The sequence below is a fragment of the Mesorhizobium sp. C432A genome, from assembly GCF_030323145.1.
Taxonomy (GTDB): Bacteria; Pseudomonadota; Alphaproteobacteria; order Rhizobiales; family Rhizobiaceae; genus Mesorhizobium.
In genome coordinates, this window is sequence record NZ_CP100470.1 from 3,884,212 (window position 1) to 3,996,206 (window position 111,995).

A 111,995-nucleotide genomic window follows, 5' to 3' on the forward strand; every position below is an offset into this window, starting at 1 on the left:
CGGCCGCCCGGCATTGGCGCGGGCTTGCGCCGCCATTGCCTCCGGCTCGCCCAGCGACAGCGTGTAGGCCGTCTCCAGCGCCGACAAGGGCACAGCGTGGATGGCGTCCGCGACCGCAACGCCGCTGATCTTGGCCTCCAGGTCCCACAAGGCGCAATCGATGGCGTTGCGGGCAGCACCCGCCGGCACCGCATCGAGCAGGTCCTTGCGGCTGATGCCGCCTTCTATCTGCCGGCGCATGGCCTCGGTGGCGTCGCGCACCCCCTCCATGGTCTCGCCATAGCGCTTGTAGGGGACGCATTCGCCCCATCCGCGATTGTCCCCATCGCTGATCGTGCAGGTAATGACTTCGGCTTCGGTCTTCGACCCGCGCGAGATGGTGAAGGTGCCGGCAATGGGAAAACGCTCGGCCTCAACCGAAATGACACGCGCCATAATTTTCTGCTCCGGCTATGCGACAACGCGTCGTCGGCAAATCGACAGGTACGACCCGTCAGGCTAAACAGGACGCCATGTTGACCATCGGCAAACGCGACGCAAGCGGCAACGCCGCCAAGGAGGCCGACCACCAGCCCCGCGTTGCGGTCGGCGAGGAGGGCGGCGTCCTCGGCTGCGCTTTCTCCGGCATCTGGACGACGACGACAGTGGCGCTGATCGACGCCGAGATGCGCAAGATCGAGCAGCGCAAAGGCTTCCAGACGCTCGCTTTGGATCTCTCCCACATCGAGAAGATGGACACCGCCGGCGCCTGGCTGATCGATCGCCTGGTCAGCGTCTTCGAAAAGAAGGGTGTCGAGATCAAGATGCAGGGGCAAAGCGATGTCGCCTCGATCCTGCTCGGCGCCGTTGGCGAAGCTGTCCGGCGCGAGCCCGAATCGCGCGGCGTCCGGCGCCCCAACATCATCCTCCGCGGGCTGGAGGCGGTCGGCCGCCGCATCTATGAGATGCGCGACGATTTCCTCGCCTCGATGAACATCCTCGGCGCCACCATCGGCGGCGCCCAGATGAAGCTCGGGCGCGGCCATGCCATCAATCCGGCGGCGATCTTCAACCAGATCGATCGCATGGGGGTCGGCGCCATCCCCGTGGTGGTGCTGATGTCGGCGATCGTCGGCGCCATCGTCGCCCAGCAGGGCGCCTACCAGCTCAATTATTTCGGCGCCAACATTTTCGTTGTCGATCTGGTCGGCGTGCTGATCCTGCGCGAACTCGGCGTGCTGATGACCGCCATCATGATCGCCGGCCGCTCCGGCAGCGCCATCACCGCCGAGATCGGCTCGATGAAGATGCGCGAGGAGGTCGACGCGCTGAAGGTCATCGGCCTCAACCCGATCGGCGTGCTGGTGTTTCCGCGCCTGGTGGCGCTGGTGATCGCGCTGCCCTGTCTCACCATCGTCGCCAATTTTGCCGCTCTTGGCGGCGGCATCCTAGCCGCCTGGCTTTATTCCGGTATTGCGCCGACGGCCTTCATCGACCGGCTGCGCGGCGCGATCGATATCAGCACCATCTTCGCCGGGCTGATCAAGGCGCCGTTCATGGCCATGATCATCGGCACCATTGCTTCCGTAGAAGGCATGAAGGTCGGCGGCAGCGCCGAATCGCTGGGTCTGCACGTCACTGCCTCGGTGGTGAAGTCGATCTTCGTCGTCATCATCCTCGATGGCCTTTTCGCCATCTTCTACGCGTCGATCGAGTTCTGACATGATGCGCAGAAACTCAAAGGCGACCAAGGCTGTGCAGGGAACGGGCGAAAGCGATATCGTGCTGTCGGTGCGCGACATCACCGTTGCCCTGGACGACAAGCTGATCCTCGACAAACTGGCGCTCGACATCAAGCGCGGCGAAATCCTCGGTTTCGTCGGCGCCTCGGGCGCCGGCAAATCGGTGCTGCTGCGCACGATTCTCGGCCTGCTGCACAAGCAGTCCGGCACGATCAAGCTGTTTGGTCTCGACCTCGAAAAGGCCAGCGACATCGAACGGTTGCGCATCGACATGCGCCTTGGCGTGCTTTTCCAGCACGGCGCCCTGTTTTCGGCGTTGACCGTGCAGGAAAACGTGCAGGTGCCGATGCGCGAATATCTCGATCTGCCGAAGAAACTGATGGACGAGCTGGCCTTGCTCAAGATCGAACTGGTCGGCCTGCCGCCGGACGCCGCGCAAAAATTTCCCTCGGAGCTTTCGGGCGGCATGATCAAGCGAGCCGCCCTGGCGCGGGCGCTGGCGCTCGACCCCGACATCGTCTTCCTCGACGAGCCGACTTCCGGCCTCGACCCGATCAGCGCGTCCGAATTCGACGAACTGGTGGTCAAGCTGCGCGATACGATGGATTTGACGGTCTATATGGTGACGCACGATCTCGACACGCTGTTTACCGCTTGCGACCGCGTGGCGGTGCTCGGCAACAAGAAAATCCTGGTCGAAGGCACGATCGACGACATGCTGAAAAGCGAAGAACCGTGGGTCAAATCCTATTTCCGCGGAAAACGGGCTCGGCAACTTGATCTTGCCGCGCGCGCATAGACATAAGTGGGGCAATGGAAACCAGAGCCAACTACGTAATTGTCGGCATTTTCACCCTGGCTGCAATCCTGGCGGCGTTCGGGTTCGTCTATTGGACCGCCCAGATCGGTGATCGCGGCGAGACGGCGGAGCTGCGCGTGCGCATTCAGGGTTCGGCCTCCGGCCTCGGCCCCGGCAGTCTGGTGCTGTTCAACGGCGTCAAGGTCGGGGTGGTCAAGCGCGTCTATTTCGACCGCAATGACCCCAATGCCGCCATTGCTACGACCGAGATCGACCAGACAACGCCGCTCACCAAATCGACGCAGGCCGATATCGGCATCGCCAGCCTTGCCGGCCAGGTCAACATCGAATTGAAGGGCGCCGATCCAAAGGAACCAAATCTCCTGGAAGAGGCGGCAAAGGAAGGCAGGACCGCCGAGATCGTCGCCAATCCATCGGCGGTCACCAACCTGCTGCAGACTGCGCAGAATATCTTCACCCGTGCCGACAAGGTGCTTTCCGAACTCGAAGGTTTCACCAGGGATGTGCGCGGGCCGCTGACCCAGACCGTCAAGAACGCCCAGACATTTTCCGATGCGCTGGCCAGGAATGCCGACGGCATCGACAAGTTCCTGACCGCCGTCAGCGCGCTGTCGGATGAGCTGAAGGGTGTTTCCGGCAAGCTCGACGGCACGCTGAAGGCTGCCGAAGGCCTGCTCAATGCCGTCGACAAGGACAAGATCAAGAGCATCGTCGCCAATGTGGACGCCGTCACCGCCAATCTGAAGGAGACCAGCGGACAGCTCGACGGCGTGATCAAGAACGTCGATACCGCGGTCGGCTCGGTCAACGATTTCGCCACGCGCACGCAAGGCACGCTGGCCAAGGTCGACAATGTGCTCGACGGCATCGATCCGGCACAAGTGCGCGTGGCGCTCGCCAACATTCAGAAGGCCAGCGAAAATGCCAACAAGGCCGCCGCCGACATCGCTAAGGTGACCGACAAGTTCGCCGACCGGGCCGACGACATCGACGAGACGATCAAGGACGCCAAACAGCTTGCGTCGCGCCTCAACGATGCCTCGGTGCGCGTCGACGGCATCCTGAAAAGGGTCGATACGCTGCTCGGTTCGGGCCAAGCCGACGGCGTCATGGCCGATGCCAGGGACACGCTGAAGTCGTTCAAGCAGGTCGCCGACACGCTGAACGCCCGGCTTGGCACGATCACCGACAATATTGCGCGCTTCTCGGGCCAGGGCCTGTCGAATGTCGAGGCGCTGGTCCAGGACAGCCGGCGTTCGATCAGCCGCATCGAAGAGGCGGTGACCGATCTCAGCCGCAACCCGCAGCGCATCCTGTCGGGCGGCGACGGCGAGGTCCGGCAGTTCGATGGCAGGGCACGGCGTTGACTTCCGTGCCCGCCCGCAGCAATTACATGGACCGCGGATGCGGATTCATCATACGATCCGGGGACAGTGGGGATCACGCGTGACGTTCGGGTTGGGTGGGTATAGATCGGCAGTCGTTTTGCTTGGCCTGACGCTGGCTGGTTGCGCGGCATTGGGAGGCAAGCCGGCGCCACTCGATACGTTCGAGCTGTCCGCCCCGTCGATCGACGCGCATGGCCACAGCCGCCGCCAGATCCTGATCGCCCAGCCATCCGCGCTCAAGGCGCTGGACAGCCAGAACATCGTCATCAAGCCGTCAGATCGCTCGATCCAGTATCTCAAGGGCGCGCAATGGGCCGACCGGCTGCCGCTGATCGTGCAGGCGAGGCTCGCCGAAACCTTCCAGCGCTCCGGCAGCTTTGCCGGCGTAGGCAAGCCGGGCGAGGGGCTGGCGATCGACTACCAGGTGATTGTCGAGATCCGCTCCTTCGAAGTCCGCGTCAATGGCGGCGAGCATGCCGAGGTCAATCTCTTCGTGCGCATCCTGAACGACCGCAACGGCGAGGTGCGCGCCTCCAAAAGCTTTACCGCATCCGCTCCCGTCTCCGGCAGCGGCAATCCGGCCTATGTCAACGCGCTCGACAGCGCCTTCGGCGAGGCGGCGAAGGATATTGTGGGCTGGACGGATTCGGTGATCTGAGCCGGTCGAGGCTTCGAACGATCGTTCGTCGCGTTAAGCCATCACTCGACCAAATATCGCAGGTTCGCGCTGACCCTCATTGCGCTGCCGGGCATTTCTCCCCGTATAGTGACGGGCGAAAGAACGCCGCCGCCAATGATTCCGCCAATTGTCACCGTTGCAGTACGGGCGGCGAGGCTGATGCCATCTCCCTTCACCCCGTCGCTATACGGGGAGAAGGTGCCGGCAGGCGGATGAAGGGCAGCGCAGACCGACATTTTGCACAAAGAAAAGGCGGGAACTTCCCGCGCCTTTTCTGTGTCTGTGGTGTCGCCTCAATCAGTGCAAACGGCCGCTCGCATGGGCCAGCATGGTGTAGACCTTGCCGGTGTCCGACGTCAGGTAGGTCTGCGCCATGATGTTGTCGCGGTCGTTGCGCGAGACGTCCTTGAGCAGCTTCTCGAAATCGTCGCAGTAGCGGTCGACGGCGGCGCGGAACTCCGCCTCTGCCTGATATTTGCGGCGGATTTCATCGAAGGTCTGCTGGCCCTTGAGCGTGTAGAGGCGGCGCGTGAACACGTCACGCTCGCCGCGCCGGTAGCGGTTCCACAGCTCGATAGAGGCGTCGTGGTCGATCGCCCGGGCGATATCGACCGAGAGCGAGTTGAGCGACTCCATGACATGCAGGGGCGAGCGCTGGGCGGGAGCCGCGCGCGGTGCTTCCGCGGGCGCTGCCGGCCTGGCGACTTCCTCCTCGCGCGATGCCCCGGTCAGGAGATCGCGCACCCAGCCGCCTTGCGGCGTACGGGCGTTGGCGTCGCGCTGGCGCGGTGCTTCGGCAGGGCGTTCGATATCGAGCGTGCCACGCAGGCCGCCGAGCGGCGCCTGCGGAGCAGGGCGCTCCGGCTGTGGAGCCGGCGGCGGGCGGCGTACCGGCTCGGCCGGGCGCTGCACTGGCGCCTGAGGCGCCGGGCGCAGGGCGCGCGGTTCGGCATTGTCGCCGCCGCGTCCCGATTTCGCAACGATATCCGAAAGTTCCTTGAGCGCGTTGATCTGTTCGGCAACGGCACGGCGGATCGCCGAGGTCGATTCCTTGGCCTCTTCCGGCATCTCGATGACGCCCTTCTTGAGCTCGGCGCGGGTGAGGTCGAGCTCGCTCTTGATCGAGCTTGCGGTGCGCCGCATCTCCTCGGTCGCATCGGCGAACCGGCTGGTTGCCGAATCGACCACTTCCGTTATGGCGATCCGGATCTTGTCGGCTGATGCCAGCGTCTTGCCTTCGGCATTCTGCATCGTCTGGCCGACAAGGTTTTCGAACGAACGCATCACCTTCTCGAGGTCTTCCGACTTCTTGACCAGGCCGACGGCGAGATCTTCGAGCGACGACTGCCGCTCAAGCGTGTGCTCCAGATTGCTCTGCGCCGAGCTCAACAGATCCGAAGCCGAGGACAGCAAGCGGCTGTGCTCGTCGAACTTGGTGGCGATCGAGGCCACTTCGCGCAGGGTCGACGACGACAATTCGGTAAGCCGCGTCGTGTTCGAATCGACCAGGCGGGCCGAGCTGGCGAAGGTCTGCGCGGCCTTTTCGGTGGTTGCCGCGAAGCTTTGCGTGCTGCCGCTCAGACGTTCGTCAACCTGGCCGAGGTTGATCGCCGCCTGTTCGATCAGCTCACCAAGCTGCGAGCTGGAGACGCTCATGCGGCCGATGAGGTCGGCGACGCTATCGGCGAGCGACGAGCGCGCGCCTTCGACGGCCGACAGCGTTTCGGCGGTGCGGCTGGCGAGCGCGTTGACGAGGGCGGCATTTTCGCTGCGCAGCTTCTCGGTCGCGCGTTCGGTGACCTCTTCCATGCTCTTTTGCAGTTCCGAGCCGCCCTGGGCGAAGCGCTCGACCAGCGGCCGCGCGGTTTCGTCCAGGATCTTCGCCATCTCGGCCGAACGCGCCGCCAGCATCGTGTTGAGCTCGCGGGTATTGGTGCCGATGGTCTTGGCAGCGTCGTTGGTGCTCTGGCCGATGTGCTGGCCGACCGCGGTAAAAGTCTCCGCAATCGTGTTGGCGCGCGAGATCAGCTGAGCTTCTGCGCTGGAAACCTGCTCGTTGAGCTTCTGACCCATCGTCTCCGTCGTATAAAGAAGGCGGTTCTCGACGTTGGCGACCTGTTCCTCGACGCGCGAAGCTGCGGACGCAACGCTCGCGGCCAGTCGCTCATCGGCGCCGGCAAGAGCCTGCTCCATCTCGCGGGCGTGGACGGCAAGTTCCTGGCCGGTCTGGCGTGCGCGTTCGGCAACACGCTGCTCGGTGCTGGCGAAGGCGCCGACGATGTTGTCGGCATGCTCGCCGATCGTCGACGTGGAGTCGGCGATGCGCGACACCAGGCGGTGATCGGCCTCGTCGAAGATGCGGCTGATCTCGGTGGCGCGTGCCGACAGCGCGTCCGAACCCTCGGCAATGCGCGAGATCAGCTGCTGGTCGGCGGCGTCGAAGATGCGGCCAAGGTCGGAGGCGCGGGCGGCGAGCGCTTCGGCGGATTCGCCGATGCGCATGCTCAGCCGCTGGTCGGCGCCCTCGAAGTTACGCAGGATGTCGCCGGCGCGGTCGGCCAGCGACTGCGCCGTCTCGACCGCGCGGGCGACCAGCTTCTGGTCGGCGGCGTCGAACGTGCCGGCGATCTCGCCGGCGCGGGCAGCCAGCCGTCCGGCCGTTTCTTCGGCGCGGGCGAGCAGCGAGTTCGACGTCTCGTCGTGCCGGGCAAGCAGCACGCTCGACGTATCCTCGGTGCGAGCGAGCAAGGCGTTCGTCGTGTCCTCGGCGCGGGCCAGCAAGGCGTTCGTCGTATCCTCTGCGCGCGCAATCAGGGCGCTCGATGTGTCCTCGGCACGTGCGTGCATACGGCGATCCGCGTCCTCGAAGGTCCGGGCGATGTCCTCGGCCCGGGCCAAAAGGGCGGCCGAGGTCTGCTCGGCACGCTCGGCGATCTTGCGGTCCGCGTCACTGAAGGCAGCACCGGCCTGTTCGTGCAGCGCGCTGGTGACTTCCATCACCTTCTCGCGGAGCGCGCCGGCAACGAAGACGGCGCTCTTTTCGAGCACGCTGCGGACATTGTCGACACCCACCGACAACGCGCGCTCCATGGTTCCGGCGCGCTCTTCGATGATGCCGGTCTGCTTGCTGAAGGCCTGCTCGATCTTCTCGACATCGGCAGCGATTGCCGCCGAGATATCGGTGCTTCTGCCGGCAATCTGGTCGATATGGCCCGACAGCGAGCGGTCGACATCCTTACGAATGTCGGCGAGCTTTGCCAGATCGTCTTCCAGCGCCTGGGTCAACATGTTGCGGCCTTCGGCCAGCTTGCCGACATGGCCGGCGATGATGTCGTCAACCTCACCGCGGCTTGCCGACAGCTTCTGCAGGTCGGCTTCCAGCGCACGTTTCAGGATGTCTCGCCCCTCGGCCAGCTTCTCGACCTGGCCTGCGACCAGTCCGTCGATGCTCGACCGGCTCTCGGCCAGCTTGGCGAGGTCGTCCTCGAGAGCCTTCGACAGCGTCGCGCGATCCCGGACGAGCTTGTCGCTGTGACCCTCGATCAGGCTGTTGACATTTTCCAAATCCGCTTCCAGCACCCGTGCGAACTCGCCACGGTTTTCGCTCAGCTTCTGCGACTGGTCGGCAATGGCGCTCCTGATCGCATTGAGATCGGCTTCGAGCGCCCGTGTGAGGATGTCGCGGCCCTCGGCGAGCTTCTCGACCTGTCCGGCGACCAGCCCATCGATGTTGGAGCGGCTCTCCGCCAGCTTGGCGATGTCGTCTTCCAGTGCCTTTGAGAGCGCCGAACGGTCCTGGACGAGCCTGTTTTGATGATCGGCCATGATGCCGCTGACATTGTGCAAATCGTCCTGAAGCGCCTGAGATAGCGTCGAACGATCCTGGACAAGCCGGCTCGAGTGGTCGGTGATCAGGCTGTTCACGTTCTGAAGGTCATCCTTAAGCGCCTGGGATAGCGTCGAACGATCCTGGACAAGCCGGTTCGAGTGGTCGGCGATCAGGCTGTTCACATTTTGCAGGTCGGCCTCCAATGCCTTGGAAAGCTGACCGCGCTCGTCCGCCACCTTGTCGGAATGATCCGCGATGGCACCCTTGATGGTGTTGAGGTCGGCTTCGAGCGCGCGCTTGAGGATATCGCGGCCCTCGGCCAGCTTCTCGACCTGGCCGGCGACCAGCCCGTCGATGCTCGACCGGCTCTCGGCGAGCTTGGCGAGGTCGGCCTCGAGCGTCTGTGACAACAGGCCACGATCGTCGGCAAGCCGGCTCGAATGGTCGGAGAGCAGGCCCCTGATGCCGGATAGGTCGTTCTCCAGCGCCTTGCTGAGTTCGGTGCGGTCCTCGGCCAGTTTCGCCGAGTGGTTCTCGATCACGCCCTTGATGCCGATAATGTCGTTTTCGAGCGCCTTGGTCAGGATGGCGCGGCCTTCGGCGATCTTTTCAACCTGGCCGGCGACCAGCCCGTCAATCGAGGCGCGGCTGTCGGCGAGCTTGCCGAGATCGGCTTCCAGGGCGCGCGACAGAATGTTGCGGCCTTCGGCCAGTTTACCGACATGTCCGGCGACCATTTCGTCAATGATCGTACGGGCTTGCACAAGTTTTCCGGAGTCTTCATGCAAAGCCTGGTTGAGCCGGTTGCGGCCTTCTTCAAGCCGCTCGAGATGGCTGCCCAGCGACGCGTCGATGGCGGCGCGCGACTCGTTGACCTTGCGCAGATCCTCTTCCAGGGCGCGCGAGATCAGGTTGCGGCCTTCGGCCAGCTTCTGCACCTGGTTGGTTACGGCCGCATCGATGCCGGCACGGCCCTCGGCGAACTTCGCCAGGTCCGCCTGCATGGCAGCCGCCATGCGTTCGCGGCTTTCGGACAGCTTGCGGCTGTGGTTTTCGACGGCGTCCTCGATGCCGACGCGGGCATCGGCAAGACGCTGGATGTCGGTGTCGAAGGAGCGCGACACGACATGGCGGGCGGCTTCCATGCGGCCGGCGAAATCGCTGGCGCGGGCTTCGAGCATCGACGAGGTCGACGAGACGATGTCGGCCATGTCGGCGCCGATCTGGGTCTTGCCCTGATCGATCATCGCCGACAAATGATCCTTGCTCTCGGCAAAGGTGTGGGCGATCTCGCGGGCGCGCTCGACCAGCGTTTCGTTGATCTGGCGGGCGCGCGCCTCGAGCGCGGCGTTGAGCTTCTGCGTGCCGGTATCGAGTGCTTCGGCGCGGGTCTGGAATTCGCTGATCAGCGCCTGGCCGCGCTCGGCCAGCGTCCGCTCGATGCCGTTCAGGCTGGACTCGAATTCCGAGCTCAGGGTGCGGGCGGCGCCGCCGAGCAGCGACACCATACCGGTGGTGCGGTCGTCGAGCAGGTCGGTCAGCGACCGGGTCAGGCCGTCTGTGGTGTCCGTCAGCTTGGCGATGCGGGTGTCGAGCAGCGAAGCAAAGGCTTCGCCCGATGTCGACAGCCGGTCGGTGATCGAATCCAGCCGGGTTTCGACGGAATCGAAGATCGACATCGAGCTTTCATTGATGCGGTCGATCAGCGTGTCGCCGGAATTGGTGATCGTCATCGACAGCTTGGTCGACGCGTTGAGGATAGAGTCGCGAATAATGTCGGAGGCGGCGCCGATCTCGTCCTTCAGCGTTTCATGCGCGCCGGTGATCGAGGCGCGCACGCGCTCGGCATGAGTGACGACGGCTTCGCGCTCGCTGCCCAGCCCGTCGACCAGCGACCGGATGCGCGATTCATTCTCCGAATAGGAGCGTTCGATCTGGTTGACCTCGCTGTGGACCAGAGTTTCGAGCTCGACGGCGCGCGCCAGCGTGCGCTCGATGCCTTCGCCCATCGCCGCCACTTCACGGCGAACGGCCTGGCCGATCATCATCACGCGGTCTTGGGCGAGGTTTTCCGGCTCCGCCAAGCGGAAAGCCACCTCCGTCATCGATTGCGCGGCAATGCGCATTTCCTGCGCGCGGCGGATCATCGCCGCGAAGGCCCAAAACAGGACGACCGGTATGATTGCCGCGATCGCTAGGCCGATCAGTTCAGGGCGGGCCAGGATTTGATCGAACGTACGAATTTTCCAGATGCTGGGGCCAAACAGCAGATTGGCGAGGCCGCCGGCGCCGGCGATCCAGGCCAGCGACACGAACGCCACGACCCAATAGATCGTGCTAGACGCGCGCCGGTTGAGGCTGTGCAGCAGCGTCTTGTAATCTTTCTGGCGGTCATCGTTTGCCGGCTTGAAGCCGGCTGGCTGGGCGCTGTTGCGCGATTCGACCGGGCGCAGCTCGGCGGGCTTGACTGCCGGCTTCGCACTCTGGTTTTGTTGGACGGGCGCGTTTTGAGCGGGGGCGGGCTTCTGGGGGCGGCCTTCGCGCGCCAGTTCGTCCGCGGCCTGCGATATCTGCGCTTCCAGATCTTCCATCGACGCCGCGATATCGAGATCGCCGCTGCCGTCTCCGCTGAGATCGAGGTCTAGTGCCTTTTCGAGTTCCCTGGCTACGTCGCTGTCGAGAGTTCTGGTCGTCGTTGGTTTCTTCGCCATGCCTTCGCTACCCTGTACTAGCTGCCGAGGGACTTCTTATTTTTGCCTGATTCTGGCTCGTCTTATCCCACGCAGGAGGCTGAAAATGGACCTTCGTATCGTAATGACACACAGGGGTAAAGAAAACATGCATTCCGCGAGATACGTAAAACTTTAAATATAAGGTTAACGACAACGTGATCTAATCGCATCAGCGGCAACAATTTTCCAGCCCATTCATTAACGCGTTGGCGACGGAAATCGCCTAGTTTTTTCGGCGATCGGCACAAGGAGTTTCAAATTGGTACGCGGTGAAAGCGGCATTGCCTTCTCAATGCCGGGCGGCGATGCGTCGGGACCGGCCCGTTCGCGCCCAGTGGATCTGGCCCATCTGGCCCGTCAGACAATGGGCGATCGCGCCCTCGAACAGGAGGTATTGGCACTGTTCGTACAGCAGGCGCTTTCCGTCCGCGACAGAATTGTCGATGCCGACGTCAGGGAGCGACTGCTTCTGGCGCATGGGCTGAAAGGTTCGGCGCGCGGGGTCGGCGCCTTTGCCATCGCCGACTGCGCCACCTCGATCGAACAGCAGCCGGAAGATGCGCGCATCCTCAAGCGCCTCGGCGCCCTGATCGAGGAAGTGCGCGATTTCATCGCCGCCATCAGCCGGTAATGGCTGCCGCTCGGCAGCGGCCACCGGGATGAATCGACGGGGCCAGGGCGTGCTTTGGCCGCTTTCCGAAAAAACGTCACAAAGCGGCGCTTTCGCGCGGCAGTTGACTTGTCCGGCGGAGTGATTATCTCGGCTGGGACTCCCTTCAGGTGACAAATGACCAAGCTGACCTTCATTGCCCATGACGGCACTCCTTTCGATGTCGAGGCCGAAAACGGCTCGACCGTCATGGAGAATGCGATCCGCAACGCGGTGCCGGGCATCGAGGCAGAATGCGGCGGCGCCTGCGCCTGCGCGACCTGCCATGTCTATGTCGACGAAGCCTGGACGGCCGAGGTCGGCGAGCCGGAGGCGATGGAAGAGGACATGCTGGACTTCGCCTATGACGTCCAGCCGAACTCGCGCCTGTCCTGCCAGATCAAGGTGCGCGACGCGCTTGACGGCCTCGTCGTGCGCGTGCCGGCTCGCCAGGGTTGATCTCCCGTACCATCTGATTTTTCCCGCCGCCGCTTGGCAGCGGGCCAATGCTCATGCAGTCTCGCGCCAGTTTCGCCCCAGTTTGACAATGAGGCTCGCCTGGCATGACCGATGTAATCAAGACGGACGCACTCATTGTCGGGGCGGGGCCGGTCGGCCTGTTCGCCGTGTTCGAACTCGGCCTCTTCGACATGAAGTGCCATCTGATCGATATCCTCGACCGGCCCGGCGGCCAATGCGCCGAACTCTATCCGGAAAAGCCGATCTACGACATTCCAGGCTGGCCCTCGATCTCGGCGCAAGGGCTGGTCGACAGACTGCTGGAGCAGATTCACCCGTTCAAGCCGGATTTTACCTTCAACCGCATGGTCTCCAGCCTGGAAAAGCTGGACGACGGCTCATTTCGGGTCACCACCGACGAGAACGAGGTGTTCGAAGCCAAGGTGGTGGTGATCGCCGCCGGTGGCGGCTCGTTCCAGCCCAAACGGCCGCCCATTCCCGGCATCGAGGCCTATGAGGGCAGGAGCGTCTTCTATTCGGTGCGCCGTATGGAGGAATTCCGCGGCCACGACCTCGTCATCGTCGGCGGCGGCGATTCCGCACTCGACTGGACGCTGAACCTGCAGCCGGTGGCAAAAAGCGTGACACTGGTCCACCGGCGCGCGGAATTCAGGGCGGCGCCCGACAGCGTCAACAAGATGTATGCCATGCAGGAGATGAAGCAGCTGGAGTTCCGGGTCGGCCAGGTGAGCGGCCTGACCGGCGCCGACGGCGAGCTGGCCTCTGCTACCATCAAGGGCGGGCCTGACGGCGACATCGAGGTGCCGTGCACGCGCATGCTGCCATTCTTCGGCCTGACCATGAAGCTGGGACCAATCGCCGAATGGGGGCTCAACCTTCATGAGAACCTCATTCCGGTCGATACCGAGAAATTCCAGACCTCGGTGCCAGGCATCTTTGCCGTCGGCGATATCAACTGGTACCCAGGCAAGCTGAAGCTGATCCTGTCGGGTTTTCACGAGGTGGCGCTGATGGCGCAGGCCGCCAAGCGCATCATCAGCCCCGGTGAGCGCATCGTCTTCCAGTACACGACGTCGTCGACCAGCCTGCAGAAGAAGCTCGGCGTCGTGGAGTAGGTCCTACAGGGCTTTCCGGATCACTCCACCAGAACGACCGGCGCCTCGGCGTCGTCGCGGCCGCGCAGTGACTTCTCCGGCATCAGAGCCAGCGTGATCAGCGCCAGCACGAGCGTGACCGCCGCGGCAAGGAAGATCATCATGAAGGGCGTCGCCGAGACGATCTGTCCGGCAGCCGGCGCGCCTTCGCCGGCAAGCGGCAGGCCATAGCCGAGCGCGACGGCGCCGAGCATGGCGACGCCGAGCGCACTGCCCAGCGAACGCAGGAAGGTCAGCACGCCGGTGGCAACGCCGAGATGCGCGCGGTCGACGGCGTTCTGCACCGATACGGTGGCGACCGGGAAGGTGGTGCCGCTTCCAAGGCCGATGCAGATGGTCAAGAGCTCGACGACCAGCAGCGAGGCGCGGCCAGCGACCAGGCTGAGCACGCCAAGACAGACAATGGCGAAGAGAACGCCGACCATGGCGATGCGCTTATAGTGGAAGAAGCGCGGTATCGTGCGGCCGCTGAAGGTCGCGCCGGCGACCGTTCCGAGCAGCAGGCCGAGCATGGCAAGGCCCGACTGGCTGACCGACAGGCCGATGATCGACTGCAGATAGACCGGCAGATACACCGACAGGCCGATATTAGCGGCCTGCAGCAGGAACATCGACGCCGTGCCGGCAAGCACGATCGGATTGCTCAGCACTTCAAGCGAAATCAGCGGCTCGGCCGCACGCATCAGCCTGAGCGCGAACGCACCCCAGAAGACCGCCGAACAGGCCAGCAGGCCGACGATCTCGCGCGAGGCCCATGGATAGGCGCTGCCGCCCCAGTTGAGGGCCAAAAGCAGCAATGCCGTCGCCACCACCAGAAGCAGCGCGCCCAGCGCGTCGATGCGATGCCGCTTTGCGGCGACCGGCAGTTTGCGCAGCGGCTTGTTGATGATGGCCATGGCCAAGATGCCGAGCGGGATATTGATCCAGAAGATCAGCGACCAATGCAGATGTTCGGCAAATCCGCCGCCGAGCAAAGGCCCGGCGATGCTGGCGACCGCCCAGGTGCCCGAAATCCAGGCGGCATAACGCGCGCGTTCGCGCGGCGGCACCAGGTCGCCGATGACGATCTGCGCCAGGGCGAACAGGCCGCCGCCGCCCGCACCCTGGATCGCCCGGCCGACAACCAACACGAACATGTTGGGGGCCATGGCGCTGACCAGCGATCCCAGAAGGAAGATCAGGATCGCCGCATAGACGGTCGGCCGGCGGCCATAGACGTCGGAAATCTTGCCGTAGAGCGGCGCCATGGCCGTCGCCGTCAGGAGATAGCCGGTCACGATCCACGGCAGGTAGTCGGCATGGCCGAGCGAACGGCCGATGGTCGGCATGGCCGGCGCGACGATTGTCTGGTCGAGCGCCGCCAGCAGCATCGACAAAAGGATGCCGGCGATGATGACGTTCTTCTCGCTTTCCGTCAGCGGCGCGGCGGGCGCCACCCTAGCCGGCTTGTCGACAGCCTGGTCCATATCAGTTCATCCATAACGTTCGAGAGCGATTGCGCGGCGCCAAATGGCCGCTCCGCTATACGCCGCCTCGATTGGTCTTGATCTGGTGTTTCGAAGCTCGCGCCTTGCCACCTGACATATCTTGCGAGCCTGACATATGTCGTCCCGTATAGGCCGATTTCGACCTTTGCCCGAAAATTTTCTGGGGCTGGCCTCATGTTTCGGCAGAATTGGCTTGGTATCAGTCCGTGTTTCAGCCGGGCGGAAGCTGGCCGTTCTCGACGCGCTGCATGCGGTAGCGCAGCAGCCGCAGGATGCGGCTTTCGAAATTCACGCCTTCCACGCGGTCGAAGCGCAATTGGTCCTGGTCATGCCTGGCGAGTTCGGCCGCGGTGATCTGCGCCGCCTTCGCCTTGGCCCCGGCGCAGGTCTTTTGCGCAAAGCTCGCGTTCAGCGCGTCTTCGAGCAGACGGCCGTGGTTCTTGGCGATCTCGACATGACGCTCCTCATGGCGCTTGATGTCGGCCGACAGCGTGTCCCAGAACAGCCTGACATCGGGATCGGCCTTGCGCGGCCTGCGCCACTCCGGAAGGATGACCTTGACCTTGACGGTGACGGCGGCCTTGGCGATGCGGCAGGTGTCAGCGGTTTGCGCGTAGCTAATGCGGGTGGTGAACGCCATCTGGGTGGCGCCCGGATGCCGCATCCCGGTGCTTTTCACCTCGGGTCCATGTTTCGACAATTGCGTCTCGATGTCATCGAGCGTGCTGCCGCCGATGGCAAAATAGCTGTAAGTCTTCACCAGATTGGCAGCATTCGCCGGCAGAGCGGTCAAAGCCAGCATCATGGCGCAGAGCAGGGGTCGTTTCATCATGTTGCCTCTTCACTCACCTTGCTTTACGGCCGTTGCCGGCGCAACGGAATTGATCTTCCACCGATCACGCATCGTTGATGGATTGCAAGCGCTCGATGAGCCACATGCCAATGAGCCACATGCCAATGAGACACATGGTTGAAGGACAATGACGACAAGGCGATGGCAACTGGCGCATGGGCGCCATCTCGACCTTGGCGAGAAAGCTATTGTGGTCGGCATTCTCAACGTCACGCCGGACAGTTTTTCCGACGGCGGGCTGTTCATCACACATGATCAGGCGGTGGTTCAGGCGCACCGCATGGTCGAAGAGGGGGCCGCCGTCATCGATATCGGCGGGGAATCGACACGCCCCGGCGCCTCTCCCGTAGCGCCTGAAGAAGAGCAGGCCCGCATCCTGCCGGTGATTGCAGCACTTGCCGGTTCAGGCGAAGCCCTGATGTCGGTCGACACCTATCGCGAGGAAACCGCGCGCCTCGCCGTCGCCGCCGGTGCGCATATCGTCAACGATGTCTGGGGCTTGCAGCGTGAACCCGGCATCGCCCGCGTCGCCGCCGAGACCGGCGCCGGACTGGTCATCATGCATACCGGGCGCGAGCGGCAAAAACTGCCCGACGTCATCGCCGACCAGTTTTTGTTCCTCAAGGCTTCGCTGGAAATCGCCAGGCGCAGCGGCGTTGCGGACGATCATATCGTACTCGATGCCGGCTTCGGCTTCGCCAAGGAGACGGCTGAGGAAAACCTCGACCTGATGGCGCGGTTTTCCGAGCTTAAGGAGCTCGGTTTTCCCTTGATGGCCGGCACGTCCAGAAAACGCTTCATCGGCACCGTCACCGGCCGCGAAGCCGGCGCGCGCGCCGCCGGGACGGCAGCCACCAGTGTCATTCTGAGGCTGAAGGGCGCCGATCTGTTTCGCGTTCACGATGTCGCAATCAACATGGACGCACTGGCCGTCGCCGATGCTATGCTGGCGCGTGAAAAGCCAGGACGCTGAGCCCAGGACACCAAGAAATGCCAGGACACTAAGAAATGCCAGGACACTAAGAAATGTACGTCATCCGCATGAAGAACTGCGCCTTCTTTGCCCGGCACGGCGTGCTGGATGAGGAAGAGGCGCTTGGCCAGCGTTTTTATGTCGATGCCGAGTTGACGGTCGAGCCCAGCCGCCCACTGGAGGATGATTCCATCGAGGACACCGTCAATTACGGCATCGCCTTCACGGTGATTGAAAAGATCGTCACTGGACATCGCCGTTTCCTGATCGAGGCGCTGGCGCTCGAAGTAGCGAAGGCACTGACTTCACGGTTTCCGCAGATCAGGAAGGCCGAGATCACCGTGCGCAAGCCCAACGCACCGGTGCCCGGCGTGCTCGATTTCGTCGAGGTGACCGTTGTCTGGCCAGAGTAACAATAACACGGTCTATCTCAGCCTTGGCGGCAATCTCGGCGATCCCTCGGCCTCGATGGCCACGGCGCTGCGCCTGCTGGACGCCGACGAGAACACGCGTGTCATCGCCGTCTCCTCGCTCTATCGCACGCCGCCCTGGGGCAAGCTCGACCAGCCGGATTTCCTCAACGCCGCTGCCAAAATCTCGACCGCGTTGGCGCCAAGGGCGCTGCTCGACCTCTGCCTCGACGCCGAGCGCAAGCTGAAGCGGGTGCGCGAGGAGCGCTGGGGTCCGCGCCTGATCGACATCGACATATTGGTGTTCGGCGACCGCATCATCCACGAGACCGGTCTGGAAGTGCCCCATCCCCGGATGCTGGAGCGCGCCTTCGTTCTGGCGCCCTTGGCAGAGATCGCGCCGGATCTGGCGGTGGGCGGCAGGAGCGTGACCGAGCGGCTCAGCGCCGTCGATACGTCAGGCATAGAGCGGCTGGCTTCCGGCCGCGACTGGTGGCTGGGTTAACCGGAGAAGCCGCCGCCATCGAGAAATGCCTGTTCGTCCGCCGTCGTCTCGCGGCCAAGCATCTTGTTCCTGTGCGGAAAGCGGCCGAAACGCTCGATGATGTCGCGATGCTCGATGGCGTATTTCACATACTCCGGCGCCCTGGCGGTGGTGAGCTCGACCGATCTGTCCTGGTCGGCGGGCAGTTCCGAATGTTCGTAGGGCAGGTACAGGAAGACGCGCAGGTTTTCTTCCAGCGCAAGGTCGTGGCCGGCAGCGATCGCCTTGGCGGCAAAATACCGCGCCAGCGGATCGGTGGCGTACATATGGCCTGAGCCGCGAAAGCAGTTGCGCGGAAACTGGTCGAGCAGGATCATCAGCGCCAGCGAACCCTCGGCATGCTCCGACCATGCGTCGCACTCTCGCCGCGCGGCGGCAAAGTGCAGGTCGAGAAACCTGCTGCGGAAATCCGCGTCGAAGGCGTCGTTCTTCTCGAACCACGCGTCTTCGCCGGCCTCGCGCCAGAATTTGGTGACGGCGAGCGCGCGCTCATCCAATGCGGTCATCAGCTTTCCCCCTGATCGGCGGGCTCGGGCTTGTGCAGCACGCCGGCGGTCTCTTCGTTCAGGGCCTGGCCGGGCCGGCGCGGTTGCGTCAGCGGCGTCGGGATCGGCGTGCCGGTATTGCCCCTGAGGAAACGTTGCCCGGCGCGGACGCCTTCGGCCAGCTGCGTCTCCAGTCGGGCATTGTCGCGCCGTCGCACATCCTCGATGACATTGGCGACATCTTCCGGCTCGACGCCCAAAACCTCGAGCGCGGAACCGCCGAAGACGAGGGCCGATTCGAAGGTCTCGCGCAGCTGGAAGTCGACCCCGGCGCGGATGAGCGACAGGGCGGTGCCGCGATCGAAGGCACGCGCCAGGACAGTCAGCAACGGGAACTCCGCCTTGATCAGTTCCGCCATGCGCACCGTGGCGTCCGGCTTGTCGACGCAGATCAGCACGGCGCGCGCGCGGCCTGCACCTGCGGCGCGCAGAATGTCGAGCCGCGTGCCGTCGCCATAATAGACCTTGAAGCCGAAATCGGCGGCCGCCTGGATCATTTCGACATCATTGTCGATGATCGACACATCGATGCCGCGCAACAAAAGCGGCTGGCTGGCGATCTGGCCGAAACGGCCGAAGCCGATGACCAGCACACTGCCGGTAAGGCCGTCGGCGATGTCGACGCCTTCAAGCGACTGCTCGTCGCGCGGCGTCACATATTTGAGCGCAATGATGGCCAGCGGCGTCAGCACCATGGAGATGATGATGATCGCGGTCAGCGTTGCGTTGGCCCGGCTGTCGATGATGCCAACCGCCGCCGCGGCCGAATAGAGGACGAAGGCGAATTCGCCGCCTTGCGCCATGATCACGGCGCGTTCCAGCGCTTCACGATGACCGCTCTTCAGCAAGCGGGCGACGAGGTAGATGCCGAGCGCATTCATCGCCATATAGGCGACGACATAGACGGCGATCAGCCGCCAGTTGTCGGCCACCACATGTAGGTCGAGCGACATGCCGACGGCGAGGAAGAAAAGGCCAAGCAGGATGCCGCGGAATGGCTCGACGTCGGCCTCCAGCTGGTGGCGGAAGGTCGATTCCGACAACAGCACGCCGGCGAGGAAGGCGCCCATCGCCATCGAGAGGCCGGAAAGCTGCATGACCAGCGCCGACCCCAGCACGACCAGAAGGGCTGCCGCCGTCATGACTTCGCGCGCCTTGGCGTCGGCCAGGATGCGGAAGAACGGGTTGAGCAGATAGCGGCCGGCCACCACCAGCCCGACGATGGCGCCAAGACCGATGCCGATTTCGGTCAGCCTTTGCTGCAGGGTCATCTCGCTGCCGCCCGGCGCCAGGAAGGCGACCAGCGCCAGAAGCGGCACGATTGCCAGATCCTCGAGCAGCAGGATGGACACGATGCGCTGGCCCTTGGGGCTGGCCATCTCGCCACGCTCTTCCAGAAGCTGCATGACGATCGCCGTCGAGGTCAGGACAAAGCCGGCGCCGGCAACGAAGGATTGCGCGATCGGAAAGCCGCCGGCGAGACCGACACCGGTGAGCAGCAAGGCGCAGACGCCGACCTGCAGCGCGCCGAGGCCGAAAATCTCGCGGCGCAGGCCCCATAGCCGCGACGGCTGCATCTCCAGCCCGATGATGAACAGGAACATGACCACGCCGAGTTCGGCGACATGCAGGATGGCTTCCGATTCGGAAAAAATGCCAATACCGAACGGGCCGATGACCACGCCCGCGGCGAGATAGCCTAGGATCGAGCCCAGCCCCATGCGTTTGAAGATCGGAACGGCGACGACGCCTGCGGCAAGCAGCGCCACCACCTGAATGAGATCGCTGCCCGATGCTTCCGCTGCCATGCCTCTTGTCCCTGTGTCCGACAGCACTCCTTGCATGCACCGGGAGCGGGAGGCAAGGGCGGGAAGCCTGCCAGGATGGGTAGGGTGCCGTGGCAGCGATTCCCCGGTGGAACAACAGTCTGCGCTTGCCTGTCGGACGGCCGGTATCTATATCTGACAAATGCCTGATTATTCGTCCCGGCCGTCGCCGCTGCCACATATCCCGATGGATGCGCTCAGCGAAGTTCTGCAAGACTTTCGCTTGAGTGGCGTCAACTATGGCCGCTGCGAACTCCGGCACCCATGGAGCATAGACTTTCCGCAACAACAACTGCTTCGTTTTCACTTTGTCGGCCAGGGTCCATGCTGGATTCACACCGAAGCGCAAGGCTGGCAGGAGTTGCGCGATGGCGATCTGGTGCTGCTGCCGCAAGGCATCGCCCATCGGCTGGCGAGTGCGCCGGACGTGGTGGGCGACTCGCTCGAGGGCTGCCAGGTGATCAAGTTGGGCGGCAACGTTTGCGAAGTGATACGGCAGGGAACGGGCGCGACAAGCACCCTTTTCTGCGGCTCCATGTCTCTCGGCTCCTATGCGCTCAATCCGTTGATCACGTTGATGCCGCCTCTCATCAAGGGTTGCGACGTGGCCGGCAATGACCCGATGGTCGGCCCTTTGCTGGCGGCCATGACGGTGGAGGCCGCGCAACCGCAGATGGGCAGCGCCACCATCCTGTCGCGTATGGCGGATTTGCTGACAGCCAGGCTCATACGCTGCTGGGTCAATTGCAACGGCGCCTCGACCATCGGTTGGCTTGCAGCCATCCGCGACCCCCATATAGGGCGCGCTCTGGCGGCCATGCATCGCGATCCCGGCCACAACTGGACGCTGGGAAGCCTGGCCGGCGTGGCAGGCCAATCGCGTTCGATTTTCGCCGAGCGCTTCAGCGCGGTATTGGGTGAGGGCGCCGCACATTATCTCGCCCGCCTGCGCATGCAGCTTGCCCGCGAATTGCTGGGCCAAAACGGCTTGTCTGTTGCCGAAGTCGCTACCCGTTTGGGCTATGATTCCGAGGCGTCCTTCGCCCGCGCGTTCAAGCGCATCACCAATGTCTCGCCAGGCGTTGTGCGCCGCACAATTCCCGGACGAATGGATATGAATTTCGGATTTTAAGGTACATAACATCCGGGCGGACTCGCCTATCTAAGATCTCCAAACTGTGGAGATCTTCCCGTGACTGACACAACATTACAGCTTGAAGACGCCGCCATTGGCCTTGATGCCGATGCACCAGCCGCGTGGAGCGCGGCCACCTGGTTCGCGGTCCTTTCATTGGCGGCCACCAGCTTTGCCCTGGTGTCTGCCGAATTCTTGCCGGCAGGTCTGTTGACGCCGATGGCGCGCGATCTCGGCATCAGCGAGGGAACGGCCGGACAGGTCGTCACCGCCACCGCTTCCGTTGGCGCCGTGACGGCCATGTTGAGCAATGTTCTCATCGGTCGATTGAACCGCAAGGCGGTGCTGGTTGGCCTCATGGCCCTGGCGGTCGGTTCCAATATTCTTGCGGCGCTGGCGCCCAATTTCTGGCTGCTGTTGCTGGGCCGGGCCGGGTTGGGGATCGCTCTTAGCGCTTTCTGGGCACTTTCCGTTGCCGTCGTGGCGCGGCTGGTTGGCGCCAATGCGACAGGTCGCGGCATGGCGATCGTGACCCTCGGCGTCTCGCTCGCCACCATTGCCGCGCCGTCGATGGGTGCGTTGATCAGTGACTGGCTGGGATGGCGCAGCGCCATGGCCATGACGGCGGGGCTGGCCGCGCTTGCCATGCTGCTGCAGCTTCTCAGCCTGCCGACCTTGCCTGCGGCGGCAAGCAACAGCCTTGCAGACGTCTTTCGGCTGACACGGCGGCGTGGCATCCAACTCGGCATGCTTGCCATTGTTCTGCTGATGACCGGGCATTTTGCCGGCTCGGTCTATGTGCGCCCGTTCCTCGAACAGGTGACGCTCCTCACAACCGGGCCGATTGCCCTGGCGCTGCTCGGGTTCGGCATCGCCGCTGTGATCGGCAATATTGCCGGTGGCCGCCTGGCCGACACCAACATCCACATGGCCCTCGCAGTTACCGCCGCGTTGATGGCGTTTGCGGCACTCGCTTTGGTGCTTTGGGGCGCGCAAACCGGCGTTGCCTTCGGCTTTGTTACGCTGTGGGGCTTCGCCTTCGGCATGGCGCCGGTGGTGCTGCCGACCAATATGTCCCGCGCGGCGCCTGATGCGCTGGAAGCAGCAGGCAGCCTGATGGTCACTTCCTTCCAGGTTGCCATCACCGTCGGCGCGGTTGTCGGCGGTTATGTCGTGGACACCTATGGCGCTACTGGGCCTTTGACCCTAACCGCCGTCCTTGCCGCGGCGACGGCCGCACTGGCGCTGCTGCAGCCTCGTGGCTGAAACCTTGCTTCGTCTGACACGGGCGGCCTCAATCAGGCCGTCCGCGCCGTTGCAGCAGCGCTGCACAAGTTTATGCGCCGCACACGTTGCGTTTTGCCGCAATCGGCGGCTATGGGACGCCAGGCTTCGGCCGTTGGAAGGCAGCGACGATCAAGTTCTGCCTTCGTGAGGAGAATGACTGACATGAAGAAGTTTTTGCTCGTCGGCGTGGGTGTCGCCATGCTTGCCGCATCGGCCTGTTCGAAGGCGCCTGAATGCACGCAGGAAATCGCGGCCAAGAAGGCGCAGGAAATGACCGCCGCGCTGCAGGAGGCGATCACCAAGGATCCGTCCAAGGCCGCCGACCTGACCGCCAAGGTGCAGGCTGTGACGACCAAATATCAGGGCGCCACCACGCCGGCCGACGCCTGCAAGGCCTATGACGAGCTGACGGCCGCCATCAAGGGCTGATTCTTCGTTCGGAAATTGAGAAAGGCGGTGGCTCGAGTAGCCGCCGCCTTTTTTTGCTGGTGTTCTTAAAGCGCATCGCGCTGACACGAAGGACGGCCGGCACGCACAGGACCCTGACACGTTGGCCTTGCTGTGGCTTGGGCCGTCGGAGACGCTGACATCGTCGGTTGCGCGCCACATGTCCGATCGCGGCAGAAAGGTGCCGCACCGAGCGGCCCGTGCTTGAGGAGCGCCGACCCGGCCGCAAGGTGGCCTGTCATTTTCCGACATCGAGCTGAGCGGAATCGCTCAGCTATCGCGCAGTGCAACCCCGTTCCGCGCTTTTTGGGGGAACCGCTTGAGAGTCAGTTTTTGGCGATGGAGCCAACTTCGACGGCATCGACGCGCTTGAGGCTCATGCCGATGACCGGCACCAGCTGCTGGTCGACGCGCACGGCGATGGTCACCGTCATCGAATTGTCGTCGGGAATGCGGGCCTGCATGACGCCGCGCAGCTGGTTGCGGTTGATGGTGAAGACGACTTTGCGGGCATCGACCACGTTGCCGCCGATGATGTCCAGGCCCGACCCCGCGGCGCCGCCCATGAAATTGCCCTTGTAGTCGCGGCCCTTGCGCTCGACGGTCGCCGACATTTTCTGGGTGAAGACACCGACGCGGCAGTCGCCATCGAGCGTCATGCCGGTCTTGTTGTCCGGCGTCGAGCCGTCGAAGCTGCAGGTGAACTTCGTGCCCTTGTATTTGCCGGCGATGATTTCGCCCGGGCCGACCCATTTGCCTTCGACGGTGCGGAAGAACTGTTTGTCGGGCTCGGCTGCAAAGGCTTTCCCGGTCGGGCCCAGAGGTGCTGCAAGCGCGACCAGGGGCAGGACGCAGGACAAGATTACGCTTTTCATAGACGACACCCGGCAACAAGGAGGCTGTTGTTGGACGACCATGAACAAGATTGGTTAATGCTTGGTGACCGCGAGAGGGCGTTCACTTGGTCGAGGCGGGTGCTTCATTCTCTTTTCTGGCCGCAAACGAGGTCAGCGCCGACAGGAAATCGCCCATACCCGGCCGCCTGCCGGCAATGAAGGGCAGGGGCCGCGCCGTCTCCATGGCAGCAATGCCGATACGCGCCGTCATCATGCCGTTGACCACGCCTTCGCCGAGTTTCGCCGAAAGCCGTGCGGCAAGGCCATGGCCGACGATCTGCTGGACAAAGCTGTCGCCGACGGCGATCGAGCCGGTCACCGCCAGATGGGCAAGAACGCTGCGCGCCAGCCGGAAAAAGCCCAGCGTGCCCGGCCTGCCGCCGTAGAGTTCGGACAAGCGGCGGATCAGGCGCCCGGCCTCGAACACGACATAGGCAACGTCTACGAGTGCGCGGGGGCTGACGGCGGTGACCAGCGACACGCGTTTGGCTGCTTCGAGGATCATCACCTTGGCTCTCGCATCGAGCGGCCCGAGAATCTCGGCTTCGGCCAGTCGCACCAGATTGCCGCCATCAATGATCTCGCCGCGCAATTCGGCCAGGGAGCGCCTGCCGGCCGCGGTTTCGGGTTTCGCAGCGACAAAGGCCGAAAGCTCTTCGACGACGGCCCTTGCAGCCTTCGGATCGTCGCGCGCCATGGCATCGAGCGCCCGCTTTTGCAGTTTTTCGACCTCGGCCAGCCGGGCGATAGCCAAGAATTCGCGCACCAGCACGACCGCGAGGGCCAACACGGCAATTGCGGCCATTCCCGCTGCCAGCCACCCCAGCCACTCTGCGCGCTCGAACAGGTCGCGGATGAGTTGGTCGGTCCACAGGCCGACGGCGAGCGAAACCAGCACGCCGACCGCGCCGAAAAACAGGCTGGCAAACAGCGAGCGCCTGCGTGGCGCGGTCGCCGGCGGCGGTTCGGCGGCGACAATGTCGGGTTCCTCGAAGACATCGATCTCGGCCGGCACGACGACGGCGCGCGACTTGCGTGCCGGCGGCTCGGCATGGGGGCGGCGCGTTTCCTGCTTCGGTTCGGCCTCCGGCTCGATGCGGAAAGCTGCCGGTCTGCGGGGCGCGGTCATGCCAGATGGTCTCCGATCAGGAACTGCAAGGCGCGGTCGAGCCTGATATGCGGCAGCGACAGCGTGACGCCTTCAGCGGTGCGTTCGAGCTTTGGCGGGCGAAAGCGCACGAAACGGATCGCCGGATCGTCGCTGCTCTGCCGGTGGTCGGCTTCGGAAACGTCGAAAACCGCGTCAATTTTCTCCGGCAAGTCCCCGGGAAATATGGCGGTTTCGGCTTTGCCATCAAAGGTTTCGCCGTTGATCTTCTCGCCCTTCAGCGGCGTGCCGATGATCACCGGCAGGGTTTCGCGGCCTTGCTTGACCGTGCCTTCGCGCGTCGCGCGCACCGCCGCCATGGCGACCACGTCGACATCGGCGCCGGTGAAATTTGCCCGCGCCACGGCGCGGTCGGCAAGCCGCCGCACGATTGCCTGCAGCCGGTCATGGCTTTCGTGATGCAAATGGTCGGCCTTGGTCGCGGCAACCAGGATGCGGTCGATGCGGCGTGAAAACAGGTCGGTGAGGAAATTGCCTCGGCCAGGACGGAAACAGGAGAGGATTTCGGTCACCGCGCGTTCCAGGTCGGCCATCGCGCCGGGGCCGGCGTTCAGCGCCTGCATGGCGTCGATCACCACGATCTGGCGGTCGAGGCGGGTGATGTGTTCGCGGAAGAACGGTTTCACCACATGCGTCTTGTAGGCCTCGTAGCGGCGCTCCATCATCGCTTGCAGCGAGCCGGAGCGCGGCCGTTTCTCACCCTTGAGCAGCAAGGGCGCGAAGGTCAGCGCCGGCGATCCCTCGAGGTCGCCAGGCATCAGGAAACGGCCGGGCGGCAAGGTCGAAAGCGCCCGCTCGTCGAACTTGCAGGCCTTGAGGTAGGCGGCAAAACTCTCGGCGAGGCGCCGCGCCGTCATCTCGTCGGCGTCGGCATTGGGGTCGATCCTCGCCGACAGCGCCCGCCAGTCCTGCGACAGGTCGGCCCGCACCGGCAGCATAGCCATCTCAAAAGCTTCATGCGAAAAATCGGCGAAGGATTTGCCGAGCAGCGGCAGGTCGAGCAGCCATTCGCCGGGGTAGTCGACGATGTCGACCGACAATCGGCCGCTGGAAAACATCCGGTTCCAACCGGAGGCAGACTCATATTCGATGGTGAGCCTGAGTTCCGAAATGGCGCGCGTCGAGTCCGGCCAGACACGGTCGTTGACCAGGGCGGAGATATGGTCCTCGTACTGAAAACGCGGCACGGCATCGTCCGGCTGTTCCTCGAGGAAGGCGCGAGCGATCCGTCCCGACTTCTGCGCCTCGAACAGCGGCAGGCGCCCGCCATGGATGAGATTGTGGACGAGAGCCGAGATGAACACCGTCTTACCGGCCCGGGACAGGCCGGTAACGCCCAGCCGAAGCGACGGCGAAAAAAGCCCGCTCGCACGCCCCGACAGCGTATCCAGGGCAATTCTCGCTTCGTCGGTGAAAGTGGTCAGCGATGATGCCAAAATCTGTTCTCTCAGGCGTGCTCTCTTGCGCCGATATAGGCTTTGCGGTTCAAGTTTGAAATGGCGCCCGGCCTCGGCCGGCTCGGCTCAGAGATCGACGGGCGTCAGGAAGGCTTCGAGGTAGCCCGCGCCTTGCGCAGCCTCGGTGAGGGTGCCGTCGAAGCGCACGACCGCAAGGCCGGAGGTCGGGAAACCATGGTTCATGATGGCCCGAGCAGCCTCGTCGCCGTCGCCCGAGACCGCCATGGCAAGGTCTTCCGTCATCGGATTGTGGCCGATGACCAGCAGCGAGCCGGGGCCGCCATTGCTGCGGATGATGGCGAGGTAGCCGGCGGCATCCTCGCTGTAGAGCGTGTCGAAGAACAGCACCCGGCCGGTATCGGTGTGGCCGGCGATGCCTTCCAGCGTCTGGCGCGCCCGCTTGGCGTTGGAGCAGAGCGTGATATCGGGGATGTAGTTGCGGGCACGCATCGCCGTCCCCATCATTTCGGCATCGGCAATGCCGGATGCGTCGAGCGGGCGATCGAAGTCGCGCACGCCGGGCAGGGCCCAGCCAGCCTTCGCATGCCTCAACAGATACAGTCTGCTCACCGGACCCCCAATGGTGTGCTGCCCACCAATGACACAACTGGATTAGCCACGAGAAAGGCCTGAGGCACAATGGGCGGCGACGCCCAAGCGCAGCGAATCATGTGCGAATTCGCCCGCGCCCTTCCTATGGAAGGCTTTGCTGAGGATCGCCCGCGCGGCATTAACAATTGCGTGAAACGCGCGCGGATTACGCTTGTGCAGCCTTCTCTGCGCGAATATATAGGCGCCAAATTTGGGGTTGTTGGGTGAGTCGAATGAACGATATCGTTACAGCCAATTACGTACCCTCCGAAGACGAGCCGTTCATGAACGAACGGCAGAAATCCTACTTTCGCTTGAAGCTCGTCACCTGGAAGACCGACATACTGCGCGAAGCGCGCGAAACCCTCGAAATCCTGCAGCAGGAAAACGCCAACCACCCCGATCTCGCCGATCGTGCTTCCTCGGAAACCGACCGGGCCATCGAGCTTCGCGCCCGCGACCGCCAGCGCAAGCTCATTTCAAAGATCGATTCGGCGCTGCAGCGCATCGATGAAGGCACTTACGGCTATTGCGAGGAAACCGGCGAGCCGATCGCGCTGAAGCGACTCGACGCGCGTCCGATCGCGACCTTGTCGATCGAAGCGCAGGAGCGCCACGAACGCCGCGAGAAGGTCTATCGCGACGATTGAGCCGCTGCCGTCAGGCAGGACTGTTTCATCAGAAATAGCCGGGTTTCCCGGCCATTTGTGTTTTTAGCGAAGGGTTTAATCGCACGAAGTTAAAGCGCGTCGCGCTGAACGGATTTGTGCGACGCGCTTTAAGCGGCGTTCCGATCGGGAATCGGCAAGATGTGACGGTTCGCCGGGCTTTATCGTTTCTGGCTGGCGAGTTCGCCGAGCAGCTTGGTCATCTCGTCGTCGAGAGACTGCGGTGCCTTCGCAGCCGGCTTGCTTGCCGGTTTGGGGTGCGAATCGTCGAGCGAGACCTCGAGCTCCCGCATCAGGGTATCGTCGATGGACTCATGCTTCGGTGGCGGGGCCTGCCGGGCAGTATTGGCGGCGGAGCCATAGGCCGGCAGCGGTGTCACATTGCTCGCCTGGTAGATTTGAGCCGGTTTCGGCGCCGGCGCGGCCTGGCGCGGCGGAACGGCGGCCGGAGCAGCCCTTACCGGTTGCGGCGGCGGCGCCTGCCTTGCGGGCGTGGCCGGAGCGGGTTGTGCTGCGCGCGGACGCGGCGCCTGTTGCTGCTGGCCAACACCGCCATCGCCGGTCAATGCCGGACGGCGTGGCGCTGCAAGTCTGATATCGCGCTCGACGACAACGTCGGTCGGGCCGCCGATCAAAAGCAGGTGTTCGATGTCGTCGCGACGGATGAGCACCAGCCGGCGGTGGCTGTCGACTGCCGTGGCGTCCATGACCGCCAGCCGTGTCTTGCGGTTCCTGCCGCCGGCAACGAAGGTGCCGAAGGTCAGGTTGCGGATCAGCCTGATGATGATGAGCACGATGACCAGCAGGACAAGGGCAGCAAACGTCCACAGCAGCGCTGCGGCATATCCGGGACCCGCCACATTATCCAGCCACTGCATCGGTGCCCCCAATCGGCTTTTGAAGTGGAGGGACACTAGACCGTTGCGGCCAGCCACCGCAAGTTGCCTTCACGCTTCGTGAACAGCTTGAAAACACCGACGCGTCATTTTTATCCGACATTTGCCGCCAAGGCCTTTTCCGGATTAGGAGAATGTGATTCAACCGGCCGGGGGCGGTGTCGGACAACTCACGAGCAGGGGGCATATGGCCAGGGAAACGCGCGGCGATTTCTATCCGGTACCGATCGTCGATCAGAACACGCGGCCAGGCGCGGTTACCCGGCTCATCGTGTTCATCATCGTCCTGACTGGGGCCGCGATCGTTTTCGGCATTTTCCGCGAGCGTCTTGGCGATCCGTTCCTGCTCGGCATGCTGGGCGTGCTTGCCATGATCGGCGTCGGCTTCCTGTTCGCCACGGCCATCGGCTTCGTGCAGATCGCGCCGCGTTCGACCGGGGACGAACTGTCGAAGGCCTTCGTCGATTCGATGTCGCAGGGCCTGATCGTCACCGACACCAAGGGCCGCGTCGTCTACGCCAACCGGGCCTACGCCGAGATGACCGGTGCCGCGTCGGCCGCCGATCTGAAGACGGTCGAAGGCCTGCTTTCCGATGTCCCCGAAGCTTCGGTGACCATATACCGGCTGGCCTCGGGCTTGCGCGATGGCCAGGCCGGCGACGGTGAGTTCCGGCTGGCACAGTCGATCCGGCCGGGCGCCGAACCCGGCGCGCGCTGGTACCGGGCGCGGGCCCGGACCTTCAGCGTTCCCGGTCAGCGCCTGCCGATGCTTGCCTGGCAGCTTGCCGATATCTCGCAGGAACGGGCCGAGCAGGAGCGTTTCTTCCTCGACTTGCAGAAGGCCATCGACCATCTCGACCATGCGCCGGCCGGTTTCTTCTCGGCCGACCAGGAAGGCCGTGTCACCTACATCAACGCCACGCTCGCCGAATGGCTGGGCATCGATCTGGCGAGCTTCACCCCTGGCGCCGTGACACTCCCGGAAATCGTCGCCGGCGACGGCATGGCGCTGGTGCGCTCGGTCAAGGCCGATCCCGGCACCACCCGCAACGCCGTCATCGATCTCGATCTGACGACGACAACCGGCGAGGCGGTGCCGGTGCGCTTCATGCATCGGGTCTCGGCCAGCCGAGAGGGGACCAACGGTCCGACCCGCACCATTGTGCTCAACCGCACCCAGGGCGAGGACGCATCGGCCGACCTTCGTGCTTCGGAAGTGCGCTTCACCCGTTTCTTCAATTCGACGCCGATGGCCATTGCTGCCGTCGACAATGGCGGCCGCATCCTGCGCACCAACGCGCCGTTCCTGTCGCTGTTTTCCTCCGTCGTCGACGGCGACGCGGTTGACCGCCGCGTGCGGCTGGACACCGTGATCCATGAGCGCGACCGGCCGGCCTTTGCCGCCGCCTTCGAGAAGGCGCGGCTGAGGCAGGCCGACATCGAGCCGATCGACACGCTGCTGCCCGGCAATGAGGAGCGTCACATCCGCTTCTACGTCAACGCCGTCGCCGACGGCACCGGCGAGGGCGCCGACGAATCGGCCATCGTCTATGCCGTCGAGACCACCGAGCAGAAGGCGCTCGAGGGCCAGATGGCGCAGAGCCAGAAGATGCAGGCTGTCGGACAGCTTGCCGGCGGCATCGCCCACGACTTCAACAATGTGCTGACCGCCATCATCATGGCGTCGGATCTTTTGCTGACCAATCACCGTCCGTCGGACCCATCCTTCCCCGACATCATGAACATCAAGCAGAATGCCAACCGGGCGGCCTCGCTGGTGCGGCAGTTGCTCGCCTTCTCGCGCAAGCAGACTTTGCGGCCGGAAGTGCTGAACCTGACCGACGTGCTTGCCGATCTCCGGATGCTGCTTGCCCGCCTGGTCGGCAACGAGATCAAGCTGAAGGTCGACCACGGCCGCGATTTGTGGCCGGTCAAGGTCGATATCGGCCAGTTCGAGCAGGTGGTGGTCAACCTCGCCGTCAACGCGCGCGACGCCATGCCGGCCGGCGGCGACCTCACCGTGCGCACCCGCAACGTCACCGCCGAACAATGCAAGAGCTTCTCCTACCGCGAGCTCACGCCTGCCGACTATGTCGTGGTCGAGGTCGAGGATAGCGGCTCGGGCATTGCCCCGGACGTGCTGAAGAAGATTTTTGAGCCGTTCTTCACCACCAAGGAAGTCGGCAAAGGCACCGGCCTTGGCCTGTCGATGGTCTATGGCATCATCAAGCAGACCGGCGGTTTCATCTTCTGCGATTCCGAAGTCGGCAAGGGCTCGACCTTCCGCATCTTCTTGCCGCGCCATATCGTGGAGGCGAAGAAGCCCGGCGACGTCAGCGAGGCGCCGGCTGCGCCGGTGAAAGCCGCCGACAGCGCCAAGGACCTGTCGGGCTCGGCCACTGTGCTCCTCGTCGAGGACGAAGACGCCGTGCGCATGGGCGGCTCGCGGGCGCTGACCTCGCGCGGCTATACCGTCCATGAGGCCTCCTCGGGCGTCGAGGCGCTGGAAGTCTTCGAGGCGCTCGGCGGCAAAGTCGATATCGTCGTGTCCGACGTGGTGATGCCGGAAATGGACGGACCGACGCTGCTCGGCGAACTGCGCAAGCGCCAGCCCGACATCAAGTTCGTCTTCGTGTCCGGCTATGCCGAAGACGCTTTCGCCAGAAACCTGCCGCCGGACGCGCAATTCGGCTTCCTGCCGAAGCCGTTCTCCCTCAAGCAACTGGCCACCGTGGTCAAGGATGTATTGGAGTCCTAGGGCGCCCTAATTCAAAGCTTGCGCAATGACGTGACACTGCCATGATTGCAGGCGAAACGGGCGGCGGGTTTTGGGGAGCATGTCGTGACGCCGCACAACGAGGCTGCCAGGGGCGACTATGCCGCAACGGTGCTGTTGCCGGGCGATCCGCAACGCGCCGAGTGGATGGCAAAGACATTTCTTGAGGCGCCGCGCTGCGTCAACCGCCGCCGGGGCGCACTCGGCTTCACCGGTCTCTATCGCGGCCGTCCCATCAGCATCCAGGCCACCGGCATCGGTGTCCCGTCCTTCCTGGTCTATGCGCATGAACTCCTGGATGTTCACGGCGTAAAAACGCTGATCCGCACAGGCACCTGCGGCGGCCTGACACCCCGCGTGCCGCTGCGCTCCTTGGTGATCTCGCAGTCGGTGCGCGCCGAAAGCGACCAAAGCGGCCAGGTCTTCGGCCTCTACGATGCTGCCGCCGGGCCCGATCCCGGCCTGTTCGCCCACGCTTTGGCCTGCGCCGCCCAGCTCGGCATCGACCACCAGGCCGGGCTGACCATCTGCAGCGATGTCTTCTACCACCCTGAAGGGCGCGACCGCTTTGCCGAAGCGCAGGCGCTTGGCGCTCTCGCTGTCGATATGGAAACCAGCGCACTCTACCGAATCGCGGCGCATTTCGGCGCCCGCGCGCTGTCGCTGCTGACCGTCGTCGACAACATCGTGACCGGCGAACAGACTGCCTATTCCGAACGTCAGGCGCTGTTCACCGATATGGCGCGGCTCGGGCTCGACGTTGCGGCGGAACGCTAGCTTCCTCAGGCCGCTTCGCGCTTCGGCGTCAGCTCATCCATGTCTGGCCGGTGACCGCGCAGATAAAGCGCGCAGGTGGTACGCAGCATCGACGCGAAGTTGGGAATGGCGCCGTTGATCTCGATCGCCTCGTCATAGAGTTTTGAGATGAACTTCGGCGTCGTCAGGCCCTGGCTGTCGGCAATTTCGTCAAGCAGCGCCCAGAACGTTCCTTCAAGCTGGATACTCGTAGAGTGACCGTCGATGCGGATCGACCGGTTGATCTGTCGATAGCCTTCCGGATCCTGCCCGGCAAAAACCCTGCACATCCTTACCTCCCGATATTGTTGGTTTTGGGCGCAGCGTGTCGCGCCTTCAAGTTGTGGTTGTCCCTGCATGTTCGGCCTTGTGGGCCGAATCGGCAATCGGACTTTCGTCTTTAGGCGCAGGCATAGCAGCGATTGCAAATTTAGCCGTGGTAACCGGCTGCCACCACCTTTCACGCGTGCCGCCCATAATCGCCTCCAACATGCAGCGGCGGAGACTGATTTGGCGAAGGCAATCCATTCCATGATCCGGGTTCTCCAAGAGGCCAGATCCGTCGATTTCTACAGAAACGCTTTCGGGCTCGACGTCGCCGACAGGCTGGATTTCGAGACATTCACGCTGATTTACCTTGCCAACGCCGAAACGGGGTTCGAGCTCGAACTCACCGTGAACAAGGGCCGCACCGAGCCTTATGGGCTTGGCGACGGTTACGGCCATCTGGCGGTCTCGGTGTCCGATCTCGACAGCGAACACGACCGGATCGGCGCGCTCGGCCTCAACCCCAAGAAGATCGTCGAATTCAACCGCGACGGATCGCTGATCGCCCGCTTTTTCTTCATCGAGGACCCCGACGGCTACAAGATCGAGGTTCTGCAGCGTGGAGGGCGCTTCCAGTAGGGGATTATCAGCCGCATTCAGCCGCGCGGCGCCAGCAACGGCGCTGTTCAAGGGCGCAAACAGCAAGCAGGGAGGAACAAATGGTCACGATCTATGACGCGAGGCTCTCACGTCGTGAACTTCTCAAACGCGGCGGCATCGGCGCGTTGCTCGTCATTTCCGGCAGCGCCGTCATCAGCCCTGAAAATGCCTGGGGGCTCGAGACATCGGCGCTCAAGCCCGAAGCCATGGCAACGCTGATCCAGATGGCGCGCGACATCTATCCGCACGATCAGGTGCCCGACAAATACTACGCCATCGCCGTAAAAGGGCATGATGAGCAGGCCGGCAAGGACGCTGCCTACAAGACGATGATCGAAGACGGCATCGCCAACCTCGACAAGAAGTCGGGCGAGGGCGGCTATCGCGGCCTCGGCTGGGAGGAGCAGCGCGTTGCCGTGCTGCAGCAGATCGAGGCGACGCCGTTCTTCCAGTCCATCCGCGGCGGCCTCGTCGTCAGCCTCTACAACCAGCAGGAGGTGTGGCCGATTTTCGGCTACGAGGGCGAATCCTACTCCAAGGGCGGCTACATCGCGCGCGGTTTCGACGACATAGAGTGGCTCTGAGCCCTTCCGTCGTTCTGAAACCCCGCAAACAGGAATTCATGGGAGGAAACCATGGCAGCTTCATTTGATCTCAACAACGACGGCGTGGTCGTGATCATCGGCTCCGGCGCCGGCGGCGGCACGCTCGGCAACGAACTCGCCCAGAAAGGCGTCGATGTCGTCATCCTCGAGGCCGGCGCGCGCCACGAATACGAGGATTTCATCAACGACGAGTGGGGTTCCTTCAGCCAGCTCGCCTGGACGGACAAGCGCACAACCTCAGGCGACTGGCGGGTGTCGAAGGATTTCCCGAATTTGCCGGCCTGGATCGTCAAATCGGTCGGCGGCTCGACCACGCACTGGGCCGGCGCCTCGCTGCGCTTCCAGGAGCATGAGTTCAGGACGCTCTCGACCTACGGCAAGCTGGAAGGCGCCAACCTGCTGGACTGGCCGGTCACATTGGCCGAGATGGAGCCGTACTACGCCAAGGCGGAAGCCAAGATGGGCGTCACCGGCACCAATGGCTGGCCGCGCCTGCCCGGCAACAACAATTTCAAGGTGCTCAAGGCCGGCGCCGACAAGCTCGGCTACAAGGAATGTCATACCGGCAACATGGCAATCAATTCGGTCGAGCGGGACGACCGCAACTCCTGCCAACAGACCGGCTTCTGCTTCCAGGGCTGCAAATGGGGCGCCAAATGGTCGACGCTCTATACCGAGATCCCCAAGGGCGAGGCCACCGGCCATCTCGAAGTCCGGCCGAATGCCATGGCGATCAAGATCAACCACGACGCCTCAGGCAAGGTGACCGGCGTCGTCTATGCCGACAAGGACGGCAAGCTGCAGGAACAGAAGGCCCGCATCGTCGCCGTCGCCGGCAACTCGATCGAAAGCCCGCGCCTGCTGCTAAACTCCGAGTCAGCGAAGTTTCCGCAAGGGCTTGCCAATTCGTCGGGGCAGGTCGGCAAGAACTACATGCGCCACACCACCGGTTCGGTCTACGCCATTTTCGACCAACCGGTGCATATGTATCGCGGCACCACCATGGCCGGCATTATCCGCGACGAGGCGCGGCACGATCCCTCACGCGGCTTTGTCGGCGGCTATGAATTCGAGACGCTGTCGCTCGGCTTGCCCTTCATGGCCGCCTTCCTCAATCCCGGCGGCTGGGGCCGTTCCTTCACCACCGCGCTCGACCACTATGATCACATGGCTGGCCTGTGGATCGTCGGCGAGGACATGCCGCGCGCGGAAAACCGCGTCACGCTGCACAAGGACGAGAAGGAGGCGCACGGCATGCCGATCGCCGACGTGCATTTCGATGATCATCCCAACGACACGGCGATGCGCAATCATGCCTACAAGCAGGCCACAGCGCTTTACGATGCGGTCGGCGCGACGCGCTCCTTCCCGACGCCGCCCTATCCCTCAACCCACAATCTCGGCACCAACCGGATGAGTGAAAAGGCGGAAGACGGCGTCGTCAACAAGCACGGCCAGGCGCACGACATCAAGAACCTGTTCGTGTCGGACGGCAGCCAGTTCACCACCGGTGCGGCTGAAAATCCGACGCTGACGATCGTGTCGCTGGCTATCCGCCAGGCCGAATACATCGCTTCGCAAATGTCGGCCAAGACGATCTGAGCCGTCCTCCCGGATCGCTACGCGGAACGCGCATGGCGCGTTCCGCCCTTTTCCCTAGGACACTATGCGCCGACCGGCTGTCCGTCCTTGCGGCGGATGGCGACGACGGACGGCCGCGGCAATTGGCCATCCCTGAAGTCGGGCCACAGCGTCTGCGCCTTGTCGAGCGTCTCTGCATCTTCCGCAGGGTGCTGCACCGACAGGAACAAAGTCGAGCCGTCCGGCGTGAAGCACGGGCCGGTCGCTTCGGCGCCGTGCGGGCAGGTGAACAGCAGCTTCGGCAGGCCGCGCGCCGCACCTTCGGTGTCGACGCCATAGACGCCGTCCGGCAGGTCGAAATCATTGGCGCCGTCCGTCGCCACCCACAGCCGCCCGGCCGGATCGAAGGTGATGTTGTCGGGGCAGACGAACCAGCCATTGTCCGACGTATCCGGATGGAAGGTGGCGCCGACCTTGGCATCCCTGGGATTGCCGCAGAGCACGAACAGGTCCCAGGCATAGTTTTCGGCCGTGTGGTCGGCGTCCGCGCCGCGGCGGCCGGGCGGGATCAGTTCGACAATATGGCCCCAGAGATTTTCCGGCCGCGTGTTGGCCGGATTGACCTTTGACTGGTCGCGCTTCTTGTTCTTGGTCATCACCGCATAGACGCGGCCGGTCACCGGATTGGTCTCGATGTCCTCGGGCCGGTCCATCGGCGTGGCGCCGAGCGCATCTGCCGCAAACCGCGTCTTCAACAGCACCTCGGCCTGGTCGGCAAAACCGTTCTCGACGGTAAGCTTGCCCTGGCCGTGCACCAACGGCAGCCACGTCATCGAGCCATCGGCATCGAAGCGGGCGACCGACAGCACGCCATCGTCGAGCAGATCGGCGCCGGAGGCCGGATTGGCCTTGTCATAGGCCTTGGCCGAGACGAAGCGGTACATATATTCGAAATAGTCGTCGTCACCCATATAGACGACAACGCGGCCGTCCTTGTTGAGGACCACGGTCGAGGCCTCATGCGACATGCGGCCAAGTGCCGTGCGCTTCACCGGCCTGGACTGAGGATCGTAAGGGTCGATCTCGACCACCCAGTCGAAGCGGTTGGCCTCGTTCGGTTCCTTGTCGAGGTTGAAGCGGTCATGGAAGCGGCCGCGGCCATAGATGTCGGAGCCGTCGAAGCCGTAACGGTCGAGCAGGTCGGCAGTCGGCGCCTTTTTCGGGTCGCCGCCGAAAATGTCGGACACGCCTTCCTCGCAGGTCAGCACCGTACCCCAGGGGGTGAAACCGCCGCTGCAATTATAGCTGGTGCCGAGCACTTTCGTGCCAGTCGGGTCGGCCGAAGTTTTCATCAGCGCATGGCCGGCAACCGGTCCGGAAACGGTCATTTCGGTGTTGGCGGTGATGCGGCGGTTGAGCGGGCTGTCCGCCACGCTTGCCCACTTGCCGTCCTTCAATTGCACCTCGACGATCGAATGGCCCATCGCGGCCATGCCGAGATCGACCTGTTCCCTGGTCATCGTCTTGCCGGCATCGCCCTCGGTCATCCCCGGAAACATCACATTGGGCGAGATGTATTCGTTGTTGACGCAGAGCAGGCCATGATCGGAATTCACCGTGCCCTTGGGCAGCGGCATGAAGGCGATGTAGTCGCAATTGTAGCCGAAGCGCTTTTCCTGTTCCTTCGCCGCGACCTTGTTGCCGTCGAATTCGGCGAGGCCGGCTGCAAGCGGGTCGCCCCAGCGCGCGACGATGGTCGTCTCATAGCCTTCGGCGGCGGCATGGGTCTTGCCGTAGACCCGTTTCAGCTCGGGAAAGCCGAGCGTCGACTGCGCTGTGGCGGCATGCGTTTCGCCGGCAAACAAGGAGCCGACAAAGCTGCCGCCGGCAATCAGCGCGCCGGAGGCGAGGCTGCCTTTCAAAAGAGACCGGCGCGAGACGCGCTCGGCAATGATTTCGCGGATGACGGGGGAGGATGAAGACGGTGTATTGGCCATGGTGTCTGCCTCTCAGGGTGGATGTTACGGCGCACCGTTGCCCTAGTCTGCTTAGGCAACATTCACATGACATAAGAGGAAGGTTTTGCCGCAACTGGGCGCGGCACTACGCATCGCTCAGCCCTTGGTGCAGGTCGAGGCGGTGAAGGCGCCGTCGGGCTGCTTCAGAATGATGTCGAATGACGGGGCGGTCTCGCCGTCCAGTGTTGCCTGTGTCATGGAGACGGAGTTGCCACCGGTGGTATAGCCGCCCAGCGGCCCGAGCCAGGTGATCTCGCCATTGGCATTCATCTGATAGTTGTAGCCTTGCGTCGCGGTGCCGAATGTCACCGGGCCGGTATAGACATTGCCCTTGATGGTGATGTCGCCGAGGTTGAGGAAGGCGCCGAGCAGGTAGACCTCGCAATGATAGGTGCCGTCCGGAAGCTTGCCCTCGCTGAAATCGGCGCGCGCGGCGCCGCTCGTTGCCATCAGCAGCAGGATGCCGGAAATGCGTGAGATGCGAGATGTCATGACGTCTCTCTTTTTTTGAAGGGCGAGCTTGCCCTGTTTTTGCGCGGTGCCGCAACATTGTTCGCCCGGAAACCACGGCCGGAGATCAAAAACTAGGCATTTGTCTCAATTGGGCGAAAATTAGGCAAAAGTCGTGTGCGCTGCGCAAATTTGCCTCAATCAATTTTTACCGGCTGCCTTTGTTGTTTCTCCAGCTCATATACCAACCGGCTGATAACGCTCGGCTATTACATCTTTATGAGCGGCGCCTTCGCGTTTGGCACGGCAGTTGCTTTGCATTGTCGCGGTGCAATCAAACAGCTTGGGAGTCTTCGGTATGAGGGGTAATTTCTCCACAATAACAAAAATGTTTTCGGCGGGCGTGATCGCCGCCGGCCTGTCGATGTCGTCTCCGGCCAAGGCCGCCGAAGACACGATCAAGGTCGGCATTCTGCATTCGCTATCGGGGACCATGGCGATTTCGGAGACGACGCTGAAAGACGCCATGCTGATGCTCATCGAAGAGCAGAATGCCAAGGGCGGTCTGCTCGGCAAGAAGCTCGAGGCGGTCGTTGTCGATCCGGCCTCCAACTGGCCGCTCTTTGCCGAAAAGGCGCGCGAGCTGATCTCGAAGGACAAGGTCGCCGCCGTGTTCGGCTGCTGGACCTCGGTGTCGCGCAAATCGGTGTTGCCGGTGTTCTCGGAACTCGACAACATCCTGTTCTACCCCGTCCAGTATGAGGGCGAGGAAAGCGAGCGCAACGTGTTCTACACCGGCGCCGCCCCGAACCAGCAGGCGATTCCCGCTGTCGATTATCTCATGAGCGAAGACGGTGGCTCGGTGAAGCGCTGGGTGTTGGAAGGCACCGACTACGTCTATCCCCGCACCACCAACAAAATCCTCGAGGCCTATCTGAAGGCCAAGGGCGTCGCCGCCGAAGACATCATGGTCAACTACACGCCGTTCGGCTTCTCCGACTGGCAGACCGAAGTCTCCGCAATCAAGAAATTCGGCTCGGCCGGCAAGAAGACCGCCGTCGTCTCGACCGTCAATGGCGACGCCAACGTTCCGTTCTACAAGGAACTCGGCAACCAGGGCATCAAGGCCGAGGACATCCCGGTCATGGCCTTTTCGGTCGGTGAGGAAGAACTGGCCGGTCTCGATACCGCGCCGCTGGTCGGCCATCTCGCTGCCTGGAACTATTTCGAGAGCGTCGACACACCCGAAAACAAGAAGTTCATCGCCGACTGGCACAAGTTCATCAAGAATGACAAGCGCACCACCAACGACCCGATGGAAGCTCACTATATCGGCTTCAACATGTGGGTGAAGGCGGTCGAAAAGGCTGGCACCACCGATCCCGACAAGGTCATCGACGCCATGGTCGGCGTGTCCGTGCCGAACCTCACCGGCGGCTATTCGACCATGATGCCGAACCATCACATCACCAAGCCGGTGCTGATCGGCGAGATCCAGGCCGACGGCCAGTTCGAGACCGTGTCGCAGACGCCCGGCCTCGTGATGGGCGACGAATGGTCCGACTATCTGCCCGATTCCAAGGACCTGATTTCGGATTGGCGCGCGCCTCTGTCCTGCGGCAACTTCAACGTTGCCACCGGCAAATGCGGCGGCAAGGGCACGAACTGATCCCTCCCGGGACCGACCGATCGTGGACGCGTCCACGATCGGTACCGCCAAGCGTCCGGGCGCTTCAGCCCGCCCGGACGCGGAATTTCCCCACAGAAGAGTATCTGAACGGATGATCCTGTTGCGCACTCTCGGCCTCATGCTGGTGTTCCTGGTGGCAAGCCTATTGCCGTCGAACGCAGCCGAAGCCGATCTGCGCGCCATCGTCGCCAAATTCGCCACGGGCACGGGCTTTGCCGCCACTGAGGCCGTCGTGCGCGAACTTGCCGCCACCGGCGATCCGCTGGTCGAGCGCCCGCTTGCAGCGCTCGCCGAAGGCAATCTCTACATTCGTAAAGCCGATTCAGCCGTCTTCGTCGGCAGTGAGGCCGCCGACAGCGTCACGCTGCTCGACCCGCTGAGCGGCGAGAAAGCCGGCGACGCCGCCAAGGCCGACATCACCAAGATCAAGGTCAACAACACGCTGCGCCGCGTCATCCGCGATGCGCTGGGAACGCTGACGTTGCGCGCGAAAGATCCTTCTGTCCGCATCGCCGCCGCCGACACCATGTTCAAGACCCCCGATGCCGCCAATATCGAGCCGCTCGATGCAGCCATTGCCGCCGAGACCGACGCCAAGGTCAAGGCATTGTTCGAACAGGCGCGCGCGGCATCGGTGCTGGTCTCCGACAAGCCGGAGGCCGACAAGCTTGCCGCCATTGCCCTGATCGGCGCGCGCGGCGACCGCGACGCGGTCTCGCTGCTCACCGCGGTCGAGGCCAATGCGCAAGGCGCGGTCAAGGATGCCGCGACGGCGGCAATCGCCAGCATCAATTCGAGCCTGGCGCTGTGGGATGCCGGCCAGAACATATGGTACGGCATCTCGCTTGGCTCGGTGCTGCTGCTGGCCGCCATCGGCCTCGCCATCACCTTCGGCGTCATGGGCGTCATCAACATGGCGCATGGCGAGATGGTGATGCTCGGCGCCTACACCACCTTCGTCGTCCAGCAGGCGATCCGAACCTCATTCCCCGGCCTGTTCGACTGGTCGCTGGTGATCGCGCTGCCGCTCGCCTTCCTGGTTGCCGCTTCCGTCGGCCTGATCATCGAGCGCGGCGTCATCCGTTTCCTCTACGGCCGGCCGCTGGAAACGCTGCTCGCAACCTGGGGCGTCTCGCTTGTCCTGCAGCAGGCGGTGCGCTCGATCTTCGGACCGACCAACCAGGAGGTCGGCAACCCCTCCTGGATGTCGGGATCGTTCGATGTCGGCCAACTCGCCGTCACCTGGAACCGCCTCTGGATCCTGGTCTTCGCGCTCACCGTCTTCGGCGTGCTGCTCTTTGTTATGAAGCGCACGCCCTGGGGCCTGCAGATGCGCGCCGTCACCGCCAACCGCCGCATGGCCGCCTCGATGGGCATCAGGACGCCTTGGGTCGATGCGCTGACCTTTGCGCTCGGCTCCGGCATTGCCGGCATTGCCGGCGTCGCGCTCAGCCAGATCGACAATGTCTCGCCCAATCTCGGCCGCGGCTACATCATCGACAGCTTCATGGTCGTGGTCTTCGGCGGCGTCGGCAATCTCTGGGGCACGCTGGTCGGCGCCTTCTCGCTCGGCATCGTCAACAAGGTTCTCGAACCCTATGCTGGCGCGGTGCTCGGCAAGATCGTCGTGCTGGTGCTGATCATCCTGTTCATCCAGAAGCGCCCGCGCGGCCTGTTCGCGCTCAAGGGCAGGGCGGTGGAAACATGATCACGGGACGCTTCTTCGCCGCGGGTGCCGACCGTCGCATCGCCATCACTATTTTCATCCTGCTGACGGCCGCCATTATCGTGCCGCTGCTCAACCTCGCAGTGTCGCCGCAAAGCGCGTTCTATATTCCGTCCTACATCGTCGCGTTGACGGGCAAGTACCTCTGCTATGCATTGCTTGCCTTGGCGCTCGATCTCGTCTGGGGCTATTGCGGCATCCTCTCGCTCGGCCATGGCGCCTTCTTCGCCCTCGGCGGCTATGCGATGGGCATGTACCTCATGCGCCAGATCGGCTCGCGCGGCGTTTACGGCAATCCGATCCTGCCCGATTTCATGGTGTTCCTGAACTACAAGGAATTGCCCTGGTTCTGGACCGGTTTCGACCACTTCTGGTTCGCCGCCATCATGGTGCTGGCGGTGCCCGGCCTGCTCGCCTTCGTCTTCGGCTGGTTCGCCTTCCGCAGCCGCGTCACCGGCGTCTATCTCTCCATCATCACCCAGGCGATGACCTACGCGCTGCTGCTCGCCTTCTTCCGCAACGACATGGGTTTCGGCGGCAACAACGGCTTGACCGATTTCAAGGATATTCTGGGCTTCAACGTGCAGGCCGACGCCACCCGCTCGGCCCTGTTTGCCGCCAGCGCCATCATACTCGCGCTCGCCGTCTTCATCACCTGGGCGATCGTCGGCTCCAAATACGGCAAGCTGCTAATGGCGGTGCGCGACGCCGAGAGCCGCACCCGCTTCCTCGGCTGGCGGGCGGAGAACGTGAAGCTGTTTGCCTTCACCGTCTCGGCTGTCATGGCCGGCATCGCCGGCGCGCTCTATGTGCCGCAGGTCGGTATCATCAATCCCGGCGAATTCGAGCCGTCCAATTCCATCGAAGTCGTGATCTGGGCAGCCGTCGGTGGGCGCGGCACCATTGTCGGCCCGATCGTCGGCGCGCTGCTGGTCAATGCCGGCAAATCCTGGTTCACCGGCCTGCTGCCGGAGTTCTGGCTGTTTGCGCTCGGCGGCCTGTTCGTCGCCGTAACCCTGTTCCTGCCCAAGGGCATCGTCGGCATGTGGGATTCCTGGCGCGGTAACGCTCGGGCGATGCGGGCTGCAGCGATTGCAGAGGAAGCGGGCACAGACCCTGATGCCCCGCCGCCATCGAAGATCGTGCGCAGCGCAGCAACAACGCCCGGTGCCTGGTCCGCGTCCGGGCCTGAACCGCAGCCGGCGGAATAGAGCGATGTCGAAGTCCAACACCATCCTCTATCTCGACGGCGTCTCGGTCTCCTTCGACGGTTTCCGCGCCATCAACAATCTGTCGCTGGTGCTCGACAAGGGCGAGATGCGCGCCATCATCGGTCCCAACGGCGCCGGCAAGACGACGATGATGGACATCGTCACCGGCAAGACCCGGCCCGACGAGGGCGAAGTGTTCTTCGACGGCCAGGTCGATCTGACCCGGCACGACGAGGCGGAGATCGCCATGATGGGCATCGGCCGCAAATTCCAGAAGCCGACCGTCTTCGAAAGCCACAGCGTCGAAGACAATCTGATGCTGGCGCTGAAGGGCCCGCGCTCGATCTTTCCGGCGCTGTTCCATCGCCGCTCGGCCGCCGAAGCCAGACAGATCGACGACATCCTCGGCATCATCCGGCTGGGCGACAAGCGCCACGATCTGGCAGCCAATCTCAGCCATGGCCAGAAACAGTGGCTGGAGATCGGCATGCTGCTGGCGCAGGACCCGAAGCTGCTTTTGGTTGACGAGCCGGTCGCAGGGATGACCGATGCCGAGACCGAGGAAACCGCGCGGCTGCTCAAGGACATAGCGCGCGAGCATTCGGTCATCGTCGTCGAGCACGACATGCATTTCGTGCGCGAACTCGGCGTCAAGGTCACCTGCCTGCATGAGGGCTCGGTGCTGTCGGAAGGCTCGCTCGATTTCGTCTCGGCCGACGAGCGGGTCGTCGAAGTTTATCTCGGGAGATGAGCATGGTCTGGCGGGTGCAATTCCATCGCTTCGACTTTTCGTTCCTCCGCTTCTGGAGAAGGCGCTGACATGCTCGAAGTTTCCAACGCCACGCTCCATTACGGCGCCGCTCAGGCGTTGCGCGGTGTGTCGCTGACGGCGGGTGCCGGCAAGATCACCTGCGTGCTCGGCCGCAACGGCGTCGGCAAGACCAGTTTGATGAGATCGATCGTCGGCCACCACCGGCTGACGAGCGGAAGCGTTGCCTTCGAGGGGAAGGCGCTCGACCGGAGCGCGGCGTATGATCGCGCCCGGTCGGGCATCGCATTCGTACCGCAGGGCAGGGAGATCTTTCCGCTGCTGACGGTGCGCGAAAACCTGGAGTCCGGCTTTGCGCCGTTGAAGCGCGCCGACCGCAACGTGCCGGCGCATGTCTTCGAACTGTTTCCGGTGCTGAAGCAGATGCTGGGGCGGCGCGGCGGCGATCTCTCAGGCGGCCAGCAGCAGCAGCTCGCCATCGGCCGGGCGCTCGTCATGCGGCCGAAACTGCTGGTGCTCGACGAGCCGACCGAAGGCATCCAGCCCTCGATCATCAAGGACATCGGCCGCGCCATCCACTATTTGCGCGATCAGGCCGGCATTGCGGTGCTTCTGGTCGAGCAATATCTCGATTTCTGCCGCGAGCTCGCCGACGAGGTCAACATCATGGACCGCGGCCAGATCGTCCACACCGGCCCGGCCGAAGATCTCGACCGGGCGGACGTCAGGAAGTTTCTGACGGTTTAACGCAGGTCGACGGCTGCACGGATCGTACACGTCGAAGATTGGCTGAAATGCCCACAATCACTTCGTCATTCTAGGGCGGAGCCAAGGAGCGGAGCGACGCGCGCAGACCCTAGAATCCATGCCGCGACATCAGCCAAAGAGTGCCGCGATGCAGAACAAGATCGCTTCTGCGGCACATTGGCATTCCACATTCTGCACCGTTAATGACGCTTCTTAATCCCGGCATGGATCCCTGGGTCTTCGCTCCGCTTCGCGTCGCTACGCCCAAGGATGATGAAGTCGCGAAGGTCCGCACCCGTTGCGTCGGACTTTCGTCCGAGGCCGCCACACTCTGGCACGCCGAATACTGCATGCTAGTCTTTCCTAGGCCTCGGTGAGTCGGCCGCTTCCGTATCAGTCTGGTTCTGTAGCAGATCGAGGGAATATGCTGGCTCAGCCTGCAAGTTCCACGCAAGCAAGCCACCCTAGCTTCCCTCGCAGTTCTGATTGTCGGTCAATGCGTTCAGATAATCTTGCCAGGAGAATAGGGCTATGGAACGGTTCGTCGAGGACCACCAGAAACGACGGCTGACAGAGCGTGTCGACATCATTACCGCCATCAACATTCTGCGCTCGCAAGGCTACCAGCAGGATGAGCTGATCGGCGAAATCACCAAGGTTTTCTACGTCGACCTCGACACTTACAACGAGATCGTCATAGCGGCCTAAAAACGCCTCGCGCCTGAACGGCCTCATGCGACGCGCTTTAGGTTGTTGTTTTACGTGTGGTGAGGTTCAGGCCCGCTGAATATCAGGCCAGCCTACCCGGCGCGCCGGAAGGCGAGCACACGATTGCGGCCGCCGCGCTTGGCGCCGTAAAGCGCCTTGTCGGCGGCGCTGAGCACCTTGTCGAATTTGGTGCCGCCCTCGCTGCCGAATGCGTAGCCGGCGCTGACCGTGCAGGAGAGCAGGCGGGTCTCGGTATCGATCCGGCGCATGGCAAAACTGGCCCGGATGCGCTCTGCTATGAATTCCACCTTTTCAGGCAAGGTGCGATCGAGCACCAATGCAAATTCCTCTCCGCCCATGCGCGCGGCGACATCGCCTGGCTGGAGATTGGCGGTCAAATCCTTGGCGAATAGTTTCAGCACCTCGTCGCCGGTGGCATGGCCGAACTCGTCATTTATGGCCTTGAAGCCGTCGAGATCGAACACGATCACGGCGGTGAAGGACCGGACCGGTGTTTTGCCGTGAAGGTCGAACAAAGCGCGCCGGTTGAGCAGTCCGGTCAGCGGATCGGTCAGCGCTTCGCGGCGATGATGCTGCGCCAGGCGTCCTTGGTTGAGCGCCAGCGAGAGCGCGCCGATGCCGGTCATGCAGGCGATGACGACGATGAGGCTGAAATCCTCGGCCCAGTTGCTCGGCGCATGGCCAAGCACCAGCCTGCCATCCCAGACAAGTGCACCGGAGCACAGCACGAAGGAAATTCCGGTGGCGGTGTAGAGCCCGGCAATGCCGAGGATCGGGGCAGGGAATTCCGTACGACCCTTCCAGTATTCATAGGCCGTCGCAAACAGGAGCAGCGCGGCAAAGGCATTCTCCAGCATGAAGCCCAGCCCGTCATAGCCAAGCGCTATCGGCGGCAAGGCGACTGCCAGCGAGACGCCGGCGCCGACAGCAATGCGGGGCAGCGGTGACCTCCCTGTCGTGAACTGATGGGCAGCGCCCAGCATGGTCGCGAAGCCGAGCAGCAGGAACGTGAAGCTGGCGAGGCCGAGCAGGCGTCCGGGCGCGTCGATATAGGCCTGGTAGGCGAAGACGTCGGCAACGATCAGAAGCACGCTGACCGCCCAGGTCAGCAGGAATTTTTCCGAGCGCGCGGTAAGCCAGATGCCGAACAGCGTCAGGCCGAGGCAAGCGGCGGAAAACCCGACAGCCAACAGAAGGGAACTGTAGTCGAGCGACATGCCCTCGTCCTTGCGCGCGGCGGCCGGCCTATAGAAAGGACCCGCACCGGATTTATGCAGGAAGGAGGTATCGATAAGGTTACGATGCGCATAAGCTATCACGCTTCGGTTGATCGTAGCAATTCTGGGTTGAAACCCTTTTCAAGGGAAAGCGCTACCCGGATTTCCGGGAAAACCGGTCCGCACTCTTCCTGGAATTGCTCCTAATGCATGTCGCCCAGAAGTGTGCCGCGGTTCTGGGACAACGGCATGCATCAGGACAAAGACTTAAATCGCGACGTATGATCCGGTTCAGCGCGACGCGCTTTAACCGATCAGCTCACCCGCTTCATCAGCGCCATGGCGCCGAACGGCGCGCGCACCTTGCCCTCGGTGATGAAGTAGACGAACACGTCGCGCGGTTTCACCGGCGCGTCGAAAGTCGGATCGGCGCGCCGCAGATCTGCCGGCTGCTTGCCTTGCGCCCAGGTCTTCACCCGCGCTGCCCATTCGTCCAGGCCCTTCGGCGTATAGCAATCCGGATTGTCGTCGCTGCCGGTCTGCAGCCGCGCATAGATAAAATCGCCGGTGATGTCGGCGATACCAGGATATTTGGCATGGTCGGCATAGACGATCGCCGCCTTGTATTTGCGCGCCAGGCTCACAAATTCCGGCACGCTGAAACTGTCGTTGCGCACTTCCAGCGCATGGCGCAGCGCGACGCCATCCTGCTTTTCCGGCAGCAGCTTCAGGAAGGCCTCGAAATCGTCGGCGTCGAACTTTTTCGTCGGCGCGAACTGCCACAGGATCGGGCCCAGCTTGTCGCCCAGCGCGGCAATGCCGGAGCCGAGGAAGCGCGTCATGGACTCGCCGGCTTCGCCAAGCACGCGCCGGTTGGTGACGAAGCGATTGCCCTTCACCGAATAGACGAAACCGTCCGGCGCCTCGCCAGCCCATTTGACGAAGGTCGGCTCCTTGAAGCTGGAATAGTAGGTGCCGTTGACCTCGATGCTCGGCACCTGGCGGCTGGCATAGTGCAGCTGCTTGGCCTTCGACAGTTTGTCCGGATAGAAGGAGGTATCCCAGGGTTCGAAAGTCCAGCCACCCATCCCGGCGCGGATTGTTCCTTGGCTGATCATCGTCTTCCTCCCAGTTCTAAAAATGCGGTCAGGCTATTTTTCCAACCGGTTTGATCATGTCGACCACGGTCCATCCGGGACGGTGGGGATTGGCTCGGCGGCCCGTTTCGTGGAAGCCATAGGCCGTATAGATCTCGATGTTCCGCTCCATGCGCGAATTGGTGTAGAGCCGCACCTCCGGCACACCCCATAGCCGCGCCTGTTCCTGGGCGAAGTCGAGCAGCGCGGTGCCGAGTTTCCTGCCCTGGAAAGCGGGGGAGACCGCGACGCTGAAGATCATCGCATGATCGGGATGGCGCTCAATAACGATCAGCCCGGCGAGTTCCGCGCCGCTCTCCAAGAGCCAGACCTCGCCACGCTCGATGCGTGGCGCATAGTCCTCGGTGACTGGGAGCGGCGGCGCGCCTAACAGGGGCGTGTAGTGCTCATAGGCGGTCTGCGTCAGCGAGACGACTGCGTCGAGATCACCGGCAAGCGCCTGTCGGACTGTCATTCAAAGCTCTCCAGGCGCCCGACCGGTCTGTCAGTTACTCCGCCGCTTCGCGCTTGCCTCCGGGCCGCCGCTCCAAAAGCTCCTTCAGGAACTGGCCGGTGTAGCTGCGCTTTTCGCGCACGATCGCTTCCGGTGTGCCTTGGGCAACCAGCTCGCCGCCGCCATCGCCGCCTTCGGGGCCGAGGTCGAGCACCCAGTCGGCGGTCTTGATGACTTCGAGATTGTGCTCGATCACCACCACCGTGTTGCCCTGGTCGACCAGTTCGTGCAGCACTTCCAGCAACTTGGCGACGTCGTGGAAGTGCAGGCCGGTGGTCGGCTCGTCGAGGATGTAGAGCGTCTTGCCGGTCGCCTTGCGCGACAATTCCTTGGCGAGTTTTATCCGCTGCGCCTCACCACCCGACAGCGTCGTCGCCTGCTGGCCGATATGGATGTAGCCGAGGCCGACCTGCTTCAGCGTGTCGAGCTTGTCGCGCACCCCGGGCACGGCGGCAAAGAAATCGACGCCTTCCTCGACCGTCATGTCCAGGACGTCGGCGATCGACTTGCCCTTGAACACGACGTCGAGCGTCTCGCGGTTGTAGCGCTTGCCGTGGCAGACGTCGCACGTGACGTAGACGTCGGGCAGGAAGTGCATCTCGATCTTGATGACGCCGTCGCCCTGGCAGGCCTCGCAGCGGCCGCCCTTGACGTTGAAGGAGAAGCGGCCCGGCTGATAGCCGCGGGCCTTGGCCTCGGGCAACCCGGCGAACCAGTCGCGGATCGGTGTGAAGGCGCCGGTGTAGGTGGCCGGGTTCGAACGCGGTGTGCGGCCGATCGGCGACTGGTCGATGTCGATGACCTTGTCGAGGAATTCGAGGCCCTCGATGCGGTCGTGATCGGCCGGATGCTCGCGCGAGCCCATGATGCGGCGCGACGCCGCCTTGAACAAAGTCTCGATCAGGAAGGTCGATTTGCCGCCGCCAGACACGCCGGTGACGGCGGTGAAGGTGCCGAGCGGGATTTCGGCAGTGACGTTCTTGAGATTGTTGCCGCGCGCGCCGACGATCTTCAGCCGGCGGTTCTTCTTGGCCTCGCGCCTGACACCGGGCGTGGCGACTTCGAGCGCGCCCGACAGATATTTACCGGTGATCGAATTAGGATTGGCCATCACCTGCTGCGGCGTGCCCTGGGCGATGATCTCGCCGCCATGGATGCCGGCGGCCGGACCCATGTCGACGACGTAGTCGGCATGCAGGATGGCGTCTTCGTCATGCTCGACGACGATCACCGTGTTGCCGATGTCGCGCAGATGCTTCAGCGTGTCGAGCAGGCGGGCATTGTCGCGCTGGTGCAAGCCGATCGACGGCTCGTCCAGCACATAGAGCACGCCGGTGAGGCCGGAGCCGATCTGCGACGCCAGCCTTATGCGCTGGCTCTCGCCGCCCGACAGCGTGCCGGAATTGCGCGACAGCGTCAGATAGTCGAGGCCGACATCGTTGAGGAAGCGCAGCCGGTCGCGGATCTCCTTGAGAACGCGCACCGCGATCTCGTTCTGCTGGTCGTTGAGATGTGGCGGCAGTTCGGTGAACCATTTGTCGGCGTTGCGGATCGACTGCTCGGTGACCTCGCCAATGTGTTTTCCGGCGATTTTGACCGCCAGCGCTTCCGGCTTCAGCCGGTAACCCTTGCAGACCGGGCAGGGCGTCGCCGACATGAAGCGCTCGATCTCCTCGCGCATCCAGGCGGATTCGGTTTCCTTCCACCGCCGTTCGAGATTGGGAATGACGCCCTCGAACGTCTTGGTGGTCTTGTAGGAGCGCAGGCCGTCATCATATTGGAAGGTGACCTCGCGCTCGCCGGTGCCGCGCAGGACGGCTTCCTTGGCCTCTTCGGTCAGGTCTTTGAACTTGTCGCCGAGCTTGAAGCCGTATGCCTTGCCCAGCGCTTCCAGCGTCTGGGCGTAATAGGGTGAGGTCGACTTCGCCCACGGGCTGACGGCGCCGTCGCGCAGCGAGACGTTTTCGTCCGGCACGATCAGGCTGGCGTCGATGGCGCGCTGGTTGCCGAGGCCGTCGCAGGTCGGGCAGGCGCCGAACGGGTTGTTGAACGAGAACAGCCTGGGCTCGATCTCCGGAATGGTGAAGCCGGAAACCGGGCAGGCGAATTTTTCCGAGAACAGGATGCGCTCATGCGTCTCGTTCTTCGATTTGTTGACCGAGTCCTCGCCGGTCTGGCTGGCGTCGAGCGGCCGGTCGGCGAACTCGGCCACCGCCAGCCCTTCCGCCAGCTTGAGCGCCGTTTCGATGGAATCGGCAAGCCGTGTCGCCAGGTCGCCGCGCACGACGATGCGGTCGACGACGACATCGATGTCGTGCTTGTACTTCTTGTCCAACGCCGGCACATCGGCGATCTCATAGAAGACGCCGTCGACCTTGACGCGCTGAAAGCCCTTCTTCTGCAGCTCCAGCAGTTCCTTGCGATACTCACCCTTGCGGCCGCGCACGATCGGCGCCAGCAGGAAAAGGCGCGTGCCTTCCTCGACCGCCAGCACCCGGTCGACCATCTGTGAAACCGTCTGGCTCTCGATCGGCAGGCCGGTCGCCGGCGAATAGGGGATGCCGACGCGCGCGAACAGCAAGCGCATGTAGTCGTAGATCTCGGTGACGGTGCCGACCGTCGAACGCGGGTTCTTCGACGTGGTCTTCTGCTCGATCGAGATGGCCGGCGACAGGCCGTCGATCTGGTCGACATCCGGCTTCTGCATCATTTCGAGGAACTGGCGCGCATAAGCCGACAGGCTCTCGACGTAACGGCGCTGGCCCTCGGCATAGATGGTGTCGAAAGCAAGCGACGATTTGCCGGAGCCCGACAGGCCGGTCATGACGATCAGGCTGTCACGCGGCAGGTCGAGATCGACATTCTTTAGGTTGTGTTCGCGTGCCCCGCGAATGGAAAGGTATTTATGGTCGGCCATCGCCGGTCGCCGCCTCAGGTCTGGTGTCAGTGGGATCGGCGGGTTTTCCCGGCCATTCCCTATGTAGGTATTTTTGCCGCCACGTCGAGAGACGCCACACTTCTCGACCAAAGCCGTTTAACCGTCTTTCGCGCGAAGGGGCAAGCGGAAAGAACAAAGACCGAACACGCTCCTGACAAAGCTGTGCAGAAACTGACAAGGTGTTTCAGAAACTGACCCTGACGTAAGCTCCCGGCGATCACATTTTCCGTAACCGGCTATTCAAGGTTGACGTCGTCGAATCGGGGGCGCACTCTGCCGGAGTCAACGGAGCCGGCCGTCTTTGATGGCCTCGCCGCCCATAGCGGCCTGCGAGACGCCGCAGGTTTTTGCGATTTGTGCTTCGGATTGACACCTGTCGCAACGGACATAGGAGCGGAGCATGACGCCACCGGATAGTCCCTTGAGGCTCCACCTGCTAGTGGAGCCGCGGCGGGCATAAGTGCCAGGTAGTTTCGAGGCATTGAAGTGTATGTGTCCAAATGGACGCATCGCGACAATCCAACAAACCACCCGACAAACCGTGACCTGCCGAATCCCACAAAAATCAGAGACGGCTAGTCGGATCGTCGGCTGAACGCCGCGAAGCATCCGAAATCAAAGTCGGTATAACACTACCGGCAGTTTGGATTTGGAATCCAAGAAAAGCCCCGACCGTTAGCGGAAGCAACGGCGGGGCTGTTCTTTTGTGAGGAAGTCGTCGGCGCAGGCTTTCTCTTCCGTATAGTAACTGGGAAAAGGGGCTACCGGCGCGGCGGCTTGATCCCACCAGTGCCGACATCGACAGTGATGCTGCCGGAAATCCTGACATCGGTGTCGCCGATCTTGAACGTGCCGTTCTCGCCGGCAGGCAGCGCGTCGTCCGGCTCCGGCTGCGGCGCGGGCTTGGCGATGCGGTAGTCGCCGGTCACGCCGGGCAGGGCGCCTTTCCGCGACGTGCTGGTGCTGCCCCCGGCAAAGGCCATGCTCGATGTCGCCGCCGTGATGGCAATGGCTATGGTCAGTCTGTTCAGGTGGTAGCGCATGGCAAGACTATAGTGCCGCGCTCAAGGCGAGGCCAGACCAGCGGCGTTGAAATTGAGGGAACACCGGCCTGCATTCGATACGGTGATCAGGCCGCTGCCTGCTTGCGGGTGTCGAAGACGTGGTCAACGAGGCCCCAGTCCTTGGCCTCCTTCGCGGTCATGAAGAAATCGCGGTCAAGTGTGCGTTCGACCTCTTCGTGGGTGCGGCCGCAATGGTGAGCGTAGAGGTCGGCCATGTGCCGCTTGGTGCGCAAAATGCCTTCGGCGTGACGCTGGATGTCGGAGGCCTGGCCCTGGAAGCCGCCCAGAGGCTGGTGCAGCACGATGCTGGCGTTGGGGAGCGCGATGCGCCGCCCCGGCGTTCCCGCCATCAGCAGGAAGGAGGCCATCGACGCGGCAAAGCCCATGCACACGGTCGACACCGGGCAGCTGACATATTGCATCGTGTCGTAGATGGCGAAACCGCTGGTCACCACGCCGCCCGGCGAGTTGATGTAGAGCGAGATCTCCTTGTCGGGATTGTCCGATTCCAGCGACAGGAGCTGGGCGCAGACCAGCGCCGACATGCCGTCATTGATCTCGCCATTGACGAAGATGATGCGCTCGCGCAGCAGCCGCGAGAAAATGTCGAAGGCGCGTTCGCCGCGGCTCGATTGCTCGATCACCATCGGCACCAGATTGGCAAAGCCGCTCATCTCATTGTCTCCGTTCTGATTTTTCCGGTTCAGGCAGCGCGCAGCAACAGGCGCGGCGCGTTGGCGGCGACTGGCGGCTTGGGCTTGTATGCGTGCAGCGAGAGCAGGCAGCCGGCGCCGGCCATCGCAACCGCAGGCGTTGCCGCCGCGGCAAACCCGTCATGAACAATGCGCAAATGCGTGCCACCGGAAACAGTGCGGGCAAGCGTGAAGGTCACGATGCTGTCCAGCCCATTGGCATCGCCGGTTTCAGAACGCTCGCGCCAGGAATAGCGCAGCAGGCGCCCCGGTTCGGCATCGAGCACTTCGCACTCGATCGGCTTCTCAGGCCCGGCAAAGGCAAAGCGGCTGCCGGTTTCCGGCTTGATGTCGTTCGGCATCATCCATTCCGCCAAAAGCTCCGGCACGGTCAGCGCCCGCCACACTTTTTCCGGTGCGTCCGGCAGATCGCATTCGAAGGCGAGGGCATCCTTGGCGGTCTGCGTCTGCTTTTCGTCGGTCATTGGTCCATGTCCTTCAAAACGACCTTCAGTCTTTCGATGCGCTCCGGCCAGAATGCGCGGTAGCGTTCGATCCAGCCGAGCAGCGGCTCGAGCCCTTGCGGATCGGCGCGATAGTAGGCGTTGCGGCCGGCGCGTCTTTCGCTGACCAGGCCTGCGCCGCGCAGCACGGCAAGGTGCTGCGACACCGCCGGCTGCGACACGCTCATGCCGGTGCGCAACTCCGACACGCTCATCTCGCCGGAAGTCAGCCGCTCGTAGACGGCGCGTCGCGTCGGGTCGGCCAGGGCGCGAAAAATCTCTGCTTCGATCATGGCAAAAGCATAAGTCGATACTTATCGATTTGGCAAGGGGTGTTTTGAATGCCCGTATTGATTGGATCCTGCCGGGCCTCTAAGCCGTGGGGAACAAGATGGGCCGATCATCGCGAGGCAGGAGTAGTATTTATGAATTCCAACGTCGATCTTTCGTCCGCCGAGAACCTCAACGAGGCTCTGAGGCTCTATCGCCGCCTCGTACTCGGTATAGGAGCGATCGCCGTCATCGGTTTCGTGGCCGTGATCTTGTTGGCCAAGCTGGGTACGGCGCTATCGCCGCCACACGGGATTTACATCTTCGGCGAAGGATTGGGGACCTGGGGCCTGATCGCGGTGGTAGCGGCGCTCGTCGCTCAGGTGTGGTGGCACGGGCGCGCGATCGGGAAATTGCTGAATGACCCGGCTCTGAAATCTGAACCTGCAGTCGGGCTGATGTCGGCGCCAACCGTGATCGCACAGCGCGCCCATGGCATGGGCATGGAGTGGAGCGGCTTTTTCGGTCCGTTGCGGCCAGCTAAAAAACGGCGCTGACGACACCGCTTCTCGCCCCTGCGTGTCAGCTAAATCCACGCGCCCGCGTCGGCGATTGCTGCCATTCCTTGACAATCCGTGGTTAACAGTATAGGAACGAAAAGGGAACAAAAACCTTGTGGGAAAAGCCAGCCGCGGCAAGCCAGGATTGTGCGCGGCCTGTAAGGTGAACGACTTGAAATTTGTTTCGGATGAGCACGGAGAAGTGTCATGGCGGGTAGCGTCAACAAGGTCATTCTGGTCGGTAACCTCGGCGCGGACCCTGAAATCCGCCGCCTGAATTCCGGTGATCCGGTCGTCAACATCCGCATCGCCACGTCGGAAAGCTGGCGCGACAAGAACTCCGGCGAGCGCAAGGAAAAGACCGAATGGCACAACGTGGTCATTTTCAATGACCAGATCGCCAAGGTCGCCGAGCAGTACCTGAAGAAGGGCATGAAGGTTTACGTCGAAGGCCAGCTGCAGACACGCAAATGGCAAGACCAGACCGGCGCCGACAAGTACACGACCGAAGTCGTGCTGCAGAAATTCCGCGGCGAGCTGCAGATGCTCGATTCTCGCGGCGAGGGCGGCGGTCAGGTCGGCAACTATGCCGGCGGCGGCGGCGCGAGCCGTGGCTCGGATTTCGGCCAGTCTGGCCCCAATGAGAGCTTCAACCGCGGCGGCAATAGCGGTGGCGGCGGTTCCAAGGGCGGCGGTGGCGGCGGCTCGTCGCGCGAACTGGACGACGAAATCCCGTTCTGAGCTGACGGTAGTTAGCGATATCTGAGGAGAGGGCGCGATGTCGCTCGGACCGCTTCTATCGGCGCGCCCTCCCATTCCATGGCACGCCTTCGCGGCCCTTGCCGCGCTGGCCATTGGCGCTACGCAACTGGCGCTGCCGAAAGGCACGACGCGTCATCATGTCGTCGGCTATACTTGGGCGGCGCTGATGCTGGTCGTCGCCATCTCCAGTTTCTGGATCCAGCAGATACGCCTCGTCGGTCCGTTCAGCCCGATCCATCTCTTGTCGATTTTAGTGTTGATCGCCGTGCCGCTGGCGGTCTGGCACGCGCATATGCATCGGGTCGCGAAACATCGCAGGGTCATGATATCGCTGTATGTTTTCGCCCTGATCGGCGCCGGCGTGTTCACGCTGCTGCCGGGGCGGATCATGCACACGGTCGTCTTCGGCCAGTGACGCTTTCTGAAAGGAAGATTGCCGTGAAAGCACGGATTAAATGGGTCGAGGAGCGCACCTTCGTCGGCGAGTCCGGCAGCGGCCACAAACTGGTGCTGGGGACCGCCCCCGGGCCGGAAGGCAAGACGCCAGGTCCGAGCCCGATGGAGCTGGTGCTGATCGGCACCGGCGGCTGCTCGGCCTATGATGTCGTCCACATCCTCGAAAAAGGCCGCGAGGCGATCGAGGACTGTGTTGTAGAACTCGACGCCGACCGGGCCGAAACCGACCCCAAAGTCTTCACCCGCATCCACATGCATTTCATCGTCACGGGCCACGCGCTGTCGCGCGACAAGGTCCAGCGCGCCATCAACCTGTCGATCGAGAAATACTGCTCGGCCTCGGCCATGCTGGCCAAGACGGCTGTCATCACCCACGATTTCGAGGTCGTCGATACGGCGGTGGAGTAGGGAGCAGGGAGCAGGGAGCAGGGGCTGCCGCTTACCCCGCCATCAGCGCCTTGATGCCATCAGCGACGAACTGAACCGCAAGCGCGGCCAGGATGACGCCGAGCAGGCGGGTGAGGATCGAGCGGCCGGTCTGGCCGAGGATGCGGTCGATGCGCTCCGACAGCACGAACACCAGATAGGTGATGGCAAGGCAGACGAAGATGATGCCGACCAGCGCCGCTTGTGCTGCAAAACCCTGAAAAGAGCCCGACAGTAGCACAGTCGCCGAAATCGCACCGGGGCCGGCGATCAGCGGGATCGCCAGCGGGAAGGCCGCGATGTTGTGGATCATGTCCTTGGTGATGGCGACGTCGCCGATCTTCTCCTTGCGGTCCTGGCGGCGCTCAAACACCATTTCGAACGCGATGAAGAACAGCAAAAACCCGCCGGCGACGCGGAAAGCCGGCAACGTGATGCCGAACACCGACAGGATGGACGCCCCGGCCACCGCAAACAGCGCCATCACCAGGAAGCCGATGATCGAGGCGCGCACGGAAACCTGCTGACGTTCCTCGCGGTTCATGCCGCGTGTCACCGCGAGGAAGAGCGGCGCGAGACCTGGCGGGTCGATGGTCACCAGAATGGTGACGAAGGCGTTGAACAGGCTGTCGAAACTCGGCATCGCTGACCCCTCCCGCCGGGCCGGACCCCTGCGCCACGATAGTGGTAGAGCAAAGCCTGGCCGGTGGGAACCGTCTGAGATGGCGATACCGGAGACGCCGGCTATGTTAGGCGGCAGCGTTGCAATAGGCCTCCAGGCGATAGCCGTCGGGATCGACGATGAAGGCAGCGTAATAGTCCTCGCCATAGTCGGCGCGCAGGCCCGGCGCGCCATTGTCGCTGCCGCCTGCACGCAAGGCGGCGGCATGGAAGGCGACGACACTCTGCCTCGTCGGCGCGGCAAAGCAGAAATGCAGACCGGACTTCTCGTCCGATGGCACTGGCCGCTCCGCGTCGTTCACCCACAGCGCGACGGCTTGCGCACCATAACCCAGTGAGCCTGGCGACTGGCTGAGGCAGGAATAACCGAGCGGCTTTAGCGCGGCATCGTAGAAGGGCTTCGAAACGTTGGTGTCGCGGACGCCGATCGAGACATGGTCAAGCATGCTTTTGGTCACCTTTTTGCAATATGTTGCGTCATCAGTCGTGGGCGACGCGGCGCGCCAGGAACTCGACTTCGAGACGCCATGTCTTGCCATCGTCGTGCGAACGCTCGCCGAGCCAGCGGAAGCTGTCTTTCGTGATGCGCGAAAAGCTCCAGCGGACCGAGGAACCAGTGCCGTCGGCGCCGACCTGCACAATCGTGTCGCCTTCGGCGCGACCAAGCTGGCGGCTGTAGTATTGGTTGCGCGGGTCGCTCCAGAAGATGTGCCAGGCATCCGAGCCGGGATCATAGGCCCGCAGCGTTGTGCCATAGAAAGTCCATTTGCCGAGAGAAGGCGAGGGGCCGGCATCCCGCGCGGGCAGGATCCATACATCCTGGATCGCCCTGCCTTCCAGGACCCAGCCGAAATGCACCTCGCCGCGTCCGGTGAGAACCGTGCCGTCCTCGAGATGGCGCGTGGCATCGAATGTCCAGGCGCCGACGAAGCGGCCGTAGAGATCAAGCTTGTCAGCCAGACCGGGGTTGGGGCCGTCGCTGTGGAGCGCTTCGGCAAAGGAGGATGTACCGATCATACTTGCTGCCTTCGTTGTGTCAGGAGGCTGCAAGCGATAGGCCCCGGCAGGGTGTCGCGCTTGGGAAAAATTGCTATCTTTCAAGCCATGACGACGAGCGAACAAAACCTGGCATCGGGGCAGGGCTGGCATGTGTCCGACGTGCTGTGCACGGCCGGCGCCGGCGACCGCCCGTTCGAGGAGGCGCACGACACCTTCTGCGTTGCCGCTGTCACCAGCGGCACCTTCCGCTACCGCACCAGGCAAGGCGCCGCCATGCTGGCGCCGGGCGCAATCCTGCTCGGCAATGTCGGCGCCTGCTATGAATGCGGGCATGAGCATGGCGCCGGCGACCGTTGCCTGTCCTTCCACTTCGCTCCGGCCTATCTCGACCGCATCGCCAGCGACGTGCCCGGCGCGAGCAAGCTCGCCTTCGGCGTGCCGCATATGCCGCCTTTGCCGGCGCTCGCATCGCTGCTGGCCGAGGCGGAAGCGGCGCGCGAGATGGTCGACATCGACGCCTTTGAAGAGCTTGGCCTGCGAATTGCCGGTGCAGCACTGGCAGTTGCCGGCGCAGCACTGCCCGTCGCCAGCGATGCGGTGCCTGGCGTTCGACCGCCGAGCCGCCGCGACCAGAAACGGGTTGCCGAGGCGGTGCGGCAGATCGAGCTCAATGCCGACAGGCCGGTCTCGCTTTCCGAGCTTGCCTGCGCGACGGCGACCAGCCCGTATCATTTCCTGCGCACCTTCCGGCAGGTCGCCGGCATGACGCCCTATCAGTTTCTGCTGAGAACCCGGCTGCACCGCGCGGCGGTGCGGCTGCGCATGTCAGGCGATGCCATCTCGGCAATCGCCTTCGAGGCCGGTTTCAACGATTTGTCGACGTTCAACCGCCGTTTCCGGCGCGTCATGGGTGAGACGCCTGGCCACTATCGCTCCCGGCGGGTGGCTACCCGCTGACGCGTCTGTCTGCCTCCAGATACGCTCTTGACTTGGAAAACTGTCCTTCGCAGGCTTTTGCCCCTGGCGGCGGCGAATGCGTTATGGCCAAATCGTCGCAATCAGAGGTATCCATTTGAATTTACCACTGAAATTGTCGTTGGAAAAGCAGCACGAATATTGGAGTTTCGGCCGTGCTTCCTATATAAGCGGTCAATGATTCCTGATTAGATTGTGATCCGATTTGACCGACCAAAAACCCCCGCGCGGCGCCGACGGCGGCCCCACCGGCATCGAGCCCATCTCCATCATCGAGGAGATGCAGAGCTCCTACCTCTCTTATGCCATGAGCGTGATCGTCAGCCGTGCGCTGCCCGATGTGCGCGACGGCCTGAAGCCGGTGCACCGCCGCATTCTCTATGCGGCGCATGAGAGCGGTTACCACTGGAACCGCAAATATGTGAAGTCGGCCCGCCCGGTCGCCGACGTGATGGGTAAATACCATCCGCATGGCGACGCCTCGATCTACGACGCCTTGGTGCGCATGGCGCAGGACTGGTCGCTGCGCGTTCCGCTGATCGACGGGCAGGGCAATTTCGGCTCCATCGACGGCGATCCGCCGGCGGCGATGCGCTACACGGAATCGCGGCTGACCAAGGTCGCACATGAGCTGCTGGAGGACATCGACAAGGAAACCGTCGATTTCCAGGAGACTTATGACGCCTCCGACACCGAGCCGAAGGTGCTGCCGGCGCGCTTCCCCAATCTTCTGGTCAACGGTTCCGGCGGCATCGCCGTCGGCATGGCCACCAACATCCCGCCGCACAATCTGGCCGAGATCTGCAACGGCGCCATCGCCATCATCGACAATCCGGCGATCGATTTGCCGGCGCTGATGGAGATCATTCCGGGTCCCGATTTCCCGACCGGCGGCATCGTGCTCGGCCGTTCCGGCATCTACAGCGCCTATGCGACGGGCCGTGGCTCCATCGTCATGCGCGGCAAGGTCAATGTCGAACAGCGCGGCAACGACCGTGAATCGATCATCATCACGGAAGTCCCGTACCAGGTGAACAAGGCCTCGATGATCGAGAAAATGGCCGAGCTGGTGCGCGACAAGCGCATCGAAGGCATTTCCGACATTCGCGACGAAAGCGACCGCCAGGGCTACCGCGTCGTCATCGAGCTGAAGCGCGACGCTGTCGCCGACGTCATTCTCAACCAGCTTTACCGCTTCACGCCGCTGCAGACCTCCTTCGGCGCCAATATGGTGGCGCTGAACGGCGGCAAGCCGGAAGTGATGAACCTGACCGACATGCTGAAGGCGTTTGTCAGCTTCCGCGAAGAGGTGATTAGCCGGCGCACGAAATTCCTGCTGCGCAAGGCGCGCGACCGCGCCCACGTGCTGGTCGGCCTCGCCATAGCCGTCGCCAACATCGACGAAGTGATCAAGCTGATCCGCACCGCGCCCGATCCGCAGACGGCGCGCGAGCAGTTGATGGAGCGGCGCTGGCCCTCCGGGGACGTGGAGTCATTGATTCTGCTGATCGACGATCCGCGCCATCGCATCAATGAGGATGGCACCTACAACCTCTCCGAGGAACAGGCGCGCGCAATCCTCGAACTGCGCCTGCAGCGCCTGACCGCGCTCGGCCGTGACGAAATCGCCGACGAGCTGAACACCATCGGCGACGAGATCAAGGATTACCTCGACATTCTGTCGTCCCGCGCCCGCATCCAGCAGATCGTCAAGGACGAGCTTGCCGCCGTGCGCGACGAGTTCGGCACGCCGCGCCGCACCGAGCTCACCGACGGCGGCGCCGACATGGAAGACGAGGACCTGATCCAGCGCGAGGACATGGTCGTCACCGTCAGCCATTCCGGCTACATCAAGCGCGTGCCGCTGTCGCTCTACCGGGCGCAACGCCGCGGCGGCAAGGGCCGCTCCGGCATGTCGACCAAGGAAGAGGATTTCGTCACCCGGCTGTTCGTCGCCAACACGCATACGCCGGTGCTGTTCTTCTCCTCGCGCGGCATCGTCTACAAGGAAAAGGTCTGGCGGCTGCCAATCGGCAATCCGCAGTCGCGCGGCAAGGCGCTGATCAACATGCTGCCGCTGGAGCAGGGCGAGCGCATCACCACCATCATGCCGCTGCCCGAGGACGAGACCAGCTGGGGCGAACTCGACGTCATGTTCGCCACCACGCGCGGCACCGTGCGCCGCAACAAGCTGTCCGAATTCGTCCAGGTCAACCGCAACGGCAAGATCGCCATGAAGCTGGAGGAGGAGGGCGACGAGATCCTCGGCGTCGAGACCTGCACAGACAATGACGATGTGCTTTTGACCGCCAGCTCCGGCCAGTGCATCCGCTTCCGCGTTGGCGATGTGCGCGTCTTCCAGAGCCGCAATTCGGTCGGCGTGCGCGGCATAAGCATGGCTGAGACCGACCGCATCATCTCCATGTCGGTGATCGAGCATGTCGATGCTTCACCGGCGGAACGCTCCGCCTACCTCAAGCGGGCAGCACTGGAGCGGCGGCTTGCCGCCGAGGTGACCGGCGAGGAAGAAGAGATTGCACTCACCAATGAGGAGATTGGCGAGGAGACCGAGCTTTCCGACAGCCGTTACGAAGAGCTCAAGGCGCATGAGCAGTATGTGCTGACGGTGACCGAATATGGCTACGGCAAGCGCTCGTCATCCTACGATTTCCGCCTGACCGGACGCGGCGGCAAAGGCATCCGCGCCACCGACGTGTCGAAGGTGGCCGAGATCGGCCAGCTGGTGGCGACTTTCCCGGTCGGCAATGACGACCAGATCATGCTGGTTTCGGATGGCGGCACGGTCATCCGGGTGCCGGTCAACGGTATCCGTTTCGCCAGCCGCGCCACCAAGGGCGTGACCATCTTCAACACCGCCGAAGGCGAGAAGGTGGTTTCGGTCGAACGGATCTCGGAGCCGCAGGCCGACGAGGATGTCGAAGAGGGTGTCATTGAGGCCGGCGCCGGAGATGCCGTACCGGACAGCACCGAATAGGTTTGAGCAACAACGCCGGCCCGATGGGCCGGCGCAAACAAGAAACTAGCAATAAATCAGGGGCGACGGTGGGGCCAGCGAGCGCCGAAACCTTCGAACCGCTTTGTGCGGACACGGACGCGCTCTGCCTCGCTATGCAATCCGAATGCGGTGGCGATCAGCATGGCGACGGTCATTGCGGTGGCGAGCATGTAGATCAGCATGTGCGTGTTCTCCTGCGCCTATCCAACGGTTAGATCGGGTTTTGGTTTCATCTTCCGAAGTGCAAACTAGCGAACGCGGCGTGAAGTCTTCGTGATCAAGGCATTCATCTGTCGTTCATGTCTGCGAAAAGGTTCACGCAGATGTTCCCAATCGCATTTGCCTTCCGCCCAATGCCCCGCTAGAAGCACCTCCCATGACCGATCGCATCGCCCTCTATGCCGGCTCCTTCGACCCGCTGACCAACGGCCATCTCGATGTCCTGAAGGCATCGCTGGCTGTCGCCGACACGGTCTATGCGGCGATCGGCACTCACCCCGGCAAGACGCCGCTGTTTTCCTTCGACGAACGGGTGAAGCTGATCGAGGCCGCGACCAAGGCCGAATTTGGCCGCGACGGCGACCGTATCAAGGTCGTCGCCTTTGACGGGCTGGTCATCGACGCGGCCCGCAAGCATGGCGCCTCGATCATGATCCGCGGCCTGCGCGACGGCACCGATCTCGATTACGAGATGCAGATGGCCGGCATGAACGAGACCATGGCGCCGGAACTGCAGACGGTTTTTCTGCCCGCCAGCCCATCGGTACGCACCATTACCGCCACACTTGTGCGCCAGATAGCCTCGATGGGCGGAGACATCCGTCCCTTCGTACCGGCCGCCGTTGCCGGTGCGCTCACCGCCAAATTCGCGAAATAGTGCATGTCGCCCCAAAGTGGATGCCGGTTTTTGGGGCAACGACATGCACCCTAACAAAGACCTTCGGAGATCCCTTATGCAGCTGAAAAAGCTCGCCTCGTTTCTCGTCGTGCTTGCCGGTCTCGTGACCGCATCCGTTTCGGCCTTCGCCGCCGAACCGGAAAACACCATGGTCATCACCTTGAAGAACGGCGACGTCACCGTCGCGCTACGCCCCGACCTGGCACCCAAGCATGTCGCCCAGATCAAGAAGCTGGTGCGCGAAGGCGCTTATAACGATGTCGCATTCCACCGCGTCATCAACGGCTTTATGGCGCAGACCGGCGACGTCAAGTTCGGCAACATGAAGAAGGGGTTCAGCCCCGAGGCCGTCGGCACCGGCGGTTCAGACCTGCCCGACCTGCCGGCCGAATTCTCGCAGAGCGAACATTTCAAGCGCGGCACGCTCGGCATGGCCCGCTCGCAGGACCCGAACTCCGCCAATTCGCAGTTCTTCATCATGTTCGCGCCGGCGCCGAACCTCGATGGCCAGTACACCATCGTTGGCAGTGTCGTCAGCGGCATGGAGTTGGTGGACAAGATCAAGAAGGGCAACGAGGCCGACAACGGCACGGTCAGCGGGCCCGACCGCATGATCAAGGTACGCATCGCCGCCGACAAGTAAACCAATCAAATCAATCTGTTTTCTGAGATAAAGGATATACGACATGGCTGAGATCAAGGACCGCGAGAACGCGCTCATCCTGGAAACGACCAAGGGCAAGGTCGTCATCGAACTGTTCCCCGATTTGGCTCCCGGCCACGTCGCCCGCATCAAGGAACTGGCCCGCGAAGGCGCCTATGACGGCGTGGTCTTCCACCGCGTCATCGAAGGCTTCATGGCGCAGACCGGCGACGTGAAGTTCGGCAATTCGTCGAAGCCGACCTTCGCGCCTTCGCGTGCGGGCATGGGCGGCTCGGAAAAGCCGGACCTGAAGGCTGAGTTCTCCAACGCCAACCATGGCCGCGGCACCTGCTCGATGGCCCGTTCGCAGAACCCGAACTCGGCCAATTCGCAGTTCTTCATCTGCTTCGACGATGCCGCTTTCCTCAACCGCCAGTACACGGTCTGGGGCCAGGTCATCGAAGGCATGGACAATGTCGACAAGATCAAGCGCGGCGAGCCGGTGGTCGATCCCGACAAGATCGTGTCGCTGAAGGTCGCGGCCGACGTCAAGTAAGGACAAACGACGATGATGGGCGTGGTCTGGTCGCTGCTCGGCATCCTGTCAGGCGCCTTCATCGCCGTCCAGGCGCCGATCAACTCGCAGCTGGCGCGCGGCCTGGGGCTCCCGGTCGCGGCTGCTGCCTTCTCGTTCCTGTCGGGCGCGATCGTGCTTGGTATCATCTCCATTGCCGTTGTGCGGCTGCAGGACATCTCGCTCGACTGGAAGGCGCCGGCGCCTTGGCTGTTCATCGCCGGCGGCATGCTCGGCGGTTTCTATGTTACCCTGTCGACCATTCTTACGCCGCGCATTGGTGCAGCCGCGTTGATGGCGTTCCTGGTTGCCGGCCAGTTGCTGGCCGGCATGCTGATCGATCGCGTCGGCTTCCTCGGCGTGGCGGTGCGCGAGATTTCGCTCGGCCGCATCGCTGGCGCGTTGCTGCTCTTGGCCGGAGCGCTGCTCGTCCGGCTCTACTGATGCGCGTCGACCTCTTCGACTTCGACCTGCCTGAGGAGCGCATCGCGCTTCGCCCGGCCGAGCCGCGCGACAGCGCCAGATTGCTGGTGGTCAGGCCAGGCGAAGACTTTGCGGACCGCGCGGTGCGCGACCTTCCGTCCTTGCTCAGAACGGGCGACGTGCTGGTCTTCAACGACACCAAGGTCATTCCTGCCCAGTTGAGAGGCATCAGGCGGCGCGGCGAAGCGCAGGCGCAGGTCGACGCCACGCTGCATATGCGCATGGCGCCGGACCGCTGGCTGGCCTTCATGCGGCCGGGCAAGCGCATCGCCGCCGGCGACCGCATCCATTTCGGCCATGACGGCAATTCCTGTTTTCTCGGGCAACTCGACGCCACGGTGATCGAGAAGGGCGAGGCCGGCGAGGCGTTGCTCGGCTTCGACCTGTCGGGGCCGTTTCTCGACGAGGCGCTGCATGCCGTCGGCCACATCCCGCTGCCGCCCTATATCGCGTCGAAGCGCGACGACGACGCGCGCGACCTGACCGACTACCAGACCATCTATGCCAAAGAGGAAGGTGCTGTGGCAGCGCCCACCGCCGGCCTGCATTTCACGCCGGAACTGTTTGCAGCACTCGACGCTAAAGGCATCGAACGCCGCTTCGTCACCTTGCATGTCGGCGCCGGCACCTTCCTGCCGGTCAAGGCGGACGACACCGCTGACCACAAGATGCATGCCGAGACCGGCTCGGTCAGCGAAGCAACAGCCGACGCTCTGAATGGCGCCAAGGCGCGGGGCGGGCGCATCATCGCTGTCGGCACGACCTCGCTGCGCCTGCTGGAGAGCGCGGCACGGCCTGATGGCTCGCTGACCGCCTGGTCCGGCCCGACCGACATCTTCATCACGCCGGGCTATCGGTTCAAGACCGCCGACCTGCTGATGACCAATTTCCATCTGCCGCGTTCGACGCTGTTCATGCTGGTTTCGGCCTTCAGCGGCCTAGATACGATGCGTGCGGCCTATGCTCATGCCATCGGGAACGATTACAGGTTCTATTCCTACGGAGATGCAAGCCTGCTTTATCGAGCGGAGATGAGCGATGGACGATGACCTGCAGGCCTTTGATCGCGAAAGCCTGATCGCCGAAGTGAAGAAATTGCGTGCCGGCATTCGCCAGCATCGAGATGCCACCGGCCATGATTTATGCTGGCATCATCCCAACCTGTGGGACCTGCTGCCGGAAAAGACCGATCCATCGATTGCCGTGCCGCCATGGCCGAAATTCATGCGCGGCTGCATCCAATACCGCCAGTCGCTCGACAGGCAGGCGCCAGGCGCGCCTGTCCATGACAAGGAATTCAATGGCTGAGACATTCACCTTCAAGATCCTCGCCACCGACGGCAAGGCGCGGCGCGGTTCCATCACCATGCCGCGCGGCGAAATCCGCACGCCGGCCTTCATGCCGGTCGGCACCGGCGGCACGGTCAAGGCCATGTATATGGACCAGGTGCGCGGCGTCGGCGCCGACATCATCCTGGGCAATACCTATCATCTGATGCTGCGCCCCGGCGCCGAGCGCGTGGCGCGGCTTGGTGGGTTGCATGAATTCGCCCGCTGGCCGCAGCCGATCCTGACCGACAGTGGCGGTTTTCAGGTCATGTCGCTGTCGAAGCTCAGAAAATTGACCGAGAAGGGCGTCACCTTTCGCTCGCACATTGACGGCGCTGCCTACGAGATGTCGCCGGAGCGCTCGATCGAGATCCAGGGCCTGCTCGATTCCGACATCCAGATGCAGCTCGACGAATGCACAGCGCTGCCGGCCGACCTCAAGCAGATCGAGCGCGCGATGGAGCTGTCGCTGCGCTGGGCCGAGCGCTGCAAGACAGCGTTCGGCGATCAGCCCGGCAAGGCGATGTTCGGCATCGTCCAGGGTGGCGACAACGCAGCTCTCAGGGTGCGTTCGGCGCAGGCGCTGAGCGCGATGGAGCTGAAGGGCTATGCGGTCGGCGGCCTGGCCGTCGGCGAACCGCAAGCGGTGATGCTGGATATGCTGGAGATCACCTGTCCGGAATTGCCTGACAACAAGCCTCGATATCTCATGGGCGTCGGCACGCCGGACGACATCGTGAAATCGGTGGCGCGCGGCATCGACATGTTCGACTGCGTGATGCCGACCCGCGCCGGCCGCCATGGCCTGGCCTATACCAGGCGCGGCAAGGTCAATCTCAGGAATGCCCGCCATGCGGACGATCCGCGGCCGCTGGACGAGGAGAGTGACTGCCCGGCGGCACGCGACTATTCACGCGCCTATCTGCATCATCTCGTGCGCTCGCAGGAGGCGCTGGGCGCGATGCTTCTGACGTGGAACAACCTGTCTTACTATCAGAAGCTGATGCAGGACGTTCGCGCCGCGATCGAGGCAAAGGCCTTCGAGGCGCGCACATCAGACATTTCAGAGGGATGGGCGAGGGGCGATATTCCGGTGCTATAAGCACATCTAGGTGCTGAGCGAATTCGCTGCGCGCAAGCTGCAGCCGGTGATTTGAAAGCTGCCGTCGGGCTGCTGTTCCAGCGTGTAGACCGCCTCATAGTCCTTGCCGTCGGGCCCAACGATCAGCACTTGCTGGATTAGCGAAGTTGGCCCCATCTGCTCGACCTTGCCGAAGGAATAGCTCTGCGGCTGGCGCACCGGCGGATAGCCGTTGGTCACCATGTTCATGAAGGTGTCGACGGTCGGAAAGATGCGCTTCACATTTGGAGCGGCGAAACTGTACGCCTTGGCGCCATCATTGGCGATGAGCGCCTTCAACTGACCATCGATGACGGCCTGGCCGGCCTTGACTTCGGCGTCGCCGGCAAGGGCTGCCGACACGAACAACGCGAACAGCAATGAAACAACTGCGAATGCGGTGCGGCGCATGGCCTGTCTCCATTGTCCCCCAACAAAACCTGTCCCGGGACGCATCATACCATACGCTTTGCGGAGCCTCACGGTTTCAGCAACCGCAATATTCGCCACGCAAGTGCCGCATGATCATGCTTAAGCCTCCTTTAACGCGGGGCGCGCATCGTAGGGACGGGTGGGGACCCGTTCGCGCAACCAGGGGACGACCATGTTCAAGCAGCCGATCGACCGGCGCCTTTTGCTGAAGGGCGCGGCAAGCCTCGCAGTTTTGGCCCCCTTGCCCGCCTGGGCAAGCACTGGGCCGACCGTCACGGAAGTCGCCTTTGATCCCGCCATTCCAGCGCTCGGCAACCCCGATGGCGACGTCACCATCGCCGAATTCGTCGACTATCAGTGCCCGATCTGCAAGCTCGTCTTCGTCGAACTGAAGAAGTTGATGGAAGAGGACAGCGGCGTTCGGCTTGTGATGAAGGACTGGCCGATCTTCGGCGACGTGTCGCGCGACGCGGCGCGGGTGACGCTGCTGAGCGGCGAACACTATGGCGCGGCGGTCGATGCGCTGATGACCAACCAGCGCGGCCTTTCGGAACGCCGCACCAACGACATCCTTTCTTCCGTCGGTGTCGATGTGGCGATGGTGCGTGCCGACCTCGCCATCCGTGAACCCGATATCGACGCTGCCCTTGTCCGCACCGAAGTCCAGGCGACGGCGTTCAAGCTGCGCGGCACGCCAGCCCTGGTCATCGGCGGCAACTTGTATCGGCGCGGCATGCCGGTGTCCGAACTGAGACAAGCCGTCGCCAAGGCGCGCTCGGCCTGATGCTTGAAAGCCGGGCGGCAGTCTGCCACAAGGGCCGCTTGTGTGCTGAAGCTTGATCGGGACCGGCAATGAAGACGTTTTTCATGCAGATAAAGTGCGATCTGGGCAAGTCCTATGAGGTCGCCAGCGCGCTCGCCGATGCCGAAATCGCCTCGGAAATCTACTCGACCGCCGGCAATTACGACCTGCTTGCCAAATTCTACGTCGACGACGAGGAAGATGTCGGCCACTTCGTCAACGAGAAGGTGCAGATTATTCCCGGAATCAAGGACACCTTCACGGTCGTCACTTTCCGCGCATTCTAAAGCAATTCCAGGAAAAGTGTGAAGCGGTTTTCCGTCCGGAATTGCGGCAAAGCAAAAAGCCATGGCAGGTCGCCGTTTCCATGAAACGGTGAACTGCTATGGCCGCATCAGGCACTTGCCCGGCGACAAGGCAGAGCCTGATTAAGGTCCTGTTCCGACTGCCCGAATTTTGGGCAGTCGGAACATACTGATCGCCGATATCCTCCAAATCACCGATTGCGCTTGATTTTCTCCCGCGACGCCAGTGAAATGGCGTCACAGGGGAGTATGCGATTGGCAGCGTTCGATGAAATGCTTCCGGAAGTTTCCGGGCTTAGACAACCGTATACGGCTTACGACCGCTGGCTGAAGGAGCAGGACCCGGCCAGGCTTACCGAAAAGATGCAGGACGCCGAGCGCGTCTTCCGCAAGACCGGCATTACCTTCGCCGTCTATGGCGAGCAGGAAGCCTCCGAGCGGCTGATCCCCTTCGACATCGTGCCGCGCATCATCTCCGGCAATGAATGGCGAAGGCTGACGCAAGGCATCGAGCAGCGCGTGCAGGCGCTGAACGCTTTCCTCGACGACATTTACCACCGCCAGGAAATCCTGCGCGCCGGCCGCGTGCCGAGGGAGCTGATCGCCAGGAACGAGGCGTTCCTGCCGGAAATGATCGGAGTGCGGCCACCGGCCGGCGTCTACACCCACATTATCGGCGTCGATATCGTCCGCATCTCGGAGAACGAGTTCTACGTGCTGGAGGACAATGCGCGCACGCCGTCGGGGGTCTCCTACATGCTGGAGAACCGCGAGACGATGATGCAGCTCTTTCCCGAGCTGTTCCAGCAGATCAAGGTGCGGCCGGTGGAGAATTATCCGCAATTGCTGCGCCAGTCGCTGGCGGCAGTGCGGCCGCAAAGCACCAAGGGCGCACCGACCATTGCCGTGCTGACGCCGGGCAGCTTCAACTCCGCCTATTTCGAACATGCCTTCCTCGCCGACCAGATGGGCGTGCAACTGGTCGAAGGCCAGGATCTGCGCGTTGTAGACGGCCACGTCGCCATGCGCACGACCGAAGGCTACAAGCAGATCGACGTGCTTTACCGGCGCGTCGACGATTCCTTCCTCGATCCGCTGACCTTCCGGCCGGACTCGGCCCTTGGCGTGCCCGGCATCATGGACGTCTACCGCGCCGGCAACATCACCATCGCCAACGCGCCGGGAACCGGCATCGCCGACGACAAGGCGATTTATTCCTACATGCCCGACATCGTCGAGTTCTACACCGGCCGCAAAGCCATCCTCGGCAACATCCCGACCTGGCGCTGCTCGGAGCCCGACAGCCTGAAATACGTGCTCGAACACATCCATGAGCTGGTCATCAAGGAAGTGCACGGCTCCGGCGGCTACGGCATGCTGGTCGGCCCGGCTGCGACCAAGAAGGAATGCCAGGATTTCGCCAAGAAGCTGCAGGCGAAGCCCTCCAACTACATCGCCCAGCCGACGCTGGCGCTGTCGACTTGCCCGATCCTGACAGAAAAAGGCCTGTCGCCGCGCCATGTCGATCTCAGGCCCTATGTTCTGGTCTCCGACCGAATCCAGATCGTTCCCGGCGGCTTGACGCGGGTGGCGCTGAAGGAGGGGTCGTTGGTCGTGAATTCCTCGCAAGGCGGCGGCACGAAGGATACGTGGGTGTTGGACGATTAGGTAGGGAATAGGGCAGTAGGCAGTAGGCAGTAGGCAGTAGGCAGTAGGCAGTAGGCAGTAGGCAGTAGAGGGACAAGAAATGCCATATTCCACAGAGATTCAAATGCTTACTAATCCCTACTCACTATTCCCTACTCACTAGCCCGAAGGCCACTTCACATGCTTCTCGGCCGCACCGCCAACGGGCTCTACTGGATGAACCGCTATATCGAGCGGGCGGAAAACATGGCGCGTCTGGTCGATGCCGGCCTTCGCATGGCGCTGACCCGCACCCAGAGCGCGTCGGAAGAGTGGAATTCGGTGCTGCTCAGCGCCGGCTCCGACGTCACCTTCACGCAGAAATACAAGGACTATACCGCCGCCAACGTCGCCGACTTCCTGCTGCGCGACACCTCGAACCCGTCGAGCACGATGTCGGCGATCGAGACCGCTCGCAACAATGCCCGCATGGTGCGCACCGCGCTGACGCGCGAGACCTGGGAGAGCATCAACGAAGCCTGGATGGCGCTGAAGCGCATGCTGGCAAAGCCGATCGACGAGCGCGACCTGCCGAGTGTGCTCGACGCCATCAAGCGCGAGACGGCGCTGATCCGGGGCTCGTTCTATGGCACCATGCTGCGCAACGAAATCTTCGACTTCTCGCAGCTCGGCACCTATGTCGAGCGGGCCGACAACACGGCACGCATCCTCGACGTGAAATACTACGTGCTGCTGCCGTCGATCTCCTGGGTCGGCTCGAGCCTCGACAACTACCAATGGGAATCGATCCTGCGCTCGGTGTCGGCGCACCGTTCCTATCGCTGGGTCTATGAGGCCGACTACAAACCAACCAACATTGCCGACTATCTGATCCTCAATGTGCGCATGCCGCGCTCGCTGACCTTCTGTTATCGTTTTCTCGCCGAGCATCTGAAGTTCCTCGGCGACGATTATGGCGACCGTCATGCCTGCCACGCCACCGTCGACAGGACACAGGCGATGCTGCAGGCAGGGTCGATCAAGGACATATTCGACACCGGCCTGCACGAATTCCTGGCCAGGTTCATTCAAGACAACACCAAGCTTGGCGAAGAGATCGCACAAGATTACCGGTTCAATTGAGCATGATCGCGAACCGGAGGGCCGCGCTAGCGACAAGTGAGACCCGGTTTTCGGATAAGATCATGCTTACAAACGGAAAATAGGCATGCGGCTCAAGATCACCCACCGTACCGAATACCGCTACGACGCGCCGGTGCACTATCTGTTGCAGCGGCTACGCCTGTTACCGGTCAGTGGCCCGACGCAGACCGTGCTGTCCTGGGCGCTGAAGATCGAGGGCGCGCGCGAGGAAGTCCGCTTTAACGACCATTTCGGCAACGATAACAGGCTGTTGAGCGTCGAGGGTGAGCGCGACTTCATCACCGTCGAGGCCTCCGGCGAGGTTGTCACGCGCGACACAGCGGGCGTCTCGGGTCCGCATCACGGCTTTGCGCCGCTGTGGCTGTTCAGCCAGGAGACAGCTTTGACCATCCCCGGCGAGGGCATAAGCGAGCTTGCCGCGGCGGTCGGCAAAGGTACCGACATCGAAAGGCTGCATCGGCTGATGGCGCTGATCGTCGAGCGCGTCGCCTACACGCCGGGCACCACCAGCGTGACGACCCCGGCGGAAGAGGCATTGGCGCTGAAGACCGGCGTTTGCCAGGATCACAGCCACATCTTTGTCACCGCAGCCCGCGTCATGGGTTTTCCGGCCCGCTATGTCAGTGGCTATCTGATGATGGATGCGGCCATCGAGCAGGCGGCAAGCCATGCCTGGGCCGAAGCCCATGTTCAGGGTCTCGGCTGGGTCGCCTTCGACGCCGCCAACGGCATTTCCCCCGATGAACGCTATGTCAGGGTAGCCACCGGCCGTGATTATCGCGACGCCTCGCCGGTGTCGGGAATTCGACTGGGACAGGCGGAGGAACAGCTTGCAGTCACCGTCACGGTAGAGCAGTAGTCTCCGGCAAGATTGCTGCCTGAAGAGATTCCATGACTTATTGCGTCGGCCTCAAGATCGATCGTGGGCTCGTGTTCATGTCGGACACGCGCACCAATGCAGGGATGGATTCGATCTCCACTTTCAAGAAGATGCATGTCTGGGAAGAGCCAGGCGAGCGCGTCATCGTACTGATGTCGGCCGGCAATCTGGCTACGACGCAGGCCGTGGTCAGCCTGCTCGACGAGCGCACCAAGGCGGTGGCGGAACGCCACGCGACGCTGCTCGAGACCCCATCCATGTACCAGACGGTGCGGCTGGTCGGCGACACCGTCAAGGAAGTCATCGCCAGCTCGTCGCCTGCCGGCGAAAAGGCGGATTCCTATTTCAACGCCTCCTTCATCCTCGGCGGCCAGATCAAGGGCAGCCCGCCACGGCTGTTCATGATCTATCCCGAGGGCAATTTCATCGAATCGACCGACGACACGCCGTTCTTCCAGATCGGCGAGACCAAATACGGCAAGCCGATCATCATCCGTGCCTATGAAAGGACGATGAGCCTGGCTGAAACGGTCAAGCTCTTGCTGGTATCGTTCGATTCGACGCTGAAATCGAACCTGTCCGTCGGCCTGCCTCTCGACCTGCTGTTCCTGGAGGAGGACACGTTCACGGTGGGTTTGAAAAAGCGCATCGGCCAGGACGATCGATATTATCGTGCTATTTCCGAAGGCTGGTCGAACGCGTTGAAGACGGCCTTTGCCAGCCTGCCGGATTTTCCGGGCTAGCGCGGGAACCTTCGTCGCGGTTGCCTGTCTCTATTTAACATGTTAATCAAAATTCAAACGGCTGTCTGATCGGCGCGTCGGGAGGATCCATGGACAACGAGCAATTCCGCGACTGGTCGAGGCGCGCCGCCGACTGGGGCGCTGATTACCGCACCGGCCTTCGCGATCGGCCCGTGCGACCTGCCATAGCGCCGGGCGAGATCTTCAGGAGCATCGAAGCTTCTCCGCCGGAGGCCGCGGAATCGATGGAGACGATCTTCGCCGATTTCGAAGCCAAGATCGTGCCCGGCATGACGCATTGGCAGCATCCGCGTTTCTTTGCTTATTTCCCGGCCAATGCAGCACCCGTCTCGGTGGTTGCCGAATATCTGGTCTCTGCGATGGCCGCGCAGTGCATGCTGTGGCAGACTTCGCCGGCGGCGACAGAGCTTGAGACGCGCATCGTCGACTGGATGCGCCAGGCGCTCGGCCTGCCCGAAGGCTTTTCCGGCGTGATCCAGGACTCCGCATCATCGGCGACGCTGGCCGCCGTGTTGACCATGCGCGAGCGCACGCTCGACTGGCAGGGCAACAAGAAGGGTCTTTCCGGGCAGGGCAGGCTGCGCGTCTATTCCTCCGACCAGGTGCACACCTCGATCGACCGCGCCATCTGGGTCGCCGGCATTGGCGAGGAAAACCTCGTCCGCATTCCCGTCGCCGGCACCTACCGCGCCATGGATACCGCGGCTTTGGAAGCGGCGATTGTTGCCGACCGCGCGGCCGGCCTATTGCCGGCCGGCGTCATCGCGTGCGTCGGCGGCACCAGCACCGGCGGCACCGACGACATCGCTGAAGTGGCCGCGGTGGCCAAACGCCAGGGGCTCTATCTGCATATCGACGCCGCCTGGGCCGGATCGGCGATGATCTGTCCGGAATACCGGCATTTCTGGACCGGTGTCGAGGGCGCGGACTCGATCGTCTTCAACCCGCACAAATGGCTGGGCGCGCAATTCGACTGCTCGATCCAGTTCGTCCGTCAGCCGGAGGATCTCGTGCGCACGCTGGCGATCAAGCCGGACTATCTGAAAACTCGCGGCCATGACGGCATCATCAACTACTCCGAATGGTCGGTGCCTCTCGGCCGTCGCTTCCGGGCGCTGAAGCTGTGGTTCCTGCTGCGCGCCCATGGCCTCGAGGCGCTGCGCACCATGATCCGCAATCACGTCGCCTGGAGCGAAGGCATAGCAGCGCGCCTGGCCGAGGAGGAGGATTTCGAGCTCGCCAGCCAGCCGATGCTGTCGCTGTTCTCGTTCCGGCATCGCGCCGCATCCGGCGCTGACTGCGACGAGCACAATCTGCGTCTGGTCGACGCCATCAACAATGACGGCCGTATCTACCTGACGCAGACGCGTGTCGATGGGCGGGTCGCCATCCGCTTCCAGGCAGGCCAGTTCGAGACAACCGCGGCCGATGTCGATACCGCCTTCACTGTCATCTGCGAGTGTGCAAGATCCCCGAAGGACTGACAGGGATTGCCCGGGTGGTTGCCGCCGCCGGGGCAAGCCAGCAAGGACTTGCGAGCAAGCATATGGCCGGAAGGGCCGAAGGGGTTAGCCAGAATCTGACGGGCGTCTGGAGCGGGCGCTATTTCTATCCGCGCGAACTGCCGCCGGTTTCCTTCGTTGCAACGCTGATCGAGACGGCAACCAGCTTGACGGGGATGACCCACGAACCGGCGGCGACCAGCACGGCAAGATACGCAAGCCTGCAGGGGCAGCGAGAGGGCAACGCCGTCTCCTTTACCAAGACATGCGACAAGGCCGAATTGAAGGCGCACCCGATTCACTACAGCGGCATCATCAACGGTGATGCAACCGAGATCAAAGGCACTTGGCGAATCCCGGGATACTGGTCCGGCAATTTCCTGATGATCCGCTCGCCAGGTAAAGTCGCGGCTGTCACCCGCAAGGTGGCGGAGCGGGTCTGAGCCGTATCTGCCCGGTTCGCCTTTGCAATCATCGATATTTCATTAGCCGGCGTCTCCCTTTTCATTGCTTTCGTTTTCAGCTACAAACAAGAAAAACGAAAACGGGAGGTTCTCAGTGTATTTGTCGCCGCGCCATGCCGAGATCATCCAGATGGCGAAGGACCATGGCCGTGTGCTGGTCGATGACCTCGCCACGCATTTCAACGTGACGCCACAGACCATCCGCAAGGACCTCAACGATCTCTGCGATCAGCGGCTGCTGACGCGCATCCATGGCGGGGCCCTGTTCCCGTCCGGCATCGAAAACATGGAGTATGAGGCGCGCCGCAAGATTGCCGCCGACGAGAAGGAGGCCATCGGCCGCGCGGCGGCCAGGCTGATACCCGACAACGCCTCCCTGTTCATCAACATCGGCACCACGACCGAGTCGGTCAGCAAGGCGCTGCTCGACCATGCCGGGCTGATGGTCATCACCAATAATATCAATGTTGCCAACAGGATGCGCATCTATCCTTCGATCGAGGTGGTAATCGCCGGCGGCGTCGTGCGCGGCTCCGACGGCGGCGTTGTCGGCGAGGCCGCGGTCGATTTCATCAGGCAGTTCAAGGTCGACTATGCGGTGATCGGCGCCTCGGCCATCGACCATGACGGCGCGTTGCTCGATTTCGACTTTCGCGAAGTGAAAGTGGCGCAAGCCATCATCGCCAATGCCAGGCATGTCATCCTGGTGTCCGACCAGACCAAGTTCGAACGCACCGCGCCGGTTCGCATCGGCCATCTCTCGCAGGTAAACACCTTCATCACCGACCGTTGCGACATCCCGTCGGTGCGCAAGATCTGCGAGGAAGCGGAGGTTCAATTGATCGAAACGTCGCTCGGCTAAGCTATCGATCACGGTCCCGTTACATTTCGTTTGACATTCGTTCTTATTTCGAAATAATCCCGCTACGGTTTCGTAAAAACCTAAAAATGCTGCAATGCGAAATCGCGGGAGGGCTTTGTGGACGCAGTCCGTGACATCTTCGTCATCGGTGGCGGCATCAATGGCTGCGGCATCGCCCGCGACGCCGTTGGGCGGGGCTTTTCGGTATTTCTGGCCGAGATGAACGATCTTGCCAGCGGAACCTCCTCCGGCTCGACCAAGCTGATCCACGGCGGTCTGCGCTACCTCGAATTCTACGAGTTCCGGCTGGTGCGCGAGGCGCTGATGGAGCGCGAGGTTCTTTGGAAGAACGCGCCGCACATCATCTGGCCGATGCGCTTCGTGCTGCCCTATGCCAAGGGCCTGCGCCCGGCCTGGCTGATCCGGCTCGGCCTGTTCCTCTACGATCATATTGGTGGCCGCAAATTGCTGCCGGCGACCCGAACACTGGACATGTCCAAGGATCCGGCGGGCAAGCCGCTGAAGCCGCTGTTTCACAAGGCCTTCGAGTACTCGGACGGCTGGGTCAACGATGCCCGGCTGGTGGTGTTGAACGCGCGTGACGCCGCCGACCGCGGCGCCACCATCCGCACCCGCACGAAAGTCGTCGGGGCGCGGCGCGAAGGCGATCTATGGGCGATCCGCGTGGAAGACGTGCGGACGGGAGATGCCGACGAGGTCAAGGCCCGGCTGCTGGTCAATGCCGCCGGTCCATGGGTCGACCACGTCCTGTCGACCACCGTGGGCCAGAACGACGTGCACAATGTGCGCCTGGTGCAGGGCAGTCATATCGTCATCAAAAAGAAATTCGATGATCCGCGCGCCTACTTCTTCCAGAACAAGGACGGGCGCATCATCTTCGCCATCCCTTACGAGGAAGAATTTACGCTGATCGGCACCACCGATCGCGACTATCCCGGCGATCCGCATGACGTGAAGATCAGCGACACCGAGATCGACTATCTCTGCGCGGCGGCGAGCGAATATTTTGCTGAAGCCGTGACGCGCCCCGACATCGTCTGGACCTATTCGGCCGTGCGCCCGCTCTACGACGACGGCGCTTCGAAGGCGCAGGAAGCGACCCGCGACTATGTGTTGAAAGCCGATGGCGGCGAGGGCAAGGCGCCGATCGTCAACGCTTTCGGCGGCAAGATCACCACCTACCGCCGGCTGTCGGAATCGATGCTGGAAAAGATCGAAGGTTTTCTCGGCAAGCGCGGCAAGCCGTGGACGGCGAACGCGCCCTTGCCGGGCGGCGATTTCCCGGCCACCGGTTTCGACGTCCAGGTGGCGAAGCTGAAGAGCGCCTATCCTTTCCTCGACCAGCGCCTGGCGCGTCGGTTGACCAGGCTTTACGGCACGCGCGCGCAAGTGCTGCTCGGCCTCGCCAAGTCGAACGCCGATCTCGGCCGCAATTTCGGCGCCGATCTCTATGAGGCCGAGGTACGCTACCTCAGCGAAAACGAATGGGCGCTGACCGCCGAAGATGTATTGTGGCGTCGCACCAAGCGCGGTCTGCATCTCAGCCGCGAACAGGCCTCGGCGCTTGACGAATTCATGCGCGGCATCAGCCGGCGCCATGTCGCGGCAGCGGAATAGGGAAGGCGATTGATGCACAAAGCCTGGGAGGAGGCATCATGCTGGAACTGAGAAACGTGACGAAGATGGTCGGCGCGGTGGAGCATATCCGCGACGTGTCGCTGACGCTTCAGCACGGCTCGCTCAACGTTTTGCTCGGGCCGACACTGTCGGGCAAGACAAGTCTGATGCGGCTGATGGCCGGGCTCGACGTGCCGACCACCGGTTCAGTCTGGTTCGACGGCCAGAATGTCACCGGCATGCCGGTGCAGCAGCGCAAGATCGCCATGGTCTATCAGCAGTTCATCAACTACCCCGCGATGACCGTCTACGAGAACATCGCCTCGCCGTTGCGCGTCGCCGGCACCGACCAGGCCAAGATCGACAAGGAAGTCCGCAACGCGGCAGGGCTTCTGAAGCTCACACCCTATCTCGACCGCACGCCGCTCAGCCTGTCCGGCGGACAGCAGCAGCGTACGGCGCTGGCCCGCGCCATCGTCAAGAATGCCAGCCTGGTGCTGCTCGACGAGCCGCTCGCCAATCTCGACTACAAATTGCGCGAGGAGCTGCGCGCCGAACTGCCCAAGATATTTGCCGCCGCCGGCACCATTTTCGTCTACGCCACGACTGAGCCGCATGAAGCCTTGCTGCTCGGCGGCAATACGGCGACGCTGTCCGAGGGGCGGATCACCCAATTCGGGCCGACCATCGACGTCTTCCGCAAGCCGATCGACCTGGTGACGGCGAAAACCTTTGCCGATCCGCCGCTCAACACCATCGTGCTGGCCAAGAAGGGCCCGGATTTCCTGCTCGAGGGCGGCGTCAAGCTGCCGGTGCCGGCCGAACTCGCCGGCATTGCCGACGCCAATTACACGATCGGCTTTCAGCCGCATCATCTGTCGCTGGAGCGGCCCAACGCTGCCGCGGTGCCGGTGCGCGCCAAGGTGACGATCACCGAGATCACCGGCTCGGAAAGCTTCATCCACCTCGATTTTGCCGATGCGCGCTGGGTCATGCTGACCCACGGCATCCGCGATTTCGAGCCGGACGCCGAGATCGAGGTGTTTATCGATCCGCGCCACATCATGGTCTTCGACAGCAACGGCAGCGCCGTCGCCGCGCCGAAGCTTGCGGCCTGAGGGGGAAGAGATGGCGCGCATCGACGTCAACCATGTCAGGCACTCCTACCTGCCCAATCCGCAGAAGGATGCCGATTTTGCGCTGCGGGAAGTGCACCACACATTCGAGGATGGCGGCGCCTATGCGCTGCTTGGGCCCTCGGGTTGCGGCAAGACCACGCTGCTCAACATCATTTCGGGACTTCTGCACCCCTCGCACGGTGAGTTGTTGTTCAACGGCAAGGACGTCACCAATCTGTCGACGCAGGAGCGCAACATCGCGCAGGTGTTCCAGTTCCCGGTCATCTACGACACCATGACCGTTTACGACAATCTTGCCTTCCCGCTGCGCAATCGCGGCGTGCCGGAGGCCGATGTCGACCGCAAGGTGCGCGAGACGCTGGAGATGATCGACCTGGCGTCGTGGGCGAAGAAGAAGGCGAGGGGCCTGACCGCCGACCAGAAGCAGAAGATCTCGCTCGGCCGCGGCCTGGTGCGCTCGGATGTCAATGCCATCCTGTTCGACGAACCGCTGACGGTTATCGATCCGCACATGAAATGGGTGCTGCGATCGCAGTTGAAGCAACTGCACCGCCGCTTCGGCTACACCATGGTCTATGTCACCCATGACCAGACCGAGGCGCTGACCTTCGCCGACCAGGTCGTCGTCATGTATGATGGCGGCATCGTCCAGATCGGCACGCCGGCTGAATTGTTTGAGCGCCCGCGCCACACATTCGTCGGTTACTTCATCGGCTCGCCCGGCATGAACGTCATGCCGGTGGCGATCGACGGCAAGACTGCGACCATTGGCAGCCAGCGCATCGAGTTGCCCGGCGCGCCAAAGACCGCCGCTGGGAGCTCCGGCGCCATCGAACTCGGCATCCGCCCCGAATATGTCAGGCTCGGCCGCGAGGGCATGGCGGTTAAAATAAGCAAGGTCGAGGATCTCGGCCGCCACAAGGTGGTGCGCGCCAGCCTCGAAGGCCGCGAGATCGCTGCCGTCATCGGCGAGGACGAGAGCGTGCCGGCCGACCCAAAGGTTCGCTTCGATCCGGCCGGCATCAACATCTATGCCGATTCCTGGCTGGTTGAGATGGGGCGTGTCGAGATGGGGGCATAGATGGAAAAGACCTGGAACAACAAGGCCTGGTTCCTGGTGCTGCCGGTGCTGGTGCTGGTGGCGTTCTCGGCCGTCATTCCGCTGATGACGGTCGTCAACTATTCGGTGCAGGACACCTTCGGCAACAACGTCTTCTTCTGGGCAGGCACCCAGTGGTTCGAGGAACTGCTGTCGTCCAGCCGCTTCTGGGAAGCCATGGTGCGCAACCTGATCTTCTCCTTCATCATCCTGGCCATCGAAGTGCCGCTCGGCATCTTCATCGCGCTCAACATGCCGAAGAAGGGTTGGGGCGTGCCGGTCTGCCTGGTGCTTATGTCGTTGCCGCTGCTCATTCCGTGGAACGTCGTCGGCACCATCTGGCAGGTCTTCGGCCGCAACGACATCGGCCTGCTCGGCTACTACGTCAACGCGCTCGGCATCGACTACAATTACGTGCAGGATCCGTTCGACGCCTGGGTCACCATCATCATCATGGACGTCTGGCACTGGACCAGCCTTGTCGTGCTGCTCTGCTATGCCGGCCTGGTTTCGATCCCGGATGCCTTCTACCAGGCGGCCAAGATCGACGGCGCCTCGCGCTGGGCGGTGTTCCGTTATATCCAGCTGCCGAAGATGCAGCGTGTGCTTTTGATCGCCGTGCTGTTGCGCTTCATGGATAGCTTCATGATCTACACCGAGCCCTTCGTCGTCACCGGCGGCGGCCCCGGCAACTCGACCACCTTCCTGTCGATCGACCTCGTCAAGACCGCGCTCGGCCAGTTCGACCTCGGTCCGGCGGCCGCCATGTCGCTGGTCTACTTCCTGATCATCCTGTTGTTGTCGTGGGTGTTCTACACCGTGATGACCAACTACGACGCGGAGCGCTGAGATGAGCGGCGCCAACGAAAGAGCCGACAGAGTGAGCGAAACCACCGCTTCGGGAAAATTGGCGAGCACGCTTTCGCAGGATCAGGTCGCCCGGCTGATGCGCAAGCGCGGCGAGGAATCGCGCTGGTGGTGGATCGTGCCGACGATCTACATCATCGTGCTTCTGCTGCCGATCTACTGGCTCATCAACATGAGCTTCAAGACCAATGCCGAGATCGTCTCCTCGCTGACGCTCTATCCGCATCAGCCTACGATCGCCAACTACGTCACCATCTTTACCGACGCCTCCTGGTACTCGGGCTACATCAACTCGATCACCTATGTGGTGATGAACATGGTGATCTCGGTGGCCGCCGCGCTGCCGGCGGCCTACGCCTTTTCGCGTTACCGCTTCCTCGGCGACAAGCATCTGTTCTTCTGGCTGTTGACCAACCGCATGGCGCCGCCGGCAGTGTTCGCGCTGCCGTTCTTCCAGCTCTATTCGGCTTTCGGCCTGATCGACACCCACATCGCCGTGGCGCTGGCGCACTGCCTGTTCAATGTGCCGCTGGCGGTGTGGATCCTCGAAGGCTTCATGTCGGGCGTGCCCAAAGAGATCGACGAAACAGCCTATATCGACGGCTACTCCTTCCCGCGCTTCTTCGTCAGGATTTTCATGCCGCTGATCGCCAGCGGCATCGGTGTCGCGTGCTTCTTCTGCTTCATGTTCTCATGGGTCGAGCTTTTGATCGCTCGCACGCTGACGACCACCGATGCCAAGCCCATCGCCGCCACCATGACCCGCACCGTCTCGGCCGCCGGCATGGACTGGGGCCTGCTTGCCGCCGCCGGCGTGCTGACGCTGATCCCCGGCGCGCTCGTCATCTGGTTTGTCCGCAACTACATCGCCAAGGGCTTCGCCCTGGGGAGGGTGTGATGAAACAAACGCACGGGTTCATCCTCACCACCACTGCCAAGGGCTTTGCCCTGGGGAGGGTGTCACCATGAATCTCGACCTCACCTGGATGGCGTGGACGTGGCCGACGGCGGCGTTCTTCGGCACCATTCTTCTGCTGCTGTGCGGCATGGCGTTTTGGGAATTTGCCTCGCCGGGCGGCAATCCGCGCGTCGGCATCCTGCGCTTCGAGACGACGCGCGGCGACCGTCTTTTTCTGTCGCTGCTTGGCAGCGCCTTTATCCATCTCGCTTGGCTGGGTCTTGTCGGATCCAACCTGTGGTGGGCTCTCGCTCTCTCCGTGGTCTACGCCGTCGGCGTGTTCCGCTACGTATAGAGGGGGAAACTGTTGGATCGACCGCGTGCCGGCGGCCGTTCCAGATCGCACTTGAAACCTAAATGTGGAGGAAACCTATGCGACGGCAATTTTTAACATCAACAACTGCCCTTGTCCTGTTGCTCGGGGTAGGCAACGCCTACGCCGGAATGGATGAGGCCAAGGCGTTTCTGGACAAGGAAATCGGCCCGCTGTCGACGCTCGACCGCGCCGGCCAGGAAGCAGAAATGCAGTGGTTCATCGATGCCGCGAAGCCTTTCGCCGGCATGGACATCAAGGTCGTGTCCGAAACCATCGCCACCCACCAGTATGAATCGCAGGTGCTGGCGCCGGCCTTTACCGCCATCACTGGCATCAAGATCACGCATGACGTCATCCAGGAAGGCGACGTCGTCGAGAAGATCCAGACCCAGATGCAGACCGGCCAGAACCTTTATGACGGCTGGGTCAACGATTCCGACCTGATCGGCACCCACTGGCGCTACCAGCAGGTCCGCAACCTGACCGACTGGATGGCGGGCGAGGGCAAGGACGTTACCAATCCGAACCTCGACCTGAAGGATTTTATCGGCACCTCCTTCACCACCGCGCCGGACAAGAAGCTCTATCAGCTGCCCGACCAGCAGTTCGCCAACCTCTACTGGTTCCGTTACGACTGGTTCAACGACGAGAAGAACAAGGCCGACTTCAAGGCGAAATACGGCTACGACCTCGGCGTTCCCGTCAACTGGTCGGCCTATGAGGACATCGCCGAGTTCTTCACCGGCCGCGAGATCGACGGCAAGAAGGTCTATGGCCACATGGACTACGGCAAGAAGGACCCGTCGCTCGGCTGGCGGTTCACCGATGCCTGGCTGTCGATGGCCGGCAACGGCGACAAGGGCCTGCCGAACGGCCTGCCGGTCGACGAATGGGGCATCAAGGTCAACGAGAAATCACAGCCGGTCGGCTCCTGCACGGCGCGCGGCGGCGACACCAACGGCCCGGCTGCCGTCTACTCGATCCAGAAATACCTCGACTGGCTGAAGGCCTACGCTCCGGCCGAAGCCCAGGGCATGACCTTCTCCGAATCCGGCCCGGTGCCGGCACAGGGTGCGGTCGCGCAGCAGATATTCTGGTACACCGCCTTCACCGCTTCGATGGTCGACGCCGGCGCCAAGGCGGTGCTGAACGACGACGGAACGCCGAAGTGGCGCATGGCCCCGTCGCCGCATGGCGTCTACTGGAAGGACGGCATGAAGCTCGGCTATCAGGACGTGGGTTCCTGGACGCTGATGAAGTCGACGCCGACCGACCGCGCCAAGGCCGCCTGGCTCTACGCGCAGTTCGTGACCTCGAAGACGGTCGACGTGAAGAAGAGCCATGTCGGCTTGACCTTCATCCGCGAAAGCACGATCCACGACAAGAGCTTCACCGAACGTGCGCCGAAGCTCGGTGGTCTGATCGAGTTCTACCGCTCGCCGGCCCGCGTTCAGTGGTCGCCGACCGGCACCAACGTGCCCGATTATCCGAAGCTGGCACAGCTCTGGTGGCAGGCGATCGGCGATGCCTCGTCCGGCGCCAAGACGGCGCAGGAAGCCATGGACTCGCTCTGCGCCGAGCAGGAAAAAGTCATGACCCGCATCGAGAAGTCGGGCGTCCAGGGCGATATCGGCCCGAAGATGGCCGAAGAGCATGACCTCGCCTACTGGAACGCCGACGCGGTCAAGAACGGCAATCTCGCGCCTCAGCTGAAGATCGAGAACGAGAAGGAAAAGCCGATCACCATCAACTACGACGAACTGGTGAAGAGCTGGCAGAAGTAATCTTGGCGTACGCGCCAGGATCATAGTGAACGGGGAGGCGGCATCTTGCCGTCTCCCCTGTTTGTATAGGCGAGCTACCGGGAGGACTAATGACCGGATACATCCTTGCAATCGACCAGGGTACGACATCGACCAGGGCGATCCTGTTCGACGGCGCGATGAAGGTCGCCGGCAGCAAGCAGCAGGAATTCACGCAGCATTATCCTGCCTCCGGCTGGGTCGAGCATGATCCGGAAGAGATCTGGGCAAGCGTCGTCGCGACGGTCAAAGGCGCGCTGAAGGCCGCCGGCCGCGAGGCCTCGGATGTGGCGGCGATCGGCATCACCAACCAGCGCGAAACCGTCGTCATCTGGGACAAGGCGACCGGCAAGCCGATCCACAATGCCATCGTCTGGCAGGACCGCCGCACCGCGCCGCTGTGCCAGAAGCTGAAAAAACACGGCCTGGAGAAAAAGTTCACCAAAAAGACCGGCCTGCTGCTCGATCCCTATTTCTCCGGCACCAAGATCGCCTGGATGCTGGACAAGGTAAACGGTGCGAGAAAGCGCGCCGAAAAGGGCGAACTGCTCGCCGGCACTATCGACAGTTTTTTGATCTGGCGGCTGACCGGCGGCAAGGTGCATGCGACGGATGCCACCAACGCCTCGCGCACGCTGGTCTATAACATCGAGAAAAATGTCTGGGACGACGAGCTGCTCTCCATCCTGCGCATCCCGGTGGCGATGCTGCCTGAGGTCAAGGATTGCGCCGACGACTACGGCGTGACGGAAAAAAGCCTGTTTGGCGCCGAAATCAAAATCCTTGGCGTGGCCGGCGATCAGCACGCAGCGACCATAGGCCAGGCCTGTTTCGAGCCAGGCATGATGAAATCGACCTATGGCACCGGCTGCTTTGCGCTGCTCAACACCGGCGCCGATCTGGTGCGCTCGAAGAACCGGCTGTTGACCACCATCGCCTATCGGCTGAACGGCAAGACTACCTATGCCTTGGAAGGCTCGATCTTCATCGCGGGTGCCGCCGTGCAATGGCTGCGCGACGGCATCAAGGTGATCGGCAAGGCCGAGCATAGCGGCGTTTTGGCGGCAACCGCCGACCCCACGCAGAACGTCTATCTGGTGCCGGCTTTCGTCGGTCTCGGCGCGCCGCATTGGGACGCCGAGGCGCGTGGCGCGATCTTCGGGCTGACCCGCAACTCTGGCCCGGCGGAGTTCGCCCGCGCGGCGCTGGAATCCGTCGCCTACCAGACGCGCGATCTCCTCGACGCCATGCGCAAGGACTGGAAGGGGGCGTCGGCCAAAACCGTGCTTCGCGTCGACGGCGGCATGGTGGCCTCCGACTGGACCATGCAGCGGCTGGCCGATATCCTCGATGCGCCGGTCGATCGCCCGACCATTCTGGAGACGACGGCGCTGGGTGCGGCGTGGCTTGCCGGCTCGAAAGCAGGCGTGTGGCCGAAGGCGAAGGATTTTGCCAAGAGCTGGGCGCTCGAGCGCCGCTTCAAGCCGGACATGGATGCCACGGTGCGCTCGGCAAAGCTCGCGGGCTGGCGCAATGCGGTGCGCCGGACGCTGAGCGCGCGGTAGTAAATCATGGCGGGGGAAGGGGATGAATCCACACTGGTATGGGGCCTGGCGCGACGAGGCTGTCGAACAATTGGATGCAAAGAATGCACGCTTGCAGCAGGAGTTCCGACTCGGCAGTTGGCCTCGCTATGACTATGATCTGACAGAAGGAAAGCTTCTGTTCTCGGACAACGGCATCACCAAGGTCGTCGCCGAAATCCAAATCGCCGGATCGACGAGTGCCAAGGCCAGCAACTGGCTCTGGGCTTGGGCAAATTCAAACCTGCCTGGCGACCTGCTTGCCGACGCAGAGCTGGTTCGGTCTTTCGGACAGGAGCATTCCATTGATGAGCTGGCTCAACCCTATGCGATAGATTTGAACAACGACTTGGAAGTGCTCGGCTGGAAAATGACCGCAGCTGCGGTTCGAATCTGCAACGGCCTCGGCGCATACCGTTCTCCGCGTGGTGAAGGCGGAGCCCTGTATCTGATCTTCAAGAGCGTCAATTGGGCCAGCTAATCCGCCGCGCCCGTACCCAAGCAACCTACGGAAAAGCCCGCGCCGTTGCCGGCGCAGGCTTTTCTACTCAACACTTGGTACCAACTCAGCTCAATAGGGCGAATTGCACTGTTGACGCGGGCCGTAATTGGGCTGGAATGTGTTGTCCGAAGCGCGGTACGACCGATAGCGGTCGTAGCACCACTGCACATGGGCATCGCCGCGGTTGTTCTCGCTGTTGACGATCGCACCGGTGATCAAGGCGCCGGTGGCGAAGGCAGCCAGCGGGAACCAGTAGTCGCCGTGACGGCGATAGCCGCGGTGATATTCGCGATAGCCGCGATGGCCATTCCAATAGCTGCCGCCATCATTGTTGCGGGAGAACTGGCGGCCTACGCGGAAATCGCGATTGCCGGAATTGCGGTTGCCATGGCGCATCCACCGCCAGTTGTCATGACGAGAATCGCTCACATTCACGATGTCGGACGAAGTTGCTGATGACTGGGGCACGAACATCTGGGCGGCATTGGCCGGCATAGCGGCGGCCGCGGCAAACGAAATTGACAGGGTGGTCGCCAGTAGACCCGTTGCGATCTTGTTCATGATCTTCTCCTTGAAGGGTGGTTGACGTCCCTTGTGAGACGAAAACGGCCCGCTCGTGCGATGGTTCCCACCAAAACAGTAAGTTGCTGATTTGTAATGTTTCTCGAATTCGGCGCGTGAGAAAAGGCGCGTCTCGCGCGCCAACAGATCGAAGCGGCGACCACGTTGCGGGAGCGGCTCACCGGGCTGGTGACGACGCAATTTGCGGCGCGTCTGGCGATGGCTGAAACCCCGGTCGAAGGGCCATCTTTTTCCGGTTGACCGGTCGCGGCACTCTCCCTATGTTCCGCGCAATTTCGAGGGCGGCCTTTAGAGCCCGCGGGAGCGCGTAGCTCAGCCGGTAGAGCAACTGACTTTTAATCAGTAGGTCTCGGGTTCGAACCCCGACGCGCTCACCAGAAATATTTCGTGCGGAAGTTGCCCTGTCAGCAGCCCCCATCGCCCCCTACAATCGCCGCCCGGTCTTGACGTCGAACAGATGAGCGCAGGCGCGGTCGATCTCGATGCGCATCTGCTCGCCCTGTTTCAGTGCCAGCCGCTCGCGGAAAAGGCAGGAGATTTCTTCTCCGGCGCAGTCGACCCGGGCAAAGATTTCCGAACCCGTTGCTTCCAGAAGCACGATCGTGCCGGGGATTCCTTTGGCGGTCGTCGCTCGGATGTGTTCGGGGCGGATGCCGTAGATGAGGTCGCGGCCGGGTATGTTGGTCAGGTCGATGCCTTCTGGCAGCGGCAAGATCAGTCCACCGGCGCTGCGGAAAACACCTTCCTCGACATGGCCTCGAATGAAATTCATCGCCGGCGAGCCGATGAACCCGGCAACGAAGAGGTTGGCCGGGCGATCGTAGAGATCGAGCGGCGCGCCGATCTGCTCGACAAGGCCGTCATGCAGCACGACGATCTTGTCGGCCATGGTCATGGCCTCGATCTGGTCGTGGGTAACGTAGATGGTGGTGGTTCCCAGCCGCTGGTGCAGCGCCTTGATCTCGCCGCGCATCTGCACGCGCAATTTGGCGTCGAGATTGGACAGCGGCTCGTCGAACAGGAACACCTGCGGGTCGCGCACGATGGCGCGGCCCATGGCGACGCGCTGGCGCTGGCCGCCGGAAAGCTGACGCGGATAGCGGTCGAGCAGCTTGTCCAGGCCGAGAATGCTGGCGGCCCTGCCGACGCGGCCGGCGGTGTCGGCCGGATCGGCTTTCTTGATCTTCAGGGCAAAGCCCATATTGTCGGCCACCGTCATATGCGGATAGAGCGCGTAGTTCTGGAACACCATGGCGATGTTTCGGTCGCGCGCCCTGAGATTGTTGACGAGGCGATCGCCAATGGCGATCCTGCCGCCCGAGATCGTTTCCAGTCCGGCAATCATGCGCAGCAGCGTCGACTTTCCGCAGCCCGACGGCCCGACCAGGATGACGAATTCGCCATCGGCGATGTCGACGCTGACATCGTGGATGATCTTGGCGGCTCCGAAAGCCTTCTGAACGTTGTTGATTGTTACCGATGCCATTGGATTTCTCCCGGAAATGAGTGATGTCGGGGCCGTGCCTCAGCCGCCCTTGACGGCGCCTGCGGTCAGCCCGGCGACGATCTGCCTTTGCGCGAACAGGGTCAGCACCAGCACCGGCAGCGTCACCACAAGTGCTGCGGCGGCGAGCGGACCCCAGCTCACCTGCTCGTAGGAAAGCATGTTGTAGACGGCGACCGGCAGCGTGCGAGTCTCGCGGCTGGCGAGCACAATGCCGAAGACGAAATTGTTCCATGAGAAGATGATCGACAGGATGAAGGCGACGACAATGCCCGGCTTGGCGATGGGCAAGGCGACCAGCCGGAACACCTGCCAGGAACTGGCGCCATCGATGTTGGCCGCTTCTTCCAGCTCCATCGGCGTGGTCTCGAAATAGCCGATCATCACCCAGACCACGATCGGCACCGTCACCACCAGATGGATGATGATCTGCGGCCACAGCGTGCCGAGAATGCCGACCCACTGGAACAGCAGGAACAGCGGAATGAGATAGGAAAGCCCCGGCGTCATGCGGGCGATCATGATGACCACCGCCGAGCGTTCGGCCTTGAGCCGCGCGATGCCATAGCCCGCCGGCACGCCGATCAGCAGCGCCAGCAACGTTGCCGTGCCCGTCACCAGAACCGAATTCCAGAAATAGAGCAGGAAATTGTTCTCCTCGAATACCTTCACATAGTTCGACCAGGCGAGATGTTCCGGGATCAGAATCGGCGGGTAGGCACCGTTGTCGATCTCGAACTTCAGCGACAGCGAGACCATCCAGAGGAAGAACAGGATCGCCGGCGAGACGAAGACCAGAGCCGCGAAAAACAGCCCGATCCGGTTGAGCAGCCGTGAACTCATCTATTTGCCCTCCACCCCGATCCATTGGGAGCGCTGGCGCAGCATCAGCAGGATGAAGGACAGCGCGACGATGACGATGAAGAACACCACGGCCATGGCCGAGCCATAGCCGATGTCGTAGTAGGAGAAGGCGGTGTTGTAGAGATAGATGTTGATGGTTTCCGAGGCCGTGCCCGGTCCGCCCTGGGTCATCGCGTAGATGATGTCAAAACTCTTCAGCGCATCGATGGTGCGGATGATCATCGCGATCATCAGGAACGGCGCGATCATCGGCAAGGTGAGATAGCGGAATTGCTGCCAGGCGTTGGCGCCATCGATCTCGGCGCTCTCGAAGGGCTCGCGCGGCACGGAGGCCAAGCCGCCCAGCACGATCAGCATCACCAGCGGCGTCCACTGCCAGGTCTCGACCGCAACCAGGGACGGGATGACCGTCCTGGCATTAAAGATCCATTCCTGCGCCGGGATGCCGACCAGCGACAACAGACAGTTGAGCACGCCGAGCTGGGGATGGAACATCATCGTCCAGACCAGCGCCACGGCGACTGGCGTTGCCATCATCGGCATGACGAAGACGCCGCGCAACAGGCCGCGCAGCGGAAATTTGGCGTCGAAGATCAGCGCGGCAAGAGTGCCGAGGAACATCGGTGCCGCGACCGAAAGCGCCGTGTAGGTCAGCGTATGGAAAAGCGATTCCCAGAAGCGTTGGTCGACGGCCAGCCGCAGGTAATTTTCCATCCCGGCAAAGCTTCGCGCCTGGCCGAGGGTCCAGCGGTTGACGCTCATCCACAGCGTGAAGGCCCAGGGAAAGACGATCACGGCGCCGACGACGACGAGCGCCGGGACGACGAAAGGCCAGTAGTTGGGAGCCAGACGGATGGTCTGGTTCCCTTCGATGGCTTGCGTCGTCACCCCGGCGCGTTCTGGGGTGATGGCGGACATCAGCCTTGCTCGCTCCGGTCGAGCACCGGCTGGAACTGCTCGGTGGCCTGCTTCAGTTCCTCTGCCGGATCGGCGCCGGCGATCAGATTGGTCAGCGCCACGCCATAGATATCGCGGAACTCGGTGACCGGAATGATGACCGGCAGCGACAGCCGGCTGACATTGCCCGAGCCGACCACGGCATCGAGCCAACTCGCCGGCATGGTGACGCCTTCGCGCACCTTGGGATCTTCCAGCACCGACTTGCGGAACGGCACGCCGGCACCCGCCTGCAGCAGGCGCGCGCCCATGGCGGGCGAAATCGCCCACTGGCAGAAGAGGTAGGCGGCCTCCTTCTTCTCGCTGGCGGCCGTCACGCCGAGGCCGTCGCCAAAGGTGCCGGCGGCATGCGCCTTGGGCCCCTTGGGCATGACGCCGTAGCCGACCTTGCCGACCACTCGTGACTTTTCCGGATTTTCCATTGGCGGGGCAAAGCCGACGCCATCGAACCACATCCCGATCTTGCCTTGCAGGAAGGCGGACTGGGCTTCGGCCCAGTTGAATCCGGTGACGCCTGGAGGCGCCGACTTGGTCATCAGCCGCTGGTAGAGGCTGGCCGCCTCGACCGCCTCGGGCGAGGTCGTACGCAGCTTGCCCTTGTCGTCGAGCGGCGTCATGTCGTAGCCGAGCATAAGCGACGTCCACACCGGCGTGTTGGCGTTCTTGAGGCCGCGGGCGACAAAGCCGTAGGTGTTGGTCGATGGGTCGGTCAGCGCTTCGGCGGCCGCCACCAGTTGCTCGAAGGTTTCAGGGTATTTGAGGCCCTTGGCCTCGAACAATTCCTTGTTCCAGTAGACGATCCAGTAGTCGACTGAGAACGGCAGCGAGCGCAACACGCCCTGGCCGTCCTTGGCAAACAGCATGCCGGCATCGGCGAAATCGGTTTCCACCAGCGCAGGATCGGTCAGGGTCGGGTCAGCGAGATAGCCTGATATGTCGGCCAGCCAGTCGCCCTTTTCGAACTGGCGCTTCTGCACGTGGTAGCTCAGATGCACGACGTCGAAGCTCGGTTTGCCGGAGCTCAGTTCGATCACCGTCTTCTGGCGCTGCTGCTGTTCCGGCGTCGCTTCGGCATTGACCTTGATCCCGGTCAGTTCCTCGAACTCGGCGATGTATTTTATCAGCGTGTCGCTGCGCGGGCTTTTCACCAGATTGACGTCAAGCGTCGTTCCCGCAAAGCGCTTCCAGTCGACGCCGGCGGCAAAGCTTGGGCGAACGCCCGCAAAGCCGGCGGCGGCAAGCGCCGCGGTTCCCTGAAGCAGTTGCCTCCTGGTTGGGTTGAACAGATTGGACGACATGTCTTCCTCCCGGTTGTTGTCGTTGTCGATTGCATCGCGGACCGCGGTGCGGCTCAGGTTTCCTCAGATCTGCAGCGCCAGCCGGCGCGCCTTGTCGATATGCAGACTGATCGCCTCGACCGCCTTCCCTGGATCGCGGCTCTCCATGGCTTCGATCACCGCCAGGTGCTCGCGCATCACCGGCACGACGCGCCCGTCGATACGGAACCGCTCCTGGTGGATCAGGCGGATCTTCACCGAATTGACCAGATAGGCCTTGGCGATGATCTCGTTGCCCAGCGCATCGATGAACGTGTCGTGCATGGCCCAGTCGATGGTCTGCGCCTTGGCCTCCATCTCCGGCGTCGGGGTCTGCGCCAGCGCCTGGGCATGCATGTCCTCATGCTCGCGCCGCAAGCGGGCAAGCTCGGCATCGGAGGCGCTGACCGTAAACAGCGCCACCGCTTCACGCTCCATGAACAGGCGGAACTGAAAGGCCTCGCGGATCAGGCTGATGTCTATATGGGCGATCTGCATGCCGCGCTGCGGGATGGTCGTCAGCAGTCCTTCCGCCTCGAGACGCGGCACGATCTCGCGAATGGCGCCGAGCGGCAGTCCGGTGAAGGCAACCAGCTCACGCTGCGACACGAACTGGCCCGGCTTGAAGTCGCGCGCCAGCAAATGCCGCGTGAAGCTGGCATAGGCCTTCTCCCTGAGGGTGGTCGGTTCGTTGCCGTCTTCCATTTCGGCGCGCTTCCCTTTGCCGGTCAGGCCGGTTCCCTGGCAAACAAGCTGTCATAGGCTGCGGCAAGCTGCTGCTGCCCTTGCAAAGCGATCGGCTCCAGCGGCGGACGGACCGCCAGCCAGCGCTCGTCGCCGGTCTTGCGCGCCACCATCACCTTTACCGCGGGGGTGACCTGATATTTGAGCAATTCGAGCACAAAACTTTCGACGCGAGGATCGTCGCACCCGTCCCCGGCCATGGCGCGGATTTCGCCCGGGACGAAATTGGCCATGCCCGAGATTGCGCCTTGAGCACCCAGTCGCACCGCACGCGCCAGATGCCTTTCATCGCCGATCAGGATCACCAGATCGCCATGGGCGGCAAGCAGCGCCTTGCTGTAGCTCCAATTTCCACCGGAATCCTTGACCCCGGCGACCACGTCGGGAAAAGCAGTGCGCAACCGGCCGATCAGGCCAAGCGAAAGCTGCACCATGGTAACCGAAGGGATGTTGTAGAGCAGCACATCACGGGCGAGGGGGCCGAGCGCGGCAAAGACGGCGGAGAACCAGCCGAAAAGGCCGTCCTCGCCGACATTCTTGAAGTAGCTCGGCGGGGCCAGCAGAATGTTTCGGGCGCCTCGCTGCAAGGCATGCTGTGCCTGTTCGGCGGCGTCTTCGGCGGCGTCGACCAGCACGCCGGCAACGAGTTGATGCGGCAAGATTCCAGCAGCCAGCATGGCTTCGGTCACCGACCGCCGCTCCGTCGTGCCCACCGACGCGCCTTCCCCTGTCGTGCCGAAAAGCGTCACGCTGCCGCAACCCTGCGCCAGGCAACTTTTGGCCTGAGCGATCATGGGAGCGGTGGCGATCTGCCCGCGGGCATCGAAAGGCGTGGCGAGAGCGGCCGAAAGGCCAAAGCGTGATGTCACCGGAAGGTCTCCGAAGTAGGTGTGTATGCCGTGCTAGCACACTAACATGTTAGTCGTAAATTGGGGTGGTGCGCTTTTTTAACAGCGGAGGGCCTTCACGGGTTCGAAGCCCATGGCGGATCGAGACCATTGGCGAAACAGCAGGATGGCCCAGTGTTAGGGCGCGGAGCGGCAGCTCCAACCTTGTCCCCATCCCAGTCGATGGCTAAACTCAGCCTTTCCCAGGGGAGGGTTCTGACATGACACTTCAGCTTTCGGCGGATGCTGTCGCTCCTAAGGCGGCGGCGCCTCAAAAGTACCTCTTCGGCCCGGTCGCCGATTTCCTCATGCTGGGCGGCAGCGCCTTTCTCATCCTGCCGGTGCTGTTTCTCGTTCCGCTCGAATATGAGGGGCCGGTGGCCGCAACGATGGTCGTCGTCGCCTATCTCGTGAACTATCCCCACTTCGCCCACTCCTACCAGCTTTTCTATCGCAATTTCGGGCGCAAGGTGACGGGCGACGGCTACGACAGGAGCCTGCAACTCCGCTACATCTTCGCGGGCATTGTCGTGCCCCTGGTCATGGCCGGGTTCTTTGCCTATGGCGCGGTGGCGGCGAACACGCGGCTGCTCGGCTTTGCCACCAACGCCATGTTCTTTTTCGTCGGCTGGCACTACGTCAAGCAGGGCTACGGCATGCTGATGGTGGACGCGGTGCTGAAGCGCAAATTCTTCGACGATCGCGACAAGAAGGTGCTGCTGGTAAACTCCTATGCCGTGTGGATCCTTTCGTGGCTGCAGACGAATACGGCGGTCACCCAGGGCAAATATTACGGCCTCGACTATTACACCTTCGCGGTCCCTTCCTGGATCACCGACATCGCCTTGCTGGCAGCCATTGCTTCGACGGCGGCTACGCTTTTGATGCTGGTCAATCGCTGGCGAAAGAACGGTGGCAAGCTGCCCTATAACGGCATCGTGGCCTACGTCGCGTCGCTCTATCTCTGGATCCTGATTGTGAGAATAAATCCGCTCTGGCTGCTGATCGTGCCGGCGCTCCACTCGCTGCAGTACCTCGCCGTGGTCTGGCGCTATCAGACCAATGTTGAGCGTGACAGCTCCGATGCCGAACGCGATCCGCAGCCGAAAATCCTGTCCTTTCTCGGCCCCCTCTACAGGTTTCGGCTCCTCGGCTTCATCGTCGGCGGCACGGCCCTTGGCTATCTCGGCTTCTGGCTGATCCCATCCGCGCTGACGGCCTTGATCCCGTATGACAGGCAAGTGCTGGGGTCATCGCTGTTCTTCTTCATCGTGCTCATCTTCATCAATGTGCACCATTATTTTCTGGACAATGTGATGTGGCGCCGTGGCAATCCGGAGGTATCGAAGTATCTGTTCCGCTGACTGATGCGCAGACTGTCGAGCCCGGTTTTCGTCAGCTGTCGAATATGCCATTGCGAGCGTGATCGTCAGTGCAACGGAGAGCCCTGGAATGGCGGAGTGCTTTTCCGAGAGCCGCCTGGAAAATACCCTGCGGTGGCATCTGTACCGGCGTTGGCGACTATGCCGAGGTTGGCGCCGCCGGCGTAACCCTCGACGCGTGAGTTGCGGCCGACGTGCGGCGGGATCGGCTGGAACGTCACGAAACCAGTGAGACATTGCCGCCGGCATGGCGCTCGATGCGGCCGGCAAGGTCGAGTTCCAGCAGCACCATGGAGACTTGCGCGGCGTTGAGGCCGGTGTGGCGGATGATCTCGTCCACGCCCACCGGCGTTGGGCCCAGCGCCTCGAGCACGCCGCTGCGTTCGTCCTCACCGGGCGGGGGAGTTGCCGAAAAATCGGGTGCCTTTTCTGGCGGCGCAATGCTTCGCGTTCGCGTGCCCGCCAAGGGTGCGATCGCACCGGAAACATCGGCCGCCTCGGTGACCAGGGTGGCGCCGTCCTTGAGCAGGCCGTTGGAGCCGGCGCAGCGCGGATCGAGCGGCGAACCCGGCACGGCAAAGACCAGCCGGCCCATCTCGCCGGCCAGGCGCGCGCTGATCAGCGAGCCGGAGCGTTGCGCCGCTTCGATCACCACCAGTCCGAGGGCGGCGCCCGCGACAAGCCGGTTGCGGCGCGGAAAATCCTGCGCCCGCGGCTGCCAGCCGAACGGCATTTCCGAAATAACGGCGCCGCCACGCTCGGCAATGTCGTCGCACAAGCCGATATTTTCGGGCGGGTAGGGGACATCGAGCCCACCGGCCAGCACACCCACTGTACCAGTCGAGAGACTGCCCTGGTGTGCTGCCGTGTCGATGCCGCGCGCCAGGCCGGAAACGATGACGTAGCCGTCGCGGCCAAGATCCGCCGCCAGCATGCGCGCCATCTTGATGCCGGCGAGCGACGCGTTGCGGGCGCCGACGATGGCCACCGCCGGCAGGCGAAAGACGGCTGCCTCGCCCTTCACGGCAATCAGTGGCGGCGGATTGTCCATGTTTTTCAGCATCGGCGGGTAGTCGGCCTCGCCGATGCCGACGAAGCGGGCGCCGTTTTCACTGGCTGCGTCGAGTTCCGCTTCGGCTTCCTCCACGGAAGGAATGCGCATGATCCTTTTGGCTCCGCCCGAAATCATCAGCTCGGGCAGCATCTCCAACGCCGCCTCCGCCGAACCAAAGCGGTTGATCAATTCGCGAAACGAGGCCGGGCCGACATTTTGTGTGCGGATCAGCCGCAGCCAGCTCAGCCGCTGCCGGTCGCTGAGGCGCGGCCCGGCGGCGGGCTTGCTCAACCCTTGGCTCCGATCTTGCCTTCGGTGCCGGCAAGAAGGCGCGAAATGTTGGCGCGATGTTTGAAGATGACGATCAGGCTCATCACCAGGAACAGCCCGGCGGTCTCAGGTGTGCTCCAGAAATAAAGCGCGATCGGCACGATGACCGCCGCCGTCAGCGCTGCCAGCGAGGAATAGCGAAACAGAAAAGCCATCGCCAGCCAGACGACGATAAAAATCAGCGCCACATGCCAGCCGAGCGCGATCAGCACGCCGAGATAGGTCGCCACGCCCTTGCCGCCCTTGAAAACGAGCCAGACCGGAAACAGATGGCCAAGGAAGGCGCCAAGGCCCGCCCAGAGTCCAAGGCCGGCCCACAGTCCGTAGTCGTGTCCAAAATGGCGCGCGATCATCACCGCCGCCGTACCCTTCAACGCGTCGAGCACCAGCGTCGCGGCGGCGAGGCCCTTGTTGCCGGTGCGCAGAACGTTGGTGGCGCCGATATTGCCGGAGCCGATTTTGCGCACATCGCCGAGGCCGGCCGCGCGGGTGATCAAGAGGCCGAAGGGAATCGAGCCGAGGAGATAGCCGAACAGCAATGCCAGGATAACGTTATAACTCATTGTTTGCCCCCGCATTTCCCCAGCAACATATCGGTCTGCGACGTGGCGCGATCGCTCTAGCTCGAAAACACTGTGCGGCCCGCCACCAGCGTTTGCAAGACCATGCCTTGCAGCCGCGCACCTTCGAAGCAGGTGTTTTTCGAGCGCGAGCGGATGCCGCTTTCACTCACGATCCAGGGTTCTTCAAGGTCGATCAGCGCAAGATCGGCCGGCGCTCCCGGCTTCAGCGTGCCGCCCGGCAGGCCGAACAGCCTTGCTGGTGCGGTGGACAGTGTTTCGACCAGCCGAAGTAGCGGCACGTCCCCATTGTGGTAGAGCCGAAGCGCTGCTCCAAGCAGCGTCTCCAACCCGATCGCGCCGGCAGCTGCATCGGCGAAGGGAAGGCGCTTGGTGTCGACATCCTGCGGGTCGTGCGAGGAGACGATGATGTCGATCGTGCCGTCCTTGACCGCCTCGATCATGGCCAGCCGGTCTTCCTCCGCGCGCAAAGGCGGCGTCAGCCGGAAGAAGGTGCGGTATTCCCCGACATCGTTCTCGTTCAGCGACAGATTGTGGATCGCCACGCCCGCCGTGACATTGGCCTTGTCGGCTTTCGCGCGCGTCATCGCTTGCGCTGCCATCGCCGTCGAGATCTTGGCCGCGTGGTAGGCGCCGCGCGTCAGCCGTGCCAGCGCCAGGTCGCGCTCCAGCGGGATGGACTCGGCCTCGCGCGGAATGCCGGCAAGGCCGAGCCAGCTGGCATACAGGCCTTCATTCATCACGCCCGCCGAAGCGAGGTCGCCATCCTGTGTCTCATGTGCGATGACGCCGCCGAAATCGCGGGCATAGGTCAGCGCCCGGCGCATCACCAGTGCGCTGGATATTGTGTGCCGCCCATCGGTGAAGGCGACCGCACCGGCCTCGCGCAACAGGCCGAATTCGGTCATCTCGCGACCGGCGAGGCCTTTGGTGATCGCCGCCGCCGGAAAGATGTTGACGCTGGCCGTGTCCCGGGCGGTGCGCAGCACGAATTCGACCAGCGCGACATTGTCGATCACCGGGTCGGTGTCGGGCATCATGACGACGGAGGTGACGCCGCCGGCCGCCGCCGCAACGCTGGCCGAAGCGATGGTCTCGCGATGTTCGCCGCCCGGTTCGCCGATGAAGACGCGCGCGTCGATCAGGCCGGGAATGATCGCCTTGCCGGCGCAGTCGACCACGGTGGCTCCCGCCGGCAGGCCCTGGTTCAGGGCAGCCTTGCCGGCGGCAACGATCTTTTTCCCCTCGACGATGACGGTGCCGACCTCGTCGATGCCGCGTGACGGGTCGACGATGCGGGCGCGCTCAAAGACCGTCGTGCTCATGCGCCGCGGCCCTCTGCATTGCGGCGGGGATCGAGCAGCGCTTCCATGACCGCCATGCGCACGGCCACCCCCATCTCGACCTGTTCCTGGATGACGCTTTGCGGACCGTCGGCGATTTCGGACGCAATCTCGACGCCGCGGTTCATCGGACCGGGATGCATCACCAGCGCGCCGTCCTTGGCGGCCTTCAGCTTTTCGGCATCGAGGCCGAAATAGCGGAAATATTCGCGTACCGAAGGCACGAAGGCGCCTTCCATCCGCTCACGCTGCAGGCGCAGCATCATCACCACGTCGGCGCCCTTGAGGCCCTCGGCCATCGAGCGCGAGACGATGACGCCCATTTTCTCGATGCCGGTGGGCAGCAGCGTCGACGGCGCCACCACACGCACCTGCGCGCCAAGCGCGTTCAAGAGCATGATGTTGGAACGCGCGACGCGCGAATGCAGGATGTCGCCGCAGATCGCTACGATCAGTTTCGACAGCGGCCCCTTGGCGCGGCGGATGGTCAGCGCGTCGAGCAGCGCCTGCGTCGGGTGTTCATGCGCGCCGTCGCCGGCATTGACCACCGAGCAGCCGACCTTCTGCGCCAAAAGGGCGGCGGCGCCCGCAGACTGGTGGCGGATGATCAGGATGTCGGGGCGCATGGCGTTCAGCGTCATCGCCGTGTCGATCAGCGTCTCGCCCTTCTTCACCGAAGAGCTCGCCACCGACATGTTCATGACGTCGGCGCCGAGCCGTTTCCCGGCCAGTTCGAACGACGACTGCGTGCGCGTCGAGGCTTCGTAGAAGAGGTTGATCTGGGTGCGGCCGCGCAGCGTCGAGGTCTTCTTTTCGGACTGCCGCGAAATGGCGACGGCGCGATCTGCCCGGTCGAGCAGAAGCTCGATGTCACCGGGGGAAAGATCGCGGATGCCCAGAAGATGGCGGTGAGGATAAAGCGGCAGGGACGAAGCGTCGGTCATCTCAAGGCGCTGCTATAGGGGGGAGAATTCCTTGCCGCAAGCGTCAGCTTGGCATTGCGGCCTTTCTCCCCGGTATTTTCGTCGCGCGCGCCGCCTGCCTTGGGCTATATCTAGCCGATTGCTTCGGATTCGAAGCCTCGTGATGATAAGTGCCTTTCTAGCGTTAGAAGGCCCTTCTACTTTCAGAAGGATTGGGCGTGACCGACGACGTGACCAACCAGCCGCCGCCGCTGACGGGCGGCAACGCCTGGCGGGGCGATCCGTTGCTGATCCAGCTTGCCGAGCGTTTTTCCGATCCGGTGCGCAAGGACCTCGACGGGCTTGGCCGGTTCGTCCTGACGCAGGAGGCGCAGGAGCTGGCGCGCCTCGCCAATGTCGAGACGCCGAAGCTCCGCACGCATGACCGTCAGGGCCGGCGCATCGACCTCGTCGAATTCCATCCGGCCTATCATGCGCTGATGCGCCGCTCGGTTGCCGGCGGCCTGCATTCCTCGATCTGGGAAAACGGCGATAGCGAGATCGGCCGTCGCCATCAGGTGCGCGCCGCGCGTTTCTACCTGACCGCCGAACTCGAGACCGGGCATCTCTGCCCCATCACCATGACCAGCGCTTCGCTGGCCGCCCTGATGGCCAGCCCAAAGCTGTTTCGCGAATGGGCGCCGCGCGTGACGACGCGCAAATACGACCAGAGTCAGAAGCCGCCGGTCGACAAGACCGGGCTGACGCTCGGCATGGGCATGACCGAAAAGCAGGGCGGCACCGACGTGCGCGCCAACACCACACGGGCCGAACGCGCCGGCAGCGGCTTTTATCGCCTCACCGGCCACAAATGGTTCATGTCGGCGCCGATGTCCGACGCTTTTCTCGTGCTTGGACAGGCGCCTGAAGGGCTTTCCTGCTTTCTCGTCCCGCGCATCCTCGGCGACGGTTCCGGCAACGGCTTCCGCTTTCAGCGGCTGAAGGACAAGCTCGGCAACCGCTCCAACGCCTCATCGGAGGTAGAGTTCGTCAACGCCATCGGCGAGATGGTCGGCGAGCCCGGCGCCGGCATAAAGACGATCATGGACATGGTCACGCTGACCCGGCTCGACTGCGCCGTCGCCTCGTCGGCAATCATGCGGGCGGGGCTGGCTGAGGCCGTGCATCACGCCCGTCATCGCCAGGTGGCCGGCTCGACGCTGATCGAACAGCCGCTGATGCAGCGCGTGCTGGCGGACATGGCGCTCGATGTCGCCGCCGCCACGGCACTCTCGTTCCGACTGGCGCGCTCCTTCGACGAGGCTGCCGGCGACCGCGGCGAGGCTGCTTTTGCCCGCGCCATGACCCCGGTGGTCAAATACTGGGTCTGCAAGATCGCGCCGCCACTGCTCTATGAGGCGATGGAGTGCCTCGGCGGCAATGGCTATGTCGAGGAAGCGCCGCTCGCCCGCTACTACCGCGAAGCCCCGGTCAATGCGATCTGGGAGGGCTCAGGCAATGTCATGGCGCTCGACGTGCTGCGCGTGCTCGGCCGCGCGCCCGGCCTGTTCGAGGAGGTGCTGGCCGGCATCGACCGCGATCTCGGCGCCGGCGGACGCGGAACCATTGGCGTGCTCAAGGCGGCCATGCAGGTCGCCGGCACCGATGAGGGGTCGGCCCGCCTGCTGACCGAACAGCTGGCGCTGTCGGCGGCAGCTGCGGAATTGCGCCGGCTGGGGGCAGGGCGGATTGCGGACGCCTTCGTCGAGACGCGGCTCGCCGGCCAGTGGCGCAACACCTATGGCATGCTCGATTCGCGCCACGATGCGCGCATGATCGTCGACACGCTCTATCCGCCGGTGAATTGAGGGCCTTCCGCCAGGCCTCGAACGAATTTGCCTGCCTGTGGACAGCCGTTAACCTTAACGAATGGTTTCCGTTGCAGCCGCAGGCCGCAGACCCCACTGTCTTTGTCACCAAAGCAGGAATGCCATGCGGCACATTTTGACGTCCTTTCTGGCCTTGCACTGGGCGCTGGTTTTCGCCCTGCTGGCGTTCATCTGTGTCGATGGAAACCGCGGCGTTGCGGGCGCTCTGGGCGTGCTCGGCGTCGTCGTGGAAAACACTCGTCTGGCCGATCTCGACAATGCTGCCGTCGTGGCGCCGCTGGCCATCGCCTTGCTGGTCGTGGCGGTGCTGTTTTGCTGGGTCTTCGTCGAGAGCCTGGTTAACGCCGCAGCGAGCCCGGACGGAGCCGACAGTGTGGCGCGGACCGCCTTCATTTCGGCATCCGCGGTGTTGTCGCTCATCCTGGTCGGCGGCGCAGCGCGAGGCATCAACGGCCTGTTTTTGGTTGTCGCCGTGCAATTGGCGGCACTTCTGGCCTCCTATGTCGCCATGCTGGCCGAGCGGAGGTCGGTCTTCGCTGTCATGGTTTCTCGGGAGGCAGAGAGCCGCGCCACCGCCCATGCCATGGCCAAGGGTGCCGCGCACGGCTCCTTGCTGTCGCGCATTTCCGGCCGTCCGGACATTGGTCCCAGCGGTCGCAGAGGCGGCTCCAGCCGCAGGGACGGTCACTGATGCGCACGCTGTTCGCATTGTGGGCCGCGCCACTCGCTCTGTTCTGGGGCTGGTTCTTCCTGTCGCTCAACGACATCAATTTCGGCTACGTCATGCTCAGCCGGCAGCTGCATGATTTCGTGTTTCAGCTCTACGGGCAGATGCTGGGCATCGATCCGGCGATCATTCCGGGCATGGTGGCAAGGGCCTGCATCTTCGACGGCTTCCTGCTGATGGCATTGTGGGCGTTTCGCCGCCGCCGCAACATCATGGCCTGGGTCAGGCGGCAGGCGGGGAATCCGGTTCCGTCCGATCGCGTGGGTCAAGCGACTGGAGCCGGTCCAGAACTCCCTGCAGAATAAAGGCCGCAGCCGCCGAATCGATCTTGCCGGCGCGCTTTCGGCGCGAGAAATCCATCTCGATCAGCGTCCGCTCCGCCGCCACCGTCGACAGCCGCTCGTCCCACAGCACGAAGGGCAGGTCGGTTATACCTGCCATGTTGCGCACGAAGGCGCGCGACTTCTGGGCGCGGGGACCTTCCGAACCGTCCATGTTGATGGGGAGACCGAGTACAAACGCGCCGACATTGTCCTTCTGCAGCTGGGCGAGCAGCGCTGCCGCATCCAGCGAAAACTTTTTGCGCAGGATGACCGCGCGCGGATGGGCGAAGGACAGGCCGCGGTCGGAAACGGCGACACCGATCGTCTTGTCGCCGAGGTCGAGCCCGGCCAGCGTCCTGCCGCCCTCCAGCCGTGCCGGCAGATCCTCGATTGCTATGATGCCCAACGGCTTTCCCCAACCAGTTTTACCGTGACCCAGTCTAACCGTGACCCAGACTTGCCGTCACAAAGAGCGCGACACGTTCTTTTGAACCGCGAGCACACTATGTCACTTTAATTTTGCTGCCGGCGTTCTATCTTCCGGCGCAACCAAAATCGAGGAACACGATCGATGAAATTGACCTGGTACGGACATTCCGCCTTCCGCGTCGAGACATCAGGCGCGACCATCCTGATCGATCCCTATCTCGTCGGCAACCCATCATGGACGAGCGGCTGGGAGGAGCCGGCGGAAGGCGTCACCCATGTGCTTCTGACCCACGGCCACAGTGATCATGTCAGCGGCGCGGTGGAGGTGCTGAAGAAGAGCGGCGCCCAGCTGGTCGCCAATTACGAGATCTGCATGTACCTGGTCGGCATGGGCGTCGACGGCAAGAAGATCAATCCCGGCAATCATGGCGGCACCGTCGATTGCGGTGCCTTCACCACCACATTCGTGCAGGCACTGCATTCCTCGTCGTTTGGGCTCGATGGCGGCCAGAACGTCTACCTCGGCAATCCCAACGGGCTGGTCCTGCATTTCCCGGAGGACAAGACGCTCTACCATATGGGCGACACCGACATCTTCTCCGATATGGCGCTGATCGAGGAATTGCATGAGCCGAAGATCGGCCTCGTGCCGGTCGGCGACCGCTTCACCATGGGCGGCGCGGTGGCGGCCCTGGCCTGCCGGCGCTTCTTCCACTTCGACACCGTCGTGCCATGCCACTTCGGCACCTTCCCGATCATCGACGCGACGGCGGAGAAGTTCGTGGCCGGCCTCGAAGGATCAGGTGTCGACGTAGCCTTGCCAGCCATCGGCCAAACGATCACACTATAGAGCGATCGTTGAAACGATCCCTTGTCGCAAAGGGGAATTAAACCATGGGTTTGAGAGAGACTCTTTGCGTTTCGATGCTGGTCGCTGCGTCGCCCGCATCCGCCGCCGAGGACTTCATCAAGGGCGTTTACCTCCAGACCCAGGAGCTTTGCGCGCAAGCCAAAAAGGACACGCTGCAGACGCTGATCGACACCGGCAATGTCATCTTGTCGGCGGACGGCCTGCAAAGCGTCGAGTATAATTGCGAGTTCGTCCAGGTCACCAAGGCGACGCGCTCGCCGAGCTGGGCGGTCACTGCAATCTGCCAGGAGCCGGGCTTTCTCTTTCCCGATATACTGTCGATCACGCAGATGAACGCGACCCAAATCGACATCGTCTCGGTGCGCCCGACCGCCGACGAAGGCGAGCAGGCCGGCAATGGCGGCAGCTATTATCTGTGCGAGGGTGTATCGCTGCCCTAGGCTGAAATGCCGCCCTGGCATGAACGGGCTCTATCCCCAAGCACGATCGATGTTGCGCGGCACGCGCCACGCCGCTATAGCGCCATCTGGTTTTCCCAAAGGCTAAAGACATGTCCGTTGATCTGCAAACTGTGAAGCGCGTCGCGCGTCTCGCCCGCATTGCGGTGAGCGAGGAGGATGCCGAGCGCATGACCGGCGAGCTGAACGCCATTCTGGGCTTTGTCGAGCAGCTGAACGAGGTCGATGTCTCCGGCGTCGAACCGATGACATCGGTGACGCCGATGGAGATGAAGAAGCGCCAAGACATCGTCACCGACGGCAACAAGGCTGCCGATATCGTCGCCAACGCGCCGGCCACTGACGAGAATTTCTTCCTCGTGCCGAAGGTCGTGGAGTAGCTGGCCGATGGCAATCGAGATCGCCATCGAAACGCCGCTGCAGGACGATGTCCGCGCTTTGGTCGAGGAGCTCAACGCGACGCTGCTCGAACTGACGCCGCCGGAGCATTGCTACCATCTGACGGTCGAGCAGATGGCTGGCGACGACACCACCGTGTTCATCGCCCGCGACGACGGGCAAGCCATCGGTTGCGGCGCGCTGAAGCGCCATGACGCCCGCGTCGGTGAGGTCAAGCGCATGTACACGCGGCCCTCGCATCGGGGCAGGAAGATCGGCGCCAAGATCGTCGAACATGTCGAAACGCTGGCGCGCAGCGAAGGGCTGAAGCGTCTGGTGCTGGAAACCGGCGACCGCCATCCCGCCGCCTGGACCGTCTACGAACGGGCCGGCTTCTCGCGCTGCGGGCCGGTGCTGGATTATCCCGATTCCGAGTGGTCGGTGTTTTACGAAAAGAGCCTTTGATGAGCGAACTGACCCATCTGACAATTTCGCAGGCGCGCGCCAAGCTGCGCGCCAAGGAGATTTCGGCCGTCGAAATCACCGAGGCCTATCTCGGTGCCATCGAGCGCGCCAATCCGGTGCTCAATGCCTACATCGTCGTCACCGGCGACAAGGCGCGCGATATGGCCAAAGCTTCCGACGCCAGGCTCGCCAAGGGCCAGGGCGGTGCGCTGGAGGGCATCCCGCTCGGCATCAAGGACCTGTTCGGCACCGAAGGTGTCCACACCCAGGCCTGCAGCCATGTGCTCGACGGCTTCAAGCCGCGCTACGAATCGACCGTCACCGCCAATTTGTGGGCAGACGGCGCCGTCATGCTGGGCAAGCTCAACATGGACGAGTTCGCCATGGGCTCGTCCAACGAGACCTCCTATTACGGCCCTGTCGTCAATCCGTGGCGGCGTTCGCGCCTCGACACGGTGGTGATGCCGACCACGCATCAGGGCGATGGCGGTTTCGTTTCGGCCGGCGGCACCAAGACCGCGCGCACGCTGGACAATGCCCAACTGGTGCCGGGGGGCTCGTCGGGGGGCTCGGCTTCCGCCATCTCGGCTTTCCTGTGCGCCGGCGCCACCGCCACCGACACCGGCGGCTCGATCCGCCAGCCAGCCGCCTTCACCGGCACCGTCGGCATCAAGCCGACCTATGGCCGCTGCTCGCGCTGGGGCATCGTCGCCTTCGCTTCGTCGCTCGATCAGGCGGGCCCGATCGCCCGGGACGTGCGCGATGCCGCGATCATGCTGAAGTCCATGGCCTCGGTCGACGCCAAGGACACCACTTCCGTCGACCGGCCGGTGCCGGATTACGAGGCGGCGATCGGCAAACCGATCAGGGGCATGAAGGTCGGCATTCCCCGGGAATACCGCGTCGACGGCATGCCGGAAGAGATCGAGGCGCTGTGGCAGAAGGGCATTGCCTGGCTCAGGGATGCCGGCGCCGAGATCGTCGACATTTCGCTGCCGCACACCAAGTATGCTTTGCCGGCTTATTATATCGTTGCGCCCGCCGAAGCATCGTCCAATCTGGCGCGCTATGACGGCGTCCGCTACGGCTTGCGCGTGCCAGGCCAGGACATTGTCGACATGTACGAAAAGACCCGAGCCGCCGGGTTCGGTCAAGAGGTCAAGCGTCGCATCATGATCGGCACCTATGTGCTGTCGGCAGGCTATTACGATGCCTACTATCTGCAGGCGCAGAAGGTGCGCAATTTGATCAAGCGCGACTTCGAGACGGTTTTTGCCGACGGCGTCGACGTCATCCTGACGCCGGCGACGCCGTCGGCCGCCTTCGGCATCGCCGACGAGGACATGGCCGCCGATCCGGTGAAAATGTACCTCAACGACATTTTCACGGTGACCGTGAACATGGCCGGACTGCCGGGCATTGCCGTGCCTGCCGGCCTCGATGCCAAGGGCCTGCCGCTCGGCCTGCAGCTGATTGGCCGTCCCTTCGACGAGGAAACCCTGTTCCAGACAGCCGCCGTCATCGAGCAGGCGGCGGGAACCTTCCAGCCGGAGAAGTGGTGGTAGCATGCCGCCTCCGTCTCGCATTTCCATCGTCGAGACGGGAAACGAACTGCTGATCGCGAACCCGCCACGCACCTCGGATTTCAGGACAGTCTTTGTCCTGATCGGGGCCGCGATCGTCGCCTACACCGGCTACATGGGATTGACGGATATGTCGTCCGCAACGCTCACCAGCGGCACGCTCGGCCTGCTGTCCTTCGTGGCGGTCATTGCCCTCTTCACCTATTTCCTGGGCAAGGATTTCATCTGGCTGGTGTTCGGCAGGGAAACCCTGCGGCTGACCGACACCGCAGCCGTGCGCTCGGTGAGGGGTTCTTTGCGAAATCGGTGGTCACTGCCTTTGAAAGGGCATCTTAGGGTCGAAATCCTCGACCATACCTATCCCACGGACGAAGTGGGACTGTCGGAAGTCATCAGAACGCGAACGGCGTCCTTGTTTTCGGCAGGGAGTTAAGCCGCCTCGAAGCGGAAGCGGTAGCGAGTGCGGTCGAGCACTTCACCGGCCGTCACAATTTGAGCTGGAGATAGGCAGGCAATGTTCTTCTATCTCTCCAAGGTATTCTGGTTCTTCGTCCAACCACTCAACCTGGCGATCTTCCTGCTGCTTGCCGGCTTGCTCGCGGCGCTGATCGGCCGCCGGCGATTGGCGGCGGCGGGCAGTGTGTTCGCCTTCCTGATTCTGGCGTTGTCGGCCTGGACGTCGCTTGGCGCCATGATGCTCAATCCGCTCGAAGAGCGCTTCCCAAAGCCGCCGCTGCCGCGGAAGGTCGACGGCATCGTCGTGCTCGGCGGCGGCTTCGAGGGCGCCATCAACCTGGCGCGCGGCGGCTATGAGCTGAATTCGGGCGGCGACCGCATGGTCGAGGCGGCGATCATTGCCCGGCGCTTTCCCGAGGCGAAAGTGGTTATCTCCGGCGGCACCGGTGAACTGTTCATCGATGGCGAGGGCGATGCGGCCACCGCGCCGCGCCTGCTCGGTGCGCTTGGCGTCGACGCCGATCGCCTGATGCTCGAGAACAAATCCCGCAACACCTATGAGAATGCGGTCTTCACCAAGGAACTGGTAACGCCGAAACCGGGCGAGACCTGGCTGCTGGTGACCTCCGCCTTCCACATGCCGCGCGCCAAGGCGCTGTTCGACAAGGCCGGCTTTCAGACGGTCCCGTGGCCTGTCGACTATCGCACCTCGGGCAAGGAAGGCTTTGGCCTGTTTCGCGACAACGCACCCGATTCGCTGCAGACCACGACCATGGCGATCCGCGAATGGATCGGGCTCGCCGCCTATTGGCTATCGGGCCGGATCGACCAGCTTTTCCCCGGCCCGGGCGGCTGACCGATCACCGCTTGTCGCGCCGCTGAAAAGAACTGGCGCCGCACCAGCACCGCCAGAAGCAGCAGCGTCGACAGCACGAACACGATCGGGTCGACGAACCAGCCGAGATAGCCGATCGAGAAGAACACCGCGCGCAGGCCTGAATTGAAATGCTTGCCGGCCAGCATGTTCATGCGCGCCGCGCGCCACACCGCCGTTTCGCTGACCGGGTTGCGTGACGCCTCGCCATAGGGGATCGGCACCGCGCCGATCAGGATCGTGCAGTAGTTGAAGAGACGGTAGGCCCAGCCGAACTTGAAGAAGGCGAAGGCCAGGATCAGCACCAGGCCAAAGACCTTGATCTGAAAGGCGGAGCGCGATGAGGTCGCGTTCAACGGCAGGTCGTTCAGCACGGCAAGGACCTGATCCGAGGCGCCAAGCAGCGCGAAACAGCCACCGAGCGCAATCAGCGAACTGGAGGCGAAAAAGGCGGTGCCTTGCTGCAGGCCGCTCATGATGGCGGTGTCGACGATGCGGATTTCGCGCTCGGCCATGGTGCGCATCCAGGCCTCGCGCTGCACGTTCATGGCCATCGTCAACGACACCCGGCTGACCAGTCTGCCGTCGGACGCCAGCGTATGCAGCAACCATGCGAGCAGGAAGAAAGCCAGCGCCGCCAGATCAGCCGTCGACAGATGGAAGGAATCGCCCATGCCCCCTTTTACCACAGGCAAAGCGGTCAGTTCGATGCTCCAATGCATGCCGCCCAGAAGTGAGCTGCGGTTCTGGGACAACGACATGCATTGAAACAAGAACTTAAAGCGCGTCGCATGAATCCGTTTCAGCGCGACGCGCTTTCAGCCGGGGATGTCGCTGCCGGAGCAAACAAGGTCGGCAGGTGCAGCGCCGCAATCCGCAAAACAGCACAAACATCATGGAAAATCCTATATGTAGGTCTTGATCCCATTCCCGGAGACGGCGCACCGTGTTTCTTTCGGTTTTCGACTTGTTCAAGATCGGCATCGGACCGTCGAGTTCGCACACGATGGGACCGATGACGGCGGCGTGGCGGTTTCTCGACGAGATCGCCGGAGATGACTGGCCGCGCCCGGCCGGCGCGAAAGTTGATCGTCTGGGCGCCAGCCTGCACGGTTCGCTCGCCTATACCGGTATCGGCCATGGCTCGGATCGCGCCGTTGTCCTCGGCCTTGCCGGCCTGACACCGAAGACGGTCGATCCCGATCAGGCCGAGGGCATCGCCACGCGCATCGCCGCCGAGAAGCGGATATCGCCACACGGCCATCCCTCCTATCGCTTCGACCCGGCGACGGATCTGGTGCTCGACCGCAAGACGCCGCTCGCCGGCCACGCCAACGGCATGACCTTCTACGCTTACGATGCCGGCGACCGGCTGCTGCTCAAGCGCATCTATTATTCCATCGGCGGCGGCTTCGTGGTGTCCGAGGAAGAGCTGCAGCGGATGAAGGTGAAGGGCTCGGTGACCACAGAAGGCAAGAAGGTGCCCTATCCCTTCAAGAACGCCGTCGAGATGCTGAAGATGGCAGGCAAAAGCGGCCTGTCTATCGCCGACATGAAGCGCATCAATGAAGAGACGCATATGTCGCGCGAGGAGCTCGACAGCGGCCTCGATGCGATCTGGGGCGCCATGAAGGGCTGCATCGACCGCGGCCTGTCGCAGGACGGCATCATGCCGGGCGGGCTGAAAGTGCGCCGTCGTGCCCGCATGCTGCACGACAAGCTGCAGGAGCAATGGCAGCAGAACAAGCCCAACCCTTTGCTGGCCAATGACTGGCTGTCGATCTACGCCATGGCGGTGAACGAAGAGAACGCCGCCGGTGGACGCGTCGTCACCGCGCCGACCAATGGCGCGGCCGGCACATTGCCGGCGGTGCTGCGTTACTGGCTGCATTTCCACCCCGAGGCCGACCAGCCGAGCATCCGCGACTTCCTGCTCACGGCCGCCGCCGTCGGCGGCATCATCAAGACCAATGCCTCGATCTCCGGCGCCGAAGTCGGCTGCCAGGGCGAGGTCGGCTCGGCCTCGGCGATGGCTGCCGCGGGTCTCTGCGCCGTCATGGGCGGCACGCCCGAGCAGGTCGAGAACGCCGCCGAAATCGCGCTCGAACATCATCTCGGCATGACTTGCGATCCGGTCGGCGGTCTGGTCCAGGTGCCTTGCATCGAGCGCAACGCGCTCGGCGCCGTCAAGGCGGTCACCGCCGCCTCTCTGGCGATCAAGGGCGACGGCGTCCATTTCGTGCCGCTCGACGCCGCAATCGAAACAATGCGCCAGACGGGCCTCGACATGAACGAGAAGTACAAGGAAACCAGCCTTGGTGGGCTCGCCGTCAATGTCGTGGAATGCTGACCGCGCAACGCCACTGGCACTGTGGAGAAGTCGGGCAGGGCCGTTGACGCAATCGCGCGCCGGACTAAACCTTAAGCGATGGCACTCAATCTCCTAAAACTGTGCGTCGGTTGCGACAGCGTCGAGGACCTCGAAGAATGGATCGCCTTCCGCCTCGATGAGCGCCGCCGCGCCGGCGAACCCGCCGAGCACTGGCACACAACCCGCATGGTGCCGACGCGCGGCGCCGAGGTCACCGATGGCGGTTCGCTTTATTGGGTGATCAAGGGCAGCGTGCAATGCCGCCAGCTGATCACTGATATCAGGCCCTTCACCGACGACGAAGGCATCGGCCGTTGCCGCCTGATGCTCGACCTCGACGTCGTGCGCACCGACTGGCAGCCGCGCCGCGCCTTCCAGGGCTGGCGTTATCTCAAACCTTCGGATGCGCCCGCCGATATCGGCAAGGGCAAGGCCGGAATGGTCGAGATGCCGCCGAAACTGAAGCGCGAGCTCGCCGATCTGGGCTTGCTGTAGAGCCAAGGGCGCGGCCGCTTCTCCCAGAGCGTCGAGCGCTGGCCCTTCATCTTGTCCAAGGCTGGACTTGCAAGGGGGCCGACAACGCCACATCTTGCTTCCTATGAGCGACAAGAAGCAGCGCGTGCCCGCCAGGGCCGATCCTGCGCCGGTCAAGCCTCAATCCAATGCCGGCGAGATCGACGCCTTTATCCGTCAGGCCCGGACGCTTGCCGCGTCCGCGACCGGCTCCGGGCGGCTGATCCTTGCGCTCGACGCCACGATGAGCCGCCAGCCGACCTGGGATCTCGCCACCAAGCTGCAGGGCGAAATGTTCGACGCCGTCGGCAAGGCCGGAACTCTCAGCGTCCAACTGGCCTATTTTCGCGGGTTGGGCGAGTGCCGCTCGTCGGCTTTTGTCGCCGACACCAATGCCCTGAAGCAGCTGATGACGCGGATCGACTGCCGTGCCGGCCACACCCAGATCGGCAAGGTGCTGGCGCATGCGCTGAAGGAAACGGCGGCGGCCAAGGTCAATGCTCTGGTCTATATCGGCGACGCCATGGAAGAGGATATCGACGACCTGGCGCAGAAGGCCGGCAGCCTCGGTCTGCACGGCGTTCCCGTCTTCGTCTTCCAGGAAGGCCATGATCCCGGCGCAGAAAAGGCGTTCAAGGAGATTGCGCGGCTGTCCAAAGGGGCTTGGTTCCGATTTGATCGGCGGGCTGCCGCGACCTTGGCCGGGCTGCTTTCGGCGGTTGCCGTCTATGCGACGGGTGGATTGAAGGCGCTCGAGGCAAGGGACAGGCCGGGAGATCGGCTGCTGATCGAGCATCTCAGGGGCGGCAGGAATTGATGGGCGCTATCATTGCACTTGTTGCACTGTTTCTGGTGCTGCTCGGCGCGGCGACGATCTTTGTCCGTGCCGATGCGCAAAAACTGGCAAGCGGCATGCGCACGCTCGGGCCGGTGCTTCTGGCGCTGGTTGGCCTTGCCGTGCTGGTGGTCGGGCGCGAAGGCATTGCCGGCCTCATTCTGGCCGCGGCCCTTGCCTGGTACGGTTCGATGCGGATGAAGCGGCCGTCGGTCGGGCCGGCGCCCGGCAAGCGCTCGACGGTGCGGACCGCCGCACTGGAAATGGAGCTTGATCACGATACGGGCGGGCTTGAAGGCCTGGTTCTGGCCGGCCGCCATGAAGGCAAGATGCTGGGCGCGATGGGCCTGGCCGAGCTGCAGCAGCTTTACCGCGAACTCCCCGGCGACCCGGAGAGCCGCCAGCTCCTAGAGACGTATCTTGACGGCCGTTTTCCCGTCTGGCGCAAAGACGCTGAGGCGAACGGTGGCGAAGGGCTGGGTGTTGCGCCAGGTGCGGGCGCCATGACTAAGGAGGAGGCCTACAAGATCCTTGGTCTTGAAGCGGGGGCCGCCGCGGCGGATGTCCGCAAGGCGCACCGCCGCCTGATGCAGCGCCTGCACCCCGACATCGGCGGCACGTCTTTCCTGGCGGCGCGGATCAACGAAGCCAAGGACGTCTTGCTCTCCAATCACAACTAGTCTCCTTCGACGCAGTAAATTTCCGGGAGATGGTTCCGACGCCGCCCTACTGTTGGACTGCGTAGCAGGCGATTTTCTTTTTCTTCAGGGCATTGCAGGCATTCCAGGCCGCGTCCTTCGAGCGGAAGCCGCCGAACCGGGCGCGGTAATAGGTCTCGCCATCCTTTTCGAAGGCGACGGTGAAACCGGAAGCAGCCCCAAGAACTTTGGGCGCCAGCTTGGCGGTCTTGTCGAGGAAAGCCTGGGCTTCGGACTGCTTGGGCGACGACGCCACCTGCACCGCCCAACCAGCCGGCACCGAGGCCGTGTTGACCGGGTCGACCGCCTGTGGGGATACAGGCGTGGGTTCGGCATAGGCAGCCACAATCTGCGCAGTTTCGACCTTCGGCGCCGTCACGATGACGGTCTTGACCTTCCTGGTCTTGACGACGGGGGCGGGCTCTTCGACCGCGGCCACCGTCTGTTCGTCGGCAGACTGGCCTTCAGCAGACTGCTCGTCAGCGGATGTCGGATCGTCATTGGACGCTACGGCATCGTCTTCAACGATCGGCTTGCCATCCGGCGTCGGCGCGTCATGCTTGGGCAGGAAGACCTTGGCCAGCGCCTTGACCGGATTGTCGCCGCCGGCCTTGGCGACCAGGGCGCCGCCGCCGCGGGTCGATGCGCGCGGCATGTAGGCGTTGATCAGGCCGGCCATCTGGTTGTCGCGGCTGCGCCCCGAAGTGCCGCCCATGACGACGGCGACGAGGCGGCGGTTGCCATCCGAAACCGACGAGACGAGGTTGAAGCCGGAGGCGCGGGTATAGCCGGTCTTGATGCCGTCGACGCCCTTGATGCGGCCGAGCAGACGGTTGTGGCCATTGATGCGCTGGCGGCCGTAAAGGAAGGAGCGCTGCGAGAAATAGCCGTAATACTGCGGATAATGTTCCCTGAGCGCTATGCCGAGCATCGCCATGTCGTGGGCGGTTGTGAACTGGCCGGGATCGGGCAGGCCGTTGGCATTGCGAAACACGGTGCCGTCCATGCCGAGCGCGCGCGCCTTCGCGGTCATCATGCGGGCGAAATTGCTTTCGCTGCCGCCGAGCAGTTCGCCGAGCGCGGTCGCCGAATCATTGGCCGACTTGGTCACCATCGACAGGATGGCGGTTTCGACCGAAACCGCTCCGCCCGCCTTGACGCCGAGCTTGGTCGGCGGTTCGGCCGCCGCTTTGGCCGAGAACGGCACGGGCGTGTTCCTGCTGATCCGGCCCTTCGCCATGGCCTCGAAGGTCAGATAGAGCGTCATCATCTTGGTCAGCGACGCCGGGTAGCGCCGGCCGTTGGCATCGGACGAATAAAGCACCTTGCCGGTCTTGGCGTCGACGACGATCGCCGAAGACCTGGCGGCCATCGAGGACGCGGCATCCGCAACGACAAATGACATCGCCAAAGCGAGGATCATGATCGTTTTGAGGGAAGATGCGGATTTTGAACCGAAGACCGACAACGCCTGACGCACTGATAGTTCCTTTGAAACTCATTGCCATGGAGGCGGCAAAGGGATCCGACCTCACTTGTCGTCAAACTATCGCGGCCAGCGTTACCAATCCGTTTATGGTAACCGGCGCGTTCACCATTTTCCTCGGGCTTGAGCCTTTCTTTATTCGAATTTTAGCTGTTGCCGGCGCAGCGCGGCCTGATGCCGCTGAAATCTTGACTTTTGTGCAGCGCACAATATATTCTCGTGCATTGCACAACCGCGCTCAGGCAAGGGCGCTTCAAAACGCCAAGGGAAACGTCAAATGACCCAGACCTACGAGGACTTCTCGAAATACGGCAAGGAGTTTGCCGATACCGGATTGAAGAGCTTCACCTCGCTCTCTAAGGGCGCGCAGGCGATCGCCACTGAAGCTGGCGAATACACCAAGAAGAGCTTCGAAGCCGGCAGCGCCGCGGTCGAAAAGCTGTTCTCCGCCAAGTCGCTGGAAAAGGCGGTCGAGATCCAGTCCGACTTCGCCAAGCAGAGCTATGAGAGCTTCGTTGCCGAGGCGACCAAGTTCGGCGATCTCTATGCCGATCTCGCCAAGGAGGCTTACAA

At 63.0% G+C, this 111,995-nt stretch carries 114 protein-coding genes and 1 tRNA gene (2 of these 115 only partly in view); 74 read left to right on the plus strand and 41 right to left on the minus strand.

Going from position 1 to position 111,995, the window contains the following annotated elements; translation table 11 throughout:
• A protein-coding gene (gene dgcA, locus NLY33_RS18790) for an N-acetyl-D-Glu racemase DgcA (RefSeq protein WP_023706508.1) crosses the window boundary here: on the minus strand, positions 1-435 show its 5' portion. It extends 549 nt beyond the left edge of the window; only the first 435 of its 984 coding nucleotides appear in the window; its start codon is at positions 433-435; its stop codon lies off the left edge, out of view.
• Between the two features lie 77 nt (positions 436-512).
• On the opposite strand from dgcA, the gene NLY33_RS18795 reads away from it, so the two are divergent.
• Genes NLY33_RS18795 through NLY33_RS18810 form a run of 4 tightly spaced genes read left to right on the plus strand, consistent with a single transcriptional unit; the run spans position 513 to position 4,587 of the window.
• Entirely contained in the window at positions 513-1,700 is a 1,188-nt protein-coding gene (locus NLY33_RS18795; protein ID WP_023708615.1) for an MlaE family ABC transporter permease, read from the plus strand.
• Between the two features lies 1 nt (position 1,701).
• Positions 1,702-2,520 carry an ABC transporter ATP-binding protein gene (locus NLY33_RS18800; RefSeq protein WP_023706510.1) on the plus strand — a complete coding sequence of 273 codons (819 nt, stop codon included), beginning with the start codon at positions 1,702-1,704 and terminating at the stop codon, positions 2,518-2,520.
• A gap of 14 nt (positions 2,521-2,534) precedes the next feature.
• A complete protein-coding gene (locus tag NLY33_RS18805; RefSeq protein WP_023708614.1) occupies positions 2,535-3,908 on the plus strand; it encodes an MlaD family protein in 1,374 nt (457 codons plus the stop codon).
• 37 nt (positions 3,909-3,945) lie between these two features.
• A complete protein-coding gene (locus tag NLY33_RS18810) occupies positions 3,946-4,587 on the plus strand; it encodes an ABC-type transport auxiliary lipoprotein family protein (RefSeq protein WP_444849047.1) in 642 nt (213 codons plus the stop codon).
• Positions 4,588-4,905: 318 nt separating this feature from the next.
• Here NLY33_RS18810 and NLY33_RS18815 read toward each other — a convergent pair whose 3' ends face one another.
• Positions 4,906-11,148, minus strand: a complete 6,243-nt coding sequence (locus tag NLY33_RS18815) for an apolipoprotein A-IV repeat region-like domain-containing protein (RefSeq protein ID WP_286438820.1) — start codon at positions 11,146-11,148, stop codon at positions 4,906-4,908.
• Between the two features lie 313 nt (positions 11,149-11,461).
• Here NLY33_RS18815 and NLY33_RS18820 point away from each other — a divergent pair, with 313 nt between their 5' ends.
• From NLY33_RS18820 to NLY33_RS18830, 3 genes are all read left to right on the plus strand, one after another.
• Positions 11,462-11,800: an Hpt domain-containing protein gene (locus NLY33_RS18820; protein ID WP_023706163.1), complete on the plus strand. Its 339-nt coding sequence runs from the start codon at positions 11,462-11,464 to the stop codon at positions 11,798-11,800.
• A gap of 156 nt (positions 11,801-11,956) precedes the next feature.
• Positions 11,957-12,277 carry a 2Fe-2S iron-sulfur cluster-binding protein gene (locus tag NLY33_RS18825; RefSeq protein WP_023707481.1) on the plus strand — a complete coding sequence of 107 codons (321 nt, stop codon included), beginning with the start codon at positions 11,957-11,959 and terminating at the stop codon, positions 12,275-12,277.
• A gap of 104 nt (positions 12,278-12,381) precedes the next feature.
• Positions 12,382-13,413 carry an NAD(P)/FAD-dependent oxidoreductase gene (locus NLY33_RS18830; protein ID WP_023673506.1) on the plus strand — a complete coding sequence of 344 codons (1,032 nt, stop codon included), beginning with the start codon at positions 12,382-12,384 and terminating at the stop codon, positions 13,411-13,413.
• Between the two features lie 20 nt (positions 13,414-13,433).
• On the opposite strand, the gene NLY33_RS18835 is transcribed toward NLY33_RS18830, so the two are convergent.
• Positions 13,434-14,918: an MDR family MFS transporter gene (locus NLY33_RS18835; RefSeq protein WP_023706165.1), complete on the minus strand. Its 1,485-nt coding sequence runs from the start codon at positions 14,916-14,918 to the stop codon at positions 13,434-13,436.
• Between the two features lie 232 nt (positions 14,919-15,150).
• On the minus strand, positions 15,151-15,771 hold the full coding sequence (locus NLY33_RS18840) for a DUF922 domain-containing Zn-dependent protease (RefSeq protein ID WP_031196576.1): 621 nt from the start codon (positions 15,769-15,771) through the stop codon (positions 15,151-15,153).
• Between the two features lie 148 nt (positions 15,772-15,919).
• Between NLY33_RS18840 and folP the strand changes: the two genes are divergently transcribed.
• From folP to folK, 3 genes are read left to right on the plus strand one after another with little or no spacing between them, the layout of a single operon-like run.
• Entirely contained in the window at positions 15,920-16,765 is an 846-nt protein-coding gene (gene folP / locus NLY33_RS18845) for a dihydropteroate synthase (RefSeq protein WP_023706167.1), read from the plus strand.
• A gap of 53 nt (positions 16,766-16,818) precedes the next feature.
• Positions 16,819-17,178, plus strand: a complete 360-nt coding sequence (folB, locus tag NLY33_RS18850) for a dihydroneopterin aldolase (protein WP_023706168.1) — start codon at positions 16,819-16,821, stop codon at positions 17,176-17,178.
• Positions 17,162-17,680: a 2-amino-4-hydroxy-6-hydroxymethyldihydropteridine diphosphokinase gene (gene folK, locus NLY33_RS18855; RefSeq protein WP_023706169.1), complete on the plus strand. Its 519-nt coding sequence runs from the start codon at positions 17,162-17,164 to the stop codon at positions 17,678-17,680. Before folB ends, folK begins: the two co-directional genes overlap by 17 nt.
• On the opposite strand, the gene NLY33_RS18860 is transcribed toward folK, so the two are convergent.
• The gene (locus tag NLY33_RS18860; RefSeq protein ID WP_031196577.1) at positions 17,677-18,225 is read right to left on the minus strand and encodes a DUF924 family protein; all 549 of its coding nucleotides are present in this window, start codon (positions 18,223-18,225) and stop codon (positions 17,677-17,679) included. The two genes, folK and NLY33_RS18860, sit on opposite strands and share 4 nt — an antisense overlap.
• The gene (locus NLY33_RS18865) at positions 18,225-20,072 is read right to left on the minus strand and encodes a monovalent cation:proton antiporter-2 (CPA2) family protein (protein ID WP_023707483.1); all 1,848 of its coding nucleotides are present in this window, start codon (positions 20,070-20,072) and stop codon (positions 18,225-18,227) included. The genes NLY33_RS18860 and NLY33_RS18865 overlap by 1 nt, the downstream gene beginning before the upstream one ends.
• Before the next feature lie 160 nt (positions 20,073-20,232).
• Between NLY33_RS18865 and NLY33_RS18870 the strand changes: the two genes are divergently transcribed.
• From NLY33_RS18870 to NLY33_RS18880, 3 genes are all read left to right on the plus strand, one after another.
• A complete protein-coding gene (locus NLY33_RS18870) occupies positions 20,233-21,222 on the plus strand; it encodes an AraC family transcriptional regulator (RefSeq protein WP_023706171.1) in 990 nt (329 codons plus the stop codon).
• Between the two features lie 60 nt (positions 21,223-21,282).
• Positions 21,283-22,491 carry an MFS transporter gene (locus tag NLY33_RS18875; protein ID WP_023688655.1) on the plus strand — a complete coding sequence of 403 codons (1,209 nt, stop codon included), beginning with the start codon at positions 21,283-21,285 and terminating at the stop codon, positions 22,489-22,491.
• Positions 22,492-22,674: 183 nt separating this feature from the next.
• Positions 22,675-22,941 carry a hypothetical protein gene (locus tag NLY33_RS18880; RefSeq protein ID WP_023688654.1) on the plus strand — a complete coding sequence of 89 codons (267 nt, stop codon included), beginning with the start codon at positions 22,675-22,677 and terminating at the stop codon, positions 22,939-22,941.
• 344 nt (positions 22,942-23,285) lie between these two features.
• On the opposite strand, the gene NLY33_RS18885 is transcribed toward NLY33_RS18880, so the two are convergent.
• The 4 genes from NLY33_RS18885 to NLY33_RS18900 all read right to left on the minus strand — a co-directional run bounded on the left by NLY33_RS18885 (position 23,286) and on the right by NLY33_RS18900 (position 27,050).
• Positions 23,286-23,834, minus strand: a complete 549-nt coding sequence (locus NLY33_RS18885; protein ID WP_023673495.1) for a hypothetical protein — start codon at positions 23,832-23,834, stop codon at positions 23,286-23,288.
• Between the two features lie 82 nt (positions 23,835-23,916).
• Positions 23,917-24,984, minus strand: coding sequence for a YcjF family protein (locus NLY33_RS18890; protein WP_023706172.1), 1,068 nt, complete (start codon positions 24,982-24,984; stop codon positions 23,917-23,919).
• Positions 24,981-26,459, minus strand: coding sequence for a YcjX family GTP-binding protein (locus tag NLY33_RS18895; RefSeq protein ID WP_023707484.1), 1,479 nt, complete (start codon positions 26,457-26,459; stop codon positions 24,981-24,983). Before NLY33_RS18895 ends, NLY33_RS18890 begins: the two co-directional genes overlap by 4 nt.
• Before the next feature lie 87 nt (positions 26,460-26,546).
• On the minus strand, positions 26,547-27,050 hold the full coding sequence (locus tag NLY33_RS18900; RefSeq protein ID WP_023693370.1) for a SixA phosphatase family protein: 504 nt from the start codon (positions 27,048-27,050) through the stop codon (positions 26,547-26,549).
• 254 nt (positions 27,051-27,304) lie between these two features.
• Here NLY33_RS18900 and dksA point away from each other — a divergent pair, with 254 nt between their 5' ends.
• Positions 27,305-27,721, plus strand: coding sequence for an RNA polymerase-binding protein DksA (gene dksA, locus NLY33_RS18905; RefSeq protein WP_023673491.1), 417 nt, complete (start codon positions 27,305-27,307; stop codon positions 27,719-27,721).
• Between the two features lie 179 nt (positions 27,722-27,900).
• Here the strand turns inward: dksA and NLY33_RS18910 are convergent, their stop codons facing one another.
• Complete coding sequence (locus NLY33_RS18910) at positions 27,901-28,617, minus strand: flagellar biosynthetic protein FliO (protein WP_023706175.1); 717 nt, start codon at positions 28,615-28,617, stop codon at positions 27,901-27,903.
• Positions 28,618-28,822: 205 nt separating this feature from the next.
• On the opposite strand from NLY33_RS18910, the gene cckA reads away from it, so the two are divergent.
• The gene (gene cckA / locus NLY33_RS18915) at positions 28,823-31,393 is read left to right on the plus strand and encodes a cell cycle histidine kinase CckA (protein WP_023707485.1); all 2,571 of its coding nucleotides are present in this window, start codon (positions 28,823-28,825) and stop codon (positions 31,391-31,393) included.
• Between the two features lie 84 nt (positions 31,394-31,477).
• Positions 31,478-32,188: a purine-nucleoside phosphorylase gene (locus NLY33_RS18920; protein ID WP_023706176.1), complete on the plus strand. Its 711-nt coding sequence runs from the start codon at positions 31,478-31,480 to the stop codon at positions 32,186-32,188.
• Positions 32,189-32,193: 5 nt separating this feature from the next.
• On the opposite strand, the gene NLY33_RS18925 is transcribed toward NLY33_RS18920, so the two are convergent.
• Positions 32,194-32,496: a ribbon-helix-helix domain-containing protein gene (locus NLY33_RS18925; RefSeq protein ID WP_023670924.1), complete on the minus strand. Its 303-nt coding sequence runs from the start codon at positions 32,494-32,496 to the stop codon at positions 32,194-32,196.
• A 220-nt stretch (positions 32,497-32,716) separates the two neighbouring features.
• On the opposite strand from NLY33_RS18925, the gene NLY33_RS18930 reads away from it, so the two are divergent.
• The 3 genes from NLY33_RS18930 (at position 32,717) to NLY33_RS18940 (ending at position 35,340) form a co-directional block, all read left to right on the plus strand.
• A complete protein-coding gene (locus NLY33_RS18930) occupies positions 32,717-33,112 on the plus strand; it encodes a VOC family protein (protein WP_023684616.1) in 396 nt (131 codons plus the stop codon).
• An 80-nt stretch (positions 33,113-33,192) separates the two neighbouring features.
• On the plus strand, positions 33,193-33,717 hold the full coding sequence (locus NLY33_RS18935; RefSeq protein ID WP_023706177.1) for a twin-arginine translocation pathway signal: 525 nt from the start codon (positions 33,193-33,195) through the stop codon (positions 33,715-33,717).
• 51 nt (positions 33,718-33,768) lie between these two features.
• Positions 33,769-35,340: a GMC family oxidoreductase gene (locus tag NLY33_RS18940; RefSeq protein WP_023706178.1), complete on the plus strand. Its 1,572-nt coding sequence runs from the start codon at positions 33,769-33,771 to the stop codon at positions 35,338-35,340.
• A gap of 62 nt (positions 35,341-35,402) precedes the next feature.
• Here NLY33_RS18940 and NLY33_RS18945 read toward each other — a convergent pair whose 3' ends face one another.
• Both NLY33_RS18945 and NLY33_RS18950 read right to left on the minus strand, forming a co-directional pair.
• Entirely contained in the window at positions 35,403-37,316 is a 1,914-nt protein-coding gene (locus NLY33_RS18945) for a PhoX family protein (RefSeq protein WP_023707486.1), read from the minus strand.
• A gap of 117 nt (positions 37,317-37,433) precedes the next feature.
• Positions 37,434-37,829 (minus strand): hypothetical protein, encoded by a 396-nt coding sequence (locus NLY33_RS18950; protein WP_023706180.1) that lies wholly within the window; start codon positions 37,827-37,829, stop codon positions 37,434-37,436.
• A 316-nt stretch (positions 37,830-38,145) separates the two neighbouring features.
• Here NLY33_RS18950 and urtA point away from each other — a divergent pair, with 316 nt between their 5' ends.
• The 6 genes from urtA to NLY33_RS18980 all read left to right on the plus strand — a co-directional run bounded on the left by urtA (position 38,146) and on the right by NLY33_RS18980 (position 44,638).
• A complete protein-coding gene (gene urtA, locus NLY33_RS18955; RefSeq protein ID WP_023684621.1) occupies positions 38,146-39,456 on the plus strand; it encodes an urea ABC transporter substrate-binding protein in 1,311 nt (436 codons plus the stop codon).
• 112 nt (positions 39,457-39,568) lie between these two features.
• Entirely contained in the window at positions 39,569-41,185 is a 1,617-nt protein-coding gene (gene urtB / locus NLY33_RS18960; protein ID WP_023706181.1) for an urea ABC transporter permease subunit UrtB, read from the plus strand.
• On the plus strand, positions 41,182-42,414 hold the full coding sequence (urtC, locus tag NLY33_RS18965) for an urea ABC transporter permease subunit UrtC (protein ID WP_023670933.1): 1,233 nt from the start codon (positions 41,182-41,184) through the stop codon (positions 42,412-42,414). The genes urtB and urtC overlap by 4 nt, the downstream gene beginning before the upstream one ends.
• Before the next feature lie 4 nt (positions 42,415-42,418).
• A complete protein-coding gene (urtD, locus tag NLY33_RS18970) occupies positions 42,419-43,165 on the plus strand; it encodes an urea ABC transporter ATP-binding protein UrtD (RefSeq protein ID WP_023670934.1) in 747 nt (248 codons plus the stop codon).
• Positions 43,166-43,234: 69 nt separating this feature from the next.
• Positions 43,235-43,930 (plus strand): urea ABC transporter ATP-binding subunit UrtE, encoded by a 696-nt coding sequence (gene urtE, locus NLY33_RS18975; protein ID WP_023706182.1) that lies wholly within the window; start codon positions 43,235-43,237, stop codon positions 43,928-43,930.
• A 531-nt stretch (positions 43,931-44,461) separates the two neighbouring features.
• Positions 44,462-44,638 (plus strand): hypothetical protein, encoded by a 177-nt coding sequence (locus NLY33_RS18980; RefSeq protein ID WP_023670936.1) that lies wholly within the window; start codon positions 44,462-44,464, stop codon positions 44,636-44,638.
• A gap of 92 nt (positions 44,639-44,730) precedes the next feature.
• Here the strand turns inward: NLY33_RS18980 and NLY33_RS18985 are convergent, their stop codons facing one another.
• The 8 genes from NLY33_RS18985 to NLY33_RS19020 all read right to left on the minus strand — a co-directional run bounded on the left by NLY33_RS18985 (position 44,731) and on the right by NLY33_RS19020 (position 53,016).
• Complete coding sequence (locus NLY33_RS18985; RefSeq protein WP_023706183.1) at positions 44,731-45,876, minus strand: GGDEF domain-containing protein; 1,146 nt, start codon at positions 45,874-45,876, stop codon at positions 44,731-44,733.
• Between the two features lie 314 nt (positions 45,877-46,190).
• Complete coding sequence (locus NLY33_RS18990; RefSeq protein WP_023706184.1) at positions 46,191-46,994, minus strand: DUF72 domain-containing protein; 804 nt, start codon at positions 46,992-46,994, stop codon at positions 46,191-46,193.
• A 28-nt stretch (positions 46,995-47,022) separates the two neighbouring features.
• The gene (locus tag NLY33_RS18995) at positions 47,023-47,487 is read right to left on the minus strand and encodes a GNAT family N-acetyltransferase (RefSeq protein ID WP_023706185.1); all 465 of its coding nucleotides are present in this window, start codon (positions 47,485-47,487) and stop codon (positions 47,023-47,025) included.
• 34 nt (positions 47,488-47,521) lie between these two features.
• Positions 47,522-50,443, minus strand: coding sequence for an excinuclease ABC subunit UvrA (gene uvrA / locus NLY33_RS19000; RefSeq protein WP_023706186.1), 2,922 nt, complete (start codon positions 50,441-50,443; stop codon positions 47,522-47,524).
• A gap of 782 nt (positions 50,444-51,225) precedes the next feature.
• The gene (locus NLY33_RS19005) at positions 51,226-51,447 is read right to left on the minus strand and encodes a hypothetical protein (protein WP_032891865.1); all 222 of its coding nucleotides are present in this window, start codon (positions 51,445-51,447) and stop codon (positions 51,226-51,228) included.
• 146 nt (positions 51,448-51,593) lie between these two features.
• Entirely contained in the window at positions 51,594-52,202 is a 609-nt protein-coding gene (locus tag NLY33_RS19010) for an ATP-dependent Clp protease proteolytic subunit (RefSeq protein ID WP_023684630.1), read from the minus strand.
• Positions 52,203-52,231: 29 nt separating this feature from the next.
• Positions 52,232-52,705, minus strand: a complete 474-nt coding sequence (locus NLY33_RS19015) for an SRPBCC family protein (RefSeq protein ID WP_023706187.1) — start codon at positions 52,703-52,705, stop codon at positions 52,232-52,234.
• Positions 52,702-53,016 (minus strand): ArsR/SmtB family transcription factor, encoded by a 315-nt coding sequence (locus tag NLY33_RS19020; RefSeq protein ID WP_023706188.1) that lies wholly within the window; start codon positions 53,014-53,016, stop codon positions 52,702-52,704. Before NLY33_RS19020 ends, NLY33_RS19015 begins: the two co-directional genes overlap by 4 nt.
• A gap of 132 nt (positions 53,017-53,148) precedes the next feature.
• Here NLY33_RS19020 and NLY33_RS19025 point away from each other — a divergent pair, with 132 nt between their 5' ends.
• The 4 genes from NLY33_RS19025 to NLY33_RS19040 all read left to right on the plus strand — a co-directional run bounded on the left by NLY33_RS19025 (position 53,149) and on the right by NLY33_RS19040 (position 55,179).
• Positions 53,149-53,550 (plus strand): hypothetical protein, encoded by a 402-nt coding sequence (locus NLY33_RS19025; protein ID WP_023706189.1) that lies wholly within the window; start codon positions 53,149-53,151, stop codon positions 53,548-53,550.
• Between the two features lie 210 nt (positions 53,551-53,760).
• Positions 53,761-54,294, plus strand: coding sequence for a single-stranded DNA-binding protein (gene ssb, locus NLY33_RS19030; RefSeq protein ID WP_023670946.1), 534 nt, complete (start codon positions 53,761-53,763; stop codon positions 54,292-54,294).
• A 37-nt stretch (positions 54,295-54,331) separates the two neighbouring features.
• Positions 54,332-54,730 carry a DUF2306 domain-containing protein gene (locus tag NLY33_RS19035; RefSeq protein ID WP_023706190.1) on the plus strand — a complete coding sequence of 133 codons (399 nt, stop codon included), beginning with the start codon at positions 54,332-54,334 and terminating at the stop codon, positions 54,728-54,730.
• 23 nt (positions 54,731-54,753) lie between these two features.
• Entirely contained in the window at positions 54,754-55,179 is a 426-nt protein-coding gene (locus tag NLY33_RS19040; RefSeq protein WP_023706191.1) for an OsmC family protein, read from the plus strand.
• 31 nt (positions 55,180-55,210) lie between these two features.
• Here NLY33_RS19040 and NLY33_RS19045 read toward each other — a convergent pair whose 3' ends face one another.
• The 3 genes from NLY33_RS19045 to NLY33_RS19055 all read right to left on the minus strand — a co-directional run bounded on the left by NLY33_RS19045 (position 55,211) and on the right by NLY33_RS19055 (position 56,895).
• Positions 55,211-55,840, minus strand: a complete 630-nt coding sequence (locus NLY33_RS19045; RefSeq protein ID WP_023670949.1) for a MarC family protein — start codon at positions 55,838-55,840, stop codon at positions 55,211-55,213.
• Between the two features lie 106 nt (positions 55,841-55,946).
• A complete protein-coding gene (locus NLY33_RS19050) occupies positions 55,947-56,324 on the minus strand; it encodes a VOC family protein (protein ID WP_023706192.1) in 378 nt (125 codons plus the stop codon).
• Positions 56,325-56,358: 34 nt separating this feature from the next.
• Positions 56,359-56,895: a hypothetical protein gene (locus tag NLY33_RS19055; RefSeq protein WP_023706193.1), complete on the minus strand. Its 537-nt coding sequence runs from the start codon at positions 56,893-56,895 to the stop codon at positions 56,359-56,361.
• An 87-nt stretch (positions 56,896-56,982) separates the two neighbouring features.
• On the opposite strand from NLY33_RS19055, the gene NLY33_RS19060 reads away from it, so the two are divergent.
• Together NLY33_RS19060 and gyrA are read left to right on the plus strand one after the other, a co-directional pair.
• The gene (locus NLY33_RS19060) at positions 56,983-57,834 is read left to right on the plus strand and encodes a helix-turn-helix transcriptional regulator (protein WP_023706194.1); all 852 of its coding nucleotides are present in this window, start codon (positions 56,983-56,985) and stop codon (positions 57,832-57,834) included.
• 223 nt (positions 57,835-58,057) lie between these two features.
• Positions 58,058-60,847, plus strand: coding sequence for a DNA gyrase subunit A (gene gyrA / locus NLY33_RS19065; RefSeq protein ID WP_023696506.1), 2,790 nt, complete (start codon positions 58,058-58,060; stop codon positions 60,845-60,847).
• A 56-nt stretch (positions 60,848-60,903) separates the two neighbouring features.
• On the opposite strand, the gene NLY33_RS19070 is transcribed toward gyrA, so the two are convergent.
• Entirely contained in the window at positions 60,904-61,050 is a 147-nt protein-coding gene (locus NLY33_RS19070) for a hypothetical protein (protein WP_023670953.1), read from the minus strand.
• A 194-nt stretch (positions 61,051-61,244) separates the two neighbouring features.
• Here NLY33_RS19070 and coaD point away from each other — a divergent pair, with 194 nt between their 5' ends.
• The 7 genes from coaD (at position 61,245) to tgt (ending at position 65,897) form a co-directional block, all read left to right on the plus strand.
• Entirely contained in the window at positions 61,245-61,745 is a 501-nt protein-coding gene (gene coaD / locus NLY33_RS19075) for a pantetheine-phosphate adenylyltransferase (protein ID WP_023670954.1), read from the plus strand.
• Between the two features lie 169 nt (positions 61,746-61,914).
• Complete coding sequence (locus NLY33_RS19080; protein ID WP_245260985.1) at positions 61,915-62,409, plus strand: peptidylprolyl isomerase; 495 nt, start codon at positions 61,915-61,917, stop codon at positions 62,407-62,409.
• A gap of 43 nt (positions 62,410-62,452) precedes the next feature.
• Positions 62,453-62,965, plus strand: coding sequence for a peptidylprolyl isomerase (locus tag NLY33_RS19085; RefSeq protein ID WP_023696509.1), 513 nt, complete (start codon positions 62,453-62,455; stop codon positions 62,963-62,965).
• Positions 62,966-62,977: 12 nt separating this feature from the next.
• The gene (locus NLY33_RS19090; protein WP_023706196.1) at positions 62,978-63,427 is read left to right on the plus strand and encodes a DMT family transporter; all 450 of its coding nucleotides are present in this window, start codon (positions 62,978-62,980) and stop codon (positions 63,425-63,427) included.
• Complete coding sequence (gene queA / locus NLY33_RS19095; RefSeq protein ID WP_023706197.1) at positions 63,427-64,515, plus strand: tRNA preQ1(34) S-adenosylmethionine ribosyltransferase-isomerase QueA; 1,089 nt, start codon at positions 63,427-63,429, stop codon at positions 64,513-64,515. Before NLY33_RS19090 ends, queA begins: the two co-directional genes overlap by 1 nt.
• The gene (locus NLY33_RS19100) at positions 64,505-64,774 is read left to right on the plus strand and encodes a hypothetical protein (protein ID WP_023706198.1); all 270 of its coding nucleotides are present in this window, start codon (positions 64,505-64,507) and stop codon (positions 64,772-64,774) included. The genes queA and NLY33_RS19100 overlap by 11 nt, the downstream gene beginning before the upstream one ends.
• A complete protein-coding gene (gene tgt / locus NLY33_RS19105) occupies positions 64,767-65,897 on the plus strand; it encodes a tRNA guanosine(34) transglycosylase Tgt (protein WP_023706199.1) in 1,131 nt (376 codons plus the stop codon). The genes NLY33_RS19100 and tgt overlap by 8 nt, the downstream gene beginning before the upstream one ends.
• Before the next feature lie 6 nt (positions 65,898-65,903).
• Here tgt and NLY33_RS19110 read toward each other — a convergent pair whose 3' ends face one another.
• Positions 65,904-66,326, minus strand: coding sequence for a DUF4864 domain-containing protein (locus NLY33_RS19110; protein ID WP_023684643.1), 423 nt, complete (start codon positions 66,324-66,326; stop codon positions 65,904-65,906).
• A gap of 193 nt (positions 66,327-66,519) precedes the next feature.
• Here NLY33_RS19110 and NLY33_RS19115 point away from each other — a divergent pair, with 193 nt between their 5' ends.
• The 18 genes from NLY33_RS19115 to NLY33_RS19200 all read left to right on the plus strand — a co-directional run bounded on the left by NLY33_RS19115 (position 66,520) and on the right by NLY33_RS19200 (position 84,599).
• Positions 66,520-67,131, plus strand: a complete 612-nt coding sequence (locus tag NLY33_RS19115; protein WP_023700783.1) for a DsbA family protein — start codon at positions 66,520-66,522, stop codon at positions 67,129-67,131.
• Positions 67,132-67,199: 68 nt separating this feature from the next.
• On the plus strand, positions 67,200-67,436 hold the full coding sequence (locus tag NLY33_RS19120) for an Lrp/AsnC family transcriptional regulator (protein ID WP_023670963.1): 237 nt from the start codon (positions 67,200-67,202) through the stop codon (positions 67,434-67,436).
• 273 nt (positions 67,437-67,709) lie between these two features.
• Positions 67,710-69,122: a circularly permuted type 2 ATP-grasp protein gene (locus NLY33_RS19125; RefSeq protein ID WP_023670964.1), complete on the plus strand. Its 1,413-nt coding sequence runs from the start codon at positions 67,710-67,712 to the stop codon at positions 69,120-69,122.
• A gap of 159 nt (positions 69,123-69,281) precedes the next feature.
• A complete protein-coding gene (locus NLY33_RS19130) occupies positions 69,282-70,223 on the plus strand; it encodes an alpha-E domain-containing protein (protein WP_023670965.1) in 942 nt (313 codons plus the stop codon).
• Positions 70,224-70,308: 85 nt separating this feature from the next.
• On the plus strand, positions 70,309-71,103 hold the full coding sequence (locus tag NLY33_RS19135) for a transglutaminase family protein (RefSeq protein ID WP_023670966.1): 795 nt from the start codon (positions 70,309-70,311) through the stop codon (positions 71,101-71,103).
• 32 nt (positions 71,104-71,135) lie between these two features.
• Positions 71,136-71,867 (plus strand): proteasome-type protease, encoded by a 732-nt coding sequence (locus NLY33_RS19140; protein WP_023684646.1) that lies wholly within the window; start codon positions 71,136-71,138, stop codon positions 71,865-71,867.
• Between the two features lie 89 nt (positions 71,868-71,956).
• Positions 71,957-73,372: a pyridoxal phosphate-dependent decarboxylase family protein gene (locus NLY33_RS19145; protein ID WP_023706200.1), complete on the plus strand. Its 1,416-nt coding sequence runs from the start codon at positions 71,957-71,959 to the stop codon at positions 73,370-73,372.
• Positions 73,373-73,386: 14 nt separating this feature from the next.
• Positions 73,387-73,833, plus strand: coding sequence for a hypothetical protein (locus tag NLY33_RS19150; RefSeq protein ID WP_023707487.1), 447 nt, complete (start codon positions 73,387-73,389; stop codon positions 73,831-73,833).
• Positions 73,834-73,948: 115 nt separating this feature from the next.
• A complete protein-coding gene (locus NLY33_RS19155; RefSeq protein ID WP_023706202.1) occupies positions 73,949-74,716 on the plus strand; it encodes a DeoR/GlpR family DNA-binding transcription regulator in 768 nt (255 codons plus the stop codon).
• Between the two features lie 117 nt (positions 74,717-74,833).
• Positions 74,834-76,354: a glycerol-3-phosphate dehydrogenase gene (gene glpD / locus NLY33_RS19160; protein WP_023700779.1), complete on the plus strand. Its 1,521-nt coding sequence runs from the start codon at positions 74,834-74,836 to the stop codon at positions 76,352-76,354.
• A gap of 38 nt (positions 76,355-76,392) precedes the next feature.
• Complete coding sequence (locus tag NLY33_RS19165; RefSeq protein ID WP_023684650.1) at positions 76,393-77,472, plus strand: ABC transporter ATP-binding protein; 1,080 nt, start codon at positions 76,393-76,395, stop codon at positions 77,470-77,472.
• Positions 77,473-77,482: 10 nt separating this feature from the next.
• The gene (locus NLY33_RS19170) at positions 77,483-78,574 is read left to right on the plus strand and encodes an ABC transporter ATP-binding protein (RefSeq protein ID WP_023700777.1); all 1,092 of its coding nucleotides are present in this window, start codon (positions 77,483-77,485) and stop codon (positions 78,572-78,574) included.
• Positions 78,575-79,441, plus strand: a complete 867-nt coding sequence (locus tag NLY33_RS19175) for a carbohydrate ABC transporter permease (RefSeq protein WP_023670975.1) — start codon at positions 78,575-78,577, stop codon at positions 79,439-79,441.
• Position 79,442: 1 nt separating this feature from the next.
• Entirely contained in the window at positions 79,443-80,357 is a 915-nt protein-coding gene (locus tag NLY33_RS19180) for a carbohydrate ABC transporter permease (protein ID WP_023670976.1), read from the plus strand.
• A 67-nt stretch (positions 80,358-80,424) separates the two neighbouring features.
• Positions 80,425-80,712, plus strand: coding sequence for a DUF2160 domain-containing protein (locus NLY33_RS19185; protein ID WP_023670977.1), 288 nt, complete (start codon positions 80,425-80,427; stop codon positions 80,710-80,712).
• A 77-nt stretch (positions 80,713-80,789) separates the two neighbouring features.
• On the plus strand, positions 80,790-82,517 hold the full coding sequence (locus NLY33_RS19190) for an ABC transporter substrate-binding protein (RefSeq protein ID WP_023670978.1): 1,728 nt from the start codon (positions 80,790-80,792) through the stop codon (positions 82,515-82,517).
• A gap of 89 nt (positions 82,518-82,606) precedes the next feature.
• Positions 82,607-84,100 (plus strand): glycerol kinase GlpK, encoded by a 1,494-nt coding sequence (gene glpK / locus NLY33_RS19195; RefSeq protein ID WP_023706204.1) that lies wholly within the window; start codon positions 82,607-82,609, stop codon positions 84,098-84,100.
• Between the two features lie 22 nt (positions 84,101-84,122).
• On the plus strand, positions 84,123-84,599 hold the full coding sequence (locus NLY33_RS19200) for a DUF6882 domain-containing protein (protein ID WP_023684656.1): 477 nt from the start codon (positions 84,123-84,125) through the stop codon (positions 84,597-84,599).
• Between the two features lie 90 nt (positions 84,600-84,689).
• Here NLY33_RS19200 and NLY33_RS19205 read toward each other — a convergent pair whose 3' ends face one another.
• Positions 84,690-85,181 carry a BA14K family protein gene (locus NLY33_RS19205; protein WP_023706205.1) on the minus strand — a complete coding sequence of 164 codons (492 nt, stop codon included), beginning with the start codon at positions 85,179-85,181 and terminating at the stop codon, positions 84,690-84,692.
• A 322-nt stretch (positions 85,182-85,503) separates the two neighbouring features.
• On the opposite strand from NLY33_RS19205, the gene NLY33_RS19210 reads away from it, so the two are divergent.
• Positions 85,504-85,579, plus strand: a tRNA-Lys gene (locus NLY33_RS19210).
• A gap of 47 nt (positions 85,580-85,626) precedes the next feature.
• Here NLY33_RS19210 and NLY33_RS19215 read toward each other — a convergent pair.
• The 6 genes from NLY33_RS19215 to NLY33_RS19240 all read right to left on the minus strand — a co-directional run bounded on the left by NLY33_RS19215 (position 85,627) and on the right by NLY33_RS19240 (position 91,456).
• Positions 85,627-86,688, minus strand: coding sequence for an ABC transporter ATP-binding protein (locus NLY33_RS19215; protein WP_023706206.1), 1,062 nt, complete (start codon positions 86,686-86,688; stop codon positions 85,627-85,629).
• A gap of 39 nt (positions 86,689-86,727) precedes the next feature.
• Positions 86,728-87,549, minus strand: a complete 822-nt coding sequence (locus tag NLY33_RS19220) for a carbohydrate ABC transporter permease (RefSeq protein ID WP_023684659.1) — start codon at positions 87,547-87,549, stop codon at positions 86,728-86,730.
• Complete coding sequence (locus tag NLY33_RS19225; RefSeq protein ID WP_023706207.1) at positions 87,550-88,488, minus strand: carbohydrate ABC transporter permease; 939 nt, start codon at positions 88,486-88,488, stop codon at positions 87,550-87,552.
• The gene (locus NLY33_RS19230) at positions 88,488-89,825 is read right to left on the minus strand and encodes an ABC transporter substrate-binding protein (RefSeq protein WP_023706208.1); all 1,338 of its coding nucleotides are present in this window, start codon (positions 89,823-89,825) and stop codon (positions 88,488-88,490) included. Before NLY33_RS19230 ends, NLY33_RS19225 begins: the two co-directional genes overlap by 1 nt.
• Positions 89,826-89,888: 63 nt before the next feature.
• Entirely contained in the window at positions 89,889-90,548 is a 660-nt protein-coding gene (locus NLY33_RS19235; RefSeq protein ID WP_023706209.1) for a GntR family transcriptional regulator, read from the minus strand.
• A 23-nt stretch (positions 90,549-90,571) separates the two neighbouring features.
• Positions 90,572-91,456 carry a dihydrodipicolinate synthase family protein gene (locus NLY33_RS19240; RefSeq protein WP_023706210.1) on the minus strand — a complete coding sequence of 295 codons (885 nt, stop codon included), beginning with the start codon at positions 91,454-91,456 and terminating at the stop codon, positions 90,572-90,574.
• Between the two features lie 239 nt (positions 91,457-91,695).
• On the opposite strand from NLY33_RS19240, the gene NLY33_RS19245 reads away from it, so the two are divergent.
• Positions 91,696-92,838, plus strand: coding sequence for a hypothetical protein (locus NLY33_RS19245; protein ID WP_023706211.1), 1,143 nt, complete (start codon positions 91,696-91,698; stop codon positions 92,836-92,838).
• Between the two features lie 235 nt (positions 92,839-93,073).
• Here the strand turns inward: NLY33_RS19245 and dprA are convergent, their stop codons facing one another.
• From dprA to NLY33_RS19265, 4 genes are read right to left on the minus strand one after another with little or no spacing between them, the layout of a single operon-like run.
• Positions 93,074-94,201: a DNA-processing protein DprA gene (gene dprA / locus NLY33_RS19250; RefSeq protein WP_023670989.1), complete on the minus strand. Its 1,128-nt coding sequence runs from the start codon at positions 94,199-94,201 to the stop codon at positions 93,074-93,076.
• Positions 94,198-94,803: a glycerol-3-phosphate 1-O-acyltransferase PlsY gene (plsY, locus tag NLY33_RS19255; protein ID WP_023706212.1), complete on the minus strand. Its 606-nt coding sequence runs from the start codon at positions 94,801-94,803 to the stop codon at positions 94,198-94,200. The genes dprA and plsY overlap by 4 nt, the downstream gene beginning before the upstream one ends.
• Positions 94,804-94,859: 56 nt before the next feature.
• On the minus strand, positions 94,860-96,146 hold the full coding sequence (locus tag NLY33_RS19260; protein WP_023706213.1) for a dihydroorotase: 1,287 nt from the start codon (positions 96,144-96,146) through the stop codon (positions 94,860-94,862).
• A complete protein-coding gene (locus NLY33_RS19265) occupies positions 96,143-97,108 on the minus strand; it encodes an aspartate carbamoyltransferase catalytic subunit (RefSeq protein ID WP_023706214.1) in 966 nt (321 codons plus the stop codon). The genes NLY33_RS19260 and NLY33_RS19265 overlap by 4 nt, the downstream gene beginning before the upstream one ends.
• 197 nt (positions 97,109-97,305) lie before the next feature.
• Here NLY33_RS19265 and NLY33_RS19270 point away from each other — a divergent pair, with 197 nt between their 5' ends.
• From NLY33_RS19270 to NLY33_RS19280, 3 genes are all read left to right on the plus strand, one after another.
• Positions 97,306-98,934 (plus strand): DNA alkylation response protein, encoded by a 1,629-nt coding sequence (locus NLY33_RS19270; RefSeq protein ID WP_023688598.1) that lies wholly within the window; start codon positions 97,306-97,308, stop codon positions 98,932-98,934.
• A gap of 124 nt (positions 98,935-99,058) precedes the next feature.
• Positions 99,059-99,646 carry a hypothetical protein gene (locus NLY33_RS19275; RefSeq protein ID WP_023706215.1) on the plus strand — a complete coding sequence of 196 codons (588 nt, stop codon included), beginning with the start codon at positions 99,059-99,061 and terminating at the stop codon, positions 99,644-99,646.
• Positions 99,646-99,987 (plus strand): DUF6105 family protein, encoded by a 342-nt coding sequence (locus tag NLY33_RS19280; protein ID WP_023670995.1) that lies wholly within the window; start codon positions 99,646-99,648, stop codon positions 99,985-99,987. Before NLY33_RS19275 ends, NLY33_RS19280 begins: the two co-directional genes overlap by 1 nt.
• Here the strand turns inward: NLY33_RS19280 and ruvX are convergent.
• The gene (gene ruvX, locus NLY33_RS19285) at positions 99,905-100,411 is read right to left on the minus strand and encodes a Holliday junction resolvase RuvX (protein WP_023688595.1); all 507 of its coding nucleotides are present in this window, start codon (positions 100,409-100,411) and stop codon (positions 99,905-99,907) included. The genes NLY33_RS19280 and ruvX overlap by 83 nt on opposite strands.
• 165 nt (positions 100,412-100,576) lie before the next feature.
• Between ruvX and NLY33_RS19290 the strand changes: the two genes are divergently transcribed.
• The 7 genes from NLY33_RS19290 to NLY33_RS19320 all read left to right on the plus strand — a co-directional run bounded on the left by NLY33_RS19290 (position 100,577) and on the right by NLY33_RS19320 (position 105,501).
• On the plus strand, positions 100,577-101,284 hold the full coding sequence (locus tag NLY33_RS19290) for a metal-dependent hydrolase (protein ID WP_023707488.1): 708 nt from the start codon (positions 100,577-100,579) through the stop codon (positions 101,282-101,284).
• A 44-nt stretch (positions 101,285-101,328) separates the two neighbouring features.
• Positions 101,329-101,745 (plus strand): hypothetical protein, encoded by a 417-nt coding sequence (locus NLY33_RS19295; RefSeq protein ID WP_023670998.1) that lies wholly within the window; start codon positions 101,329-101,331, stop codon positions 101,743-101,745.
• Between the two features lie 110 nt (positions 101,746-101,855).
• Positions 101,856-102,143 (plus strand): Asp-tRNA(Asn)/Glu-tRNA(Gln) amidotransferase subunit GatC, encoded by a 288-nt coding sequence (gene gatC / locus NLY33_RS19300; RefSeq protein WP_023670999.1) that lies wholly within the window; start codon positions 101,856-101,858, stop codon positions 102,141-102,143.
• 7 nt (positions 102,144-102,150) lie between these two features.
• Positions 102,151-102,606 carry a GNAT family N-acetyltransferase gene (locus NLY33_RS19305; RefSeq protein WP_023706217.1) on the plus strand — a complete coding sequence of 152 codons (456 nt, stop codon included), beginning with the start codon at positions 102,151-102,153 and terminating at the stop codon, positions 102,604-102,606.
• The gene (locus NLY33_RS19310; RefSeq protein WP_023706218.1) at positions 102,606-104,171 is read left to right on the plus strand and encodes an amidase; all 1,566 of its coding nucleotides are present in this window, start codon (positions 102,606-102,608) and stop codon (positions 104,169-104,171) included. The genes NLY33_RS19305 and NLY33_RS19310 overlap by 1 nt, the downstream gene beginning before the upstream one ends.
• Position 104,172: 1 nt before the next feature.
• Entirely contained in the window at positions 104,173-104,622 is a 450-nt protein-coding gene (locus tag NLY33_RS19315) for a hypothetical protein (protein ID WP_023706219.1), read from the plus strand.
• Positions 104,623-104,703: 81 nt separating this feature from the next.
• Complete coding sequence (locus tag NLY33_RS19320) at positions 104,704-105,501, plus strand: YdcF family protein (protein ID WP_023706220.1); 798 nt, start codon at positions 104,704-104,706, stop codon at positions 105,499-105,501.
• Here the strand turns inward: NLY33_RS19320 and NLY33_RS19325 are convergent.
• Complete coding sequence (locus tag NLY33_RS19325; RefSeq protein WP_023671004.1) at positions 105,450-106,193, minus strand: DUF599 domain-containing protein; 744 nt, start codon at positions 106,191-106,193, stop codon at positions 105,450-105,452. The genes NLY33_RS19320 and NLY33_RS19325 overlap by 52 nt on opposite strands.
• Positions 106,194-106,465: 272 nt before the next feature.
• Here NLY33_RS19325 and NLY33_RS19330 point away from each other — a divergent pair, with 272 nt between their 5' ends.
• The 4 genes from NLY33_RS19330 to NLY33_RS19345 all read left to right on the plus strand — a co-directional run bounded on the left by NLY33_RS19330 (position 106,466) and on the right by NLY33_RS19345 (position 109,918).
• Positions 106,466-107,869, plus strand: a complete 1,404-nt coding sequence (locus NLY33_RS19330; protein ID WP_023706221.1) for an L-serine ammonia-lyase — start codon at positions 106,466-106,468, stop codon at positions 107,867-107,869.
• Between the two features lie 78 nt (positions 107,870-107,947).
• Positions 107,948-108,385, plus strand: a complete 438-nt coding sequence (locus NLY33_RS19335) for a DUF1489 family protein (RefSeq protein WP_023671006.1) — start codon at positions 107,948-107,950, stop codon at positions 108,383-108,385.
• Between the two features lie 103 nt (positions 108,386-108,488).
• Positions 108,489-109,220: a hypothetical protein gene (locus NLY33_RS19340; protein ID WP_023706223.1), complete on the plus strand. Its 732-nt coding sequence runs from the start codon at positions 108,489-108,491 to the stop codon at positions 109,218-109,220.
• Positions 109,220-109,918, plus strand: a complete 699-nt coding sequence (locus tag NLY33_RS19345; protein WP_023700739.1) for a DnaJ domain-containing protein — start codon at positions 109,220-109,222, stop codon at positions 109,916-109,918. The genes NLY33_RS19340 and NLY33_RS19345 overlap by 1 nt, the downstream gene beginning before the upstream one ends.
• A gap of 46 nt (positions 109,919-109,964) precedes the next feature.
• Here the strand turns inward: NLY33_RS19345 and NLY33_RS19350 are convergent, their stop codons facing one another.
• On the minus strand, positions 109,965-111,359 hold the full coding sequence (locus NLY33_RS19350; protein ID WP_373420149.1) for an SPOR domain-containing protein: 1,395 nt from the start codon (positions 111,357-111,359) through the stop codon (positions 109,965-109,967).
• A gap of 68 nt (positions 111,360-111,427) precedes the next feature.
• Here NLY33_RS19350 and NLY33_RS19355 point away from each other — a divergent pair, with 68 nt between their 5' ends.
• Together NLY33_RS19355 and NLY33_RS19360 are read left to right on the plus strand one after the other, a co-directional pair.
• Positions 111,428-111,703 carry a hypothetical protein gene (locus NLY33_RS19355; protein ID WP_155927172.1) on the plus strand — a complete coding sequence of 92 codons (276 nt, stop codon included), beginning with the start codon at positions 111,428-111,430 and terminating at the stop codon, positions 111,701-111,703.
• On the plus strand, positions 111,700-111,995 hold the 5' portion of the coding sequence (locus tag NLY33_RS19360) for a phasin family protein (RefSeq protein WP_023671011.1). It continues 34 nt past the right edge of the window; 296 of the gene's 330 nt are visible here — the first part of the coding sequence; its start codon is at positions 111,700-111,702; its stop codon lies beyond the right edge, outside the window. Before NLY33_RS19355 ends, NLY33_RS19360 begins: the two co-directional genes overlap by 4 nt.

Excerpts from the sequence above, each read along its gene's own strand:
- NLY33_RS18795 (WP_023708615.1), top strand. The coding sequence starts at position 513 with ATGTTGACCATCGGCAAACGCGACGCAAGCGGCAACGCCGCCAAGGAG.
- NLY33_RS18800 (WP_023706510.1), top strand. The coding sequence starts at position 1,702 with ATGATGCGCAGAAACTCAAAGGCGACCAAGGCTGTGCAGGGAACGGGC.
- NLY33_RS18805 (WP_023708614.1), top strand. The coding sequence starts at position 2,535 with ATGGAAACCAGAGCCAACTACGTAATTGTCGGCATTTTCACCCTGGCT.
- NLY33_RS18810 (WP_444849047.1), top strand. The coding sequence starts at position 3,946 with ATGCGGATTCATCATACGATCCGGGGACAGTGGGGATCACGCGTGACG.
- NLY33_RS18815 (WP_286438820.1), bottom strand. The coding sequence starts at position 11,148 with ATGGCGAAGAAACCAACGACGACCAGAACTCTCGACAGCGACGTAGCC.
- NLY33_RS18820 (WP_023706163.1), top strand. The coding sequence starts at position 11,462 with ATGCCGGGCGGCGATGCGTCGGGACCGGCCCGTTCGCGCCCAGTGGAT.
- NLY33_RS18825 (WP_023707481.1), top strand. The coding sequence starts at position 11,957 with ATGACCAAGCTGACCTTCATTGCCCATGACGGCACTCCTTTCGATGTC.
- NLY33_RS18830 (WP_023673506.1), top strand. The coding sequence starts at position 12,382 with ATGACCGATGTAATCAAGACGGACGCACTCATTGTCGGGGCGGGGCCG.
- NLY33_RS18835 (WP_023706165.1), bottom strand. The coding sequence starts at position 14,918 with ATGGACCAGGCTGTCGACAAGCCGGCTAGGGTGGCGCCCGCCGCGCCG.
- NLY33_RS18840 (WP_031196576.1), bottom strand. The coding sequence starts at position 15,771 with ATGATGAAACGACCCCTGCTCTGCGCCATGATGCTGGCTTTGACCGCT.
- folP (WP_023706167.1), top strand. The coding sequence starts at position 15,920 with ATGACGACAAGGCGATGGCAACTGGCGCATGGGCGCCATCTCGACCTT.
- folB (WP_023706168.1), top strand. The coding sequence starts at position 16,819 with ATGTACGTCATCCGCATGAAGAACTGCGCCTTCTTTGCCCGGCACGGC.
- NLY33_RS18860 (WP_031196577.1), bottom strand. The coding sequence starts at position 18,225 with ATGACCGCATTGGATGAGCGCGCGCTCGCCGTCACCAAATTCTGGCGC.
- NLY33_RS18865 (WP_023707483.1), bottom strand. The coding sequence starts at position 20,072 with ATGGCAGCGGAAGCATCGGGCAGCGATCTCATTCAGGTGGTGGCGCTG.
- NLY33_RS18870 (WP_023706171.1), top strand. The coding sequence starts at position 20,233 with ATGCCTGATTATTCGTCCCGGCCGTCGCCGCTGCCACATATCCCGATG.
- NLY33_RS18880 (WP_023688654.1), top strand. The coding sequence starts at position 22,675 with ATGAAGAAGTTTTTGCTCGTCGGCGTGGGTGTCGCCATGCTTGCCGCA.
- NLY33_RS18885 (WP_023673495.1), bottom strand. The coding sequence starts at position 23,834 with ATGAAAAGCGTAATCTTGTCCTGCGTCCTGCCCCTGGTCGCGCTTGCA.
- NLY33_RS18890 (WP_023706172.1), bottom strand. The coding sequence starts at position 24,984 with ATGACCGCGCCCCGCAGACCGGCAGCTTTCCGCATCGAGCCGGAGGCC.
- dksA (WP_023673491.1), top strand. The coding sequence starts at position 27,305 with ATGAACGATATCGTTACAGCCAATTACGTACCCTCCGAAGACGAGCCG.
- NLY33_RS18910 (WP_023706175.1), bottom strand. The coding sequence starts at position 28,617 with ATGCAGTGGCTGGATAATGTGGCGGGTCCCGGATATGCCGCAGCGCTG.
- cckA (WP_023707485.1), top strand. The coding sequence starts at position 28,823 with ATGGCCAGGGAAACGCGCGGCGATTTCTATCCGGTACCGATCGTCGAT.
- NLY33_RS18925 (WP_023670924.1), bottom strand. The coding sequence starts at position 32,496 with ATGTGCAGGGTTTTTGCCGGGCAGGATCCGGAAGGCTATCGACAGATC.
- NLY33_RS18935 (WP_023706177.1), top strand. The coding sequence starts at position 33,193 with ATGGTCACGATCTATGACGCGAGGCTCTCACGTCGTGAACTTCTCAAA.
- NLY33_RS18940 (WP_023706178.1), top strand. The coding sequence starts at position 33,769 with ATGGCAGCTTCATTTGATCTCAACAACGACGGCGTGGTCGTGATCATC.
- NLY33_RS18945 (WP_023707486.1), bottom strand. The coding sequence starts at position 37,316 with ATGGCCAATACACCGTCTTCATCCTCCCCCGTCATCCGCGAAATCATT.
- NLY33_RS18950 (WP_023706180.1), bottom strand. The coding sequence starts at position 37,829 with ATGACATCTCGCATCTCACGCATTTCCGGCATCCTGCTGCTGATGGCA.
- urtA (WP_023684621.1), top strand. The coding sequence starts at position 38,146 with ATGAGGGGTAATTTCTCCACAATAACAAAAATGTTTTCGGCGGGCGTG.
- urtB (WP_023706181.1), top strand. The coding sequence starts at position 39,569 with ATGATCCTGTTGCGCACTCTCGGCCTCATGCTGGTGTTCCTGGTGGCA.
- urtC (WP_023670933.1), top strand. The coding sequence starts at position 41,182 with ATGATCACGGGACGCTTCTTCGCCGCGGGTGCCGACCGTCGCATCGCC.
- urtD (WP_023670934.1), top strand. The coding sequence starts at position 42,419 with ATGTCGAAGTCCAACACCATCCTCTATCTCGACGGCGTCTCGGTCTCC.
- urtE (WP_023706182.1), top strand. The coding sequence starts at position 43,235 with ATGCTCGAAGTTTCCAACGCCACGCTCCATTACGGCGCCGCTCAGGCG.
- NLY33_RS18980 (WP_023670936.1), top strand. The coding sequence starts at position 44,462 with ATGGAACGGTTCGTCGAGGACCACCAGAAACGACGGCTGACAGAGCGT.
- NLY33_RS18985 (WP_023706183.1), bottom strand. The coding sequence starts at position 45,876 with ATGTCGCTCGACTACAGTTCCCTTCTGTTGGCTGTCGGGTTTTCCGCC.
- NLY33_RS18990 (WP_023706184.1), bottom strand. The coding sequence starts at position 46,994 with ATGATCAGCCAAGGAACAATCCGCGCCGGGATGGGTGGCTGGACTTTC.
- NLY33_RS18995 (WP_023706185.1), bottom strand. The coding sequence starts at position 47,487 with ATGACAGTCCGACAGGCGCTTGCCGGTGATCTCGACGCAGTCGTCTCG.
- uvrA (WP_023706186.1), bottom strand. The coding sequence starts at position 50,443 with ATGGCCGACCATAAATACCTTTCCATTCGCGGGGCACGCGAACACAAC.
- NLY33_RS19005 (WP_032891865.1), bottom strand. The coding sequence starts at position 51,447 with ATGGCCTTTGCCGGGGGCAGCACCAGCACGTCGCGGAAAGGCGCCCTG.
- NLY33_RS19010 (WP_023684630.1), bottom strand. The coding sequence starts at position 52,202 with ATGAGCGGCTTTGCCAATCTGGTGCCGATGGTGATCGAGCAATCGAGC.
- NLY33_RS19015 (WP_023706187.1), bottom strand. The coding sequence starts at position 52,705 with ATGACCGACGAAAAGCAGACGCAGACCGCCAAGGATGCCCTCGCCTTC.
- NLY33_RS19020 (WP_023706188.1), bottom strand. The coding sequence starts at position 53,016 with ATGATCGAAGCAGAGATTTTTCGCGCCCTGGCCGACCCGACGCGACGC.
- NLY33_RS19025 (WP_023706189.1), top strand. The coding sequence starts at position 53,149 with ATGAATTCCAACGTCGATCTTTCGTCCGCCGAGAACCTCAACGAGGCT.
- ssb (WP_023670946.1), top strand. The coding sequence starts at position 53,761 with ATGGCGGGTAGCGTCAACAAGGTCATTCTGGTCGGTAACCTCGGCGCG.
- NLY33_RS19035 (WP_023706190.1), top strand. The coding sequence starts at position 54,332 with ATGTCGCTCGGACCGCTTCTATCGGCGCGCCCTCCCATTCCATGGCAC.
- NLY33_RS19045 (WP_023670949.1), bottom strand. The coding sequence starts at position 55,840 with ATGCCGAGTTTCGACAGCCTGTTCAACGCCTTCGTCACCATTCTGGTG.
- NLY33_RS19050 (WP_023706192.1), bottom strand. The coding sequence starts at position 56,324 with ATGCTTGACCATGTCTCGATCGGCGTCCGCGACACCAACGTTTCGAAG.
- NLY33_RS19055 (WP_023706193.1), bottom strand. The coding sequence starts at position 56,895 with ATGATCGGTACATCCTCCTTTGCCGAAGCGCTCCACAGCGACGGCCCC.
- NLY33_RS19060 (WP_023706194.1), top strand. The coding sequence starts at position 56,983 with ATGACGACGAGCGAACAAAACCTGGCATCGGGGCAGGGCTGGCATGTG.
- NLY33_RS19070 (WP_023670953.1), bottom strand. The coding sequence starts at position 61,050 with ATGCTGATCTACATGCTCGCCACCGCAATGACCGTCGCCATGCTGATC.
- coaD (WP_023670954.1), top strand. The coding sequence starts at position 61,245 with ATGACCGATCGCATCGCCCTCTATGCCGGCTCCTTCGACCCGCTGACC.
- NLY33_RS19080 (WP_245260985.1), top strand. The coding sequence starts at position 61,915 with ATGGTCATCACCTTGAAGAACGGCGACGTCACCGTCGCGCTACGCCCC.
- NLY33_RS19085 (WP_023696509.1), top strand. The coding sequence starts at position 62,453 with ATGGCTGAGATCAAGGACCGCGAGAACGCGCTCATCCTGGAAACGACC.
- NLY33_RS19090 (WP_023706196.1), top strand. The coding sequence starts at position 62,978 with ATGATGGGCGTGGTCTGGTCGCTGCTCGGCATCCTGTCAGGCGCCTTC.
- queA (WP_023706197.1), top strand. The coding sequence starts at position 63,427 with ATGCGCGTCGACCTCTTCGACTTCGACCTGCCTGAGGAGCGCATCGCG.
- NLY33_RS19100 (WP_023706198.1), top strand. The coding sequence starts at position 64,505 with ATGGACGATGACCTGCAGGCCTTTGATCGCGAAAGCCTGATCGCCGAA.
- tgt (WP_023706199.1), top strand. The coding sequence starts at position 64,767 with ATGGCTGAGACATTCACCTTCAAGATCCTCGCCACCGACGGCAAGGCG.
- NLY33_RS19110 (WP_023684643.1), bottom strand. The coding sequence starts at position 66,326 with ATGCGCCGCACCGCATTCGCAGTTGTTTCATTGCTGTTCGCGTTGTTC.
- NLY33_RS19115 (WP_023700783.1), top strand. The coding sequence starts at position 66,520 with ATGTTCAAGCAGCCGATCGACCGGCGCCTTTTGCTGAAGGGCGCGGCA.
- NLY33_RS19120 (WP_023670963.1), top strand. The coding sequence starts at position 67,200 with ATGAAGACGTTTTTCATGCAGATAAAGTGCGATCTGGGCAAGTCCTAT.
- NLY33_RS19130 (WP_023670965.1), top strand. The coding sequence starts at position 69,282 with ATGCTTCTCGGCCGCACCGCCAACGGGCTCTACTGGATGAACCGCTAT.
- NLY33_RS19135 (WP_023670966.1), top strand. The coding sequence starts at position 70,309 with ATGCGGCTCAAGATCACCCACCGTACCGAATACCGCTACGACGCGCCG.
- NLY33_RS19140 (WP_023684646.1), top strand. The coding sequence starts at position 71,136 with ATGACTTATTGCGTCGGCCTCAAGATCGATCGTGGGCTCGTGTTCATG.
- NLY33_RS19145 (WP_023706200.1), top strand. The coding sequence starts at position 71,957 with ATGGACAACGAGCAATTCCGCGACTGGTCGAGGCGCGCCGCCGACTGG.
- NLY33_RS19165 (WP_023684650.1), top strand. The coding sequence starts at position 76,393 with ATGCTGGAACTGAGAAACGTGACGAAGATGGTCGGCGCGGTGGAGCAT.
- NLY33_RS19170 (WP_023700777.1), top strand. The coding sequence starts at position 77,483 with ATGGCGCGCATCGACGTCAACCATGTCAGGCACTCCTACCTGCCCAAT.
- NLY33_RS19175 (WP_023670975.1), top strand. The coding sequence starts at position 78,575 with ATGGAAAAGACCTGGAACAACAAGGCCTGGTTCCTGGTGCTGCCGGTG.
- NLY33_RS19180 (WP_023670976.1), top strand. The coding sequence starts at position 79,443 with ATGAGCGGCGCCAACGAAAGAGCCGACAGAGTGAGCGAAACCACCGCT.
- NLY33_RS19185 (WP_023670977.1), top strand. The coding sequence starts at position 80,425 with ATGAATCTCGACCTCACCTGGATGGCGTGGACGTGGCCGACGGCGGCG.
- NLY33_RS19190 (WP_023670978.1), top strand. The coding sequence starts at position 80,790 with ATGCGACGGCAATTTTTAACATCAACAACTGCCCTTGTCCTGTTGCTC.
- glpK (WP_023706204.1), top strand. The coding sequence starts at position 82,607 with ATGACCGGATACATCCTTGCAATCGACCAGGGTACGACATCGACCAGG.
- NLY33_RS19200 (WP_023684656.1), top strand. The coding sequence starts at position 84,123 with ATGAATCCACACTGGTATGGGGCCTGGCGCGACGAGGCTGTCGAACAA.
- NLY33_RS19205 (WP_023706205.1), bottom strand. The coding sequence starts at position 85,181 with ATGAACAAGATCGCAACGGGTCTACTGGCGACCACCCTGTCAATTTCG.
- NLY33_RS19215 (WP_023706206.1), bottom strand. The coding sequence starts at position 86,688 with ATGGCATCGGTAACAATCAACAACGTTCAGAAGGCTTTCGGAGCCGCC.
- NLY33_RS19220 (WP_023684659.1), bottom strand. The coding sequence starts at position 87,549 with ATGAGTTCACGGCTGCTCAACCGGATCGGGCTGTTTTTCGCGGCTCTG.
- NLY33_RS19225 (WP_023706207.1), bottom strand. The coding sequence starts at position 88,488 with ATGTCCGCCATCACCCCAGAACGCGCCGGGGTGACGACGCAAGCCATC.
- NLY33_RS19230 (WP_023706208.1), bottom strand. The coding sequence starts at position 89,825 with ATGTCGTCCAATCTGTTCAACCCAACCAGGAGGCAACTGCTTCAGGGA.
- NLY33_RS19235 (WP_023706209.1), bottom strand. The coding sequence starts at position 90,548 with ATGGAAGACGGCAACGAACCGACCACCCTCAGGGAGAAGGCCTATGCC.
- NLY33_RS19245 (WP_023706211.1), top strand. The coding sequence starts at position 91,696 with ATGACACTTCAGCTTTCGGCGGATGCTGTCGCTCCTAAGGCGGCGGCG.
- plsY (WP_023706212.1), bottom strand. The coding sequence starts at position 94,803 with ATGAGTTATAACGTTATCCTGGCATTGCTGTTCGGCTATCTCCTCGGC.
- NLY33_RS19260 (WP_023706213.1), bottom strand. The coding sequence starts at position 96,146 with ATGAGCACGACGGTCTTTGAGCGCGCCCGCATCGTCGACCCGTCACGC.
- NLY33_RS19265 (WP_023706214.1), bottom strand. The coding sequence starts at position 97,108 with ATGACCGACGCTTCGTCCCTGCCGCTTTATCCTCACCGCCATCTTCTG.
- NLY33_RS19275 (WP_023706215.1), top strand. The coding sequence starts at position 99,059 with ATGCGGCACATTTTGACGTCCTTTCTGGCCTTGCACTGGGCGCTGGTT.
- NLY33_RS19280 (WP_023670995.1), top strand. The coding sequence starts at position 99,646 with ATGCGCACGCTGTTCGCATTGTGGGCCGCGCCACTCGCTCTGTTCTGG.
- NLY33_RS19290 (WP_023707488.1), top strand. The coding sequence starts at position 100,577 with ATGAAATTGACCTGGTACGGACATTCCGCCTTCCGCGTCGAGACATCA.
- NLY33_RS19295 (WP_023670998.1), top strand. The coding sequence starts at position 101,329 with ATGGGTTTGAGAGAGACTCTTTGCGTTTCGATGCTGGTCGCTGCGTCG.
- gatC (WP_023670999.1), top strand. The coding sequence starts at position 101,856 with ATGTCCGTTGATCTGCAAACTGTGAAGCGCGTCGCGCGTCTCGCCCGC.
- NLY33_RS19305 (WP_023706217.1), top strand. The coding sequence starts at position 102,151 with ATGGCAATCGAGATCGCCATCGAAACGCCGCTGCAGGACGATGTCCGC.
- NLY33_RS19310 (WP_023706218.1), top strand. The coding sequence starts at position 102,606 with ATGAGCGAACTGACCCATCTGACAATTTCGCAGGCGCGCGCCAAGCTG.
- NLY33_RS19315 (WP_023706219.1), top strand. The coding sequence starts at position 104,173 with ATGCCGCCTCCGTCTCGCATTTCCATCGTCGAGACGGGAAACGAACTG.
- NLY33_RS19320 (WP_023706220.1), top strand. The coding sequence starts at position 104,704 with ATGTTCTTCTATCTCTCCAAGGTATTCTGGTTCTTCGTCCAACCACTC.
- NLY33_RS19325 (WP_023671004.1), bottom strand. The coding sequence starts at position 106,193 with ATGGGCGATTCCTTCCATCTGTCGACGGCTGATCTGGCGGCGCTGGCT.
- NLY33_RS19335 (WP_023671006.1), top strand. The coding sequence starts at position 107,948 with ATGGCACTCAATCTCCTAAAACTGTGCGTCGGTTGCGACAGCGTCGAG.
- NLY33_RS19340 (WP_023706223.1), top strand. The coding sequence starts at position 108,489 with ATGAGCGACAAGAAGCAGCGCGTGCCCGCCAGGGCCGATCCTGCGCCG.
- NLY33_RS19345 (WP_023700739.1), top strand. The coding sequence starts at position 109,220 with ATGGGCGCTATCATTGCACTTGTTGCACTGTTTCTGGTGCTGCTCGGC.
- NLY33_RS19350 (WP_373420149.1), bottom strand. The coding sequence starts at position 111,359 with ATGATCCTCGCTTTGGCGATGTCATTTGTCGTTGCGGATGCCGCGTCC.